Genomic DNA, 111802 nt, shown 5'->3' on the forward strand with positions numbered 1-111802 from the left:
TCCTGCCGGGGGCGGCCGTCGGCTTCCTCGTGGCGGGCCTGTCCCTGCCGGCGATGACCCTCGGGGGGCTCGCGGCCGGTCTCGCCGTGGCCCTGCTGGCGGGGGCCGTCACACGCTCCACCATCATCAAGGAGGATGCGAGCCTGGCGGCCTTCTACCTCATCTCCCTCGCCGCCGGCGTGGTGCTGATCTCGCTCCGCGGTTCGCAGATCGACCTGCTGCACATCCTGTTCGGAACGGTGCTGGCCCTCGACGACCCGGCGCTCCTGCTGCTCGGCGGCATCGCGACCATCACCCTGTTCGGCCTCGCGGCGCTCTACCGCCCGCTGGTCATGGAATGCGTCGACCCCCTGTTCCTGCGTACGGTGAGCCGCGCCGGCGGACCGGTGCACTACGCCTTCCTCGGGCTGGTGGTGCTCAATCTCGTGGGTGGTTTCCAGGCGCTCGGGACGCTTCTGGCCGTGGGCCTGATGCTTCTGCCGGCGATCACCGCCCGCTTCTGGGCGACGGACCTCAGCGGGATGATCCCCGTCTCGGTGGTGTGCGCGATGATGGCGAGCGTCGCCGGCTTGACGCTCTCGTACCGGGCCGACCTTCCGACCGGCCCCGCGATCGTGCTGGCCGCCGGCGCCCTCTACGTGGTCTCGCTGCTGATCGGTCCCCGCGGCGGCCTGGTGCACCGCCTCATCCGGCCGCGCCACCTCGAAGGGTAAGCGGCGCGGAACGAAACCCCACGCATCCGGCCCACACACCCGTCGCCTCGGCCGGCGGCTGGACGTCCCTACAGGTTGAACAGGCTCATGATGCCCGACACGAGGGCATAGACGAAGCCCGCATTCAGCAGAACGCCGAGTGCCCCGACGCCGAGGCCGAACATCACGACGACGCCGTCGCGCTCGACCAAGCCGAGACCGACGAGGCAGATCGCGAGCCCGAGGGGAATCTGCCCGACGATGGGGGCGGCGACGATGAGCGCCAGGGACAGGGTGAGCAGGATCAGGCCGACGCCGCGCAGGCCGAGGCCCGTCTCGAACAAGCTCATGCGCGGGCGCGACCACTTCTCGAGGCGCCTGAGCAGGGGGACGGCCCGGCTTGCGGCCCGCTCGACATCCTTGCGGGCGACGGAGCGTCGCAGGAGGACACGCGGAAGCCACGGGGAGGCCATGCCGGCCGTGATCTGGACCGCCACGAGCAGAAGCAGCAATCCGCACACCAAGGGAATCGGCGGCGGCATCGGCAGGCAGTTCGGCAAGCCGAGGATGACGATCAGCAGGGCGAAGGCACGGTCCTGCAACACCGCGACGATGTCGCCGACGGTCAGCCGTTCGCTCTCCTGCTCGGCGAGGACGGTCAGCACTTCGGAAGTTCGGGCACCTGGTGACAAGAAAGCTCGGCCATTGGCGACGGTCCTGTCGCGGGCTGTAACCTAGTCGGACTCCGGCGCCAAGCGGACGGGTGGGGCCGGCACGGGTGCCGATGTGCCGGGACGCACCCGTGAAACTCAGCGACTAGAGGTTGCACATTTCCTATAATTATAATCTCAAGTAATCGTGCGTGCCGTTTCTTCGGCGAGCGAGATATCAAACCGTACAACCACCTGAGATCACGACTTCGATTCATACAATTCAGGATTTCATGCTAGTCTCGTTACATCCTTTGGGAATCGCTGGATGTGACGAACGACGGACCATTGCGAAGACGATCGCACATGCGCGCCGTTCGGGTGGCGGTGGTCGGCCTCGTGCCGACGGTCCTCGCCTCCGGAATCGTGCAGGCTCAGGACGATCCGGTCTCGCTGCTCCTGTTCGGAAGCCTCGAGACGGGTCCGTCGACCTTCGTCAGCGCCGGTGCCAAAGTCGCCCTCGACCGGATCGACCGGGAGGGGTTCGTCGCCCTCGCGAGCCTCGGGGCCGGCACGCGACGGGAAGGAACGGGCCGGCGGGAGACCGCCACGGCGGCGGCGGTGGTCGGCTACCAGTGGTTCTACGATTGGGGCGTCCTTGCCGCCTATGCGGGGGCCGAAGGCTCCATCGAAGCCGTGACGAGGGGGGCCGTGTCCCGCTTGGAACCAGCCCGCGTCGGCGCCCGGCTCCACGGTGAGGTCTGGGCCCGGCCAGCCGAAGCGACGCTCCTCACCATCACGGCGATCCTCGATACGTCGCGGACCGCCGCGTGGGGACGCGTGTCCTGGGGATGGCAGGTGGAACCGTGGCGCGGCTGGAATCCCTATCTGGGGCCCGAACTCGCCCTCTACGCCGACCACACCGGCTACCGGAAATGGAACCTCGGCGTACACGCGACGGATTTCACCGTCGGCCGCTTCAGCCTGCGCACTTCGGCGGGCCTGCAGTTCGAACCGCGGGACTCGGCCAGCCCCTATGTGAGCCTCACCGTCTGGACGCCGTGGTGAGGCCCGCACCGGCTCACCCCTTGGTGCGAAGGGCCGAGCGGCCACCATCGACGCCGACCACCTGACCGGTGATCCAGGCGGCCTCCTCCGAGACGAGGAAGCTCGCGAGGCCGGCGATGTCCTCCGGTGTACCGAGGCGCTGCAGGGCGTGCATCGCGGCGATCCCCGACGCCAGGGTGGCGCTATTCGTGATGGATGCCGAGAGCGGCGTACGGGTCAGCGACGGCGCGACGACGTTGACGCGGATCTGCGGGCTCAGTTCTGCTGCGAGCGAGAGGGCTAGGCCTTCCACCGCGCCCTTGGCCATGGCGACGGAGGCATGCGCCGGGAAGCCCTGTGCCACAGCCACCGTGGAGAACAGGACCACCCCGACCCCGGCTTCGCCGGCGGAGGCCTTGAGCACGGGTGCGGCGGACTGGATGGCCAGGAACGCCCCCAGCGCATTGATGCGAAAATCGGCTTCGGCATCCTGGATCGTCAGTTTGGCCAGGGGCCGCAGGTTGATGGTCCCGACGGCGTAGACCAATCCGCCGAGTTCCGGTCCGGCCTCCTCCGTGACCGTCTTGAAGAAGTCCGGATCGGTGACGTCGCCGGCGGTGAAGGTCGTCTCCCCGAGTTCCGAGGCCGCCGCCTCCAGGCGCCCGGCATCGCGGGCCGCGAGGTGCAGGCGATAGCCGCGTCGGCGTAGGGCCGTCGCCGTCGCCCGGCCGATACCGCCCGTTCCGCCATAGAGGATGACCCGCTTCATGCCCGCTCCCATTCCGTTCGCGATGGATTAGGTAAGGCACGCGGGGGCGACGTGGAGCGTCCCTCACCCGGATCGCCCCATCCGTGGCGTCGCAGCCCCTTCAGCGAGACACGCCCATGAAGTTCGCCTTCGCCGGCATCGATTTCCTCGGGGGCGTGTTCGAGAGCCTCGTGGAGGCGGGCTGGACGCCGATCAAGCTGTTCACCCGCCCCTGCGACGGGATCTACGATCACAACGAGGTGGTGGTCGCCCAGGCGCGGCGGCACCGCGTGCCGATGCAGCTCTCGCGCATCAAGGCCCCCGACATGCAGGCCCTGGCGCAGGAGCATGGGCAGGACTGGGCCCTGGTGGTGGCGGGTTATCCCTGGCTGATCCGGGGCTGGCGCGGACTGGCGGCCTACGGCGTCAACATCCACCCATCGCCCCTGCCCATGGGGCGCGGCCCATATCCGTTGTTCAAGGCGGTGGCCGACGCCCACACCGAATGGGGGGTCACCGCCCACGTGCTCGGCGAGGAGGGCTTCGACACCGGTGACATCATCGCCCAGGAGCGTTTCGCCCTGTCGGACCACGAGACCCACGAGAGCCTGCTCTCCAAGTGTCAGCTCGCCGCGCGTCGCCTCGCCGCCGGTCCCATCGCCCGCGATCTGCCGGCCCGCTGGCGCAGGGCCGAGCCCCAGGGCGAGGGTTCGTACTGGCCGCGCGTCACCGACGCCGACCGGACCCTCGATTTCCGCAGCGACGTGGACGCGATCCTGCGGCGGGTGCGTGCCTTCGGGACCATCGAGACCATCGCGCGGCTCGGTGACGGCCGCATCTACGTGGCGTCTGCGGAAGGCTGGCGCGAAGCCCATCGGCATACCCCCGGCACGGTGGTCCACCGCTACCGCCGCCACGTCGTCATCGCGGCCCGGGACGGCTACATTCAGCTCAACCGGTGGAGCCCGATAGCGGTGACGGAAGTCGATCATCTCGGGCGGTGACCGGACGCCGAAGTCTCAGAGACAGCCATTCGGGGCCGGATACGACCTTCCACCGAGACAACGACCCGGCGACATCGGGGCCCGTTCATGCAGGACCCTTCCATCAGGACCCTTCCATGGCGCGGATGCGCAAGAAATCCGACCTTCCCACCAAGACCTGCGTGAACTGCCGAAAGCCGTTCGCGTGGCGCAAGAAGTGGGAGCGGGTCTGGGACGAGGTGCGCTACTGCTCGGACCGCTGCCGGGCCGAGGCCAAGCGCGGCAAGGCCGATCCCGACGGGTCATAGGCCGGCGAGGGCTTCGGGGGTATCGACGTCCTGAAGCACGGCCCTGTCCATGGGCACTTCACGGACGTCCGTGCGCCGGGCCAGGAGACGGCCCGCGCCCTGATCGCCCGCGAGCGTGGCGAGATCGGCGCCGAGGCGCCGGCGATCGAGCAGCACCGGATTGCCGCGCTGTCCGTCATGGACGGGCACGACCGCCGCCGGATCGCCCTCGGCGAAGGCGTCCGCCAGGGCGATGAGGTGGTGGGGCCCGATCCGTGGCATGTCGCCGAGCAGCACGAGGATCGCGTCCGCGGCGGGCAGCGCATCGAGGCCGACCCGCAGCGACGTGGACAGACCTTCCCCATGGGCCGGGTTGTCGATGCAGGTGAGGTCGAGCCCTTCCAGGGCCGCGCGCACGGCCGGCCCATGGGCGCCGAGCACCGCCACCACCGGACCGAGGCGCGCGGCCAGGGCGGCCCGCGCCGCGTGGCGCACCAGGGGCTCGCCGTCGAGGAGGCTCAGGAGCTTCGGCGCCGGACCGAACCGGGTGCCGCGCCCGGCGGCCAGGAGCACGAGCCCGAAGTCAGTGGTCATCGTCGTCGGCCGGGGTCCCGCCGGAACGGGGCTGGGGCCGCGACCCGATCTCCATGAGAAGGCCGCCGACCCCGAGGCCGACGATGTCGGCGCGGGTGACGGCGAGCCCGGCGAGCAGCCGGTGCAGGATCCAGTCGAACCCGTTCTCCTTCGGCGACCGGGCACAGCCGGGCGCGCCGATCACCGGGACCGCGCCGAGCGCCCCGACGAGCAGGAGGTTGCCCGGATCGACGGGCATGCCGAGGTGGTCGATCCGACCGCCGGCGGACTCGATTCCCGCCGGAATCACGTCGCGCCGGTCGGTGATGGCGGAGGCGCCGAACACCACCACGAGGTCGGCGCCCTCCGTCACGCGGGCCCGGATCGCGGCGCCGACCGCACCGGCCTCGTGCGGAACCCGGGACTCGGCGACGATTCCCGCCCCCGTGGGTGCGAGGCGCCGGGCCAGGGTCGCCAGGGTCTTGTCGACGGTCGCATCCTTGAGACCGGGGAGCAGCGTCGAGACCACGCCGACCCGGGTGCGCGTGTAGGGCGCGACCCGCACGGCCCTGTCGGGCGCGATCCGGCAGGCGTGCTCTAGAGCGGCGCCCGCGACGGCGTACGGGATGATCTTCACGGTGGCGACCATCTCGCCGGCCGCCACCGGGCGAAAGGCCGGCAGCGTCGCGACCGTGATGGCCTCGTCGACGGCATTCACGGCGTCGATGCCGGCCCGGTCGAGGAGGAGGAGTCCGGCCTGCCCGGCGAACAGGTTGCAGCGCCCGGTGAACGGCGAATCGCGGCGCAGGCCCGGTCCGGCCAGGCGCAGGGCGAGCCGCTCGGCCGCGGCATCCTCGCCGACATCCCCCGGTTCGAGGCTAACCGCCACGATCTCCCTCACGCCCGCCGCATGGAGGCGGGCCGCGTCCTCGGCCGGGATCGGCTGCCCCTTGCGCAGGATCACGCCATGCTCGCGAACCGTATGGGCCGCGATGAGGCCGGCGGCCTCGCGGGTCGGGACCGCCCCGAATCTCACGCCCGCGCCCCGGCGCGGGGCGTGCGCTGCGCCGCCACGACCTGAGCGAGGATGGACACGGCGATCTCGGCCGGACTCACGGCCCCGATGTCGAGGCCGATGGGGGCGGCGATCCGCGCGATGGCATCGGGCGGGAACCCGGCCCGTTCGAGCCGCCCGACGCGGGCCGCATGGGTTTTTCGCGAGCCCAGCGCCCCGACGTAGAAGCACTCGGCGCGCAGGGCCGCCATCAGGGCGGGGTCGTCGATCTTCGGATCGTGCGTCAGGGCAGCGACGGCGCAGTAGCGGTCGAGGGCCGGGACGGCACCGCCCAGGGCCTCGTCGGGCCAGAGGGTGACGAGCTCGATCCCGGGAAAGCGCTCGGGGGTCGCGAAGGCCGTGCGCGGGTCGATGACGGCGACGGCGAGATCGAGGGCCATCGCCATGGGATACAGGGCTTGGCTGATATGCACGGCGCCGATGATCACGAGGCGCACGGGCGGGGCCTGCACGGTGAGGAAGACCTCGCGGCCCTCGACCTCGACGAGACCGCCCTTGCCCGACGCCAGTCGCTTGGCGAGGAGTGCGGCGAGGGGATCGGCGGGGATCTCGGCCTCGCGCACCACGCGCTGCGCTCCGCCGTCGAGGTCGGTCACCAGGATGGCGGCGCGCCGGGCGGCGCGCTCGGCATTGAGAAGGGTCAGAACATCGAGCTGCATGGCGGCCTCAGGCCACCGGCTCGACATAGACGCGGATGCGCCCGCCGCAGGACAGGCCGACCCGCCAGGCGGTCTCGTCGGCGACGCCGAACGCGACGACGCGCGGCCGCCCATCGGCGATGGCGTCCATGCCCTCGGTGATGACCGCGCCTTCGACACAGCCCCCCGAGACGGAGCCGAGGAAGTTGCCCTCGGAATCGACGACGAGGTGACTGCCCACGGGTCGGGGTGCCGAGCCCCAGGTCTCGATCACCGTGGCGAGGGCCACGCCGCGTCCGGCACGGCACCACGCCTCGGCCGCGCTGAGGATGTCGTTCTCGGTGGAGAGCATGATTGACTCCGGGATCTGGGACGACGCCCCTCTCCGCGCAACACGGAAGACGGGAGGTAAGCTCCCCCGACGCCAGGACAATGCGGCCGACGGGACCCGAGCGCCAGGACCCGAGCGCCAGGACGTAACCTTGCGCACGCTTTGCGCCGGCCTATCCTGGCGCCATCTTTCCGGGTTCGGGGTACGAGGACAGGCCCAATGAGACGTTTTGCGGTGGCTCTCGCGCTCTTCGCCAGCGCCGCCCAGGCTCAGCCCGGTCCCCTCGTCATCGGGCTCTCAGCCCCCCTCACCGGACAGGACGCCGCGTTCGGGCAGGGGATGCGCGCCGGTGCCGAACAGGCGGTCGCCGAGATCAATCGGACGGGCGGCGTCCATGGACAGCGCCTCGTCCTGGTGGTGGCGGACGATGCCGGCGACAGCAAACAGGGGCTCGCAGTGGCACGCCGGTTCGCCGCGGAGCGGATCGGCTTCATCGTCGGCCCCCTCAACGCCGCCGTGGCCGGCGCAACGATTCCGGTCTACGCGGAATCCGGCATCGTCGCGGTCACGACAGGGGTCGCCTGGGCGCCCCTGACGGCCGGTGGCCATTGGAACGTGTTTCGCACCGGCGCCAACGAAGCCGCGCAGAGCGCGCTCGCGGGGGCCTACCTCGCCAAGCAGTTCGCCGGACGCCGCATCGGCCTCGTGCACGACAAGACCACCTTCGGACGCGGCCTCGTCGATGGCGTGGCGCGGACCCTGAAGGCGGCGGCCCAGGGCGAGGCCGCTTTCGAGGCCCTGTCGCGGGGCGACAAGGATCTGTCCGCTCTCGCCGGCCGCCTGAAACGGGCACGGGTGGACGTCGTTTATTTCGGCGGCCTCGCGACGGAGGCCATCGTGCTCCTGCGGGCCATGCGCGAGGCGGGTCTCGACGCGCCCCTCGTCGGCAGCGACGGGCTTCTGGACAAGGAACTGTCCCAGGTCGCCGCGGCCGACGGCACGGTGATGACCGTGGCGCCCGTCACGCGCCTGCCCGAGGTCAAGCCGTCCCCGACGAAGCCGCGCATGCCGGAGGCCGAGATCCTCGCCGCACAGGTCTTCGTCGCACAAGGTTACGCCGCCGTGGAGGTGCTGCGGGGCGGGATGCTGGGCGCGCGATCGACGGACGCCCGGGCGGTGGCCGCCTTCCTGCGTGACGGCACGACCGTGAAGACGGTGCTCGGGCCCCTCGCCTACGACGCACGCGGCGACCTCAAGGCCGATCCGCGCCAACCAGCCTACGTCCTGCAGGTCTGGCGCCGCACGCCGGACGGGCGGATCGATTACGCGGGCAATACGATCGACCCTTGAGATCGACGGTCCCGGCGGCCGGCGCGATCGCGTGTTCGATCGGAAGGGCGATGGCTGATTTCCATGCTTCCCTGTCGATGGGATTCGCCATCGGGCCAGAAAAGCTTGCTTCGCGCCGATCCCAACATTATGTCGGGGCAACGCTCGCCGGTGTTGCGCATCCGATGGGATCGGACCCGCCGCCCGCCGCGTTTTGCCGAACGGCTTCGTTTTATATTCCGGGTCGCCCCGTTCTGGCTGTCCCGCTTGGAGAGTGTGGATGGCGAAAGAAGAATTGATGCAGTTCGACGGTCTCGTGATCGAGATCCTGCCGGACGCACGCTACCGCGTGCAGCTCGACCAGGGGCACGAGATCGTGGCCTACACGGCCGGCAAGATGAAGAAGAACCGCATCAAGACTCTGGCGGGCGATCGCGTCACCGTCGAAATGTCGCCCTACGATCTCGAGAAGGGCCGCCTCGTGTTCCGCCACAAAGACGAGCGTTCCGCCGGTCCGCGTCCGCCCATGCGCGGCCAGTTCCGTCGCCGCTGACGTTTCGAGCGCCAGACGCCGCTTCGGCCCGTATCGATCAACGACAATGCCCGCTTCGGCGGGCATTGTCGTTCTGGCGGGTCACTCGACGAACCAGCGGCCTATTTGCCGAACCGCTCGAACTTCGGGAAGCTCCGGGTCATGAGCGTCCCGGCGTCGGAGCGGTGGCCCATCCATTTCTCCAGGATGCTCGCCTGGGCGAGGCGCGCCTCGCCCCCGGTCTCGCGCCACGGCAGGCCCTCGGCGAGGGTGAAGACGCAGGCATCCGTCAGGGTTGTCTGGCGGCAGCGTTGCAGACGCACGCCCTTGCCGCGCACCAGTTCGGGCATCTCCGCGAGGGGGAAGACCAGGAGCAGACGGTCGGCGCTGCAGACGGCGACGTGGTCGCCGGTCGCCGGCACCAGCAGGGTCGCGGTGGCCGGCGCATCGAGGCCCATGATGCCCTTGCCCTTGCGGGTGTTGGCCACCAGAGCGTCGGCCGGCGCCACGAAGCCGCGCCCGTCGGAGGCAGCCACCAGCAGCTTGGCGCCCGGCTGATACGGCAGGGCCGCGACGATCTCGGTGCCGTCGTCGAAATCCACCATGAGGCGGATCGGATCGCCGAAGCCGCGCCCGCCCGGGAGCTTGGCCGCCTCCAGGGTGAACACCTTGCCGTTGGAGGCCAGCACGAGGAGCTTGGCCGTGGTCTCGCTCGGGAACGCGATCTTCAGGCTGTCGTCGCCCTTGAAGGCGACGCCCGAGAGGTCCGCCACGTGCCCCTTCAGCGCCCGGATCCAGCCCTTGGCCGAGACGATGACGGTGATGGGCTCGCGCTCGACCATGGCCGAGGTGAAGTCGATGCCGGCGGTGTCGGGTGGGTTCTCGAGGGTGGTGCGCCGGGCGCCGATCTTGGTCTCGGGTCCGAAGGTCTTCTTCACCGCGCGGATCTGCTTGGTGATGTCGGCCCATTGCAGCTTGTCGGAGCCGAGGAGTTCCTCGATCCCGAGCTTCTCCGTCGTCAGAGTGTCGAGTTCGCGCTTGAGTTCCATCTCCTCGAGCTTGCGCAGGGAGCGCAGGCGGGTGTCGAGGATGGCGTTGGCCTGGATCTCCGTCAGTTCGAACCGCTTCATCAGGGCGGCCTTCGGCTCGTCCTCCTCGCGGATGATGCGGATGACCTCGTCGAGGTCGAGGTAGACGATGAGCAGGCCGCCGAGGATCTCGAGGCGCCGGTCGATCTGGGCGAGGCGGTGGCGCGAGCGGCGCTGCAACACGACCCGGCGATGGTCGAGCCACTCCCGCAGGGCTTCGGCCAGACCGATGACCCGGGGGACGAGGCCGCCGACCAGCACGTTCATGTTGAGGGAGATGCGGGCCTCCAACTCGGTGAGCCGGAACAGCGACTCCATCAGGATGACGGGATCGACGTTGCGGGCGCGCGGCTCCAGCACGATGCGGACATCCTCCGCCGATTCGTCGCGCACGTCGGCGAGCAGCGGGAGCTTGCGCTCCTGCAGCAGCTCCGCGAGCTTCTCGATGAGGCGCGCCTTCTGCACCCCGTAGGGAATCTCAGTGACCACGATGGTCCAGGTGCCCCGCCCGAGATCCTCCTTGGCCCAGCGGGCGCGCACGCGAAATCCGCCGCGCCCGGTGCGGTAGGCCTCGGTGATGGATTCGGCGCTGTCGATGAGGATGCCGCCGGTGGGGAAGTCCGGCCCCTTCACGAAGGTGAGGAGCTGGGCCGAGGTCGCCTCCGGGCGGGTGATGAGATAGAGCGCCGCGTCGCAGAGTTCGGCGGCGTTGTGCGGCGGGATCGAGGTCGCCATGCCGACGGCGATGCCCTGGGAGCCGTTGGCGAGCAGGTTCGGAAAGGCCGCCGGGAGCACCACCGGCTCCTCTTCCTGCCCGTCGTAGTTCGGGCGGAAATCGACGGAATCGTCGTCGAGCCCCTCCATGAGGAGGCGCGCGACCTCCGTCATCCGGGCTTCGGTGTAGCGCTGGGCGGCGGCGTTATCGCCGTCGATGTTGCCGAAATTGCCCTGGCCGTCGACCAGCGGATAGCGCTGGGCGAAGTCCTGGGCCATGCGCACCAGGGCGTCGTAGGCCGCCGTGTCGCCGTGCGGATGGTACTTGCCGATGACGTCGCCGACGATGCGGGCGCATTTCTTGAACGCCGAGGTCGGGTCGAGCTTCAGCAGCCGCATGGCGAACAGGATGCGCCGGTGGACGGGCTTCAGCCCGTCGCGGGCATCGGGCAGCGCCCGGTGCATGATGGTCGAGAGCGCATAGGCGAGGTAGCGGTCCTCCAGGGCGGATTTCAGCTCGACGCTCTCGATGCCGTCGGAGCCCGACGGCGGCTCGAAGGGCTGGCCCATCACGATCTCCAGGGGCGACGCGGCCCCATATCAGAACAAATCAAGAACATGACTTATGCGCTTCCCGTCCCCAAGGCAACGAAGCGCGCCCGGGCATCCGGGGGCGGCAGCGCGCGCGGCCCCCAGATGTGCTGATCGAGGAAGTACCCCGTCAAGGTAAACCCCGCCGTAACGTCGGCGCCCTCGGGGGTCATCGGCAGTGGATCGCCCGGCGCCCGCTCCCGCAGGAAATCCGGCAGGGCGAGCAAGCGGTCGCGATAGGGCTCGCCCGCCGACGCGCTCACCGCCCGGCCCGAGCGGGGCGAGACGTAGATCAGGGCGTCGTTGCCCCCCGTCGCGGCGCAGGCGGACAGATCGAGACCGAAGCCGAGATCCGCCAGGATCGCGAGTTCGAACCGCACCATCAGGGGCGGCGCGATGTCGGGATCGTGGAGGTGATCGATGAGAATGCGGGCGGCCGCGTAGAGTTCGGGATGGGGGTCGCGCTCGGGCAACAGGCGCAGGAGACCGGCGAGGTGCGCGATGCCGTGAAGGGCGAGCCCCGATCCCATCAGCCGCGCGGCCACGGATTCGAGGGGCTCGACGGCGTAGGCGCCGAGGCTGTCGTCGAGGCGCGCCCGCCACGTGGCCTGGACCCGGTTGCCGGGCTGAAGCACGGGCTGCATCCGGCGCGAGCGGCCGCCATGGACGAGGCCGAGATGGCGCCCGTGCGCGGCGGTCATGAGTTCGAGCACCACGCTCGTCTCGCCCTGACGGCGCAGGCCGAGCACGAGGCCGTCGTCGGTCCATTGCATGCCTCTCCATAGGCCGATGCCGGCGGGAAGGAAAAGCATGGTGGCAGCGAAGATTGCACTAATAAACCCTTTCCCGCAGGGCGGGAATAAGCTTAGGCTTGTGCTGGAAGCCGAGGCGAGCGGAGATGGCGATGGGTGGTCCGGCTCGGCTCCTGCTCCTTGGTCTGGCCTGCGCGCTCCCGGCCTGCACGCCCCGCGCCCCGGCCCCCTCCCCCGGCGCGACGCTCCGCACCCGCATCGCCGCCCTCGCCCTGGCGCAGGTGGATTTCGGCTCCGTCTCGGTGATCCCCATACGGTTCGAGCACAGCCGCATCTCAGGTCCGTTCGAGGATGGCGGGCGCACCCTCTACTGCGTCTCCACGCGGATGAAGGGCCGGACGTTCGGCAAGGGCGAGCGGGCGAAGGCCGTGATCCGGGACACGGGCGGCGTGCTCGGCGTGGTGTCCGACGATGAGGAGATCTGCAACGGGCACCGCACGGAGCCGTTTCCGGAACTCGAGACCCTCGGCAATCCCGCCTGATCCATCGGGATAGGCCCGGGCTTGCTCCCGCGGTGAGGGGATGAGACCCTGGGGCATGCCAAAACGCCCGTTGAGCCTCAGCCTCGACCTCATCGCCCGCGCCCATCCCGATCCCGTCCGCGACGACCCGGGCGCCCTCACCCTCCTCACCGACGACGAACTCGAACCCGGCCTCGCCCAGGCGCTCACCCGGCGACCGTCCGGCGCGGAGGGCCTGTGGGTGTTCGGTTACGGCTCCCTGATCTGGCAGCCGGAATTCACCTTCACCGAGCGGCGCACCGGAACGGTGCGGGGCTATCACCGTCGGTTCTGCCTGCTGCAGCGGCGGTTCCGCGGGAGCACGGAGCGGCCGGGCCTCGTCCTGGCCCTCGATCGCGGCGGCCTGTGCCGGGGCGTCGCGTTCCGGCTCGCGGGGGACGATCCGCACGTCACCCTGCTGCCGGTCTGGCGCCGGGAGATGCGCGGCAACGGCTACGCCTCCCGTTGGGTGGTGGTGGAGACCGCCGACGGCCCGGTCACCGCCCTGACCTTCGTCGTCAACCGCGCCAGCGACCGCTACACCGGCCGCCTGACGGAGCCCGAGATCGCCGACCGCATCGCCACGGGGGCCGGGCATCTCGGGCCGAGTGCCGAGTACCTGTTCCGCACCGCCGAGGCCTGCGCGCGGGAGGGGATCCTGGACGAGCACCTGTGGACCTTGCAGGCGTTGGTGGCCGAACGGTTGGATGCCATGGCGCGGGCCGACGGGGCGCCCCAAGCGCCGAGCAGGCCGGCGGCAAGCCCGTCGCCTCAGTTCACCTCCACCTGAACCACCCCCGGCACGGCCCGGAGCGCGCCCGCGATCTGAGGCGTCGCCTGATACTTGCCCTGCAGCTTCACCTCGACCTCGCGGTCGCCGTTGTCGAGGAGGAGGATCAGCGAGACCTCGCCCTCGCCCCGCACCTGCAGGCGCTGCTGGACGGGCGCGATGGAGCGCTCGTCGCGGAGATAGATGCGCATGCCCTTCTGGTGGCGGGCCACCGCCACGTCGAGGGGTTCGGCGGTGACGATGCGGGCACGCACGTCCTCGCCCTCCAGGTTGGCCTGGATCTGGAGCACCAGGGGACGTCCCGGCTCCAGGATCTCGCGATACTGGCCGAGGCCTTCGGAGAAGATGATCGCCTCGAAATGCCCGGTCTGGTCGGACAGGATGACGATGCCGAGCTTGTTGCCGGTCTTGGTCCGGCGCTCGGACCGGTCGAGGACGGAGGCGGCGACCCGGCCGACGCTGGTGGTGCCAGCCCGCACCGCCTTGCAGAACTCGGCCCAGGTCTGCACCCGGAGCTTGCCCAGCAGATCGCCGTACTCGTCGAGGGGGTGGCCCGAGAGGAAGAAGCCGATGGCGTCGTATTCCTTCTTGAGCTTGTCGGCCATCGGCCAGCCCTCGTAGGCCGGGATGCGCAGGGTCACGTCGGCCGCGGTGACGCCGCCGAACATGTCGGCGATGCCGGTGCTCTCGGCCTCGGCGGCCCCTTGGGCGAGCTTCATCATCGGCTCGATGGCCGCGCAGGCCCGCGCCCGGTCCGGCTCGATGGTGTCCATGGCCCCGGCCGCCACGAGGTTCTCCAGGGTGCGCTTGTTGATCATGCGCGGGTTGAGGCGGCGCGCCAGGCACGCGAGGTCCCGGAAGGGCGTCTCCCCCCGGGTCTCCACGATGGATTCGACGGCGCCGCGGCCCACGCCCTTGATGGCCGACAGGGCGTAGACGATGCGGCCGTCCTTGACCTCGAAGTTGACCCCCGACGTGTTGATGGAGGGCGGCTCGACGACGATCTTGAGGCGCTGGGCGTCCTGGCGGAACTCGGCGAGCTTGTCGGTCACGTCGATGTCGAGCTGCATGGCGGCGGCCAGGAACTCGACGGGGTGGTTCGCCTTCAGGTAGGCGGTCTGATAGGTCAGCAGGGCGTAGGCGGCGGCGTGTGATTTGTTGAAGCCGTAATCGGCGAACTTCGCCAGCAGGTCGAAGATCTCGTCGGCCTTGGCCTTGGTGAGCTCGCGCTCGATGCAGCCCTTCACGAAGCGGTCGCGCTGGGCGTCCATCTCGGCCTTGATCTTCTTGCCCATGGCGCGGCGCAGCATGTCGGCCTCGCCGAGCGAGTACCCGGCCAGCACCTTGGCCACCTCCATCACCTGTTCCTGGTAGACGATGATGCCGAAGGTCTCGCGCAGGATCGGCTCCAGCTTTGCGTGCGGATACCAGCTCGCCTCGTTGCCGGCGTCGCGCCCGAGCTTGCGCTCGCAATAGACCGGGATGTTGGCCATGGGGCCGGGGCGGTAGAGGGCCACGAGGGCGATGATGTCCTCGAACCGGTCGGCCTGCATCTCGACGAGCGCCTTGCGCATGCCGGCGGATTCCACCTGGAACACGCCCACCGTCTCGCCGCGCTTCATCGGCAGGTAGGTCGCCTCGTTGTCTAGGGGCAGCGAGGCGAGATCGACGATGATGCCGCGCTTGGCCAGCAGGTCGGTGCAGTAGCGCAGCAGGGTCAGGGTCTTCAGACCCAAGAAGTCGAACTTCACCAGGCCGGCGGCCTCGACCCACTTCATGTTGAACTGGGTCACCCGCATGCCGGTCTTCGGATCGCGGTAGAGGGGGACGAGCTGTTCGAGGGGCCGGTCGCCGATGACCACGCCGGCGGCGTGGGTCGAGGCGTGGCGGTGCAGGCCCTCCAGCTTCTTGGCGATCTCCATGAGGCGGGCCACGATGGGCTCCTCCTCCATGGCCGCCTGGAGCTTGGGCTCGCCCTCGATGGCCTGGGTCAGGGTCACGGGGTTGGCCGGGTTCTGCGGCACCAGCTTCGTGAGCTTGTCCACCTGCCCGTAGGGCATCTCCAGGACGCGGCCGACGTCGCGCAGCACGCCGCGCGCCTGCAGGGTACCGAAGGTGATGATCTGCGCGACCTGCTCGTGGCCGTAGCGATCCTGCACGTACTGGATCACCCGCTCGCGGCCGTCGACGCAGAAGTCGATGTCGAAATCCGGCATCGAGACGCGCTCGGGGTTGAGGAAGCGCTCGAACAGCAGGCCGAAGCGAAGCGGGTCGAGGTCGGTGATGAGGAGCGACCACGCCACCAGGGATCCGGCACCCGAGCCACGGCCCGGGCCGACCGGAATGTCGTGGTCCTTGGCCCACTTGATGAAGTCCGACACGATGAGGAAGTAGCCGGGAAACTTCATGCCGACGATGACGTCGAGCTCGAAGGCGAGGCGGTCGCGATAGACCTGCTCGCTCATGCCCGGCGCCGTGCCGTGCTGTGCGAGGCGCAGGTCGAGGCCGGCGATGGCCTGCGCGCGCAGCTCCTCCGGCTCGGATCTCACCACCTCCGCCCCGGCTGCACCGGGGGCCTCGCCGGCGACGGCGTCGGCGGTGACACGGGCGAAGTTCGGCAGGATGGGCTTGCGCGTGCGCACGCGGTAGGCGCAGCGCATGGCGATCTCGACCGTGGCGTTCAAGGCGTCCGGCAGATCGACAAACAGCTCGGCCATCTGCGCGCGCGTGGTGAAAGCGTGCCGCGGGGTGAGCTTGCGCCGGCGCTCGTCGGAGACGAGGCGTCCGTCCGCGATGGCGAGCAGCGCGTCGTGGGCGTCGTAATCGCCGGTACGCGCGAAGAACGGTTCGTTGGTGGCCACGATGGACAGGCCGTTGGCATCGGCGAGCCGGAGCAGCTCGCGCTCGATGGCCCGTTCGTCGGACAGGCCGTGGCGCAGGATCTCGACGTAGAGGTTGCTCTCGCCGAAGGCCGCCTTGAGCTGGGCGAGACGCGCGGCGGCGAGCTCGGCCCGGCCCTGGCGCAACGCCCCGTCGAGGGGTCCGGTGGTCCCGCCCGTGAGGGCGATGAGCCCGCCGGCGCATTCGGCCAGCCCGGCGGCGCTCACCCGGGGGGCATCGCCGAGGGCGCCGTCGAAGTAGGCGCGGCTCGCCAGCCGCAGGAGGTTCGCGTAACCGGCCTCGTCCTGGGCCAGGACCACCACGTTGGCGCAGCCGGCCTGCCCCTGAACCACCCGCGCCATGGGATCGGGCGTCTCGAAGGCCACCGTCACCTGCAGGCCGGCGATGGGCTGAATCCCCGATCCGGAGGCCTTCTCGGAGAATTCCAGGGCCCCGAACAGGTTGTTGGTGTCGGTGAGCGCCAGGGCCGGCTGCCGGTCGGCCGCCGCCGCCTTGACGATGTCCCCGACCTTCAGCGCCCCTTCGAGGAGCGAGAACGACGAGTGGACGTGGAGGTGGACGAAGCCGGGATCTTTGAGGATGCGCGCCATGCTCCCAACAGCCCGACTCGTGGTGAACGATCCATCAAGAATGCGCGGAGCGGATCGTTTGGCTGTGGAAGGCCGCCATCCGTGATGCGTCGGCAACGCTATCGCAACGGCGCCAATGCGACAGCCCAAGCGGCGACCGAAACCGCAAGGAGACCGAAGGCCATGAATTCGACCGCGCCGGTGAGGATCATCCGCTTGAGCATGGGAAGCGCCTTTCGTTGAGCTCTCCCATTTTGTTCCTGTTTTGTTCTATGTAAAGCGAAAAGGCCGTCTCGCGGTCGGCAGAGTCAACGAAATGTGAAGCCCGGGCCGGCGGCATGATTTCACGGCGGATTCGCATGCCGCTGCATGGACGATCCTGCCAACATGACGCGGACAGCAGGCAAAGCCGCATGTTCTACTGAAGATCCATCGCATCGTCCCTGCTGCGACAACGCTTCGACCCCGTAAGATTCCGCACATCGTTGCAGGGCGGCCAGTCACCGCCAAGGCCCGAATCACAACCGCAGGATGGCGAACACGAACCCTGTACCTATGTGAGCGGGACACCCGGACTCCGCATCACAGACCGAACATGCAAATCAAGTTGGTGGCCGTCGGCTCACACGGCGACGTCCTTCCCTTCATCGGCCTCGGGGCCGAACTGGTGCGACGCGGGCATGCCGCGGTTCTGGCGGCGCCCGCCCCCTTCGCGCAGCTGGCGGCCCGCGCTCACCTGCCGTTCCACGCTCTCGGCACGCGCGCCGATTACGAGCGGACCGTCGCGGTGCCGGACTTGTGGCATCCGAGGCGGGGGGCCTTCGTCCTGTTCGACCAGCTCGCCCCGACGACGGAGCAGACCTACGACTGGCTGGCCCGTACCAGCGCACCAGGCGAGACCCTCGTGGTCGCCTCGACCCTCGGCCTGGGCGCCCGCGTGGCGCAGGACAAGCTCGGCCTGCCCGTCGTGACCGTGCATGTCATGCCCCTGCTGGTGGAGAGCCGGCACGCCGCGCCGGTTCTGCCGGGCATCCCCCTCGCCCACGTGCTGCCGTCCCGCCTACGGCACTGGCTCGGCCGGGGCGCCGACCGCTACGTGATCGGCCCGGCCGCCCTGCCCCAGCTCAACGCCCTGCGCGAGCGCCTCGATCTCGCGCCCGTGCGCCGCCTGCGGCACTGGTGGAACAGCCCGACGCGGATCCTCCTGATGTTTCCGGAGTGGTTCACCGCCCCCCAGGCGGATTGGCCGGCCCAGGCCGCGCAGGTCGGCTTTCCCCTGGTCGATCGTCTCGGCGATACCCCTTCCCTGAGCTCGGAGCTGAGCGAGTTCCTCGCGGCAGGGCCACCACCCCTGGTGTTCACCTACGGGTCGGCGATGCGTCACGGCCAAGCCTTCTTCCGGACGGCCTGCGCCCTGTGTCGGACCATGGGCCGCCGTGGCGTGATGCTGGCGCCGGAGTCCGGTCAGATGCCCACGGATCTGCCGGAGGGCGTCATCCACGTCCCCTACGCGCCCTTGAGCGTGCTGCTTCCGCGCGCCGCCGCCCTGATCCACCACGGCGGCATCGGCACCGTCGCCCAGGCCCTGGCCGCCGGCATCCCGCAGCTCGTGGTCCCGGTGGCGTTCGACCATTTCGACGAAGGCCAGCGCCTCCAGCGCCTCGGCGTCGGCGCCATGCTCGGCCGGCGTCGGTTCACCCCAGGCCGGGCCGCCCAGGCCCTCAACCGTCTTCTGGCCTCCGAGACCGTGGCGCAGGCCTGCGCCGAGACGCGCATGCGCATGACCCGGGAGGACGGCGTATCGGCCGCCTGCGACGAGATCGAGCGCCTGATCGCCCGCTGAGTCATACCAGTTCCGGTCGATCGCTTCGCGATGCGGATCTGGGCTTCGCTCAGGCGCCGCGCGGGCTGCCTGAGACTGTCTCCGTAAGGATCATCCAGAAAACAGTCTCACTCGTCCGTTCGCAAGGCCTGTCCGGAATCGATGGGCAGGCGGGTGCCCTTGAGTTCGTCGCCGGTGGGCAGGCTGCGCACGTCCCAGCCGCCGCCGAGTGCCCGGATGAGGGCCACGGCGGTGGTGAAGCGGTTGAGGCGGATCTGCAGGGCGTTGATCTCGTTGTTCAGGGCGATGGACTGGGCCGTCACCACCGTGGTGTAGTTCTGCGTGCCCGCCCGGTACTCGTTGAGGGTGATCTCGACACCGCGCCGGGCCGAGGCCACGGCCTCGTCCTGCGCCGCCTGCTGGCGGGCGAGGATGCGCACGCCCGAGAGCCCGTTCTCGACCTCCCCGAAGGCGGTGAGCACGGTCTGGCGGTAATTCGCCACCGCCGCGTCGTAGGCCGCGCGGGTGATGCGGAGCGCCGCCGCGCGGGCGCCGCCGTCGTAGAACACCTCCGTGCCGGCCGCAGCGACCGACCAGACCTGGTTGGCGGCCGAGAACACGCCGTTCGACGTCAGGCCCGAGACCCCGCCCGAGGCCGAGAGGGTGAGCGTGGGGTAGAACGCCGCCACGGCGACGCCGATGAGCTCGCTCTGGGCCTGCACGGTCCGCTCGGCCTGGGCGACATCGGGGCGGCGCTCCAGCAGGGCCGACGGAATGCCCACCGGCACGGCGGGCGGGCGCACGGCGAGCGGCGCGACGGGCAGGGACAGTTCGGCGGGCGGGCGCCCGACGAGGGTCGCCAGGGCGTGCTCGAAGATCGCCCGCTGCAGGCCGATGGCGATGGCCTGGGCCTGCGTCGTCTGCAACAGGGTCTGGGCGGTGATCACGTCGGACCGCGCGGCCACACCCGCCGCGTATTGGTTCTCGGTGATGGCGAGACTCTTCTTGAAGCCCGCGATGTTCTCGTCGAACACCCGCTGGAGCGAGTCCTGATATCTGAGGCTCAAATAGTTGTTCGCGACCTCGGACTGGATGGTGAGGCGCACCAGGGCCAGATCCGCCACGCTCGCCTGGGCGGTGGCGACCTCGCTCTCGAGGTTGCGCCGGATGCGGCCGAACAGGTCGAGCTCCCAGCTCGCCTGCCCCTGGAGCGAGACGGTGGTGCGCTCCGAGCCCCCGACCCGCGAGCGGGTGATGTTCGGCGCGCCGATCACCGTGGGAAACAGGGCGGCGCGGGCCTGGGCGACGAAACCGCGCGCCTGCTCGTAGGCGGCGACCTGCGCGCGCAGGGATTGGTTGTCGACGTCGACGAGGCGGATCAGCCGGTCGAGGGCCGGATCCCGAAAAACCCGCCACCAGTCGCCGCGCTGGGCCCCGTCGTTGGGGGCGGCCGGGCGCCACCCCTTGCGGCTCGCGACATAGGCCGCACTGTCCTCGCGGGCCCCGCCCTCCTTGAAGGCAAGCGGCGTCTCGACGGAGGGACGGGAATAGTCGGGGCCGACCATGCAGCCGGAGATCGATGCCGCGAGGGCGACGAGGGCGACGAGGGCGACGAGATGCGACGGGCTCCCTCTCCTGGAAGGAGAGGGTTGGGGTGAGGTGTGGGACCTATTCGGAGAGTCCACACACCTCACCCTGTCCCTCTCCTTACAGGAGAGGGGACCCGCGCCACCTTCGGAATGCATCGGCCCGCTGTCGCATCGGAACGTGACGTCACTGCGCGCGCGACGATCCACCAAACTACCCACGCTCATTCGGCGGCGCCAGGAACCGCGCCGGGAACCGCGTCGAGCGCAGGCCCGCGCCGGCGCAGGCGGTCGAGGTAGAGGTAGACGACGGGGGTGGTGTAGAGGGTCAGGATCTGGCTCACGATGAGGCCGCCGACGATGGCGATGCCGAGGGGGCGGCGCAGCTCCGAGCCCTCCCCGCCCGCGAGGATGAGGGGGAGCGCGCCGAGCATGGCGGCCAGGGTTGTCATCATGATCGGGCGGAAGCGCAAGAGGCAGGCCTCGAAGATCGCGTCCCGGGGTTTCAGGCCGCGCGTCCGCTCCGCGTCGAGGGCGAAGTCGATCATCATGATGGCGTTCTTCTTCACGATGCCGATGAGCAGGAACACCGCAATGAGGGCGATGACCGTGAATTCGGTGCCCGAGACCAGGAGCGCCAGCAGGGCGCCGATGCCGGCCGACGGCAGGGTCGACAGGATGGTGAGCGGGTGGATGAAGCTCTCGTAGAGGATTCCCAGGATGGTGTAGACGGCGACCAGGGCGGCGAGGATCAGCAGGGGCTGGCGCGACGAGGATTCCTGGAAGCTCTTGGCGCCGCCGGCGAACTCGCCGTGGATGGTGGCGGGCAGGCGCAGGTCCGTCATGGTCTGCTCGATGATCCGGGTCGCGTCCGACAGGCTCTTTCCGGGGGCCAGGTTGAACGAGATCGTGGTGGCGACGAACAGGCCCTGGTGGCTCACCTGCACGGGGGCGTTGCCGGTCTCGATATGGGCGAAGGCCGAGAGCGGGATCATCGTCTCCTTGGCGGAGGAGACCGGGGCGCTCGACGAGGCGCCGCCCTTGCCGCCCGCGATGGCGTTGGCGGCGGCGTTGCGGGCCGAATCCCCCGCGAGGGCGGCGGCCGGGTCCGTCACGGCGGTGGTGCCGCTCGGGCCGGCATTGCCGGCCGGATTGGTGTTCACCGTGCCGCCCGCCGCGACCGTGCCGGCCACCGCGTTGGTGGTGGCCGAGCCGCGCGCCTTGCCGCCGGACGTCGAGACGAACAGCGTCTTCAGGGTGTCGGGACTCTGGAGGTAGCGCGGGGCGATCTCCATGACGACGTGGTACTGGTTCAGCGGGTTGTAGATCGTCGAGACCTGGCGCTGGCCGAAGGCGTCGTAGAGGGTGTTGTCGATCTTGTCCGGCGTCAGGCCGTAGCGGAACGCGGTGGCCCGGTCGATGACGAGGCGGGTCTCGAGGCCGCCCTCCTGTTGGTCCGAGGACACGTCGACGAAGGTCGGGTCCTTCTGCAGGGCCTGGAGCAGCTTCGGGGCGGCGGCGTAGAGCTCCTCCGCCGTGTCGCCCTGGAGGGTGTACTGGTAGGTGGCGAAGCTCTGGCGCCCGCCCATGCGCAGGTCCTGGCGTGGGAACAGGTAGAGCCGCGCCCCCGCCACCTGCGAGAGCTTGGGCCGCAGGCGGGTCATCACCTTCTCGATGGGGTCGCGCTCGGCCTTGGGCTTCAGGCCGACGAAGACGTTGGCCGAGTTGGTGGCGCGCCCGCCGGTGAAGCCGACGACGCTGTCCACCGCCGGGTCGGCCTGCACGATGGCGGTCGCCTGTTCGAGCTTCTGCTTCATCGCCTGGAACGAGATGCGCTGGTCGGCCTGGATGCCGCCCATCATCTGACCCGTGTCCTGCTCGGGAAAGAAGCCCTTCGGCACGATGACGTAGAGGTAGAAGTTGAGGCCCACGGTGGCGACGAGGCTGAGCACCACGAGGCGGCGGTGGCGCAGGGCGATGCGCAAGGTGCGCTCGTAGGCGGCGAGCATGCCGTCGAACCCGGCCTCCAGGCCGCGCAGGAAGACATTCGGCCGGCGCGCCGGGTCGTGCGTCTGGGGCTTGAGGAGCAGCGCGCACATCATCGGCGTGGTGGTCAGCGACAGCACCAGGGAGATGAGGATCGCCAGCGACAGGGTGACGGCGAATTCCTGGAACAGGCGCCCGACGATGCCGCCCATGAGCAAGATCGGCAGGAACACCGCCACCAGGGACAGGCTCATGGAGATGACGGTGAAGCCGACCTCGCGGGCGCCCAAGAGTGAAGCCTCCACCCGCGCCTTGCCCTGCTCGATGTGGCGCTGGATGTTCTCCAGCACCACGATGGCGTCGTCGACGACGAAGCCCGTGGCGATGATGAGCGCCATGAGCGAGAGGATGTTGAGGCTGTAATCCAGCAGGTACATGGCCGAGAAGGTGCCGACGATGGAGATCGGCACGGCGACCGCCGGGATCAGGGTCGCGCGACCCGAGCGCAGGAAGACGAAGACCACGAAGATCACCAGCACCACGGCGATGAGCAGGGTCTCCTCGGTCTCGGCGAGCGACGCCCGGATGGTGGCGCTGCGGTCGCCCGTCACCATGAGGTCGATGTCGCCGGGCAGCGCCGCCTGGACCTGGGGAATCGCCCTCTTCAGGCCGTTGATGGTGTCAACGACGTTGGAGCCGGGCTGCTTGTAGATGAACAGGATCACGCCCGGCTTGCCGTTGACGAGACCGAGGTTGCGCTTGTCCTCCACGGAATCCACGACCTTGCCGACATCGGTCAGGCGCACGGCGGCGCCGTTGCGGTAGGCCACGACGATGTCGCGGTAATCGGCCGCCACCCGGCCCTGGTCGTTGGCGTAGAGCTGGTAGCGCCGGGTGTCGGTCTCGATGGCGCCCTTGGGCGAATTGGCGTTGGCCGAGGCCAGCGCCGCGCGGATGCCCTCGAGGCCGATGCCGTAATTGAACAGGGCGGTGGGATCGAGCTCGACCCGCACCGCCGGCAGCGACGCGCCGCCGATGTCGACGTTGCCGACCCCGGGCAGCTGGGACATCTTCTGCTGCACCACCGTGGCGGCGGAATCGTAGAGCTGGCCCGGCGACAGGGTGTTCGAGGTCAGCGCCAGGATCAGGATCGGCGAATCGGCCGGGTTGAATTTGCGGTAGGTCGGGTTCTGGCGCAGCGCCGTCGGCAGGTCGGCCCGGGCCGCGTTGATGGCCGCCTGGACGTCGCGGGCGGCCCCGTCGATGTTCCGGTTGAGGCCGAACAGCAGGATGATCCTGACCGAGCCGACGGAACTCGTGGACGTCATCTCGTTGACGTCCGCGATGGCGCCGAGGCGCCGTTCGAGGGGCGCGGCCACCGTGGTCGCCATGGTCTCGGGGCTGGCCCCCGGCATCGACGCCTGGACGAGGATCACGGGGAAATCCACCTGCGGCAGGGGCGCCACCGGCAGCTTCAGGAACGCGAACATCCCGGCGAGCAGCACGCCGAGGGTGAGCAGGATCGTGGCGACGGGCCGGCGGATGAACGGGGCCGAGACGTTCACGGCAGCGCCTCGACGGGGCCGGCGCCGCCTTCGCGGCGGCCGGTGAGGCGGCGTTCCAGGCGGTCGAACGCGAGGTAGATCACCGGCGTGGTGAACAGGGTCAGGACCTGGGAGACGATGAGGCCGCCCGCGATGACGATGCCCAGCGGTTGGCGCAGTTCGGCGCCCACCCCCGTGCCGACGATGAGAGGTACCGCCGCGAACAGGGCAGCCAGGGTCGTCATCAGGATCGGCCGGAAGCGCAGGAGGCAGGCCTCGTAGATGGCGTCGCGGGGGCTCATCCCGTCCTCGCGCTCGGCCTGGAGCGCGAAGTCGATCATCATGATGGCGTTCTTCTTCACGATGCCGATGAGGAGCACGATGCCGATGACCGCGATGATGTCGAGCGACAGCCCGAACAGCATCAACCCCAGGAGCGCCCCGATGCCGGCGGAGGGCAGCGTCGACAGAATCGTGATCGGGTGGATGAAGCTCTCGTAGAGCACGCCGAGCACGATGTAGACGGTGACGATGGCGGCGATCACCAGGAACAGCTGGTTCGACAGGGCCGACTGGAACGCGAAGACCGAGCCCTGCGGCACCACGCGAAAACTCGGCGGCAGGTCGATGGCCTTGCCCGCCGCCTCCACCGCCGCCACGGCGTCGCCCAAAGCCGCGCCGGGCGCGAGATTGAACGACACGGTGGTGGCCGGGAACTGGCCGAGATGGGAGATGAGCAGCGGCGCCCGCCGCTCGCTCACCCGGGCGACCGCCGAGAGCGGGACCTGCCCCGAGGCCACCGTGGAGGACGGCAGGAAGATGTGGTCCAGGCTCTCGATGGTCCTGTGCAGGGCCGGGTCGGCTTCGAGGATCACCCGGTACTGGTTCGACTGGGTGAAGATCGTCGAGATGATGCGCTGGCCGAAGGCGTCGTAGAGGGCGTTGTCGACGGTGGCCGGGGTGATGCCGTAGCGCCCCGCCGTCGCCCGGTCGATGGTGATGTAGGCGGCGAGACCGCTGGCCTGGAGGTCGCTCGCGACATCCATGAGCAGGGGCGACGTCTGGAGTTGGCGCACGAAGCGCGGCACCCAGGTCTCGAACTCCGTGAGGTTCGGGTTCTCGAGGATCACCTGATACTGCGTCGCGCTCACCGCCGTGTCGATGGTGAGGTCCTGCACCGATTGCAGGTAGAGCCGGATGCCGGCGACCCCCGTGGTCGCGGCCTTGATCCGTTCGATGACTTGGCTCGCCGTGGATGTCCGCGCGGCGTGGGCCTTGAGGTTGATGAGGAACCGGCCCGAATTCAGGGTGACGTTCTGGCCGTCGACGCCGATGAACGACGACAGGCTGGCCACGTCCGGGTCCTGCAGGATGAGGGCGGCCAGCTTCTGCTGGCGCTCGGCCATGGCGGCGTACGAGACGGTCTGGTCGGCCTGGGTGATGCCCTGGACGACGCCCGTGTCCTGCACGGGGAAGAACCCCTTGGGGATGACCACGAACAGGTAGGCGGTGAGCGCCACCGTCGCGAGGGTCACCACCAGGGTCAGGCCCTGGTGGCGCAGGACCACGCGCAGCATCCGGCCGTAGCCGGCGATGATCCCGTCCATGGACCGGCGGGCCGTGCGGGCGACGAACCCCTCGCGGCGCTCGGCGTGCCCGGCCGGCACGGGCTTCAGCAGGCGCGCGCACAGCATCGGTACGAGAGTCAGCGAGACCACGGCCGAGATCACGATGGTGGCCGCGAGCGTGATGGCGAATTCGTGAAACAGGCGTCCGACCACGTCGCCCATGAACAGGAGCGGGATGAGGACGGCGATGAGCGAGACGGTCAGCGAGATGATGGTGAAGCCGATCTCGCGGCTGCCCTTGAGGGCCGCTTCGAGCGGCGGGTCGCCCTCCTCCACGTGGCGGGCGATGTTCTCGATGACCACGATGGCGTCGTCGACCACGAAGCCCGTCGCGATGGTGAGCGCCATGAGGGAGAGGTTGTCCAGCGAGAAGCCGTACAGGTCCATGATCGCCAGGGAGCCGATGAGGGAGAGCGGCACCGACAGGCTCGGGATCAGGGTGGCGGAGACGCTTCGCAGGAACAGGAAGATCACCAGCACCACGAGGCCGATGGCGAGCGCCAGCTCCACCTGCACGTCGTGCACGGAGGCGCGGATCGTCACCGTGCGGTCTGTCAGCACGCCGACGGTGATCGCCGCCGGCAGGGTCGCCTGGAGCTGGGGCAGGAGCTTCTGGATCTTGTCGACGGTGCTGATGACGTTGGCGCCGGGCTGGCGCTGGATGTTGAGGATCACCGCCGGGGTCTCGTCGGCCCAGGCGCCGAGCTTGGTGTTCTCCGGCCCCGAGACCACGTCGGCCACGTCCGAGAGCCGCACCGGGGCGCCGTTCTTGTAGGCGATGATCGCCGCGTCGTAGGCCTTCGGGTCGCGGATCTGGTCGTTGGCGTTGATGGCGTAGGACTGGGTCGGCCCGTCGATGGTGCCCTTCGGTGTGTTGACGTTGAGGTTGGTGATGGTGGTGCGCAGGTCGTCGATGTTGAGGCCGTATGCCGCCAAGGCGCGTGCGTTGAACCGCACCCGGATCGCCGGGCGCTGGCCGCCGCCGGTGCTCACGAGGCCGACGCCCGCCACCTGGGAGATCTTCTGGGCGAGGCGCGTCTCGGCCAGATCGCGCACCTCGGTGAGCGGCATGGTCTTCGACGTGAGCGCGAGCGTCAGGATCGGCGCGTCGGCGGGGTTCACCTTGGCGTAGATCGGCGGGGCCGGGAGATCCGCCGGCAGCAGGTTGCCGGCGGCGTTGATGGCGGCCTGGACCTGCTGCTCGGCGATGTCGAGGGGCAGGTCCAGGCTGAACTGCAGGGTGACGACGGAGGCGCCCGCCGAACTCTGCGACGTCATTTGGTTGAGGTTGGCGAGTTGGCCGAACTGCCGCTCCAGCGGCGCGGTGACCGCCGAGGTCATCACCTCGGGGCTGGCGCCGGGATAGAACGTCTGGATCTGGATCGTCGGGTAATCCACCGACGGCAGGGCCGAGACCGGCAGGTTCAGGTACGACACCATCCCGACCATCAGGATCGCCAGCATGAACAGCGTGGTGGCGACGGGCCGCAGGATGAACAGGCGGGACGGGTTCATGGGGCGAGCCCCACGCCGTCGAGGGAGCCGCCGACGGAACTCCCTCTCCTGGAAGGAGAGGGCTGGGGTGAGGTGTGTGACTTATCCGGAGCGTTCGCACATCGCACTCTGTCCCTCTCCTTCCAGGAGAGGGGACCCGTGCTGGCGGCGAACGCCGGAGTTAACGGCGAAGGTCCGCACCGGCCGAGAGGTGGCGAGCGGCCGGGCAACCTCATTGCGCGGCCGGGCGCTGGCGGCGGCGTTCGCGCGTCTGGCCCTCGGGGGCGACGGCATCGGCCTTCGCGGCCTCCGCCTTGGCGTCCTCGGGCTTGGCGTCCTCGAGCTTCGGACCGGCGGCACCGGGCGGGCGGGTGCCGTCGTCGGTGATCCGCACGCTCGCGCCATCGCGAAGCCGGTCGGTGCCGTCGACCACGACCCGGTCGCCGACGCCGAGGCCGGCCTTCACCACCGTGCGGGCGCCGTCGGCCTCGCCCAGGGTGATGGGGCGGACCACGACCTTGTCGTCGCCCTGCAGGAGGTAGACGTAGGTGCCGGGCGTGCCGCGCAGGATCGCGGCGGTGGGGACGATGGGGGCGTTCCGCACGGTGTCGACGGTCAGCTTGGCGTTGACGAACTGGTTCGGGAACAGGGCGTCGTCGGTGTTGTCGAACAGGGCGCGCAGCCGCACCGTGCCGGTGGTGGTGTCGATCTGGTTGTCCACGGTGTCGAGGGTGCCGGTGGCGAGCACGGTGGTGTCGCCGCGATCGTAGGCCGAGACCGTGAGCCTGTCGCCCGTGCGCACCCGGCGCATCACCTGGGCGACGTCGTCCTCGGGCAGGGTGAACACCACCGAGATCGGGTTGAGCTGGGTCACCACCACGAGACTGGTCGAGGCGGCGGTGATGTAGTTGCCCTGATCGACCTGGCGCAGGCCGACGCGGCCCGCCACGGGCGAGACGATGCGCGTGTAGGTGATGTTGAGCTTCTGCTGGTCCACCAGCGCCTGGTCGGCCGCCACCGTGCCCTCGTTCTGCTTGACCAGGGCGCCTTGCGTGTCGACGTTCTGCTTCGAGATCGAATCCTGCTGGGCGAGGCGCTGGAAGCGGGCGAGGTCGAGCTTCGAGTTCTGCAGCAGGGCCTGATCGCGCATGAGCTGGCCCTGGTACTGGGCGAGCTGGGCTTCGTAGATCCGCGAATCGATCTGGGCGAGGAAATCGCCCTTCTTCACCATCTGGCCCTCGCGGAAGCCGACCTCCATGAGGTAGCCGCTGATCTGCGAGCGCACGGTGACGTTGGCGAGGGGCGTCACCGTGCCGAGGCCGCCGAGCACGATGGGCACGTCGCCGGCCGCGATGGTGGCGATGCCGACCGCCTGGGCCGGCTCGCCATGGCGCCCGGAGCCCCGGCCGCCCTTGCCGCGCGGTCCGGCCGTCTCCGTCGTGCCCTCGGGCTTTTGCGCGAGGTAGTGCCGGTAGCCGTAATACCCGCCGCCCGCGAGGATCAGCAGCAGGACGAACCACAGCCAGCCGCGCCCGCCCCGCGTCGGCGCGGCCCGGGTCTCGGACGGGGGCGCGTAGTCCCGCGCGGTCTCGGTGCGGATCGGCGAATTCTCGTTCATGGCGTCACGGCATCGGCGGGCGAGGCGCCCTCGCGGACAGACTGGAGTGGATCTAAGCACGCGTCGCCCGGTCCGACAGAACGGGGCAACGTCGCACCCGGGCGGGGGCGGCGATCGACCTCGGCTCCGGAGGCTTCGGTTCCACGGCGGCGCAGCATGGTGCCCCTTCTGGCCGCCCAATACGACGCCAGTACGGCGTCCGCGTTTCCCCCGTGTTGCTGTCCGTCGCTCCTGTGGATCACGGCCGGTTCGCGGGGTCGTAGGCCCGCACCACCGCACGGTACTCCTCGTCCACCGGCGTCACCGGGACGAGGTGGCGAAGGCCCGCGCCCAGGAGGGCGGTGGCGAGGGCGAGGAGAAGACAGGTCCGGACGCGCATGGCCTCCCGTTCCTGCCACAGGCGCAGGGACCGGACACGGAAAAACCGCAGGACACGAAAAAAGGCCGTCGCTGGGGGCGCCGGCCTTTCTCGGGAAGTACAAACTCGGGAAGTCCGAGCTTGGGAAGTTCAAGTTCGGGACGTTCGACCTGATCGGGAAGAACGATCCGCTCGGGCAGAAAAGCCCGGGCGGACCCGCGTCTCTGAAGAAAGCTTCGTGGACCGGAGCGACCGCCGCCTTCCCGAAACGAGGGGGCGAAGTCCCGTGAGAGCCGCCGTCGCTCCGGCCATGACCGGAACCTACGTCACGGGTGATGAATGTCAACAATCGTCAGCCGTGAGCGCCCCTCCAACGCCCCCGGACGTGCGGAACCGCACATTTCACCCCGCGTGGGCGCCGTGCTACGCATCCGGCCTCCCGACGCCCGGGCGTCGTCGCACCCTCGCCTGCCGAACCGTATGAATCCCGTCTTCGCGAACCTGCCCACGACCGTCTTCACCGTGATGTCCGGCCTCGCCCGCGAATGTGGGGCGATCAACCTCGGCCAGGGCTTTCCCGACGATCCCGGCCCCGAGGACGTGCGCCGCAAGGCGGCCGAGGCGGTGATCGCGGGCGACAACCAGTATCCGCCGATGATGGGCCTCCCGGAGCTGCGCGCCGCCATCGCGACGCATTACCGGCACCATCAGGACCTCGACCTCGACCCGCAGACAGAGGTGATGGTGACCTCCGGCGCCACCGAGGCCCTGGCCGCCGCCCTGCTTTCCCTCATCGCACCCGGCGACGAGGTGGTGCTGTTCGCCCCCCTGTACGACGCCTACCTGCCCATGGTGCGCCAGGCCGGCGGCGTGCCGCGCATCGTCAACCTCAAGCCTCCGCATTTCCGGCTGGAGGAAGAGGCCCTGGCGGCGGTCTTCTCCGACCGGACGAAGCTCGTGGTGCTGAACAACCCCCTCAACCCCAGCGCCACGGTGTTCTCCCGCGAAAACCTCGCGCTCCTGGCGGGGTTCTGCACGCGCCACGACGTGATCGCGGTCTGCGACGAGGTGTGGGAGCACATCGTGTTCGACGGCGCGGCGCACGCCCCGCTCATGGCGCAGCCCGGCATGCGCGACCGCACGGTGAAGATCGGCTCGGCCGGCAAGATCTTCGGGCTCACGGGCTGGAAGGTCGGCTTCGTCATGGCCGCACCGCCGCTCCTGCGGGTGGTGGCGGGGGCGCACCAGTTCCTCACCTTCACCACCCCGCCCTGCCTGCAGGTGGCGGTGGCCTACGGCTTGGGCAAATCCGACGACTATTTCACCCGGATGCGCGAACGCTTCGCCCGCTCGCGGGACCGCCTCGGCGCCGGGCTGACGGAGCGCGGCTTCACCGTGCTGCCCTCGGCCGGCACCTACTTCCTCAACGTCGACATCGCGCCGCTCGGCTTCACCGACGACGTGGCGTTCTGCGAGGATCTGGTGCGCACCCACGGCGTCGCGGCGATTCCCGTGAGCGCGTTCTACGATGCCGACCCGGTGCGCCACATCGTGCGCCTGTGCTTCGCCAAGTCCGATGCGACCCTCGACGCCGCCCTCGACCGCCTCGGGCAGGTGTCCCGGAGGGCCGCCTGATGGGGCCGGTGCTTGCGGGGGCGCGCGGCCGGGGCCACATCCCGGGTCATGAGCACACCGCGCATTCCCGGCCGCCCGACCACGGACTTTTCCCGAGAGGCCGGTGCGGCGACACCGTTCCGGCCGCAGGCCGACGACCGCGAGGCGACGCTCCTGCGCCTCGAGGCGCTGGCGCACCTCATGGATTCGGCCTTCCTGATTCCGGGGATCAACCGCCGGGTCGGCCTCGACGCCATCGTGGGCCTCGTGCCGATCATCGGCGATGTCGCCGGCATGGTCATCGCCTCCTACGTGGTCAACGAGGCGCGCCGGCTCGGGGCGCCGCGCTGGCTCGTCGCCCGGATGATGGCGAACGTGGTGTTCGACGGGGCGCTCGGCATCGTCCCGCTGGCCGGCGACCTGTTCGATGCGGCCTTCAAGGCAAACCGCCGCAACGTCGCCCTGCTGCGCCGCCACCTCGAGAAGACCGGCGGCCTGCGCCCCAACGAGATCGAGGGGACGGCGGTGCGAATCGACGGCTGAGCGCTTTGCACACCGGGGATCACCGATGAATCAGGTCGCCGTTCCCCGGATGGCCGTGCCCGCCGCCCTCCCCCGCACGGGCTGGCTCTCGCCCCTGGCGCGGCGGCGGCTCGCCAATTTCCGCCGCAACCGCCTCGGTTTCTGGTCGTTCGTGATCTTCGCGGCCCTGTTCGGCACGAGTCTGTTCGCGGAGTTCATCGCCAACGACCGGCCCCTCGTCGTGTCCTACAAGGGCGAGATCCTGTTTCCCGTCATCATCGAATACCCGGACGAGAAGTTCGGCGGGTTCTATGCCCGGCCGAACTACCGCTCGGCCGAGACCCGGAAGGAGATCGCCGACAACGGCTGGGCGATCTGGCCGCCGATCCCGTATGCCTACGACACCATCATCGACGGGCTGCCGACCCCCTCGCCCTCGCCGCCGACCTGGATGCTGACGGAGCAGCAGTGCCAGTCCGTCGGCAAGCCGTGCGCGGCGCTCGAAAAGCACTGGCTCGGCACCGACAACACCACTCGCGACGTGCTGGCCCGGATCATCTACGGCTTTCGCATCTCGGTGCTGTTCGGGCTCATCCTGGCGCTGATCTCGTCGGTGATCGGCGTGATCGCCGGCGCCGTGCAGGGCTATTTCGGCGGCTGGGTCGATCTCGCCCTGCAGCGCTTCATCGAGGTGTGGAGCGGCATCCCTACCCTCTACCTCATCATCATCATCTCGGCCTTCATCGAGCCCGGCTTCTTCGTGCTGCTCGGCATTCTGCTGCTGTTCTCCTGGGTGTCCCTGGTGGGCGTGGTGCGGGCCGAGTTCCTGCGGGCGCGCAACTTCGAGTACGTGCGCGCCGCCCGCGCCCTCGGGCTGTCGAACATCCGCATCATGAGCCGGCACCTGCTGCCCAACGCCATGGTGGCGACCCTGACCTTCCTGCCGTTCATCCTCAACGGCTCCATCGGCACCCTGACCTCCCTGGACTTCCTCGGCTTCGGCCTGCCCCCGGGCTCGGCGTCGCTCGGCGAGCTGCTGGCGCAGGGCAAGGACAACATCCAGGCGCCGTGGCTCGGGCTCACGGGCTTCCTCGTGGTGGCGGTGATGCTGAGTCTTCTCGTCTTCGCCGGCGAGGCCGTGCGCGACGCCTTCGATCCCCGCAAGTCCTTCGCCTGACAAATCCTTCGTCCGACAAATCCCTCGCCTGACAAGTCCTTCGCCTGACAAGTCCTTCGCCTGATCCGGCCGCCGCGCCATCGGGGACACCGAGGGCGGTCCCCACGCGCCCGCCGAGGTTCGGGGTCCTAAGTTCAATTCGGCATCCGGAACGGATCGACCCGGACCGGCAGGAGCTCACCTTGGGCCGGACAATCAATTTATAAGTTTTTTGCGTCATCCTGACTGTCCTACACGCGAGTGCCGGTCTCGATCGCATGTTCCTGAGCACCCCATCGGACGTCTGGTCCGCGCAAGATCGGGACGTCGATCGGATGCCCGCCGCCCGGGCGTCCGCCGGTCTTCCGGCCGAAGCCGGCCTCACGCGGATCACGGCCCTCGCGGCCGGCTGCCTCGGCACGCCGCTCGCCTGGATCACCCTCGGGACGGGCCCGGCGGCATCGATCCGGGGCGGCTTCGGATTCGCCGGATCGGACGCACCGGACGCGACGGGCTTCCAGGCCGCGACGCCCCTGCTCGGCGCCGGGGGGCGTCGGCTCGGCGAACTTCGCGTCGGGGCCCCGGGCGCCCGCGCAGCCTTCGACGCGGCGGAGATGGGCCGGCTCGCGGATTTCGCCGCCCTCGCCGCCGACCACCTCGAACGCGAGGGCGGGGCGTGCGCGGACGGTATCGCACGGGGCTTCGCCGAGGCGGCGGCCTTCGCCTTCCTGGCGGTGGACGTCGGCGGCACCATCACCTTCGTCAACCGCGCCGCCGAGACCCTGTTCGGCTACGCGCCCGGCACGATGACGGGGCAGGACGTCGAGATCATCATCCCGCCGTCGTTCCGGGCTCGGCACGGCGAGCGCTTCGCCGGGTTCGTGGTCGGTGCGACCTCGAAGCTCGTCGGCCGGACCATCGAACTCGTTGCCCAGCACCGGGACGGCACAACCTTTCCCATCGAGTTCTCCATGTCCGCCTGGACCACGGACGGGCGGATCGGGATCGGCGCGATGATGCGCGACATCAGCGCGTGGCGCGCCCGCGACGACCAACTCGTCCACATGGCCCACCACGACAGCCTGACGGGGCTCGCCAACCGGGCGCAGTTCGACGAACGCCTTCGGGCCGCCCTCGAGCAGGGGCCGGCGACGGTGCTGCTGCTCGACCTCGACGGGTTCAAGGAGGTGAACGACAGCCTCGGCCACGCCACCGGCGACACCCTGCTGAAGGCCGTGGCCGTGCGGCTTCCGCTCTGCGTCGCGCCGGACGTGACCGTGGCGCGGCTGGGCGGCGACGAATTCGCGATCCTGCTGGCGCCGTGCGGCGACCCGATCCCGGCGGCCGCCACCGCCACGCGGATCCTCGACACCTTCCAGGCGACGTTTCAGCTCTCCGGCCACACCTTCCACGTCGGCCTCAGCCTCGGCATCGCCGTCGGCGGCCGGGGCACGGACGCCGCGGCCCTCATCGCCGATGCGGACCTCGCCCTCTACCAGGCCAAGCGCGACGGACGGCGCTGCTACCGCCTGTTCGAGCCGGCCATGCGCAGCGCGGTGATCGCCCGCCGGACCCTGCACGACGAGCTGAGCCACGCCCTGGAGGCCGGTGAACTCGTGCTGCACTACCAGCCCCAGGTCGCCTTCGACACGGGGCGGGTGGTGGGCGCCGAGGCCCTGCTGCGCTGGCGCCATCCGTCCCGCGGGCTGCTGCTGCCGGGCGTGTTCCTGCCCGCCCTCGAAGCCCACCCGATGGCGGCCGCCATCGGACGCTGGATCGTCGAGGAGGCCTGCCGGCAGGCGGCGCAGTGGCGGGCGGCGGGGCTCCCGCCGCTGCGGGTCGCCGTCAACCTGTTCACCGCCCAACTGCGGGCCGGAACCCTGGCGGAGGACGTGATGCGGTCGCTCACCCGCTACCGGTTGCCGCCCGCCGCCCTCGAACTCGAGGTCACCGAGCGCATCGCCCTCCAGGCCGACGACGCGATCCTGGAGCCGATCCGGGCGCTGCACGCCCACGGGGTCGCGGTGGCGTTCGACGATTTCGGCACGGGCTACGCCTCGCTCTCCTCCCTCAAGCGCTTCCCCCTCACCCGCCTGAAGATCGACCGCAGCTTCGTGCGCGACGTGCTCACCGACCGGCACGACGCCGAGATCATCCGCGTCGTCCTCGGCATGGCCGAGAACTTCGGCCTGGAGGTCATCGCCGAAGGCATCGAGGGCGCCGACCAGGAAGCGGTCCTGCGCGGCATGGGCTGCCACGAGGGCCAGGGCTACCTCTACGGCAAGGCCATGAGCCCCACCGCCCTCGCGGCGATGATCCGGTCCCGCGAGGGCATGACGGACGAAGCCGAGGTGGCGTGAGACGGCCCGCTCGACGATGGCGGATAACCGGCCGGGCCGGCCGGATCACAGGGGCCGGGTGCCGCCGGCGAGCAGCCAGCCCCGTGCGCGCTGGATCAGGGCGGGGCGAACGCGGGCGACGTCGTCGCCGTCGAGGAGCGGTGAGGTCGATAGGGCGGTAAGGTAGGCCGCCTCGTCGGCTCCGCACGCGCGCAGGGAGGCGTCCGCCGCGCGGATGCGGGCGGTGCGGGCCGTCTCGATGGCGAAGGTGCGGTGGAGGCAGCCGCGCCAAGTGGCATGCCGGTCGGCCGCGTCGCCGGCCCGGGCCCCGCCGGGAACGCCGATCGACACCGCGAGGAGGAGCGCGCACACCGCGCCGGCCCGGGTCGTCATGGGCAGATCGTCATCGGCGGGTCGTCATGGAAAGGTCTCCGGATGGAGACAGCGTCGCGCAAGGTGTTTAACGGGCCCTGACGATCGCCGCGCGCGAACCGTGCCGTTCCGGGACGGCGCCCCGCGGCGCCGGATCGGCCACCCCGCGCAAAGGACCCCCCATGGCCTGGATCACCCTCGTTGCCGCCGGCCTCCTCGAAGTGACCTGGGCCTACGCGATGAAGCTGTCGCACGGGTTCACCCGGCCGTGGCCGACGGCGATCATGGCGGTCACCATGGTGGGCAGCGTCGCCCTCCTCGCCGTGTCGATGCGGACCCTGCCCCTCGGCACCGCCTACACGATCTGGACCGGCATCGGCGCCGTCGGGGCCTTCGTCCTCGGCATCGCGGTGCTGGGCGAGGAGGCGAGCCCCGCCCGCATCGTCGCGGCCCTGCTCATCGTTTCGGGCCTCGTGACCATGAAGCTCGCCAGCCCGCAGTGAGGTCCGGGTCGGATCAGCGGTTGGCGGTGGTGACCGGCGAGGTGGCCCGGCCGAGGGAGACCCAGGCCTGGGTGTCCTGGCTCTCGCGCTTGATGAAGGTGTAGCCGGTCTGGCGCCAGGACTGGACCGCGTTGGTCTTGTTGTCGAGGATGAAGTCGCCCCGGTCGGTGATCAGGGTGAGCACCGCGTGGCCCTCGCCCTTCTCGTCGATGACCACGGTCATCCGCATGGCCCGGCGCGGCAGGCCGGCCAGATCCCAGCGGTCTGCGACGTGGAGGTGGTCCATGTCGGTGACGGCCCGGATGGCCTTGTTCACCCGGCGGTTGACGGACACGATGGTGTTCCAGGTCGCCGCGTCGAGCGCGATGGTGGCGGGCTCCGTGCGGTCGACGGCGCACTCGGCGGCGTAGCTCTCGCAGAAGGCGACCCAGGCGGCGATGGGCTTGGCGGCGGGGCCGCTGGCGATGACGCTCGGGGTGGCGGGCAGGGAGGCGAAGGTCTGGGCCGGGGCGGCCACGGGGGCGGCGAGAAGACCACCGAGAAGACCGGCCAGAAGCGCGGCACGGCCGAGGCTGCTGCCCGTAACCGCTTCCAGGCACTTCGAAATCGCGATCCGCATGGCCGGCCCGTTCCCGTTAATCTTCTGTTAACGAAAGGTCTCACGGCGGCCCGAGCGCGGCAATCGCCGGGTTAATAAAGGGTTAACGGTGTGGATAGTTGCACCGCAGGCGAAAGAAGCCTGACCGTACCGGCCTCCGTCCGAACGAAAAAACGCCCCGCCGGCGTGACCGGCGGGGCGCTTGGGAGCGGTGGTTGTGAGGGGCGGGTCAGGCCTGCGGCAGGTCCGGGGTGATGCCGAGGTTGGCCATGCCCTCAGCGAGGAGATCGGCGGCGTTGGGGGTGCCGAGGAGTTCGCGGGCGGCGCCCTCGCCGACGGATTCGCGCTCGCGGGCGAAGCGCACGGCGTCGCCCCACTCCTCGGCCTCCATGTCGCCGCGCCCGACATAGACCAGCGCGAGGAGGTCGGCGCGCTCGTCGTCGTTGAGCGCCCCGATCATCGACCGGACCTCCTCCTCGGTGGCGTCGTCGGTGCCCGAGGTGAGGATGTCGGTGGCGCCGTCGTCGATGGCGTTGGAGCCGGAATCCGGGTCCGTCGGGCCCTCCTTCACCTCGACGGCGCGCAGGCGCAGAATGATCTCGGTGACGGTGTCGACGGCGATGTCCATGGGCGTGTTCCAGACTCGTGGGCCGCCGGGGGCGGCGGCCTCAAGCAGGCACAACCCACGAGGTCCGCAAGGGTTCGCGGGCGGGCGTCGGGGCCCGCCCTCAGGCGGTCCCATCCACGAAGACGCGCATGAGCAGGTGCGCGATGGCCATGGGCGGCGGCACGGTGAGGCCCTCGGGGTGCGTCCCCACGATCATCGCCGACACGTCGTCCCGGGTGAGCCAGCGGGCGTCGGTGAGCTCGACGGGATCGAGGGTGATCGCCTCGTCGAGGGCCTCGGCGACGCAGCCGATCATCAGGGAGGCGGGGAACGGCCACGGCTGGGACGCGTGGTACGTCACCGCGCCGACGCGAATCCCGACTTCCTCGAAGGTCTCGCGCCGCACGGCCGCCTCGATGGTCTCGCCGGGCTCCAGAAAGCCCGCGAGGCAGGAATACATCGCCTCCTTGAACCGGGGCGAGCGGCCGAGCAGGCAGCGATCCCCCCGCGTGATCAGCATGATCACCACCGGGTCCGTGCGCGGGAAGTGGTGGGTCTCGCAAGACCCGCAATCGCGCCGGTAGCCGCCAGCGGCGAGTTCCGTCGGGGCACCGCAATTGGCGCAGAATCGGTTGCGCGCGTGCCAGGCCAGAAGCGATTTCGCCGTGGCGACGAGCCCGAGTTCGTGAGGCGTGACGGATCCCTCGGCGGCGAGGCTGCGCAGATCGTTCGTGGCGAGATCGGGGTCGGCGTCGAACGCCTCCGCGCGCTCCGGCGCCAGGGCGGCGGCGAAGACCGGCGCCCCGTCGAGGCGGCCGAGGAACAGGGTCGGGCCGGGCGCGGCGATGCGCTCCGGATCGAGCAGAGCGGAGCCGTTCGCGAGCACGATCCGCTCGCCCGCCATGGCGACGAGGCGGGCGCCGGGCGCGGTCAGGAGCGGCACGGCGGCGTCGCTCTCGGCCGAATGGCGCACGAGGCGGTTGTGGACGTAGCCGAGACCGGCGAGGGGGTCCGTCACCCTCAGGCCGCCGCGAACAGGGCGCCGATGCGCTCGATCATCTGGGCGCGGGCATGGTGCGGATAGGGCCGGGCCTCGCCCACCCCCCAGACCGGGCGCGGCCAGGCCGGGTCGGACAGGAAGCGCCCGATGACGTGGACGTGGAGCTGGGGCACGACGTTGCCGAGTGCGGCGACGTTGACCTTGTCGGGCTTGGCGAGCGCCAGCATCACGCCCGTCGCCAGACGCATCTCGTCCATGAGGGCGTGCGCGTCGTCCGCGCCGAGATCGGTGATCTCGCTTGCGTCGGGGCGGCGCGGCACGAGGATCAGCCACGGGAAACGGGCATCGTCCATCAGCAGCACGCGGCACAGGGCGAGGTCGCCGGCATGGACCGTGTCGGCGGCGAGACGCGGGTCGAGGGTGAAATCGGTCATGGGGGAGCGATGTAGGGCGAAGCGCGCCCGGAAGCGAGGCGCTCGGCCCCCCCGCTCCTACCGCCGGGGCGCGATGATGGCCGGTCCCGCGCTCGGCTCCGGGCGGAACAGCTCATTGCGCTGAATCTGCATCCGGTTCTGGCTGTTGTCGAATTGCTGCTGGTTCTGGATCCCGCGGATCTGGCTCTGGGTCGAGAGCCGCTCGTTCATGTTGTTGAGGGTGTTGGGATTGCCCGAGGATTGGGCAAGGGCCGGTCCGGCGCCCGCCGCCAGGAGGGCGAGGGCCGCCAGGGTGCGGGTGGTCGTGATTCGGGGTGACGCGGTCATGGCGAAGCCTCCCTGTGGGGCGATGGGGTTCTGCCGAGACGACGCGCGGGGCGAAAGCCGGGTTCCCCCACGGGCGCTTTGCCGCCCGCCCTCGACGCCGTTCGCGTTTTGGTCCAGGGATGCGGCATGAATCAACACCCCGACACGGCGGGGGCCTCGCGGCCGGTGCCCGCTTCCGACGCGCCCACCTCCATCGCCGCCCGCGCCATGGCCTCCCTCAGGCCGCAGGGCTCGCCCTACCTGGAGGGCCTGAACGACGAGCAGCGCCGCGCCGTCGAGGCGACGGACGGCCCCGTCCTCGTGCTCGCCGGGGCCGGCACGGGCAAGACCCGGGTGCTCACCACCCGCATGGCCCACCTCATCGCGACGGCCAAGGCGCGCCCCTTCGACATCCTGTCGGTGACCTTCACCAACAAGGCGGCGCGCGAGATGAAACACCGCATCGGTGCGCTCATCGGCCCGGCGGGCGAGGGCATGCCGTGGCTCGGCACCTTCCACTCCATCGGCACCAAGATTTTACGACGCCACGCCGAACTCGTCGGCCTGCGCTCGGACTTCACGATCCTGGGCATGGACGACCAGCTGCGGCTGATGAAGCAGGTGATCGTCGACCAGAACATCGACGAGAAGCGCTGGCCCGCCCGCGCCCTCGCCTCGGCCATCGACGGCTGGAAGAACCGCGGCCTCCTGCCCGAGCAGGTGCCGCCGGGCGAGGCGGGCGCGTTCGCCTTCGGCAAGGGCGGCGCGCTCTACACCGCCTACCAGGCCCGCCTGCTGACCCTCAACGCCGCCGATTTCGGCGACCTCCTGCTGCTCTGCCTCAAGCTGTGGCGCGAGAACCCGGACGTGCTGGAGAACTACCAGCAACGCTTCCGCTACATTCTGGTGGACGAGTACCAGGACACCAACGTCGCCCAGTACCTGTGGCTGCGCCTGCTGGCGCAGGGCCACCGCAACGTCGCGTGCGTCGGCGACGACGACCAGTCGATCTACGGCTGGCGCGGCGCCGAGGTCGACAACATCCTGCGGTTCGAGCACGACTTTCCGGGTGCCACCGTGGTACGCCTGGAGCGCAACTACCGCTCCACCGGCCACATCCTCGCCGCCGCGTCCGGGCTCATCGCCAAGAACGAGGGGCGCCTCGGCAAGACCCTGCGCACGGAGGACGTGCCGGGCGAGAAGGTGACGGTGGCGGGCGCCTGGGATTCGGAAGAGGAGGCCCGCCAGCTCTCCGAGGCCATCGAATCGCTCCAGGCCAAGCAGCACCCCCTCTCCGAGATCGCCGTGCTGGTGCGGATCTCGGCGCAGATGCGCGAGATCGAGGATCGCTTCGTCCAGTTGGGGCTCCCCTACCGGGTCGTCGGCGGCCCGCGCTTCTACGAGCGCGCCGAGATCCGCGACGCCCTGGCCTACCTGCGCGTCACCCAGAACCCGTCCGACGACCTCGCCTTCGAGCGGATCTTCAACACCCCGAAGCGGGGCTTGGGCGACGCGACCCTGCAGATCCTGCACGGGTATTCGCGGTCCCAGGGCGTGCCCCTGCTGCAGGCCGCGCGGCTCCTCACGGAGACCGACGAGCTGAAGCCGCGCGCCCGCTCCGGGGTGCGCGCCCTGGTGGAGAGCTTTTCGCGGTGGGCCCGGATGGTCGGCACCAAGCCGCATTCGGAGGTGGCCCAGACCATCCTGGAGGAATCCGGCTACACCGAGATGTGGCAGAAGGACAAATCCGCCGACGCGGCCGGGCGCCTGGAGAACCTCAAGGAGTTCGTGCGCTCCATGGAGGAATTTCCCGACATGGCCGCCTTCCTCGAACACGTCTCCCTGGTGATGGAGGCGAGCGAGCAGGAGGGCGCCGACCGGGTGTCCCTCATGACGCTCCACGCCGCCAAGGGCCTCGAGTTCGACACGGTGTTCCTCCCCGGCTGGGAGGACGGCCTGTTCCCGAACCAGCGGGCGCTCGACGAGAGCGGCCGCGCCGGCCTCGAGGAGGAGCGGCGGCTGGCCCATGTGGGCCTGACCCGGGCCCGCAAGCGCGCCAAGCTGTCCTTCGCCGTCAACCGGCGCATCCACGGCCTGTGGTCCTCCACGGTGCCGAGCCGGTTCATCGACGAATTGCCGCCCGGCAGCGTCGACGTCATCGACGCCCCCGCGCATTTCTCTGCCGGCGCCTCGCGCTTCGACCGCAACCCGACGCCGTTCGGCTCGTCCTACGGCACCCCGGGCTGGCAGCGGGCGCAGGCCGCGACCGCCAACACCGGCAATTTCGGAAGCACGCCCGCGCGCAATCCGGCCAACCGCGGGTCCGGCCCACGCCAGATCGAGGGCGAACTCATCGCGAAATCCACCGGCGCCCCCTCGGCCTTCTCCGTGGGCATGCGGGTGTTCCACACCAAGTTCGGCCCCGGCGACGTCGCTGCAGTCGACGGGAACAAGCTCACCGTCGATTTCGACAAGGCCGGGCAGAAGATGGTGCTGGACAGCTTTATTCAAGCGGCGTGAGCGGGCTTGTGGCTGGAAGGCCGCTTTCCCACCCACGACCTCATCCTGAGGTGCCGCGTCAGCGGCCTCGAAGGAGGGCTCCAAAGAGCGCACTGGGTCCTGGAGCCCTCCTTCGAGGCCTCCGCTTCGCTCCGGCACCTCAGGATGAGGTCGTGGGTGAGGCGGGGACGAGATTCGCCGGCCCGCGAGAAAACTTCTCTCCGCGCGCCCAAGTCCGAAATCATGCGGACTTTCTACATCAATGGTCGAGAATATTCGACCGTCATGCCGCCGTCGCTTCCAGTGCGGCATGGTGCATGCAACGATCGATGGGCGGACGAAGCGTGCCTCACACAACTCCCGATCGCCGCTGGTTCTAAACCGTGGACGCACCGGTGCAGCGGGAGTTTTGCGAGAGACACGAAGACCGGGCGCCTTCGCCATCCACAGGCAAGGCCGCCCGGCCGGGAACCGCCCACTTGCGGCCGGATTGGCTGGTGACGGACACTGGTTCCCGGTCGAGGGAGAGAACGAGGATTACGGTAAGAGGGTTCGGCGCGTCACGTTCAACAGGTGCAGTTCAGATTGAGTCCGGTTGGCCAAGTCCAGGTGGAGTATTGATCGATGAAGAGACGGCGCACACGACTTGAACTTGTGGAAGATCGCCCCGTCCGGTTGCACCGGACCCGCTTCGACGAGGAACGCAACCTCAGCCCGATCCAGCCCCTGACCGACCGCCAGGCCCAGTATCTCGACGCCCTGGCCCTTCACAAGCAGGTGATCGTGCTCGGCCCCGCCGGCACCGGCAAGACCTTCATCGCCGGCACCCGGGCGGCGGACCAGCTCCGCCAGCGCCGGATCGGCAAGGTGATCATCACCCGCCCAAACGTGCCGTCGGGCCGCTCCCTGGGCTACTTCCCCGGCACCCTGGAGGAGAAGATCGCCCCCTGGGTCGCGCCGCTGACCGAGACCATGAAGGAACGCATGGGCGCGGCCGCCTTCGATATCGCGGTGAAGACCGGCGACATCGAGGTGGTGCCGTTCGAGGTGATGCGCGGGCGCACCTTCAAGAACTGCCTCGTGATCCTCGACGAGGCGCAGAACACCACAACGGCCGAGATCAAGATGTTCCTCACCCGCATCGGAGACGATTGCCAGGTGATCATCAACGGCGACGTGTCGCAGACGGATCTGCGCGAGACTTCGGGCCTGCGCACGGTGATCCACCTCATCAAAAGCCGGATGATGCCGATCCCCGTGGTGGAATTCACCCTCGACGATATCGTGCGCTCGGGAATTTGTGCTGATTGGGTGCGGGCTTTCGAGGAAACGAATCTCTGACTCGTGGGTTATCAGCGGCGGGCATCGCGGAGCCCGCCGCTCACTCCGGTGCGCGCCACGTGTCCTTCACCCGCAAGGGCCGGACGTGCAGACCGGGTGCCGCACTCGGACAAGAACACAACGGGAGTTCCACGTGAGGAAACTGACCTTCGCCATCGCCGTGCTCGCCTCGCTCGGCGGTGCCAGCCTCGCCACCTCCGCTTCGGCCGCGCCCGGCGCGCCGATGGGCGTCACCGCCCCCGAGACCGTGTCCACCGTGCAGATGACCCGCATGGAGCGTCGTATGGAACGCCGCATGATGCGCAACCGGATGGAGCGCCGTATGGAGCGCCGCCACATGCATCGCAAGATGATGCACCGCCGGATGATGCGCCGCATGTAATCGATCGCCGCGCGCGATCGAATCGGAAAGGGCCCCTCGCGGGGCCCTTTTTTCATTCAGGATAGGATGTGTGTGTTTGGCGAGGCCCGATTTCGTGCTCCCAGGGGAGACGAGGCGACGGCCTCTGCCGCAGCGCGCCGTCAGGGCCCGACCGATGCCGTGTCATCCCGGGGCCGTGCAGCGGCATGACACTGGTATCGATCCGGGAGCGTCTCTCTTCCGGAGCGCGTCCGCTCAATCCTTCGCGGCGGCGTTCCTGGTGATGGAGCCGGTGGTCTTCGTGGGCGACTTCGCCGCCTTCTCCTCGGCGGTGACGATCGTGGCGGGCTTAGGTTTCGCCGGCGGGTTCGCCGCCGCATGGATCTGCCCGGCATGGGCAACCTTCGCCGGGGCCTTCGGAGTGAGCTTGGCCGGCGCCGGATCGGCCGCGACGGCGGGCGGGATCGTCGCCGCGTCGGCGGCCGGGGTCGCCGGAGCGGGACCGTTGCTGAACAGGTTGCCGAGCAGCTTCTTGTAGGCGGCCGGATCGCCGTCGGCGTCGGCCACCATCACGCGGGCGGGTTTTGCCGGGGCCGGCTCGGCGGCGGGTTCGGCCTTCGCCATCAGGGTGGGGCTCGACACACCCGGCTTGGTCTTGCCGGCCTTGGCGGCAGCCTGCGCGGCCGCGGCCTTGGTGGGAATCGGCGCCTCGGCGCTGGCGAGCATCACCGGACGGCCCTTGGCGTCGACCTCGATCTCGCGGGCGCCCGCGATGGTCTCGGGCCGGCTGACTTCGCCGAGGTGGTGGCGGGCGTAGTCCTTCGGATCGTAGGGCTGCTCCGGCTCCTCGGGCTTCACCAGGTTGGCGAAGGCCAGGGTGCTGGCCGGCGGCTGCGGCCGGAACACCGGGTTCTGGCTGCCGTCCTCATAGACCACGCGGGTGGCGGGCGTGCCCTTGGCGACGAGTTCGGCGATCTCGCGGTTGTCGCGGTCGCGCTTCTCGGCGACCTGCGGGTCGACCCGCGGGGTGCACGAGCCGGCGGCCGCGTCCGAGCCGCCGAACACGTAGCGGGCGCCGCACAGGCCGACCTTCGGCTCCTCGCGCAGGGCCTCGAAGTAATCGGAGCCCTCCTTGAGGTTCTTCCAGAACGGTGCGTTGGGGTCGTTGCGGAACTTCGCGACGTTCGCCGCCGTCATCCGGAACGGATAGGACTGGAACTGAAACGCCCGCTGGCCCCCGGCGAAGGAATCGCGCGCCAGCGCATAGATCTCGCCCATGGATTCGTCGGTCATGGCAAAGCAGCCCGCCGACGAGCAGGTGCCGTGGACCATGATATAGTTGCCCGTGCGGCCGTTGGCCCGATCGTAGGCGTTGGGGTACCCGGTGTCGAACGAGAGGTAATACGACGAGTTCGGGTTCATCTGCCCCGGCGTCACCGTGTAGAAGCCCTCCGGCGCCTGGCGGTCGCCCTGCTTGGTCTTGGGGCCGAGCTGGCCCGACCAGCGGCAGATCGGGAACGTCTTCAGGAGCGCGTACTGGCCGTTGGTGCCGCGCTTCCACACCTCCATCTCCGCTTCCTTCTTGTAGGCGCGGATGAGGATGGGGTCGTTCTGGGCCATGCCCTTCTGGGTCATGAGCGCGAGGGTCTTGGGCGGCACGGGCGCGAGGGCGCGTAGGGGAACGCCGCCGCCCGTCGAACCGTCCTGGCAGGCGCCAAGCGAGATCGTGAGCGCGGCGAGGGCAGCGATCACGGACGGGCGCAACGCCGACGGGCGCACAGCCATGGGGAACCCCGTTCTCAAAAGTCACGCGTCCGCGGGATTCTCCCGTCGGACGCCACTCCCCAACCCAATAGCTCCGTTAAACTTACCCTCTTGTTACCGCAAGGCGATGGCAGCGGCGGCCGAGGGAGCCTGTGAATCCCGGGCATGGTTCGACGGACCCGCGGAACCCCGCTCCGGAGCCCAACAAACCGTACGCGAAGCCATTGGTGCGGAACGACTTTTGATCGCGGTCGCGGCGTCGTCCACCATCCGACGCATGTGCGCTCCCGCACGGCCCGTCCGAATAAACGTTAAAAGGTTCCTGCTACGAACCTGCGACAAAACGTCCAGCGCCCGTATCGTTCCCCGGTGAGCTACAGCTTCCGGCCAATCTCCAGGAACTTCACCGCGCGGCGGTCGCGGATCTCGTCCGGCGACAGGCCGTCGAATTCGGTGAGCGCGCTGGCTATCGCCTGTCCGGCGGCGGCCGTGGCGGCGGCGCGGCCGCGATGGGCGCCGCCCGTGGCCTCGGGGACGATGGTGTCGATGATGCCGAGGCGCAGCAGGTCCTGCGCGGTGATCTTCATGGCGGTGGCGGCGTCCGCCGCCCGGCCCTGGTCGCGCCACAGGATCGAGGCGGCCCCCTCGGGCGAGATCACGCCGTAGATCGCATGCTCCATCATCAGCACGCGGTTGGCGGTGGCGAGGGCGATGGCGCCGCCGGAGCCGCCCTCGCCGATGACGAGGGCGACGTTGGGGACGCCGAGCCCGAGGCAGGCTTCCGTGGAGCGGGCGATGGCTTCGGCCTGGCCGCGCTCCTCCGCCTCGATGCCGGGGAACGCGCCCGCCGTGTCGATGAAGGCGAGCACCGGCAGGCCGAACCGGTCGGCCATCTCCATCAGGCGCACGGCCTTGCGGTAGCCCTCGGGCTTCGCCATTCCGAAATTGTGGTGCAGGCGCGTCTCGGTCGAGTGGCCCTTCTCCTGGCCGATGACGCACACCGACCGGCCCCGGAACCGGCCGAACCCGGCCACGATGGCGGCGTCCTCGCCGAAGGCACGGTCCCCGGCGAGCGGCGTGAACTCGGTGATGAGATCGGCGCAGTAATCGACGAAATGCGGCCGCTGCGGATGGCGGGCCACCTGGGTCTTCTGCCACGGGGTGAGCGAGGCGTAGATGTCCGACAGGGCGGAGGCGGCCTTGGCTTCGAGACGCCCGACCTCCTCGGTGATGGACACGGCGCCGTCGCGGGCGCCCACCGCCTTCAGTTCCTCGACCTTCGCCTCGAGTTCGGCGACGGGCTTCTCGAAGTCCAGGTAGGAGCGCATCACCGTCATCGGTCTCAAGGTCCATCCCAATCGCGGGCGCCGGGGTTTTGGGGACCCGGTGCGGTGCGGGGTGTTGGCGAAGGCCGGGCGGGTGTCAACCGCGCGGGGTCAGGCGAGGGGGCGGGTGGCCGCGTCGAGCCAGGCCCGCGTCGGGGCGTCGAGGTGGGGGCCGAGGGCGTCGCGGACCCGGGCGTGATAGGCGTCGATCCAGGCGCGCTCGGCCGGGCCGAGGAGGTCCACGGCGACGAGGCGGCGGTCGAACGGCGCCAGGGTCAGGGTCTCGAAGCCGAGCATCGGGCGCTCGCCCCCGGGGATGGCGCGCGGCTCGACGAGGACGAGGTTCTCCAGGCGGATGCCGTACGCCCCGGCGCGGTAATAGCCCGGCTCGTTGGAGAGGATCATGCCGGCCTCCAGCGCCACGGTGCCGGTCTTGGCGATGCGCTGCGGGCCCTCGTGCACGGAGAGGAAGGCGCCGACCCCGTGGCCGGTGCCGTGGTCGAAGTCGAGGCCGGCCTCCCACAGGGCGGCACGGGCGAAGCCGTCGATCTGCGCCCCCGTGGTCCCCTTCGGGAACACCGCCCGCGCGATGGCGATGTGACCCTTGAGCACCCGGGTGAAGCGGTCGCGCATGAGGTCCGTGGGCGGGCCGACGGCCACCGTGCGGGTGATGTCCGTGGTGCCGTCGGCATATTGCGCGCCGGAATCGATGAGAAAGAGTTCGCCGGGCCGGACCCTTCGGTCGGTCTCGCGGCTCACCCGGTAATGCACGATGGCGCCGTTGGGGCCGCTGCCCGAGATGGTCGGGAACGAGACGTCCCGCAGCAGGCCGCCCTCGCTGCGAAAATCCTCCAGGGCCTCCACGGCGGCGATCTCGGTCAGGTCCTCCGCCCCATCGAGCCAGGCGAGGAAGCGGACCACCGCGACGCCATCGCGAAGATGGGCGGCGCGGGTGCCGGCGATCTCGGCTTCGTTCTTCACCGCCTTCAGGGCGGTGATCGGGTCCGGGCCGGTCTCGGCCACGCCGCCGGCAGCCTCGATCCGAACCTTCAACGCGATGGCCGCCGTGGCGGCGTCGAGGCGGATCGTCCGGCCCTTCGCGAGCCCGTCGAGGGCGGTCTCGAACGCCGAGCGGGGCCGGAGGTCGGCGACCGGCGCCAGCGCCGCCCGCAAGGCGGGGGCGATGTCGGGCGAAGCGAGGAACAGGGTCGGGCGGCCCTCCAGGGGCAGGATCGCGTAGCCGAGCGCCAGGGGCGTGTGCGCCACGTCCGATCCCCGCAGGTTGAACGCCCAGGCGAGGTTGTGCGGATCGGAGATTACCAGGGCGGCGCACGCGGCCTTGGCGAGGGCCGCGCGGATGCGGACGAGTTTCTGGGGGATCGCCTCGCCGGCGAGCGCGAGGGGATGAGGCACCACGGGGCCGGCGGGCGCGCCGGGCCGGTCGGCCCATACGGCATCGACGGGGTTGGCGGCGACGGCGCGCAGGGTCGCCCCGACCTTTTCGGCGACCCGCGCCAGGCGGGCGACGCCGTCCGGCGTGTGCAGCCATGGATCGTAGCCCAGCACCTGGCCGCGCGTGAGATGAGCGCCGATCCACGCCTCGACATTCGTCTCGGCGAGTTGGACCGGGGTGATGACGGCGGTGTCGACCTGGGCCGGAGCCTGGAGGGTGTAGCGCCCGTCCACCACCAAGGCGGCGGTGTCCGTCAGGATCACCGCCGTGCCCGCCGAGCCGGTGAAGCCCGTGAGCCAGGCGAGGCGCTCGGCCCCGGGCGGCACGTATTCCGACTGGTGCTCATCGGCGCGGGGCACCACGAACCCGTCGAGCCCCTCCGCCGCCAAGATTGTTCGCAGGGCCGCGATGCGTGCGGCGCCCACGCGGTGACTCGGATCGTCGAAGGTCTGGAAGCGGAGGCGCGTCATGCGGCCAGGGTTACGCCGGGCGGTTCAGTGCGGCAACCATCCGCGCAGGGGCCGGGGTGCGGCGCCGCCGCGCTTGAGCACCAGGGTGGCCCAGCCCTCGATGAGGCCGTGGCGGGCGAGATGGAAGCCGCGGTGGCGGTAGGTCGAGAGCACGCCCGGCACGTCGCGCTCGATGAGGCCCGAGAGGATGAGCACGCCGCGATCCGCCACCACCGCCGTGAGCGAGGGCGCGAGGCCCTTCAGCGGGCGCGCCAGGATGTTGGCGAACACTACGTCGAACCGGCGCGGCCGGCGGGCGAGCGCATGGCGCACGCCCGGGCCCTGGTAGAGCCGGAGCGTCGGGCCCAATCCGTTGAGGCGGGCGTTGCCGATGGCCGTCATCACCGCCTCGGGGTCGAGGTCGCCGGCGATGACCGGGGTGTGCAGGGCTTTGGCCGCCGCGAAGGCCAGGATGCCGGTGCCGGTGCCGACATCGAGGACGTGGGCCGGGCGGCCGCGCTTCAGCACGTCGGCCAGCGCCCGCAGGCAGCCCAGCGTCGTGCCGTGGTGGCCGGTGCCGAAGGCCAGCGCCGCCTCGATCTCGATGGCGAGATCGTTGACCCGCACGGTGTCGCGGTCGTGGCTGCCGTGGACGAGGAAGCGCCCGGCCCGCACGGGGTTGAGCCCCTCGAGGGAGGCACGGACCCAGTCCTGCTGGTCGATGGTCTCGAAGGTCGCCGCATCGGCCTGGTCGCCGACCACGGGCCGGATGAGGTCGCGGACCCACGCCTCGTCGGGCGCGTCGGCGAAATACGCCTCCAGGCGCCAGGTCCGGCCGTCCTCCGCCTCGAAGGCGGCCACCGCCGTCTGCGTCGGGTCGAACATCTCGCCCAGCAGATCGGTCATCGCCTTGGCCGCCCCCTCGTCCGTGAGGAGCCGGAGCACGTGGGTCGGGCGGTGGGGGGGAAGGCCTTCGAGCATGGACGAGGGCTCTAACATCCCGGGCGATGCGTCGCCACTGTCGCGAAAATCTTACGGAACGGGGGCGGAAGTTCCGCGTTTGTCCTCGCTTCCCGGAGTCGCTTCGATCATCGCGGGTGCCCGTGTGCGTATGAAAATCAAGAGAACCGGCGCGCGAACGCCGGTGGTCATGGCGGAAATGTCCAAGTCCCGCAGGCGCCTCGCCCGCGGACGCGCGGGGATTCTCGACGCCGAGGCGCTGACCGCGCCCGTGCCGGGGCCCATGCTCGTGCTCCTCAGCCGCCTGCATCGCTCCGAGACCTCGCTGCGCGACGAGGACGAGCGTCAGTCCTGAGGCGGCCTTCGAAGGGTTGGCCCGGGTTCGCCAGCTCCGACGCCTGAAGTTGCGCGCGCCGTCGCCGGCGGCGCGGGCCCGTGGGTGGCATCGTGGGCAGCGCCCGTTAAACCGCGTAGCTTGGCGACCGATCCGCGATCCGCCGCGCCCTTACCCCGGACTGCGCCTTGGACATTCCCGGCCTCGCCCTCGGCCTCACGCCCGACGAGTGGACCGCCATCGCCCTCAGCCTGCGGGTGGCGGCGGTGGCGACGGTGGCGAGCCTCGGTCCCGGCCTGGCGGTCGCCTGGCTGCTGGCGCGAAAACGCTTTCCCGGGCGCAGTCTCCTCGACGGGCTCGTGCACCTGCCCCTGATCCTGCCGCCGGTGGTGACGGGCTATCTCCTGCTCCTCGCCTTCGGCCGGCGCGGCACCTTCGGGGCGGCGCTGGCCGAGATCGGCATCGTGCTGTCGTTCCGTTGGACCGGGGCGGCGCTCGCCTGCGCGGTGATGGGGTTCCCCCTCATGGTGCGGGCCATGCGCCTGTCCATCGAGGCCGTGGACCGGCGGGTCGAGCAGGCGGCGGCGACCCTGGGGGCCTCGCCGTGGGCGGTGTTCCGCACCGTGACCCTGCCGCTCGCGCTCCCGGGCGTGCTCGCCGGGGCGGTGCTGGCCTTCGCCAAGGCCATGGGCGAGTTCGGCGCCACCATCACCTTCGTGTCGAACATCCCCGGCGAGACCCAGACCCTGCCGTCGGCCATCTACAGCCTGACCCAGGTGCCGGGCGGCGAGGCCGGGGCCTTACGCCTCACCCTCGTCTCCGTGGCCCTCTCCATGGCGGCGCTCCTCGCCTCCGAACTCCTGGCCCGGCGCCTCGCCCGCCGGCTGGGGGCCGGATGAGCCTCCGGTTCGAGGCCGCCCTCGCGCGCGGCGCCTTCCGGCTCGACGTCGCCTTCACGGCGCCCTCCGGCCTCACCGCCCTGTTCGGGCCCTCGGGCTCGGGCAAGACCACGGTGATCGATTGCCTCGCGGGCCTCGCGCGGCCCGACCGGGGCCGCATCGTCGTCGACGGGCGGACCCTCCTCGACACGCAAGGCGGCATCGCCATCCCCGTCCATCGCCGCCGCATCGGCGTGGTGTTCCAGGAAGCCCGGCTGCTGCCGCATCTCAGCGTGCGCCAGAACCTCGATTACGGCCGGCGGTTCTTCGCCCGCGGCGACGCGGAGAGCCCCGGCCTCGGCTTCGACGACGTGGTCGGGCTGCTGGGCATCGGCCATCTCCTGGACCGCCGCCCCGCCGGCCTGTCGGGGGGCGAGGGCCAGCGCGTCGCCATCGGCCGGGCGCTGCTGTCGCGCCCGCGCCTGCTCCTCATGGACGAGCCGCTCGCCGCCCTCGACGCGGCCCGCAAGGCCGAGATACTGCCCCTCATCGAGCGCCTGCGCGACGCCGCCGGCCTGCCCATCGTGTATGTCAGCCACGCCGTGTCGGAGGTGGCGCGCCTCGCCGACACCCTCGTGGTGCTGGAGGCCGGGCGCGTCGCCGCCGCCGGCCCGGCCGAGACCCTGCTGCGCAGCGGCGAACTCGGCCCCGAGCACGCCGCGCAGGGCGGCAGCCGCCTCGACATGGTGGTGGCCGGGCACGATTCCGCCTCGGGCCTCACCCGGCTCTCCGGTGCCGTCGGAACCTTGAGCGTCCCCCGCCTCGACCGCGCCGTCGGCACGGCGGTGCGCCTCCTCGTGCCGGCCCGCGACGTGCTGGTGGCGATCGAGATCCCCGTGGGCCTCAGCGCCCGCAACGTGCTCGCCGGGACCGTGCGGGATCTCGCGCCCCTCGGGGACGGGGCCGTGCGCGTCACACTCGCGTGCGGCGGCGTGGCGCTGGCCGCCCGCCTCACGCAGGCCTCCGTGCGCGACCTCGCGCTCACGCCGGGCCGCCCGGTCTTCGCCGTGGTGAAGAGCGTCGCGTTCGATCCCCAGGGCATCGGCACCGGCGGGAGTACCGCGCCGGTGGAGATCTGAAACGCCCGCCCCGACTCCTAAGATTCGATGGATGGCCGCAACGCTCCCTTGACGACACACGCACGGACCGGTGGGCGGGGACGATTCCTTAAGACTCGATTCGGGCCCCGCGCGTTCACTGGTCTCTCGGACTGGTATCCTGTCATCCAAGGAGGCGCGGGGCGAACGATGCAGATCTCGACCATCACCGCGACCCCGGCGTTCCGGGGACCGGGCGCGGGTCCGGCCCCCGTCGCCCCCGTCGCCGCGCCGGAGCCCCTCGCGCCCGCCGTGCGCGTCGACATCCGCAATCCGGAGCGTGACGCGCCCCGGCCGGAGCCGGACGCGGCGGTGACGCCGAACGAGGCCCGCGTCCGCATCGACCGGGACACCCGCACGGTGGTCTATCAGGAGGTCGATCCGGCATCGGGCGACGTGGTGATCCAGCTGCCCGATCCGGTGATCCTCAAGGCCCGCGCCTACGCCGAGCAGGCGGCCGCCGCCCGCGCGACGACCGAGCGCCCCCTCGACCGGACGGCCTGACGGGGCTCCCGAGCCCTGCGCATCCCCGACGCGGGCGGCGCTTCGGGGTCGCATCCGCCGGCGGGAGGCCTATATCGGAGGAAGCCCCGCCCGATCGCGAGACCGCCCCCATCCATGCTGCCGCCCATCGAGACCATCATCGAGAATTTCGGAATCCTGGACGAGGGACCGGACCAGATCGAGTACCTCATCGAACTCGGCCGCGCCCTGCCGCCGTTTCCGGAGGATCTCCTCACCGAGCACAACCGGGTCCACGGCTGCGAGAGCCAGGTCTGGGTGGCGTCCCGCATGGACGAGGCACAGGAGCCACCGCGGCTGAGCCTGCGCGGCACCAGCGATTCCACGGTGACCAAGGGGCTAATCGCCCTGGTGATGGCCCTTCACGACGGCAAGACGGCGCAGGAGATCGGCGCCGTCGACGTGTTCGGGGTGTTCAAGGAGATCGGGCTCGGCGCCCACCTCACCTCGAAGCGGTCCAACGGCGTGCGCGCCATGGCCGAGCGCATCCAACACGACGCGGCCCGGCTCCTGGCGGCGTGAGCGTCGCATCGGCCGGGCCCGTTCGGGCGGACGCGGAAAATCAGAGCGCCGCAGCGTCCCGCCACAGGCGCATCCGGCCCCGGTCCGGCCCCACGGCCTCGCGCTCGAAGCCGTAATGTTCGGCGAGACGCGCCAGCGCGATGCGGGCCACCACCTTGGCCGAGCGCGCCGGCCAGCGCCGCTCGGCCTCGATGCGCTCCAGCCCTTTCAGGAAGCCGCAGAGGTCGATGAGTAGGCCCGAGAGGTCGCTGCCCACGGCGGCCAGGGCCGTGCGTACGCGCTGGCGCGCCGCCAGCATGGCGTCGGAGGCGCTCGACGAATCGCGCGGCCCCGAGCCGTCGACCTTCGGCCCGCTCCAATCCGCCCCCATGCGCGGCATCATCACCGCCCGGGTCAGGTCGCGTCGCAGGCGTTCGCCGGCCTCGTAGCAGGCGGCGTCGATGAGCGGCACGCCGTCCCGGTCCCGGCGCCGGGCCATCCATGCCAGCGGGCTCTCGGCGGCGTCGCGTAAGGGACGCCCTTCGCGGGCGCCTTGCCGGGCGCCACCCTCGCCGACGAGGTCGAGGTGCTGGGCGAGGTAGGGCGGATGGGTGCCCGCCCGCTCGCGCCGCAGGCGGGCGAGCCCGGCCGGGCTGAGGGTGAGGCGCGCGTTGCGGCCGGCCGCCCGTTCCGCGAGGTCGGCGGACAGGAGCGCCGCCCCGGCTGCGGCGGGAAAGCGCCCGGCCCCGAGGGACACGCCGGCTCCGCCCACCCGCACGATGAACCAGCCCTCCGTGCCGGCGCCGTCCGCCATTGGTTCGGGCAGCGCGTAGGCGCCCTCTTCGGCCAGGGCCGCGAGGAGGCGCCTGGCGTCGCGCCCGAGAACCGGCGCCAAGCCGGCCGGACGGACCGTAGTGCGGGAAGTCGACGCAACGGATCGAATTTTGTTCATGATTTGTTCCACGAGTAACGCGGGCTAGCTCATCGCCCTGCAACCCATGGTAAAGGATATAAGTCCTAAATCAAGCCCGATTTCCCATTTCCCGGACATGATTCTCCGGGCGGATGCTGTGGCTCCGCCCGGTGCGAGGCATCGCCTCGAAGTCGCCGCCTCGACGGCAGACCTTCGTGCGATGCCGGACCGCCCTCAGGCGGCTTCGTCGTAGTTTCCGTTGCGGGTCTGGCCGAGGCCGATGGCCTTGGCAAGGTCGGACCGGGCCTTGGCGTAGTTCGGGGCGACCATCGGATAGTCCGGCGGCAGGCCCCACTTCGCACGATACTGCTCGGGGCTCATGTCGTACTTCGCGCGCAAGTGACGCTTGAGCGACTTGAACACGCGTCCGTCTTCCAGGCAGATGATGTGGTCCGCCGTCACGGATTTCTTGACGGAGACCGCCGGCTGCTGCGGAGCGGACGGAGCCTTCGGCTCCTCCTGGCCGCTGCCGATCTGGATCAGCGAGGCGTGGACCCGGCCGATGAGCTGGGCTAGCTCCGCCGGGGGAACCGGGTTGTTGCTCACGTAGGCCGAAACGATGTCGACCGTCAGTTCCACGTAATCCGCCGAATTTTCAAATTCAGTCATAGTCTTAGCGTTTCCTTAAATGCACAGATCCCCCCGGGACGAAAAAGCCCGATCGGTCTGGCGCCCAATGCCTCGATGGGTTGATGATGGTTTGCAGCATCAACGTCCGCTCTCCCGAAGGAGTGTAATCTATAGCGACGCACCCTGCCATGGGACGGGAAGCAATTAATCATTCCTCCAGCGCAGGACAAGGCAGTCGAAACCATCTTGCGTCGCGCCGTTGCACTGAATAATAATTCATCGAACACAATTGCACGGACACATCTGCACACGGCGCGCAATGTCCTGAGCTGTACAATCATGTACTTTTCAGCTCATTCTCGGGAGCCGCGAGGGCTCATCGCGGCGACGAAACGGCTTGCCGTAACGGTGAATCGTCTTGCCCCCGCCAGCCCGCGTCCGCTCCGATCGTCCCCGGTCCAGGGCTCCGTCCCGGTCGGAGGCCCCTTGCCGGCCCCCTCCCGGCGCTGCACATGGCTGTGACGAGTGGCGGGCACGCCGGTTCGATCATGCGAAGCATGCCCGCCCCGCGCCGCGCCAGCCCGATCCGAGGATTTTGGCCATGGTAACCGACCGTATTCCCATCACAGTTCCGTCAGCGGCACCGGTGGCCGAAGCGCGGCCCCATGCCTTCACGGTCCACGGCCGCACGATTACCGACGATTACGCCTGGCTCAAGGCGGAGAACTGGCGCGCCGTCCTCAAGGACCCGGCTGCCCTGCCGGACGAGATCGGCGCCTACCTGAAAGCCGAGAACGCCTACGCGGACGCCGCCCTGGAACCCGTCGCCGCCCTGCGAAAGACCCTGGTGGCCGAGATGCGCGGGCGCATCCGCGAGGACGACAGCGGCGTGCCCGAGCCCGACGGGCCGTTCGCCTACTACACCCGGCACCGCGACGGCGGCCAGCATCCCCTGGTGTGCCGGCGGCCCCGCACCGTGGTGGTGATCCCGGGGCAAGGCGCCGAGACCGCCGCCGAGGGCGGCCCCGAGGAGGGCGAGGTCATTCTCCTCGACGGCGACCGGGAGGGGGCGGGTCTGGCCTTCTTCGAGATCGCGGCGGCTGTCCATTCCGACGACCACGCCCGCCTCGCCTGGAGCGCCGACACCAACGGCTCGGAGTTGCACACCATCCGGGTGCGCGACCTCGACACCGGCCTCGACGGCCCCGACCGCATCGACGCGACCACGGGCGAAGTGGTGTGGACCAAGGACGGCAGCGCGTTCCATTACGTCGCCCTCGACAGCAACCACCGCCCGGCCCGGGTCCTGCGCCACCGCCTCGGCACCCCGCAGGCCGAGGACGTGCTGCTCTACGAGGAGCCGGATTCGGGCTTCTTCGTCCACATCGAGGAGACCCAGTCGGGCGACCACCTCGCCATCACGGCGAGCGACCACGAGACCTCGGAGGTCCGCCTCCTCGACCGGGGCGCCCCCGATGCGGCGCCCGTGCTGGTGCAGCCGCGCACGCCCCTGCTCATCTATTCCGTCGAGAACTGGGGCCCTCACCTCTTCATTCTCACCAACGCCGACGGGGCGGTGGACTTCAAGATCGCCACCGCCCGGATCGAGGCGCCCGGCCGCGAGAACTGGACCGACGTGGTGCCGCACCGGACCGGCGTGATGATCCGCCACCAGCACATCATCGCCGAGCACATCGTGCGGTTGGAGATCGAGAACGCCCGGCCCCGCATCGTCGTGCGCGACATGGCGGGCTCCGAGCACGTGGTGGCCTTCGCCGAGGAGGCTTATTCCCTCGGGCTGCAGCCCGGTCACGAGTTCGAGACGGCGGTGATCCGCTTCACCTACTCGTCGATGACCACGCCGGCCGAGACCTACGACTACGATTGCGTCACCCGCTCGCGGCAGCTGCGCAAGCGCCAGACGATCCCGAGCGGCCACAAGCCCGAGGACTACGTCACCCGCCGGCTGTTCGCCACGGCGCCGGACGGCGAGACCGTGCCTGTCTCGCTCCTGCACCGGCGCGACCTCGTCCTCGACGGATCGGCGCCCCTGCTGCTCTACGGCTACGGCTCCTACGGCACCCTGATGCCGGCGGCGTTCCGCACCAACCTGCTGTCCCTCGTCGATCGCGGCTTCGTCTACGCCATCGCGCACGTGCGCGGCGGCACCGAGAAGGGCTGGAACTGGTACCTCGACGGCAAGCGCGACAAGAAGCCCAACACCTTCTCGGACTTCGTCGCGTGCGGACGGGCCCTGATCGAGGCGGGCTACACCCGCTCCGGCAACATCGTCGCCCATGGCGGATCGGCCGGCGGCATGCTCATGGGGGCGGTGGCCAACCTGGCGCCGGAGCTGTTCGCCGGGATCGTCGCCGACGTGCCCTTCGTCGACGTGCTCAACACCATGCTGGACGGCGACCTGCCCCTGACCCCGCCGGAATGGCCCGAATGGGGCAACCCGGCCGACAGCCTCGCCGCCTTCGAGACCATCCTCTCCTACTCGCCCTACGACAACGTGGCGGCGAAAGCCTATCCGGCGATCCTGGCGCTCGGCGGCCTCACCGACCCGCGCGTGACCTATTGGGAGCCGGCCAAATGGGTCGCGCGCCTGCGGGCCACCATGACGGGCGGCGGCCCGGTGCTCCTGCGCATCAACATGGAGGCGGGCCACGGCGGTGCGGCCGGCCGCTTCGACCGCCTGGAGGAGGTCGGCCTGATCTACGCCTTCGCCCTGATGGCGGTGGGCCGGGCGCAGGCGTAGGGCACGCTCCGCCGTGGCGGGCGCCTGTCCCGGCGGCGTGCCACCGGTACGTCGGACAGGAGCCCCCGCGCGACAGATACAGCCGTGGAATCTCAATTCCACGGCCTCTTCGACGCTCTTTACCATGAAAACATTGGTAAACAGTCAAGCAGCTTTGTTTTTGTTGATAATCAAGCTTTCGTGCAGCGTTAATCTTGCGGGAACATGGAGAGGTCACTTATGTCCGATGCTGGAAAAGATCTTTTGGCGTAGGATTTCACATGTTGAATCCGTTGGTCCGGCGTATCTTCAGTCCCGGAAAGTTCGAGCGCGTCCTTGCGGAACGACTCACCGAACCCCTTCACGTGAACATCGCTGCGGCGTTCGTGGCGTTGTTCGGAAGCTTTCGTCGGAAGGTCGACTTCGATCTGGTGATCCGGCCGCAATACGCCTTCCCGATCCTGCGCGCCGCCGACCTCGCGCGCGAATGGGGCTATACACGCCTGACCATCCTCGAATTCGGCGTGGCGTCCGGGGCAGGGCTTCTCAACATCTGCCGGATCGCCGAGAACGTGACGAAGGCCACCGGCATCACGTTCCGCGTCGTCGGCTTCGACACCGGCACCGGAATGCCGCCGCCTATCGACTACCGCGACCTACCGGAGATCTATCAGGCCGGCGACTTCCCCATGGACGTCGAGCGCCTGCGGAACAACCTCCCGGTCAATTGCGAGCTGATCATCGGCGACATCGCCGAGACCCTGCCCCGCTTCCTCGAGACCGTGACGGTGGATGCGCCGATCGGGTTCGCGTCCATCGACGTGGATTACTATTCTTCTGCCAAGCAAGCCCTGGAAATCTTCCGCGGCTCACCCGATAAATACCTCCCCCTTCTGCCGATCTACCTCGACGACGTCGGCGACATCACGGTCAACCCCTGGGTGGGGGAGGCCCTCGCGGTCAACGAATTCAACACGGAGAACGAGCTGCGCAAAATCGCGCCCTGGACGATGCTGCGCGCACGCCGCCTCTGCAAGAACGCCAAGTGGATCGATCACATCTTCGGCGTCCACATTCACGATCACAAAATCCGCACACCAGGCGGCCGGGTCGGGCGTCGCCTGACTATCGACAACGAGTTCATCGGAGTCGCCTTCAAGGACGCGCCCGCAGGCGAAAGGCCGAAGGCGGCCTGAGCGGCCTGAGGCTCCGCCTCCCGATAGGGCTTCGGCCGCGCGCGGCGCGGCTTGGTATGGAGCATCGGCAGGTCGCCCTCGGATAATCCGAGTCGGCCGATGGGGGTTTGGCGGTCGATGCCCCCGTGAGGCCGAGGCCAGTTGTACCTGAAGTAGAAGGCCGAGCGTTCGTCTCCGCGTTGATCGGACGTGTCGTGGGCATGGGCATAGGCCGGTTTCGCGCAGGAACGTCTGGACGACGCGCTCGGTCTTGCCGTTGGTCTTCGGGGCGTCGCGCCGGTTGCGTTTAGGAGCGGTGCCGCCCCATCCCCAGGCTCTGACTTAGCGCCTGGATTTGACGCCCGCGGCCCCCGCCCATCGGGTGACGCCCGATCCCCGGAGATGAGAATGACGGCCCTGACGACCCGCCTCCACTGCGACCACCTCCACCTGCGCAGCCGCGATGCCCTCGCAGCCGGCGCATTCTACGTCGACAAGCTCGGAGCCCGCGAAGTCGGGCGCGAGGGTAGCCCGGTGAGCCGGGTGATCCTCGACCTTGGCGGCCTGACCCTGTTCATCGAGCAGGCGCCGGAGGGATTGACCCCCGCCGCGCCGGCGCCGCATCTCGGCATCGAGCACATCGGCCTCGGCGTCCCCGACATCGACGCGACCTACGCCGAGCTCCGCCGCCGGGGCGTCACCATCGTGTCCGGCATCACCGACGTGCGTCCGGGTCTGCGGGTTGTCTTCATCGAAGGGCCGGACGCCGTCCGAATCGAGTTCCTGCAGCGTTCGGACCCGGCCTGACCGGGCGGCGGAACGAAAGCTGTTTCGTGTCTACGACGTCTTCCGATCGATGGGCAGGCAGCCGCTGACCAGCAGGGCCGCGAGCTCGGCCTGACGCGCGGTTCCGGTCTTGCCCATCACCGCCTTCAACTGGGTTCGGATCGTTGCCAGTGAGACGCCGCCGCGCGCGGCGATCGCCGCCAGGGTCTGTCCCATGGCGATCCCGCGGGCGACACGGGCCTCCGCGGGCGTGAGATCGAACAGGCCGCTCAGGATATCGCCGTTCGGCGCCGCGCCATCCTTGAGCGCGGTGACGACCAGGAGAGCGCTCGCGCGGGTGAAGAGGTCGCGCGCCGAGCCCCGAATGGGGAGGAGATGACAGATGGCGGGAGCGGCGCGTTCGGTTTCCCTGATGGGGAAGGACATGCCCCGCCCCACCGGGTCGGGCTCCTGCATTCGGCGGATCGCATCCGTGTAGATCTTATCCAGTCGATCACATTTGAAGATCAGGCGATCGAACGGGCCGATCACGACCTGATCGTGCACGGTCTCCAAGAGACGGTTGGCCGCCAGAACCTTACCGTTCTCACCCAGGATGGCGGCGGGCAGCCCCAAAGTCTCGAGCATTCCGACCGTGGAGCGGGCGCGGTCCAGTTCCAGCCGGGCCGCCATGAGGGCCGACCGGCCGAGATGAGGCCGTAAGCCGTCGAGGAACGCGAGGTCCCCGACCGTGAGGGGACCCGAGGAGCGCTTCCTTTGAACGTCGAAGACACCGATGTCGCCGCTCGGCAGAAAAATCCCCATTCCCGCCGCATGCCCGAGTCCGCGAGGCTTGTAGAAACCGCGATAGTCTTCTTCCTGCTCAAGCTCTTCCTGTGTGTAGATGTCGCTTTCTCGCACCCATCCGGGATGGTTCTTGGCGAACATCCGGGCGGGGCGGCTGTTCTTCTCGGCCCACCCCTCCTTGATCCAATCCTCGAGAATCACGGCCGCGTGTTCGCAGGCGGTCCACCGCACGATGGCGGAACTGCTTTTGACGAAGAGCATGCCTCCGATGCTGTCGGTCTCGCGGCTGATCGTCTTCAGGACCGACGGCCATCGATCCGGCATCAGGGCGGCCTCGTAGATCCGGTCTACGAGGGTGGGGGCACTGTCCGGTCTCATCGGAAAACCACACCCTCCTGTCCGTTCAGAGGCCACAAGCGCGGCTCGGGCCGATCGGCGACGACGTTAAGTCACACGCCTGACGAAACGAAAGGCCTTTTCCAGGCAACGGGCGTGATTCTTCTCGGTCGTTCCGGCAGCACCCGGGTCGATCCGCCCTCACCCATACGGGTCAAGACACGGACATCTCGGGTGGTCCAGGATTTTCGGGATCGCCTTGGAGCAGCTCCGACGTCACGGGCTGCTCGGGAGAGCGGATCACCCCATTCACCGAGAGGCAAACGATGCGATCCTTTCTCCTGGCCGGCGTCCTCGTCGCGGCGGCGTCCACGTCGTCATGGGCAAATTGCCTAACGCTGGACAACAACACCTTCCACAATTCATGCTCCGCCGATCTCATCTTCAATTTCAAGACGATCGGTGGCGGGTGTCACACCAGGACACGGGGCGGCGAAACGATCGGCGCCCACGGCAAGAGGACGACATCGGCCAATCACGCATGCGGCGGTACCACGCCGAAGCAGGTCGAGTGGAATTATTGCATCTACAACGATTGGGTGTCTGGGTCCTGTCATCTGCCGAAAGATTGACGCGACGATCACGGAGGGGCGGCGGCCGCCCTCGATCACGGCACCTGCTCGGGTCCGTGATCGATTCCGGGGATCGGCGTTGAGGACGGGGACGCAAGTGTCGCCCGACATCGCGCGATGTGCGTCTTCGGTCGGCCGCCGGCGCCCCTGGCTGGGTCGCCTAGCGGTTGCCGAGGGAGGGGCCGCCGGACGCGCCGCCGGTGCCGGGCGGGCCGCTCGTCGGCGTGCCGCCAACGTTGACGCCGGGGGTGCTGCCCGGGACCGAGGCCGGGCTCGGATTGCCGACGACGTTCGGGGCGGGGCGCAGGGGGCGGTCCTTCGCCTGCATCCCCTCGTCGGGCTCCAGGGCCGGGGTCATCACGCCGGTGTTGCCGGCGCCTCCCGTGGGCGCGACGGACTGGGCCAAGGCGGGGCCGGCCGCGAGAAACGCCGTGAGGGCGGCGGTGAGGGCGATGCGGGTCATGGAAGGCCGTTCGTTCGGTGGCGGGTGGTCACGCAACAGTCGAGATCGTCGAGAGTTCACGGCGCCGACGTCCCCCCTCTAGCGCCGCATCGCGGTTGTCGGGCCGGCGCGGGGCTGGCATGGTCGCGCCATGGCCACGTCCCCACCCCCGCGCTATTCCGCCGCCGAACTCATCGAGGAGCTGCGCGAGGCGGCCGAGGAGATCGCCCCCGAGCTCAACGGCATCCGGCCCGAGGAAACCCTGGAGGGCGAGACGGCCCAGACCCTCGAGGAGATGGCCGACGCGCTCCGGCGCATCGCCGCCGGTGCGCCCCAGCCCCAGGCCCTGGCCCGGGCCGCCCTGGAGGCCAAGGCGCCCCTGAAGCCGTTCGGCAAGCCGAAGAACACCGTGGTGAAGATGCAGAAGCCCCGCCGGTAGGGGGGCCCCGCCCAGCGGGCCGCGACGCGCCGCCCAATGGGCCGCGGCGCCCCGCCCGGCGCACCGCGAAGCCCCGCTCAGCGGGCCGCGACGGCGTTGGCTTCGCCCGACAGGCCGGCGAGGCTGCGCGCCGTGACCTCGAAGGGCGCGTTGCCGAGGCCGGGGGAGCGGTAGAGGTAGGGCTGGCCCCACGGGTCGGTCAGGCCCTTGGCGTCCCGCACGTAGGGCCCGCGCCAGGCGACGCTGCCGGCGGGTGGCGCCACGAGGGCGGACAGGCCTTCGTTCGTCGTCGGATAGGTGCCGAGGTCGAGGAAGTAGAGTTCCAGGGCCTGGCCGATGTTCTTGATCTGGATCCGCGCGGTTTCACCCTTGGCGCGGCCGAGGTAGCCCAGCACCTGTGGGGTCACCATCGTGGCGATCATTCCGATGATCGCCAGGACGACCAGGAGCTCGACGAGGGAGAAGCCGGCTTCCCCGGGGTTGGGCTCCCCGTCGTCACGGATCGATTGCATCTGTACTTCCATCGTCCCAGCACCCCTTGAAGCTATAGGCTCAATCTGCCGGAACTTCATGAAGACTCTGCTGATCGACACGGATACCGATTGCTTAAGTTTTCCCGTTATCGTCCCCGATGAGAAATGGGCGGCGGACGAGTCGTCTCCGGCGGGCCGGGAGGACTTCCAGTGCGGATGCGGACGGATCAGGGGCGCCCCGTGGCGATCCGTGCCCTCGTGGGGGCCTGCACCGGAGCGGTCTGCCTCACGGTCTGCGGGCCGGCCCTGGCGGACGTCCTCGTCATCCCGCTGCCGCTCAGGATTCCCCTGCCCGAGCCGCTTCCGCACGTGCGGCTCCTCACCCTCCTCGTCGGCCTCCACCTGATGGGGCTCTGCTTCGGCCTCGGCGGCGCCACCATGCTGGATTTCTGGATCCTGCGCTGGATGCGCTGGGGCGGCATGCCGGCCGAGATCGAGCGCACCTTCCACTTCATCAGCAAGGTGGTGGCGGTCGGGATCGGCCTGCTGTGGCTGTCGGGGCTCGGCTTCCTCGCCCTCTACGCCATCGAGGCCCCGGAGAAGCTCGAGAACCCCAAGCTCTGGGCCAAGGTGGTGGTGGTGAGCGTGCTGACCGTCAACGGCCTGATGATCCACGCCCTCGTGCTGCCGGGCGTCCTGCGCGACGTGCGCCGGCCGATGCTGCACGGCGTCTCCCGGGGCCGCACCGCCGTGTTCCTGGTCTCGGGGGCGGTCTCGGGGGTGTCGTGGTACACCGCCTTCGTCCTCGGCCTCATGCGGGAACTGAACGGCGGGGTCGCCTTCGGCCTCCTCATCGCGCTCTGGCTCGCCGCCGCCGTCGCCGCCTCCCTCGGCGCGGGCCTCCTGTGGAAGAAGCTGGGCCGGCCGGGCCGCCGCGCCGCCTTCCTGGAAATCCTCGAACCCGAGGCCGATCCCCTCGCCACGGTGCAGGACGCCGTTCCTCCGCAAGACTCGCGCTTCTCGCAAGCCCCATCCGTCTCGCAAGGCCCGTCCCTTTCGCAAGGCCCGTCCCTTTCGCAAGGCCCGTCCCTTTCACAAGGCGGCGCTCCCAAGCGTCGAATTCCCGAGCGGGCGGCGGCACCGCGCATTCCCCCCGGCCAGTTCGTCACCGTCGGCCGGTCCCCGGCCACGGCGGCCTGACGCCGCGTGGTCCCCTTCGACACGCCGCTGATCGTGGCCCTGCTGCCGCTGCCGATCACCGTGGCGGTGGCGGTGATCGACGGCCGCCGGCGCATCATCCCGAACCGTCTCAACTTCGCCCTGCTGGGCCTCGGCCTCGCCGTGGCGGCGGGGCGGGCGCTGGATGGCAACTCGTCGGCGGTTTCCTGGGCGGTTTCCTCGGCGGTCGTCTCGGCCCTGGCGCAGGGCCTCGCGACGGCGGGCCTCGCCTTCGCCGCCCTGTGGGCCGTGCGCGCCGCGCATGCGCGTCTCCGCGGCCGCGTCGGCCTCGGCCTCGGCGACGTGAAGTTCATCGCCGCGGGCGCTGCCTGGACCGGCCTTGCCGGCCTGCCCGCGATGATCCTCGCAGCGAGCGTCCTGGCCCTCGCCGTCCTGGCCGTCGCGGTCCTGCGCGGCCGGTCCATCGACGGGGCGACCCGGCTGCCCTTCGGCCCGTTCCTCGCCGTCGGCCTCCATGCGGCCCTGCTGATGCAGGCGTTCGAGGCCCTGCCCTGACGGGGACCGGCCGGGGCGCCGGTTGTCAACGGCCGCCCGAGCCGTCAGGCTGGTGGGCACGGTCATCCAGTCCCGGCGCCCGGAGGCGCATGACGGAGCCAGGATGAGGATTGCCGAATGATCGAGTTGTTCGACCGTGAGGGTCGCGAGACCGCGTTCTGTCGCGACGGTCAGTCGATCTATCTCTGGAACGGCACGCCGGCGGCGTTCATCGATGCGGACGAGGTGTTCGCCTATTCCGGCCGCTCCATCGGCCTGGCCAGGGATGGATGGATCTGGGACGAACACGGCGAGCGGCTGCTGTTCGAGTTCGACGCCGTGGGTGGACCGGCCAAACCCAAGCGCCGGACCAAGACGGCCGCCGGACCGCGCCGCGCGAACCCGGCGCGCGGCATCCCCGTGCGGATGCCGACGCGGCCGGCCCCCTCGGCAGCATGGTCCCGCCACGCCTTCGCCGACCTGATCTGACCCGCCCGGCTCACGCCCCGGACCGTCAAGCCAGCCAAGCCGTCACGCCGTTGCGGCGGCGGCGAAATCCGCCTCCTCGAACAGCGGCCGAATCTCGATGGTACTCGGGCCGGGCATCGGATTGGGGCAGCGCCGGACCCAGGCCACAGCCTCGTCGAGGCTGGCGACGTTCCAGATCCAGAACCCGGCGACGAGACTCTCGGTGTCGGCGAACGGCCCCTCGGTGACCGTGCGGTCGGGCCCGTCGAAGACCACCCGCCGCCCGCGCGCGGACGGGTGCAGGCCCTCGCCCGAGAGCAGGATGCCGGCCTGCATGAGCTCCACGTTGAACCGGCCCATGGCTTCGAGCAGCTCCAGGGACGGCATTGTGCCCGCCTCGCTGTCGGCCGTCGCCTTGACCAGGATCATCACGCGCATCGATCGCTCCCCGTAGACGGGCCGGTCCGTCTCCCGCGAGGTTAGGCCGCGGGTGCGAAAAGCGAAAGCCGCCTTTGGGCGGAGACGGGGCGGCCGGGCCGACGGGCGTCGGCGGGCCCGGCGAATCGCGCCCGCGGGCTCAGGCGACGTTGCGGCCGGCGGCGGGCCTGCCGACGCGGGGCGTTCCCGAAGCGGACCGGCCGGCGGTCTCCCGGGCGCGGTCGTGCACCTCCAGGCTGCGCAGGGCCGCCACCATGGCGTCGGTGCGGTCGTGGAGATCCGGCGGCGCGGCCGCGCGCGCCGCCGCGGCGGCGTTGCGGCGGGCGAGATAGAGAGCGGCCGCGAGGGCGGCGAAGCTGCCGCCGAAGGGGGCGGACACCACAGCGAGCGCTATGCTGGTGGGCGCCACGGCGGCGGCCGTGCCGAGCCCCGCCGCGATGGCTACGAACATCAAGGGGAACATCGGCGCCTCCGGCAGTCGGGAAGACTGCCCGAGGCGGCAGGTCCCGGCCACCATTCACCCGCCACGGGGTTACCGAAGGGTAAACGCGCGGCCTACCGCTTTCGGGGGGCCCCCAGGCGGGGAGGCCCGGGGGCCCTCGGACCAGCTGGACCCTCACGCCATCCGCGCGATGGCGTCGCCGAGGATCGACACCATGGTGTCGATCTGCCCTGGCTCGACGATGAGGGGCGGCGACAGGGCGACGATGTCGCCGGTGACCCGCACCAGCAGGCCGCGCGCGAAGCAATCGACGAAGACGTCGTAGGCCCTGGCCCCCGGCGCGCCGTCGCGGGGCGCGAGTTCGATGCCGGCGACGAGGCCGAGGGTGCGGACGTCGATGACGTGGCGCGCGTTGGCCAAGCCGTGCACCGCCTCCGCCCAGGTCTCGCTCAAGCTGGCGGCGCGGGTGAGGAGACCCTCGCGGGCGTAGATGTCGAGGGTGGCGATTCCGGCCGCGCACGCCGCCGGATGGCCCGAATAGGTGTAGCCGTGGAAGAGCTCGATGGCGCCCTCCGGCCCGTGCATCAGGGCGTCGTGGACGGTGCGGCTCGCGAACACCGCCCCCATGGGCAGCGCCCCGTTGGTGAGGCCCTTGGCGGTGGTGACGAGGTCCGGCACCACGCCGAAATAGTCCGTGGCGAAGGGCGTGCCGAGGCGGCCGAAGCCGGTGATGACCTCGTCGAAGATCAGCAGGATGCCGTGGCGGGTGCAGATCGCGCGCAGGCGTTCGAGGTAGCCCTGCGGCGGGACCAGCACGCCGGTGGAGCCGGCCAGGGGCTCGACGATGCAGGCCGCGATGGTCTCGGCCCCGTGCAGCGCCACGAGGCGCTCGAGGTCGTCGGCGAGCTCCGCCCCGTGCGCGGGCTGGCCCCGCGTGAAGGCGTTGCGGTCGAGGTCGTGGGTGTGGCGCAGATGGTCGACGGCCGGCAGCAGGGGGAAGACGCGGCGGTTGTTGACGAGGCCGCCCACCGAGATGCCGCCGAAGCCGACGCCGTGGTAGCCGCGCTCGCGTCCAATGAGCCGGGTGCGGGTGCCCTGGCCGATGGCGCGCTGGTAGGCGAGGGCGATCTTCAGGGCGGTGTCGACGGATTCCGACCCCGAGCCCGTGAAGAACACCCGGTCGAGACCCGCATCGGGCCCGCCCGGCGCGATGGCGGCGAGGCGTTCCGCGAAGTCGAACGCGATGGGATGGCCCATCTGGAACGAGGGCGCGAAGTCGAGGGTGGTGAGCTGGCGCTCCACGGCCGAGGCGATCTCGCGCCGTCCGTGACCGGCGTTGACGCACCACAGGCCCGCCGTCCCGTCGAGGACGCTGCGTCCGTCCGTCGCCGTGTAGTGCATGCCTTGCGCCGCCGCGAGCATGCGGGGCGCAGCCTTGAACTGCCGGTTGGCCGTGAACGGCATCCAGTAGGCGTCGAGTCCGGGGGCGTTCGCGCTGGCGGGCATGCTGGTCCTCTCGTGTCGGAGCGAGATGACCCGGGTTCGCATCCGCGAACAAGATCTTTTGCACCGCCCTCCCCCAGGACGGCGCCGTGGCACCCGTCAGAAACGGTAGCCGAGCCCGGCACCGAGGACGAGCATGTTCAGGTCGGTCTTCACCTTGACCCCGGCGATCTCGTACGCGACGGGCGGCACGAAGACGTACTTGACCATGACGTTCGCGAACCAGTTGCCGGTGAGGTGATGGTCGAATCCGGCCTGGAGCAGCGGGCTCGTCTGCGACGGCACCGTGAAGGCCGGGATCCCCGCCGCCGGACGGACGGCGACGGGCGTTGTCGCGCTGACGCCGACGCCGAGATACGGATTGAAGCGCGCGCCCGGCAGGAAATGGTACCGCACCACGCCGGAGACGGCCGCATTCCAGATCGATCCGATCGCGATGTCGCCGACGAGCGAATCCCGAATCATCGGCCTGGTCCGGATCGCCCCGGCCTGCCCCGAGACGGCGATGTGATCGGTCAGGAAATAGGACAGGTCGACATCGGGCAGGAGGGCGGCGGGCGTGTCGATCCGGCCGCCGATGGCCTCGATGCGCGAAGTCCGCTCGGTCGGCACCATGCCGATGATCCGGCCGTGCACGAGCCAGTCCCCCGCCCGCAGGCCGACCGCCGCCGGGAGGGGCTCCACCGCCGGCTCGGCGCCGTGCGCCGCCGTGCCTGCGAGGCACAGGGCGGCCGCGAGGGACAGGACGCGGGCCCGCGAGAGACCGCGCTCGACGAGACCGCCTCCGACGAGGGGAGCGATGGACGAGGTCTCGAACGTCGACATGGGCGTGCTTTCGGGGGTCCATTCCGCAGGGGGAGTCCGGCGGTCACCGGAACGGGCGGGACCCGGCCGTTCCGGGGGCGCAGTCTCGCGATGCGCGCCCAGCAAAAGTCCTATGACGGGAAACTTTCGAAACCCTGACTTGCATGACTAGATTCAGAGTTGATCTCTGAGTCGTCCGACTAGGAATTCATTAGAGTTTCGCGTGCAAACTCAGTCGAACAGAGAGAAATCCAGTTTTCGCTTTCTCCAGCGTAGCGGCCGATCAAGTTCGAGATCTTTCTTGGGGGCAAGGCGACGGGCGCCGGGTTCACCAGGTATCCGTCGGAGCAGGTCGCTCAAGAGAACCGTGCGTCATGTTGCTCGACCTTGCCACACTGCATTTCGCCAGCGCCGCAAGTCGATGCGCCTACGTGATCGTCTTCCTCGTCATGGCGCTCAGCCAACGTGGGCAGACCTATCTGTGGCAGTGGATGGGGGCCATGGGCGCGTCGATGGCCGGGTCCTTCGTCATGATGGGCGTTCCACCCGAGACCCTGCCGCCGGTTCCCGTCACGATGGTGGTGTACTGGCTCTACGGCGGAAGCCTCGTCCTCGCCTGGACGGGGTTCCGCAGCTTCTTCGGCCGGCCGGTGAACATCGGCCTCGGCGTCCTCCTCTGCGCCCTGCCGGGCCTGGTCTATCCGGCCATCCTCGCCGCCGGCCTCTCCGGCCGGCTAGCGCTGACCGGCGTCTTCACCTCCTGCCTCGTCGTGGCGCTCCTGTCGCTCCACGAAACCGTGCGCCGGACGGCCGGAATGGCACGGCTGTGGTCGCAGTACATCGAGACTCTGGCCTTCGCCTGCTACACCCTGGCCTTCCTGCTCTCCATCGCGATGCTGCTCGGCACCGACATGCCGATGGCCTCGGCGGAGAGCGCCCGCGGCTCCCTCATCCTCGATCAGATCACCGGGGTCTTCGTCTATTTCGGCTTCGTCGCCATGGCGGCGGAGCGGGCCAACCGCAATCTCCTCCGCCTCGCCGAGACCGACCCGCTCACGGGCCTCTACAATCGTCGCGGCCTGCAGCAGGCCCTGCAGCGCCGCGTCGCGTCCCTCGACGGGCGGTCGCCGGCCGGCCTCCTCATCGCCGACATCGACCACTTCAAGGCCATCAACGATCGTTACGGCCACGAGAGCGGCGACCTCGTCCTCACCGCCTTCGCGAAGCGGGTGCGAAGCACCTTGCGGGCGACCGACATCGTGACCCGCTGGGGCGGCGAGGAATTCCTGGCCGTGCTGCCCGGGGTCACCCCACAGGAACTCGCCGCCATCGCCGAGCGCCTGCGGGCGAGCATCGCCGATCAGCCGTTCCCCCTCCGCAGCGGCCCCCTCCCGGTCACGGTGAGCATCGGCACCGCCACCCTGAATCTCGGCGACGACAGCTTCGAGCGCGCCACAAAGACGGCCGACGCCGCCCTGTACGAGGCTAAGACCCAGGGCCGCAACCGGATCTGCGCCGGCTCGTCCCCGCCGGATGCCTCGTCCCAGGACGCCCTATCCCGAGACGCCATATCCCGAGACGCCACAACACCGGACACCACGCAGCACGGGGCCGCAGCCCAGGACGTGCCCCCGCCGGGCTCCCTCAGGCGGCGCGCGGATAGCGTCCTCGCCGAACCCCACCCGGCGTGAGCCTTTCCCCGCCGGGAAGGGGTTCGGAAACCGTTGCGGGCGCAGAGCGGGTCCGCGTCGGCCGGCCGGCGCTTCCCCTCGCCGAGGTCCTCGACGTGAAGCGGGTTCCGAAACGCAAGACCGCAGACCGCCCACACGACTCCGGGCGGGGCCCGCCCGTCGCGGCCGGCGCCGCATGTGGCGTCGGGAGGGCATGGGTAGCCGGCGCGGCACTTGCAGTTCCCGCTCGCCCCCACCCGCCCCTTGCCCCGGAGCGGGACGGGGTGCCCCCCGCACGGAGCACGAGACGTGAGCCTCGACAGACCGGTGCCCCGGACCATCCGGGCGACTGGTGCCCCTTCTCCCTCACCGGACGGCCGCAGCGCCGGCGCCAATGCCCTCGGCGAGGCTTCGCCGGGGGCAGGGGCGCCCCGTGGCGCAGCGGAGGCCGGCGCCTCCCGCGGGGTCATGGCGGTACGCGGCCCCGAAGCGGTGATCCGAAACGGGATCGTCCACGGCGCCGGTCGGGCGCGCGGCGGCGGGCCGATGGATCGTTTCGCGCCCATCGTTGGCGTTTCGTGGGGTTTCGACGCAGAACCGGGGGCCACGCCCACGCAACCTCTCGAGGCCGCCCGCCGCGATGAAAGCCTGACGATGCCCCCGATCGCGCCACCACCAGGTTCCCCTCCGGGGGGGACAGGCGCCCCCCTGGGGGGGGCAAGTGCCCCTCCGGGAGGTTTGAGTGCCCCTCCGGGAGGTGTGAGCGCCCCTTCGGGAGGTGTGAGCGCCCCCCTGTCCGTGGACGGTCAGTTCATCAACGTCGCGAGCCTCGCCGGGGCCGTGGCCACCGTGCGGGCGCGCGCCGCCACGGGGCACGGCTTCACGTTCTTCACCCTCAACCTCGATCACCTCGTCAAGCTGCGCGACCATGCGGGCTTCCGTGACGCCTACCGCGCCGCCACGTTCGTCAGCGCGGACGGCTGGCCCGTGGCCCTCTTGGCCGGGCGCGGCGCGTCCCGCCGGGACCCGCCCCCCGTGCGGGTGACCACCGGCGCCGACCTCGTCGTTCCCTTGTGCGCCACGGCCGCCGCCGACGGCGTGCCCGTGTACCTGTTCGGCGCCACCGCAGAGAGCCTGGTCGAGGCCGCCGCCGTCCTGCGAATGGCGAGCCCGAACCTCGACATCCGCGGCTGGCACGCCCCGCCCTTCGGCTTCGATCCCCTGTCGCCGGCGGCCGACGCGGATGCCGACCGGATCGCGGCGTCGGGCGCGCGCCTCGTCTTCGTGGCCCTCGGTGCGCCGAAGCAGGAGCTGTTCGCGGCGCGCGCCGCGATGCGCCACCCGGGGCTCGGCCTCGTCTGCGTCGGCGCGGCCCTCGATTTCCTCTCCGGCGCCCAGGTACGGGCGCCGCGCCTCGTCAGGACGGCGCGCCTCGAATGGCTGTGGCGGCTGGCGCATGCCCCGAAGGCCCTGACCGGACGCTACGCGCGCTGCGCCGCCCTGCTCTTCAGCCTCACCACCCTCGAGCCGGCCCTGCGGAGGCTCGGCCTCGGCCACGGGCCTGACGACGGCCCGGACCCGACCGGCCCACCGTGCCACAGCCTGTGCATCATCGACACGATGGACCCGCGCAGTGCGGAGACCGGCCGTGTCGCGGGCTGGATCCACCGGATCCTGTGCCACCGCCCGGCGGATGTCTCGGTGCTGTTCGTCGGCACCGACGCCGTCGGCGACTGCGCCCTCGGCGTGGTCCGGCCCCTCGAACGCGACGGGCGGCCCTTCGACTTCCTCCCCGTCGCGCGCAGCCGGGGCGACGATGCGCCCGCGGGGCCGGGCCTCACCCTGCGGGTCGGGCTCGGCACCCTGCGCCATCGCCGGGCGATCCGGCGCGCCCTCGGGCCGGGCCCCGCCACCGCCGACCTGCACCGCTTCGGCCTCGCCCCCCTGGCGCGGCTCCTCGGCCTGCCCGCCATCCAGACGATCCACGGCGGCGACCGGGGGGAGGCCTCGGACCGGTCGTCCGGCTTCGTCCGCACCCTCGGCGAGCGCCTGGCCCTACGCTGGGCCACCGCCATCGTGTGCGCGGACCCGGCCGTGGCCCGGCGCATGGCCGAGCGGTTTCCCGGGGACCTGCCGAAGGTGGAGCCCCTCGACGGCGCGGTCGAGCCGTACCTGCCCCGGGCCCACCCCTTCGCCTGCGACGACGGCGTGTTCCGCCTGTTCGCCGCCACCCCCGATGCCGGCGTGGACCCCACCCTGGTCGTCGCGACGGTCCTGGCCCTGCGCGCCCGCCTCGAAGGCCGGGTGGCGCTCCACCTCGTCGGCGCCGGCGACTCGGACTCCTGGCCGGGTTTTGCGGCCATCCGCGACATCACATGGCGTCACGACGGGGCGGACGCGGACGGCATCGCCCGGATCCTGGCCCCGTGCCATGCGGGTCTCGCCGTCGCGTTCTCGCAGGACAGGCCGGGCCTGCTCCTCGCGGGCCTCACCGGCGGGCGCCCGTTCGGGGCACTGCGCCCGGCCGGGTCGGAGGCCCTCGAAACGGTGGAGGCCCTCGTCGACGCCGGCACCGGCGGCTTCCTGGTGGAGCGCGGCGCCGACACCGGTGCCGCGGCGGACCGTCTGGCCGAGCGGTTCGTGCGGCTGTGGGACGCGATCCGCCAGGGGCGCGTCGACCCGGAGGCGCTCCACGCCCGGGCCGCGTCCCACGTGGTCGCGGGCCGGCTCGGCCGGCTGTTCGCCCGGCACCGCGCCGCCCAAGGCACCGCCCTCGCCGCGACCGCGGCCTGAGCCCGCGATGGCGCGCGCGATCGGCCGGACCGTCGGTGTTCGCCTCGACGGGCATGCGCCGCGCCGCTGGCACCTGCGCCTCCTCGACGCCCTCGCGGCCATGCCGGGGCTCGACCTCTCCGTCTCCCGCGCGCCGGGACCGGGCGGCCTGCCGGACAACGCCGCCCTGCTGTTCGCCGTCGAGGCCCGCCTTCGGCGCCTGCCCGGCGGCGGCCCGGCCGCGCCGGTTCCGCTCGCCGCCCTCGCGGCCTATCCGGATCTCGGGCCGACCGGCCTCGTCCTCGACCTCTGCGGCGACGTCGCCCCGGCACCGGGGCGCCGGATCTGGCGCCTGACCTTCGACGGGGCCTGCGGCGAGGCCGCCCTCCTCGCCGCGCTGCTGGCCGGGCGCGCGCCCGTCGCCGCCCTGAGGGAGACGGAGCGCGTCGTCGCCGCCGGGTGCCTCGGCACCGAATCCCTCACGGTGATGCGCACCGCGTTCGAGGACGGCCTCATTCGCACCGTCGACCTGATCCGCGCGGCGCTGATCGGCGAAGCGCTGGGCGAGAGCGGTTGCGCGCCCGGCGCGTCGCTCCGGATCCCCGAGCCGCCAACTCCGACCGACCTGACCGTCGCCGCCATCGGGGCCCGCGCCGGCGGTCTCCTCGCCCGCGCGGTGGCGGGGCACCTGCATCGCCTGTGCTACCGGGCGCCGCATTGGCGCGTCGCCTGGCGCCCCCTCGCCGGCCCGGACCTCGTCGACCTGCGCCAGGTGCCGGGGGGCTGGCGCGACCTGCCCGACGACGGCCTGCGCTTCTACGCCGATCCGTTCCCCCTGGTGCATCGCGGCCGCACGATCCTGTTCCTCGAAGAATACCCCCACGCCACGGGAAAGGGCGTCGTCTCGGCCGTGGCCTTCGGCCCGGACGGCCCCGAGGGCGTGCCCGTTCGGGTGCTGGAGGAGGCCCACCACCTCTCCTACCCGTTCGTGTTCGAACGCGACGGCGCCCATTGGATGATCCCCGAGAGCGGGGACAACGGCACCGTCGACCTCTACCGGGCCACCGCGTTTCCCGGCGGCTGGGTCAAGCACGCGACCCTGATCTCCGGCGTGACGGCGAGCGACGCGACCCTCCTCGAACGGAACGGGCGGTGGTGGCTGTTCGCCAGCGCGCGCGCGCACGGCCCCGGCGAGCCCCCGCGCGCGGCGCGCGGCGCCTATTCTGACGCGCTGCACCTGTGGTCGGCGCCGGATTTCCGCGGGCCGTGGACACCGCATCCGCGCAACCCCGTCCTCATCGATTTCGGGGCCGCGCGCCCGGCCGGCCGCATCGTCCTGCGCGACGGCGCCCTGATCCGCCCGGCGCAGGATTGCCGGCGCGGCTACGGCGAGGCCCTGTCGCTGGCCCGCATCGACCGCCTCGACATGGCGGGCTATGCCCAGACCGTGGAGACCACCCTGCGGGCCGGGGCGGGCTTTCCCGGCCACCGGTTCCACACCCTCAACCGCACCGACGACTTCGAATTCGTCGACGGATCGGGCGCCGCGCCGCGCCGCTGGTTCAGGCCCCGGTCGTCGTGAGTCGGGCCGGCCGCGCGCGGCCAGGCCTCCCGGGTGTACGAAACACACGATAATTTAATCCGCCGCCCCGGAACCGAATTCGTCACCGCGGGATTTGCGAGCGCTGGTCAAGCTCGGCCTCACGCCGAACCGTGCCCCGCCCCCCGACGAACTCACGACGTCCGCGACGTCAGGAAGGGCTCATCATGTCAGAGCCGCACACCTCCGGCGGCCCCGTCGTGCGCACGCCCTCGGCCCGATCCCTGCGCGGACTCGACGCCCTCAACTTCTTCCTCGCCGACGTGCGCGACGGCCTCGGGCCGTATCTCGCCATCTACCTCATCGCCGTGCGGGGGCCGGACCAGGGCTGGAACGAGGCCACCACCGGCCTGATCATGACCATCGCGGGCATCGCCGGCCTCATCGCGCAGACGCCGGCCGGCGCCCTCATCGACCGGACCAGCGCCAAGCGCGCCGTGGTCATCGCCGGGGCCATCGCGGTGACGGCGAGCTGCCTCCTCCTGCCGTTCATCTCGAACTTCTACCTCGTGGCCGCGACCCAGTCGGTGGCCGGCATCGCCGGGGCGATCTTCCCGCCGGCGCTCGCCGCCATCACGCTCGGCGTCGTCGGCCCGAAGTTGTTCGCCAAGCGCATCGGCCGCAACGAGGGCTTCAACCACGCCGGCAACGCCGTCTCGGCGGCCATCGCGGGGGGCACGGCCTACTTCTTCGGCCCCATCGTGGTGTTCTGGCTCATGGCGATCCTGGCCTTCTGCAGCATCGGCGCCATGCTGATGGTGCCGGCCGACGCCATCGACGACGACCTCGCCCGCGGCCTCGACCACGGCGAGGGCAAAGCCAAGTCGAGCAAGGCCGAGGCCGCTGGCGAGGAGCCTTCGGGCTTCACCGCGCTCCTGAAGAACAAGTACCTCGTGCTGTTCGCCGTGTTGGCGGCCCTGTTCCACCTCTCCAACGCGGCGATGCTGACCTCCGTCGGCCAGCTGCTGACCAAGCTCTCGGGCAAGGACAACGCCACCTCGCTCATCGCCATCTGCATCGTGGCGGCGCAGCTCGTGATGGTGCCGGTGGCGGTGTTCGTCGGCGCCAAGGCCGACGCCATCGGCCGCAAGCCGATCTTTCTCGCCGCCTTCGGCGTGCTCGCGGTGCGCGGCGTGCTCTACACCCTGTCGGACAACCCGTTCTACCTCGTCAGCGTCCAGCTCCTCGACGGCATCGGGGCCGGCATCTACGGCGCCCTGTTCCCCCTCGTGGTCGCCGACCTGACCCGCGGCACCGGGCGGTTCAACGTCTCGCAGGGGGCGGTCGCCACGGCCCAGGGCCTGGGCGCCGCCCTCTCGGCGACGCTGGCCGGCGTCATCATCGTCTCGGCGGGCTATTCCACGGCCTTCCTGGCGCTGGCCGCCATCGCGGCCGCGGGCTTCGCCCTCTACCTCTTCGCCATGCCGGAGACCTACGGCTACGAGCCCGGCCGCCACGACGCCTCCGGCGGGGGCGCGGCGCCCGTGCCGGCCGCGGCGGTCTAGGCGGGTTTCCATGTCGGCCCGCGACGACCTACTCGCCTTCGCACATATCGGCGACCTGCACCTCACCGAAGCGGACGCGCCCAACGCCCGCGACTTCACCGCCATCGTGGACCAGATCAACGCCGCCGACGGGCTCGATTTCGTCTACCTGCCGGGCGACAACGCCGACAACGGCACGCCCGCGCAATACGCCCTCGTGCGCGCGGGCCTCGACCGGCTGCGTCTGCCGGTCCACGTGATCACCGGCGACCACGACGTCGAGGGCGGCAGCCTCGACGCGTTCCATGCCGGCCTCGACGCGCGGCCCCTGCCCTACGCCATCGACGTGTCGGGCCTCCGCTGCCTGTTCCTCGACATGAGCGGCCCCGGTTCCGGCGGACCCGACTTCCGCCTCGGCGAAGCGCAGCTCGCCTGGCTGGAGCACGAACTGGTGCAGGCCGATCGGGAAGCCCGCGACTGCGCCCTGTTCATGCACACCTACCCGGCCGACCTCGCGGGCGACGGCGAGGCGGAGCGCGTGGCGCACCTCGTCTCGAACGGGCGGGTCCGCCTCGTCGAGATGGGCCACACCCACTACAACGAGCTCGCCAACGACGGTCGAACAGTGTTCGCCGCCACCCGTTCGACCGGACAGATCGAAGAAGGCCCCGTGGGCTACGCCGTCGCCGCCATCGACCGGGGCGTGGTGAGCTGGCGCTTCAAGGACCTGGTCCGGCCCTGGCCCTTCGTCCTCGTCACCGCCCCGGCCGACCGCCGCCTCGCGCACGACGCGGCGCATCCCGAGCACATCGTCGGCGAGACCCTCGAGGTCCGCGCCCTCGTCCTCGGCGCGGCTCCCGTCGCCGCCTGCAGCGTCAGCGTCGACGGCGGTCCCTGGCAGGCGATGGTTCGGGCCGAGGGCGACCGGCGCTACCGGGCCCGCATCGCCTTCCCCCACCACGCCCGCCGCCTCGTGGTGCGGGCGGAGGACGCGGCCGGCGGCACGGACGAGGATGCCGTCGAGCCCGCCCGGGATGCGGCCGGCATCCCGGTCTCGAAGGGCCTCGGCAGCGATGCCGACGCCGTCGGCGCCTGGCCCGAGAAGGGGATCCTCGGCACGCAGCTCGGTCCCAACCGTAACGGCCGGCCCTGGTAGGCACCCGCCCGACCCCCACGCCGCCTCCCAGTGCCTCGACGGACCAGCCCGATCATGTTCGCTCTACCGATGACGCCCCATCTCGCCACCTGGATCATCGCCGGGCTCGCCACCCTCGGGGTGATCGTGCGTCCGTTCGCGTGGCCCGAGGCCGTCTGGGCGGTGCTGGGGGCCGCCGCCCTCGTGCTGCTCGGCCTGATCTCGCCTGAGACCGCCTGGGAGGGCGTGCGCAAGGGCACCGACGTCTACCTCTTCCTCGTCGGGATGATGCTGATCTCGGAGGTCGCCCGGCAGGAGGGACTGTTCGACTGGCTGGCGAGGATCGCGGTGCGGGCCGCCGGGGGTTCGGCCACCCGGCTGTTCCTCCTGGTCTACCTCGTCGGCACCGTGGTGACGGTGTTCCTCTCCAACGACGCCTGCGCGGTGGTGCTGACCCCGGCGGTCTACGCCGCCACCAAGGCGGCCCGGGTCGAGAACCCGCTGCCCTACCTGTTCATCTGCGCCTTCATCGCCAACGCGGCGAGCTTCGTCCTGCCGATCTCGAACCCGGCCAACCTCGTCGTCTACGCCACCCACATGCCGCCGCTGATGCAGTGGCTCGCCCGGTTCGCGCTGCCGTCGGCCCTGGCGATCCTCGCCACCTACGCGGTCCTACGCCTGACCCAGAACGGGGCACTCAAAGCGCAGACCGTGGCGCGGGACGTCGAGGCGGTGCGGCTGTCGGGCACCGGCAAGGTCGCGGGCGCCGGCATCGTCGCCACGGCGGGCGTCCTGCTCGCCGCCTCCGCCTACGGCCTGGAACTCGGCCTGCCGACCTTCTGCGCCGGCCTCGCCACCACCCTGGTGGTGCTGGCCATCAAGCGCGGCGGCGCCGTCGACGTGGTGAAGGACGTGTCGTGGAGCGTGCTGCCCCTGGTGGCCGGCCTGTTCATCCTCGTCGAATCCCTGGAAAAGACCGGCGTGCTGGCGATGATCGTCGCTTGGCTGAAGGCGGTGGCCGAGGCCTCGCCCGGACAGGCGGCCTGGGGCGGCGGCCTCCTCGTCGGCGTGCTCTCCAACGTCGTCAACAACCTGCCCGCCGGCCTCATCGCGGGGGCTGCGGTCCAGGCGGCGGACGTGTCCGAGCGGATCGCCGGCGCCATCCTCATCGGCATCGACATCGGTCCGAACCTCTCCGTCACGGGGTCGCTCGCCACCATCCTGTGGCTCACCGCCATCCGCCGCGAGGGCCAGGACGTGAGCTTCTGGCGCTTCCTCAAGCTCGGCCTGCTGGTGATGCCGCCGGCCCTGATCCTGGCGCTCGCGGGCCTCCTGCTCGTCTGACGGCCTGCGTCCTGTGGGACGGCCTCGGCTCGTCCGACCGCCTTCCGCTTCCTCGAACTCCCGCCCCAAGGCCGCCCGTGAACCCCGCCCTCCTCTATCCCTTCATCCTCGTCGCGGGCGCCCTCCAGGCGCTCGGCAATTCCATGAACGCGCAGCTGCGCGGCCGGCTGGTGAACCCGTGGCTCGCCGCCACGGTATCGTTCCTGCCCATCGTGTTCGTGTTCGCGACCCTGTTCCTCGTGATGCCGACGCCGCTCCCGACCCTCGAGACCCTCGGTAAGATGCCCTGGTACGCGCCGCTCGGCGGCGTCGCCGGCGCGGTGGCGGTGTTCGGCGGCCTCGCCTTCATCGACAAGGTCGGGGCGGGCCCCTTCAACGGCCTGACGCTGACGGCCAACATCCTGGCGTCGCTGGCCATGGACGCGTTCGGGCTGTTCGGGCTCCAGGCCGGCGGGTTCAAGGTGATGCCTTGGCTCGGCGGGCTGCTGATGGCGGTGGGCGTCGTGTTCATCGCCCGCACCACGGCGGACAAGGAAGACGGCAAGGCCGAGGGGCACGGCCTCAACCCGAAGCTGCTCTATCCCTTCATCGTCGGCGCCGGCATCCTGCAGGCGGTGGGCGTCGTCTGGAACGCCGGGCTGCGCGGCGCCCTCGTGAACCCGTGGCTCGCCGCGACGGTGTCGTTCCTGCCCGTGGTGTTCGTGTTCGCCCTCGTCTTCCTGCTGCGGCCCACCCCTCTGCCGACCCGGAAGGACGTCGCCGGCGTGCGCTGGTGGATGCCGCTTGCCGGCATCACCGGCGCGGTGGCGGTGTTCGGCGGCCTGCTGTTCGTTGACAAGGTGGGGGCCGGCGCCTTCAACGGCCTGCTCATCACGGCGAATCTCCTGACCTCGGTGGCCCTCGATCATTTCGGCTGGGTCGGCATGCGCCAGGTCAAGGCCGGGCCGTCGCGGCTCGGCGGCGCCGCCCTGATGGTGGCGGGCATCGTCCTCATCTCGCTGTTCTGACCGGGACGCCCCCGGTCGAGCGGCAGGCGCGGCCCGTGCCCGGCCGCGCCTGCCGCAGACCAGGAAGCGCGAAAGGGCGGGCGGATCACGCAGATTCGTCCTGTTTTCGTCGCCGAACGTGCGGTTTAAGTGCGGATAAGCACCGGGACCATTGGCCTTTTCCGGCCGCACCGTGCTAAACGGAACCATCCCGCCTGAAGCCGATCCGCGCGAAGGTGTGTGGACTAGCCCCTCCGCCGCGCGACCGTCGCCCATGCGCGGTCCATCCGGTGCGTGTCGTGGCCTCGACGGTCGCAGAGCCGCGCGCGTTCCTCGCGCTGCGGCCCGCCCTCGCAGCCGTGCGCGATCCTTCAGGAGGGGTCGAGGATAGGAATGCAATGAGCGACGAGACCGACGCCCGGACCCGATCCGAAGAGCGTGCCGAGCGGGCCGAGCGGATGGCCAAGGAAGGCGCCGAGGCCATGGCCGAGCATATCGCCTCCGTCAAAGCCGTCGACGAGCGCACCGTGAAACTGCGCGCCCTGCGCCTCGCCAAGGAAGCCGCGGACGCGGAAGCCAAGGCCGCGGCGGCCGCCGCCGCGCCGCCGAAGCGCAAGCGCTCGTCCTGAGACCCGCGCCGGAGGATCGACCCATGGCATTCGAGCGCTCCCGTCGTCCGAGCGACCCCCGTCAGGCGGCCGAGGCCGCCTTCAAGGCCGCGACCACCAAGGCCCCCGAGGCGGCGCCCGCCACACCGGCCCGCCCCGCCCCGACGTCCCAGGCAGGCCCGGCCGTGCCGGGTGCGCGCGAGATGGTGACCCTGCGCCTCGACCGCGCCGTGCTGGAGCACTTCCAGAAGGACGGCCCCGGCTGGCAGGACCGCGTCAACGCCGCCCTCAAGGCCGCCGTCGGTCTCTGAGGGTTGCCGTCGGCCTCTTAGGTTACCGTCGGCCTGGAAGGCTGCCGTCGGCTTGTGAAGGCCGCCTTCGGCCTCTTTAGGCCGACGCCGGGCCCTGGCCGAACCCGCCGCGCTTCAGCCGCATCACGACGCGGTCGAGGGTGCCGAGATAGGCCGAGCGGTCGCGGGCCGAGAACGGCTTCGGGCCGCCCGTAATGGCGCCGGCCTCGCGCAGATCCTGCATCAGGTTGCGGGTGGCGAGCGCCATGCCGACGGAGTTCTCGCTGAACGGCTTTCCCGTCGGCGCGATCACTTCGGCGCCGGCCTTCACGCACCGGGCGGCGAGCGGCACGTCGGCCGTGACCACGATGGCGCCGGGCCGCGCCCGCTCGGCGATCCAGTCGTCGGCGGCGTCGAACTTGTCGCTCACCACCACGCGCTCGATCCAGGGTTCCCGCGGCACCTGCAGGAAGCTGTTGGCGACCACCACCACGGTGAGGCAGTGGCGCCCCGCCACCCGGTAGGTCTCGTCCTTGACCGGGCAGGCATCGGCATCGATGTAGACCACGATCGTGCGGGCCTCGTTCTCCGAAGTGCCGTTCTCCGAAGTTCCGTTCTTCGGTGCATCGTTCTCCGGCGCGTCGCTCATCGGGCCGCCACCGTGCGGCGGGGGAGGACGACCGGTTCCGTCCGCGTCACCGGCACGATGCGTTCCAGGGTCGAGACGTTCATGGGCTGGCCGCGTCCGCGCAGGGCATGCGCCCCCAGGGACCGGGCGGCGATGCCGGCCGGCAGGTAGGGCAGGCGCGCCAGGAGATCGTCCGACACGAGGATCTCGGTGCCGAGCGGCCGGCACAGGGATTCGATGCGGGCGGTGACGTTCACGGCGTCGCCGAAATACGCGATCTTGTGGCGGTCGACGCCGACTTCCGCCGTGACCACCGAGCCGCCGTGCAGCGCCGCCCGCAGGCGCGGCACCGTGCCGAATCGCGCCCGCCACGCCTCGGCCTCCGACTCGATCCGGTCCATCACGTCGAACACGCAGGCGACGCAGCGCGCGTTCTTCAGGCCGCGCGCCATGGGCCACGTGATCATCGCCATGTCGCCGATGTAGTCGTCCGTGGAACCGCTGTTGCGGCGCACGGGCTCGGCCATGGCGGCGAAGACGGCGCCGAGATAGGCCTGGGCCGTCAGGTCGCCGTGGGTCTCGGCGAACGCCGTCGAGCCGACGACGTCGAGGAACAGGAAGATGCGCTCCTCCCGCACCGGGCGGTGGTAGCGCCCGACGAGGAAGTTCACGAACACCTCGCCGCCGATGAGGTCGCGCATCCGGATCACGAAGACGAGGAGCGCCGAGACGGCGAGGCTGTAGGCCAGCACCCGGGGGGTGATCTTGATCGCATGGGAGAGATCGTCGTCGGTGAGCCCGAGCGACCAGACCACGAGGCCGCCGAGGGCGATGCCGGCGGCGATCATGAGCACGTAGGCGAGTTCGGCGGCCGGCACGTAGAATTTCGCCGGCAACCGCCGCATCCGCACCTGGAGTCCGCCGAGGATCAGGCCCCGGTCGAAGGCCAGGGTGGTGGCGCCGACGCACAGGCCGTAGGCGAGTCCGGCGAGCGGGGTCGCGCCCCCGGCGAACAGGACGTTGTAGAGCAGGCCCGCCCCGCCGCAGGCAACGAGGATGAGAACCCAGAACCAGCGGTGCTGCGGCAGCATCAGGCGTGATCCGGGATGCGGAAGGTGTGGCGGGATTCGGCGCGGGACGGGAACGGAGCGGCACTGCCCACGGGACATCCCTCGCGATGGTGCCGGCGCCACGCGGGCGGCGCTGTCGAAGCGGAACCGTACGCCCCCTGCACACCGTCGCATGATGGCGCCAGTATGGCCGCGCCGCCTCGGCTGCGTCGAATGCCGCCCGGCCGCGTTGGGAATGGACGCAACGGGGAAAGGTCGGGACGATGAGGCAACGCGGGTTCGGCGGCACGGGCCGCGACGTGGCGGTGATCGGCCAGGGCACCTGGCGCCTCGACGACGACGACCGCGCCCGGGCACTGGCCGCCCTTCGCGCCGGGCTCGATGCCGGCATGACCCATATCGACACCGCCGAGATGTACGGCGACGCCGAGCCCCTCGTCGCCGAAGCCATCGCGGGCCGGCGCGAGACCGTGTTCCTCGTCTCCAAGGTGCTGCCGTCGAACGCCTCGCGCGCCGGCACCATCGCGGCCTGCGAGCGCTCCCTCCAGCGGCTCGGCACCGACCGCCTCGACGGCTATCTCCTGCACTGGCCGGGCTCCCACCCCCTGGAGGAGACGATCGCGGGGTTCGAGACCCTGAAGGCGAGCGGCAAGATCCTGTCCTGGGGCCTGAGCAACTTCGACGTGGACGGCCTCGATGCGGTGCTGCACCTCGCGGGCCCCGGGGCCATCGCGTGCAACCAGGTGCTGTATCACCTGCAGGAGCGCGCCATCGAACACGCCGTCGCGCCGTGGTGCCGGCGCAACGGCGTCGCCCTGGTGGCCTACTCGCCCTTCGGCAGCGGGGCTTTCCCCGATCCCGGCAGCCGGGGCGGCCGGGTGCTCGCCGGCATCGCCGAGGCCCACGCCACGACCCCGCATGCCGTGGCCCTCGCCTTCCTCACCCGCCACGACGGCGTCTTCGCCATCCCCAAGACCGCCTCGCCGGATCGCGCCGTCGCCAACGCGACGGCCGGTGACCTCGTGCTCTCGGCCGCCGAGATCGCCGCCCTCGACGCCGCGTTCCCGCGCGGGCCCCGCCCGCGCCATCTGCCGATGCTGTAAGGTCGGTGGAGAAAGGGCGCATGGAATGCGCCCCGGGGACGCCGGTTCTTCGCTATCGTGATCCCCATCGACAGGGTGCCGGACGCCTCCGCTACTCCCCGACCCCGAACAGCTTCTCGAGGAAGTTCCGGTCGTCCTGGCTCGGGCCGGCGCGGCGCGGGGCGGCGGCGGCGACGCGCGGGGCGGGTTGGGGCTCGCCCAGCAGGGCGCCGAGGACGCCGCCCGGTCCCCCGGTGGCGCCCGTGGTGGCCGGGGCCTCGGCGGGGGCGCGGTTGCGCCAGCTCTTGGCACCGGGCAGCATCACCGGCGTCTGCCCCTTGAGCGCCGTGGTCATGTAGGCCTTCCAGACCTCGCCCGGCAGGTTGCCGCCCGAGACCTTCTTGGTCGACTCGCCATCGTCGTTGCCGAGCCAGACCCCCGTCACCAGGGTGGCGGAGTACCCGACGAACCAGGCATCGCGAAAGTCCTGGCTGGTGCCGGTCTTGCCGGCGAGATCCCAGCCCGGCACCTCGGCTTTCTTCGCCGTGCCGGTCACGAAGGTCTCGTGCATCATGGCGTTCATCATCGAGACGGCGTTCGGCTCGATCACCCGGCCGAGGCCGCCGTCTTTCCGCTTGTAGAGAACCTTGCCGTCGGCCGCCTTCACGCTGGCGATGACGTACGGGATCACGCCCGTGCCGCCGTTGGCGAAGGTCGCGTAGGCGCCCACGAGTTCCAGCGGCGTCACCTCCGAGGTGCCGAGCGCGATGGAGCCGTTGGCCTGGAGCGGCGACGCGATGCCGAGGCGCTGGGCCGTCTGCACCACGGTCCTCGGGCCGACCTCCTGGCCGAGGCGCACGGCGACGGTGTTGAGGGAGAGCGCCAGGGCGTCCCGCAGGGTCACGGGCCCGCGATAGTCCCGCGAATAGTTCTCGGGGTTCCAGCCCTTGATGTTGACCGGCGCGTCCTCCCGCACGGTGTCGGGGGTCAGGCCGTGCTCCAAAGCCGCGAGGTAGACGAACGGCTTGAAGGCCGAGCCCGGCTGGCGCTTGGCCGTGGTGGCGCGGTTGAACTGGCTCTGGGCGTAGTCCCGCCCGCCCACCAGGGCGCGGATCGCCCCATCCGGCCGCAGGGAGACCAGGGCGCCCTGGCCGACGTTGAACTTCGCGCCCTTGAGGTTGAGCTCGTCAACCAGGGCCTTCTCGCCCGCCGCCTGCAGGGTGGTGTCGACGGTGGTGGCGATCACGATGTCGGATTCGAACTTCGGCAGGAAGTCGTCGAGCACGTCCATGACGAGGTCGGCGACGTAATTGGCCGAACCGCCGCCCCGCGCGCCCGCCGGCCGGGCCGGTTGCGCCAGCGCCACCTTCACGTCCGCGGGCTTGGCGAACCCGAGATCCTCCATGGCGGCGAGCACCTGGGCGGCACGGGCCTGGGCGGCGGGCAGGTTGCGGTTCGGCGCCAGTCGCGACGGCGCCTGGACGAGGCCGCCGAGCATCGCGGCCTCCGCCAGCGTCACGGCCTTGGCGGGCTTGCCGAAGTAGCGCTGCGCCGCCGCCTCTACGCCGTAGGCGCCGGCGCCGAAATAGACCCGGTTCAGATAGAGTTCGAGGATCTCGTCCTTGGTGTATTTGTGCTCCAGCCACAGGGCCAGGATCGCCTCCTGGATCTTTCGCGAGGCCGAGCGCTCGGGGGTCAGGAACAGGTTCTTGGCGAGCTGCTGCGTCAGGGTCGAGCCGCCCTGCGACACGCCCCGGCGGGTGATGTTCTGGGCCATCGCCCGGGCGATGCCCACGGGATCGACGCCGAAATGCGCGTAGAAGCGCCGGTCCTCGATGGCGACGAACGCGCGCGGCAGGTACGGCGGCAATTCCTTGATGCCCACCACCCGGCCGCCGGTCTCGCCCCGGTTGGCGAGCAGCGAGCCGTCGCTCGCCAGGATCGCGATGTTGGGCGGGCGCTTGGGCACCGCCAGCTGGTCGATGGGGGGCAGCTGCGAAGCGTGGTAGGCCACGAGCCCGGCGATGCCGATGCAGGCCCACAGGCCGAGCACCACGCCCGCATAGACGAAGCGGCCGAGCAGCGAGCGCCGCCGGGCTTTTCGCGGGCGCGCCTTCGCGGGCGCCGCGGCGCGCTCCGGTGCCTCGGCGCGCCGTCCCTTGGTCTCGGTTGCCCGTCGTGCCACGCCGCCCCCTGCGCGATCGGCCCGCGACAGGCGCAGGTCGAGGCTGGCCGGGTCCGACGCGCGCCCCTCGGGCACGTCGAAGTTCGGCTCACCCCGCCCGTCGCGTCCGCGTCCCTTCGCCATGCGCCCCGCTTCAGTCCCGAACAATCCCACCCGTGGGCGTGCCCCGGTTCCGCACGGTAAATACGGCGGGTTTAAGGGTTCCTTAGCGCTGCCGGAATGGCGACGGTTGCCCCCCGGGTCCGCTCGGGCGTGCGGCGACGCGCCCGGTCCCCGAACCGGAACGGCCCGGCCCGCGCGCCGTTTTCCGTGTCCTTCCGGCCAGGACCCCGCGATGCTCAACCTCCTCGTCGCCGACGGCAACGACCGCGACGGCCGTGCCCGGCACACCGACGCCACCGGGTCGACCTCGGCCGAATCCTACGCGGCGATCCTCGGCGAAATCGCCCGGGCGCGCGGCGGGGCGGCCTGCACCTGTACGCTCGTCAGCCCGGCCGATGCCGATGCGGCCCTGCCCGAGGGCACGGAACTCTCCGCCTATTCCGGTCTCGTGATGACGGGCTCGACCCTCAAGCTCGCCGACGGCTCCCCGGCGGTGACCCGCCAGATCGACCTCATGCGGGCGGCTCTGGCCGCCGGCCTTCCGGTCTTCGGCTCGTGCTGGGGCATGCAGGTCGCCGCCGTGGCGACGGGGGGCGAGGCCGGACCCAACCCGAAGGGCGGCGAGTACGGCTTCGCCCGCGACCTCGCGCCGACCCCGGCCGGGCGCGCCCACCCCCTGCTCGCCGGCCGGCCCGACCGCTTCGACGCCCCGGCGGTGCACGGCGACGCGGTGCTGCGGCTGCCCGCCCACGCCACCCTGCTCGCCAGCAACGCCTGTTCGATCCAGGCCATCGCCATCGCGCACGGGCCGGGCGTGTTCTGGGGCACGCAGTACCACCCCGAGACCGACCTCGACGTCCTCGGCATCATGCTGCGGATGAGCGCAGCGGAGATGATCGCGGACGGCCAATGCGCCGACGAGGCGGCGGTGGCGGCCTTCGCCGACGACCTCACCCGCCTCCACGCCGACCGCGCCGGGCATCCGGACATCCTCGCCCGCCACCGCCTCGACGCGCAGATCCTGCAGGACGCCGACCGTCGCCGCGAGATCGGCAACTTCCTCGACCTGATCGCGATGCCCCGTCAGGCCGCCGCCTGAGGCGCCAGCCCCGACCTGACCGGTGCGCGCTCGGCCACGATGTGGAAGGCGGCCGGGCGGCGGAAGAGGAACGACAGCCGGGTGTGCCGGACCAGGCGCTCGAGGCCGAGGGGCACCAGCACGGCGACGAGGGTAACGACGAGGCTGGCCCAGCCCACATCGGTGATCGCCCCGGTCTTGACGATGAGGGTGCGGGTGAGCGCCATGGGCAGGAAGAACCCGAGATAGATGGCGATGGAGCGGCTGCCGCAGGCGCGCAGGGCCGCCGTCACCGGACCGCCGGCCAGGGTCAGGAGCGACGCGCCGGCCACGATGGCGAGCGCCCCGACGCCGCCCAGGACGAGGCTCAGGCCGGGCAGGCTCGCGAGGGTCGGGTGAGCGGTGCCGCCCGAGGGCGTGAAGACCAGCACGCCCTCGACCAAGGCCCAGAGCCCGAGACCGGCGAGGGCTGCGCGCGGATGGGCCCGCACCCGGGCGGCGAACCCGAAGATCCGCTCGGCGAACAAGTAGCCGACGACGAACCAGACGTAGCGCGAACAGAACTCCTCCAGGAGGTAACTCTCCGTGTGCACAGGCACGACCTGCAGGGCGGCGGCGGCCCCGAGGAGCAGGGGCCACGGCACCCGCCGCAGCAGCTTCGTCACCACGGAGAACACCGCCAGCAGGTAGATGAACCACAGGGTCGAGTACGGCTCCACGAGGGCCAGGGCGAGGTGCTGCGCGAAGGCGCCCGGACCCGCCCCCTCGGTGATGGCGCCGTACTTGGCGAGGGACTGGATCACCACCCACAGGAGGTAGAAGTAGGCGAAGTGCACCACCCGGCGGTCGGCGAACAGGCGCCAGTCCCGGTCGATCACCCGCCCGAGGAACAGGCCCGACAGCAGGAAGAAATCCGGGATGCGGAACGGTTTCGCGAAGGCCACCACGTGGTGGACGAAGCCCTCGCTCACGAGTCCCGCCGCGGCCAGATCCGGCGGCGTCATGGCCTCCCCGGTGCCCAGGGTGGAATGCATCATCACCACGAGGACGATGCACAGCCCCTTGGCGACATCGACCCAGGCGAGCCGCCCGGCACCTGCCCCCTGCTCCATAGCCCCGCGCGCTCCCAGCAAATCGGGTGCGATCCTCCCGCCGCATTCGTTAAGGCCCGGATACCGGCGGCGGCGACGCCTCTGGGCGCCTCAGATCGTGGCGAAGGCCGGGTTAAGGGAATCCCCGAAACCCGGTCAGGACGGTTCGCGCCGGGCGGACTTGCGGGTGCGGGTCAGGCGAGTGGCCGCGTGGAAATCATCGGGCTTCGTCCGCACCCAGGCGAGGAAGCGGGCCATCTCGGGGTCCTGGCGCAGCGCGTCCGTATCGGCGAGGCGCCGGGCGATCTCGGCCTCGCTGTAGCGGGCGTGGATCGCCGAATGGCAGATCTGGTGCAGGCGCACGGTGCCGGCCTTGGCCCCGCCCTTCAGCTTCGGCGTGAGGTGATGCAGGCTCGACTTGGCGCGGGGCGGGATCGGCCGCTCGCACAGGGGGCAGATCACCGGCGCGCGGACGGGCGGCCCGTGGGTGGAGGGATCGTCCGCCTGCCAGCGCCGTTCGCGTCGTCCCATATGCGTTCTCTCAGGGGGTCGCGGCGGCCATCGCGTGGCACGCGTCGCCGGGGATGAGCGGCTGAAACACGGCCCGCGCCGCCGCGTCGCGCGCGCCCAGGATCGAGACGTGATTGCCGGGGATCGCTTCGAGATGCCCGCGCGGGCCTGCGAGGGTCGCGAGGCGCCGGGCGAGCTTCACCGGGATCACCCCGTCCTGCAGGCCGTGCACCACGAAGACCGGGCCGGTGGTGTCCGCGATGCGCAGGTCCGAGCGGTAGGTGTCCCACAGGAACAGGCGCGGCACGAAGGGATAGCGCAGGCCGACGAGGTGATGGAGCGAATCGAACGGCGCTTCGAGGTAGAGGCCGAGATGCGGCGCGCGGGCCCCCACCGCCACCGCCACTGCGGCCCCGAGGGAGTGGCCGTGAAGCAGGATCGGCGCCCCCGGCGCCCGGTCCGCCACGGCGGCGTGGGCGGCGAGACCATCCATGACGAGGCCGTCCTCGCTCGGATGCCCGGTCGAGCCCGGATACCCCCGATACGCGATGGCGAGCACGCCCCAGCCCGCCCACGGCCCCTCGGTGAAGCGCTGTGCCAGGGGCTCGGGGGCCGAGGCGTTGCCGTGGAAGCTCAGCACCACGCCGCAGCCGGGGGCGGGCGGACGCCAGAACCCGATGAGGCGCTCCCCGTCCGGGGTCGTCAGGGTGAGGGCCGTGGTGCCCGGGGGCGCGAGGCGCGCCTCGGCCTCCGCCGGCCGAGGGAAGAACGCGCCCGGATAGATGAGGTGGCGCTGGAACACCGCCAGCACCCCCAGGATGGCGGCGCAGAGGCCGAGGCCGCCGAGGAGGACGCTGAGCAGGAGAAGTCGCATGGAAGTCCGGCGTGCCGGGTGGTGCGGCGGAGGAAGAAACTCCCTGCAAGGTGGGGACTGGACATCCCGGTGTCACCAGCGATGTTGCGTCGCGCGATGGCGGGGCGGATGAGTCACGGATCGCGGGCGGCGTGGGGAACGGAATGCAGCAGACCACGTCGCGGGACAGCCTCGGCCGGACCGGCCCCGGCGCCAGCGCCAATTTCCTCCTCATCGTGCTCCTGGTCAGCGGGCTCGGCTTCGCCATCGGCGTCGGCTGGATCGCCGGATCGGGCGCCGGGTTCGCCTTCGTGCTGTCGGGCTGGATCTTGAGCCTGTGCCTGCACGAGTTCGGCCACGCCTACGCGGCTTGGCGGGGCGGCGATGCCAGCGTCGAGGAGGCCGGCACCCTCACCCTCGATCCGCGCCGCTACGCCGATCCCGTCACCACCCTGGTGCTGCCGGTCCTGTTCACGATCCTCGGCGGCATCGGCTTCCCCGGCGGGGCGGTCCGCATCGACCTGTCGGCCCTGCGCGGCCGCCTGTGGCCGAGCGCCGTCGCCCTCGCGGGACCGGCCATGACGGGCGCGGCGCTGCTCGGCTTCGTGCTGCTCTATCATCTGGCGAGCCCGGACTCGGACACCCTGCGGGCGGTGCTCGCCGTCTCGGCCCTGTTCCAAGGGATGGCCCTCGTCCTCAACCTCGTGCCGATCCCGGGCCTCGACGGCTACGCCGCCGCGCGGCCGTGGGTGCCCGCCGCATGGCAGGCCGTGGGCGATGCGGGTGCCCGCCATGCCGGCCTCGTGCTGACGGTGCTGTTCCTGTTCTCCGGCGCCTTCAGCCGGCTTCTGTTCCGGACGAGCCTGCGGCTCACCACCCTGATGGGCGTCGACCCCGCCGACGTGGTGGCGGGATACCGCCTGATCCGCCTGTGGTGAGGCGGGCCCACCACCGTCCGCGTGCCGCGCGCGCGCGGGTTTCGTGCTAAGGCGGCGTCCCTGTCCGGAGGCGATCCCGCCCGGTGGAGACCGTGATGGCCCTCAAGACGACGTTCCTGGTCCAGACCTTCGTGATCAAGCGCAAGCGCCTCGTGCCGGGCGACCGCGAGGTGGCGCCCACGGAGAGCGGCGCCTTCAAGAAGGCGGAGGCCATGGCGGGGCGCTTCCCCGGCACCGCCGCCATTCGGGTGGTGGCCGACGACGAGACCGGCGAACTCGAGAGCGCCGCCATCTTGGCCCAGTTCGGCGAGGTGCCGGACGACTTCGCGGAAAGCCTCCAGGGCTCCTGAAACGCGGGTTCCTGAAACGCGGGCTTCTGAAACGAAGAAGGCCCCGGCGCGGTGAGCGCCGGGGCCTTCTTCGTTCGATCGTGCATCACCTACGGGCAGGCGTGACGCTGGCCGTCATTGCCGAGATAGGTGCCCGACTGGCGGTCGTAGGACCGGAAGCGACGGACGCAGTAGGCGTCGTCCCGCTGAGGGGCGACTTCTGTCTCGACGGCGTAGCCGGCCGGCGCATAGCCGCCGCCATAGGCACCGTAGCCACCACCGTAATAGGCCGGGGCGTAGCCGCCACCGTAGTAATCGTCGCCATAGAAGCCGCTGCCGAGGCCGTAACCGATTCCCGCACCGGCGAGCCCCAGGCCGACGCCGAGGCCGAGACCGCCGTAGCCGCGGCGGTAGCCGTAGCCGCGCCCGCCCCGGTCATCGGCGAACCCGCCGCGGTAGCCGCCCCGGTTGAACCCGCCGACGCCGCCACGATACCCGCCAAGCGCCGCGCCGCCGCCGAACCCGGCCGCCGTCGCGCCGAGCCCACGGCCGCCGCCGAAGCCACGTCCCGCGAAGCCCTGACCGCCGCCGAACCCGCGCCCGGCTAGGCCCTGGCCGCCGAAGCCGCCGCGCCCACCGCCCATCATGCCGCCGCGGAACCCACCACCGCCCGCGAAGCCGCCGCCGCCGAAGCCACGGCCGCCCCCGCCGAAGCCGCCCATATGGCCACCGCCGCCGCGAAATCCGCCCCCGCCGCGCGCGTCGGCCTGGGCGGGAATGAGAATGAGAGCCCCGACCATGGCGGCCGATGCGAGGAGAATGCGATTCATGGTGATGATCCGCGTTGCAGCGCCGGTCCGGAACGGAGGCGCGTTTGGAGGATCAACGCTGCCGTCAACGCAAGGTTCGAACCGTGACCTTGGCGTTCGTTCCATCCGTCGACGGCTCGGTCCCGGACGGGGTCTGGGCTGACCCTGGGGTCCCAATGGAACTCCGCTCACGAAAATGCTACCTTGAGTTTATAATAGATGGAGTGATAAACCTTAGGTTATTTATTTCTTGGGTGGACCGGCCGCAGAGACCGGGATCACAAGGACAAGCCCATGGACATCAAAGTCAATGATTCCGACTGGAACGGCCTGACGGGCGAAGAGCGGGACAAGATTCGTACGATCATCACTCAGATCTTCAAGCAGGATCACAATATCGTCGGAGACAAGACGCAGACCGCCGATGCGCAGCAGCTTGATTCGATCTTCTGAACGCTGGCCTGCAATGCCGCCCAGGGCCTGGCCGAAGCGGCGTGCAACGCCATCCCGAACCCGACCGGGAAGCAGGTATGCCTGATCGCGGCGCAGCAGGCCGGCGACTTCTGCCGAAGCAAGTGCTGAACACCATGGGCGCGACAGCCGCGCCGAACCGACTTTGACGACGCCGCCGAGTCGCAGGGCTCGGCGGACCGACCGTGGCGGGACTTTCGGCGGAAACGCCCGTGTACGGCTGCGACGATTGACAAATCGGGCGCAGGCGTCGAACCTGGAACGATTCCGAGGGGGGCTCCGAGACCGGGAGCTGAGATTGGGCGCGACGCCCTGACCCTTGAACCTGATCCGGTTCGTACCGGCGGAGGGACGGGAATGCTTTCGCCGCGCCATTGCGTGGTGTCCCCCACCCAATGCTGTTCCTAACGAATCCGGGTCGCCTCCCACGCCAGGAGCACGCCCGATGAACAAGCCCGTTTTGCCCCAGGATCTCCCCCACGATCTTCCGCAAGGTCTTCCCAAAGGCTCGCCCCAGGCGGTGACCACCGGCCCGATCATGGGGTCGCACAAGGTCTACGCGGCGGTGGCCGGGCATGACGACATCCGGGTGCCGTTCCGCGAGGTGACCCTGAGCGACCCGAAGGAGGCCCCCGTGCGGGTCTACGATCCGTCGGGGCCCTACACGCAGACGGACGCCAACATCGACCTCAACGCCGGCCTGCCGCTGATCCGCGATCCGTGGATCGCCAAGCGCGGCTACGCCACGGTGACGCCGCGCGCGGTCAAGCCCGAGGACAACGGCTTCGTGCCCGAGGACAAGCTCGTGGCCCCGTGTCCGGCGCAGCGCCTCATCCGCAAGGCCGGCCCCGGCCAGATGGTGACGCAGTACGAGTTCGCGAAGGCCGGGATCATCACGGAAGAGATGATCTACGTCGCCCACCGTGAGAACCTCGCCCGCGAGACGATGCTGGAGGGCGCGCAGGACGCGCTCAATGACGGCAACAGCTTCGGCGCGGCGCTGCCGGCCTTCATCACCCCCGAATTCGTCCGCGAAGAGATCGCGCGCGGCCGGGCCATCATCCCGGCCAACATCAACCACCCCGAGGTGGAGCCGATGGCCATCGGCCGGAACTTCCTCGTCAAGATCAACGCCAACATCGGCAACTCGGCCGTCACCTCCTCGGCGGCGGAAGAGGTCGAGAAGCTGGTCTGGGCGACCCGCTGGGGCGCCGACACGGTGATGGACCTCTCGACGGGCCGCAACATCCACAACATCCGCTCGTGGATCGTCCGCAACTCGCCGGTCCCGATCGGCACGGTGCCGATCTACCAGGCCCTGGAGAAGGTGGGGGGCGATCCGCTCAAACTCGACTGGGAGGTCTTCAAGGACACCCTCATCGAGCAGGCCGAGCAGGGCATCGACTACTTCACCATCCACGCCGGGGTGCGCCTCGCCCACGTGCCGCTCACCGCGCGCCGCGTCACCGGCATCGTCAGCCGCGGCGGCTCGATCATGGCGCGCTGGTGCCTCGCCGGGCACCGCGAATCGTTCCTCTACGAGCGCTTCGACGAGATCTGCGACATCATGCGGGCCTACGACGTGTCGTTCTCGCTGGGCGACGGCCTGCGCCCCGGCTCCATCGCCGACGCCAACGATGCGGCCCAGTTCGCCGAACTCGAGACCCTCGGCGAGTTGACGAAAATCGCCTGGGACAAGGGCTGCCAGACCATGATCGAGGGCCCCGGCCACGTGCCGATGCACAAGATCAAGGTGAACATGGAAAAGCAGTTGGAGGAGTGCGGCGAGGCGCCGTTCTACACCCTCGGGCCCCTGACCACCGACATCGCGCCCGGCTACGACCACATCACGTCGGGCATCGGGGCGGCCATGATCGGCTGGTTCGGCTGCGCCATGCTCTGCTACGTCACGCCGAAGGAGCATCTCGGCCTGCCCAACCGCGACGACGTGAAGGAAGGCGTGATCACCTACAAGATCGCCGCCCACGCCGCCGACCTCGCCAAGGGCCATCCGGCGGCGCAACTGCGGGACGACGCCCTCTCCCGCGCCCGGTTCGACTTCCGCTGGGAGGACCAGTTCAACCTCTCCCTCGATCCCGACACGGCGCGCGCCTACCACGACGAGACCATGCCGAAGGACGCCCACAAGGTGGCGCACTTCTGCTCCATGTGCGGCCCGAAATTCTGCTCGATGAAGATCACGCAGGATCTCCGCGCCGAGGTGCTCGCCATGGAGGCGGCGGGCCAGGTTCTCGGCGAGGCCACCCCCATGAGCCAGGCCGAACGCGAGGCCGGCATGGCGGCGAAATCCGCCGAGTTCCAGGCCGAGGGCGGCAAGCTCTACGTGGACGCGGCGGAGTAGAGCGGAGGGGGCCGCTTCCATGCGCGGACGGTCCCGACCGGTCTTCACACTTGCGATGCGTGCGCCGTCTTCCCCTATGGGAAGGCGGCGCACGGAGTCTGCCCAGCCGACGACTGACCATTCTTGCATTCTCAGCGGGCTTCGGCCGGCATGTCTCGGATTTGGGACATGAGGAACGTCTCGGCCCGTCGCCAGGCCTCATCCGTATCGCCGCGGAAGTTGAGGTCTCGGGAGTAGATATCCCGGCCGGTGCGCGCATCGACGATACGGGCCCAGAGCTGCATGATCAGCGTGCTGCTCTTGTGGACGACACCGATGAAGATCGTTTCAGCTCCGTGTGCCTGAGCGACCTTCAAAAGACAGGCGGTTTCTTCGGATCGGCAATCCTGTCGGAGCCGGTCCGCAGTGATGACCGACGCCCGGTACAGGCCGGAGCGGGTCAGGTCGCCCGCAAGGTGGTCGGCGAAGTCCACCAGCCGCTTGGCATGCTGTGAGGCTTGATCGGTCGGCTCGTTCGAGGTGTCGAGAAGCTTGATCGGCAGGACGACGAGCGTTGACGGTACCGCCCCTGCCGCGTGGGCAGGTGAACAGACGACGGCCGCGATCAGAAGTCCGAACCCGCCGATCTTCATGAGGCTGTTGCCGCACGAGCCTAGAGTAACTCTCTTTGGCATCGTCGCGCTCCGACTGTTTCTGCAAGCTTCGAGAACCTCGCCCATCACGCGCCTGCGCCGGCTTGCGCTGCGAGGAGCGACTTGAACTCGGGGATTCCAAAAGTCGCTTGAACGGTCAGGTTCGCGGCGAGAATCTCGTAGATCGGCCCGTCAACCTCGCGATTCGTGAAATAGACGATCGCGTCTTGGTCGCCGCCGCCCTCGGTATGGGGCTCGCCCCCTGCCTGTCCCGCAACATAGCTGCCGACTGGACGGACCTCCTGAAGCGTCCCGTCTGGACGGTAGATCTTCAATTCGCCCTGCAGGACGAGCGTGCGATAGGCCGCGCCAAGACGATGCAGTAGGAGTCGCTCGTTTGCCTTGAACTTGAAAAGCAGATCGACGATCCGGGCTTTTTCGTCGACGCTCAGGATGTGATAGGCCGCATGTTCGAAGCCATCGATCGTCCGCCATGTGACGTGGCGGTCGCCGAATCCAAGTGTTGGCCTTGCAATTGTTGTCATGGTGTCCTCCCGTTGTGTCCTGATTGGTATCAAGTACAAGCGTCGTCCATGACCTCCGTTCACTCGGGACGACTGTGCTCGTTGGCATCTCCAGAAATACGCCGGTTCCACCAGTCCCTCTTGCCATTTGGTGCCAACGCATCGACCCTCACCGCGGGAGGCGCTTATGCCGGGGTACGGCCTGACCAGGGCACGGACGATGGGACCGATCGCGGCGGCCGTGTCGGCGGCCGGCGGTTCGTTGGCGCGGGTGTTCGGTAAAGCCGGGATCCCGCTTACGCTCCTCGACACGCCCGACCGCCTGATCCTGCTGCGTGACCAACCCAAGCTGATCGATGCGGCCATTCGTGAGATCGGTGATCCCGCCCTGCCGGCACGGCTCTCCTTAAGCACCGGCATCGCGGGGCTCGGGCCCATCGGAGTTCAGGTTCGTGCCGCCGAAACGCTTGGGGCGGCTCTGGCGCGGGTGGAGGTCGTCACACCGCTTCTCCTCCAGACCGCGACCTCGACGGGGCTGCGTCGGCAAGGAGCGAATGCCTTCTACGAGTATGCCGTCGCCGAACGGATCGAGAGCGGGCGTCAAGCGAACGAAATCCTCGCCCTCGGATATCTGTTGGGCACCGTGCGCCATTTCCTCGGACCAGCATGGCGGCCGGAGCACGCCGTGGTGACGGGAGCGACCTTGACCGGGCGAGCTCAGATCCAGGAGTTGTTCGGCTCGGAGGTCATTCTAGGGGCTCGGGCCGGTCTGATCTTTTCCTTGGACCACCTGGACGCGCCGAACCCGAAGCGTCACGATCCCGGCGTTCCGGCGACGGGCGAGGACGAGCCGATCGGCGATGACCTGGCGGCTTGCGTCGCACACTTGATCGAACTTGGCTTGGACGAAGCGCGCCCTTCCATCGACGGGATCGCGCGCCGCCTCGGCCTTTCCCGCCGTTCCCTGCAGCGTCGTTTGGACGATGCCGGGACACGCTATGCCGACATTCAACAACGCATCATGGCCCGTCGTGCCAAGACTCTGCTCGCTGAACCGGCGCTCCCCATTGGACGAATAGCCTGTGAACTCGGCTATACGGACGGCTCGCATTTCACGCGTGCATTTCTGGAATGGACCGGCATGACGCCAAGTCAATGGCGTCGCGATGTCCGTCTTCGGGGACCGGCCAAAAGCCTTTGAATGACACGGTCGAGGGGAAGGCGGATCGGCGACATGCACTCCTCTCGTTCGCGTTCGATCACCACCGAGATGCCTTGCAGCCCGACCGAGCCCGACGCGTCGGAGACTACTCGCACGCCGCCCGCGCCCTCCCCCTGGATCGCCGGACTCGACGGGTGTCGCGGCGCCTGGGCCGGGGTGCTGCTCAACCTTGCCGACGGGCGCCATCGCGCCGCCCGGTTCGCAACCGTGGCCGACCTCGTCGACGCCCCCGAGGCGCCGGCCTTCGTCGGCATCGACATCCCCATCGGCCTGCCCGACCGGATCACGGATGGCGGGCGCGTCGCCGATCGGGCGGCGCGGGCCTATCTGGGCCATGGGCGGGCGAGCGTGTTTCCGATGCCGCCGCGCGCGGCCGTCCATGCGCCCGATTACGAGACCGCCAAGGCCCTGTCGCGGGCGGGCAGCGACCCGCCCTTCGCCCCCTCGATCCAGGGCTGGAACATCTTTCGGAGTGTGCGGGAGGTCGATGGCCTGCTCCGAGCGCGGCCCGATCTGTGCGACCGCCTGCACGAGGTCCATCCCGAGGTCGCGTTCCGGCGCCTCAACCGGGACCGGGCCCTTGCGGCTTCGAAGAAGACGCCGGACGGGCAGGCCGCGCGTCGGGCGCTGCTTCTCGGCGCCGGGCTGCCCGAGGCCCTGGTCGCGGCGCGCCCCGCCGGCATCGGCGCCGACGACCACCTCGACGCCCTCGCGGCCCTGGTGGTGGCCCGCGACCTCGCGCGTGGCCGCGCCGTACCGATGCCCGATCCGCCGGGGCGCGATGGCTTCGATCTCCCCATCGTGATCTGGGCGCCCGGCGACGTGTCGTAAAACACTAGCGTGCCGGCCATTTCACGCTAAATGACGGTCCTGACAGGTGAAAGCCGACGCGATCGAAGAAAATATCCTTGTCCGACGGATTAGAATATTTTTCTCGATGCTGGGATGCCGCACAATACTTCGGAATGACCCGATGACAGCACCGACCTCCGCGCCCAGCGCACCCGACACCGTGCACCCGCCGGTTCGCGAGGTCGCCCGCGCCCTCGTGTTCGATCCGGCCGGGCGCCTGCTCCTCATCGCCTACGAGTCCGTCCGGCCCATCGATCCGGCGAATCCCGACAACCGCACCTTCTGGTTCATGCCGGGGGGCGGACTGGAGCCGGGCGAATCCCATGTCGAGGCCTGCCGGCGTGAACTCGAAGAGGAGATCGGCGTTGCCGATGCGCCCATCGGTCCGCAGGTCGCAGGCTGCGACGGGCCCTTCCACCTGTTCCGGACGTCGCGCGATGCCCGCGAGCGCTACTTCGTGGTGCGGCTGCCCGACGACCGTATCGACACCCGGCGCCTCGCCGAGACGGAGGACAACCCCGTCCTCGGCACGCGCTGGTGGACCCTCGACGAACTCGACGCGACGTCCGAGCGCATCGAACCCGCCGGGCTTGCACGCGTCGCGCGCGCCGTCCTGGGTGGCACCCTTCCCGCAACGCCCGTGGCCCTGAACTGGCACGGCACCCGATGAAAGGCCGATCCGAGATGACCACCCCCCGCACCGGTACGTTCCCCGAGAAGCTCAAGGAAGGCTACCAGTCCTTCGTCGAACGCCGCCTTCCCGACGAGGCCAAGCGCTATTCCGGCCTCGCCAAGTCGCAATCCCCCGAAGTCCTCCTCATCGGTTGCTGCGACAGCCGCGTCTCACCCGAGGTGATCTTCGACGCGGGTCCGGGTGAACTGTTCGTGATCCGCAACGTCGCCAACCTCGTGCCCCCCTGCGAGGAGCAGGGCGGCGAGTTCCACGGCACGTCGGCGGCTATCGAGTTCGCCGTGCAGGGCCTGGAAGTGAAGCACATCGTCGTGATGGGTCACGCCACCTGCGGCGGCATCAAGGCCTTCGCCAGCCCGTCGAACCCCCTGTCGGAGGGCGACTTCATCGGCAAATGGGTATCCCTCGTGAAGTCGGCCGCCGAGAACGTCGAGGACCAGAACGGGCCGGACTACCTCACTCGCCTCGAATACGCGATGGTCGGCGAGAGCTTGAAGAACCTCATGACCTTCCCGTTCGTCCGCGAACGCGTCGAGGCCGGCACGCTGACACTGCACGGCGCCCACTTCGGCATCGAGCGCGGCGAACTCCTCGTGCGCGATCCCGAGACCGGCGACTTCCGGCCCGCCGTCGACATGGCCGGCAAATCCATTAGCCAGACCGCGCTGATCAACTGCCAGGAGGCGTAGGACGCACGCCTCACCCGACGCAATCGGGGATGCACGATGTGGAAGGGTGGCTCGCGTGGTCCTCGCATTCGAAGGGCCGCCGAGTCACCCTATTCTCATGAATGCATCCAGCTCGGGGGGATCGCGCAACTGCGCCGAACCGGGTGACCACCGTCGCCGCGCCGAACAGGAAAAGCGCTGTCCTCGGGAAAGGCCGTCCATCAGCCACGAAAAAGGGATGCCGGGCTTTCGCGCGGCATCCCTTTTTCGTGTATTCCCCGGGCGTTCCGCCCGGGGACCATGCGAACGTGTGGCTCAGCGCGCGCCGGGCAGGCGGCGGGCCTCCTGGTAATGGTGCTCCAGCACCGGCAGGGCCTGCTGGGCGTGGGCGCGCAGGGCCGGGTTCGGGCCGTTGGAGGCGTAGGACTGGTACATCCCGAGAGCCATCTCGTGCGACTTCACCTGCATCGAGCCGTAGAGGCGATCGAAGCGCGGGCCGGCCGGGGTCTGCGACAGCTCGGCGAGCATCGCCTGCTGCTGCGGGTTCGGCTGGACCAGGGTGGTGCCGGCGGTGGTGTCGACATCGCCCACCATCGCGCCGGTCGCGGCACCGCGACGGGCGCCCGCGCCGAGGCCCTCGAGGCCGCCCACCGGACCACCCGCGAGGGTTCCGCCGACGACACCCGTCGCCGCACCCGTGGCCGCGCCGACGGCGCCGCCCGCGATGGCGAGCGGCGCGGTCACGAGACCGCCGAGGCCGTCGTTGCGAGCCATCACGTTGGCTTCACCGCCCGCCAGGGCGACGTTGGCGGCGCGGTGATCGCGCACGGCCTCCTTGGCGAAGCGGACGACCTGCGGATTGCGGCTCTTCGACAGGGCGATCTGGCTCGACTGCACCTCGAAGGCGTTGGACTGCATTGCGGCGAGGCGGAAATCGCCCATGTCCTGTGCGAAGGCGGGGGTCGCGAGGGCCGTCACCAGGACACCCAGGGCAATCGACTTGTTGATCATGATCATCCTCAATATGGCTGCAGCGACATACAAGAACGGACCCAGAGGCACTTGTGCCCGCACAGGTCCGTGACTGTCGCCTTCGGCGGGACAACGGGGGAAGACCTGATCCGTTCCGGGCAATCTCCGCGGCATGACGATCGTGTCGGGTGCGATCCTTGGAATAGACCCGCGTGAAGCTTGGCGCGATCCAGGGCCTGCGCGCCTTCGCGGCCCTCCTCGTCGTGGTCCATCACGGGCAGGTCGAGGCGGCGGCCCTGGCCCTGCGCGCCGGGCTTCCCTTCGGCCCCAGCACCGGGCTGGCGTGGTCGGCGGGCGTCGACGTGTTCTTCGTGATCTCGGGCTTCATCATCGTCCACGCGAGCGCCCCCCTCTACGGGCGCCCGGGGGGACGGGCGCGCTTTCTCGCCCACCGGATCGCCCGGCTGGTGCCGCTGTACTGGCTGGTGACGGCCCTCTACCTCGCCCTCGTCCTCAACGTGCCGGCGCTCCTCAACGGCGCGGATTCCCCCGCGCCCGGCTACGTCGCCGCCTCGTTCCTGTTCTGGCCGGCCCTGCGCCCGGACGGCATTCCCCAGCCCCTGTACGGCCTCGGCTGGACCCTGAACTGCGAGATGTTCTTCTACGCGGTCTTCGCCGTCGGCCTCGGCTGGGGCCGGGGCCGGGCGGTGCTGTGGCTCGCCCTCGCCCTCGCCGGCCTCGTCGCCCTCGGCCGCCTGGTGCCCGAACCGCCGACGCCGCTCGCGTTCTGGGGCAGCCCCATCGTCCTCGAATTCGCCCTCGGCGCCGGCCTCGGCCTCGCCCGCGCGCACGGCCTGCGTTTGCCCGATGCCGCCCGGCTGGCGCTCGCCGCCACCGGCCTCGCCGGCCTCGCCGTCGCGGGCGAGCCCGGTGAGGCCCTGCGGCCCCTCGCCTATGGCGGGCCGGCGCTCCTGCTGGTGGCCGCCGCCGCCCTCGGGCGCGAGCCGCTGCCGGGGCGCGGGACGCGGCTCGGTCCGGCGCTCGTCGCCCTGGGGGATGCGTCCTACGCCCTCTACCTGATCCATCCCTTCGTCCTGCGCGCCACCCGCGAGGCGATCACGCGGCTGGGGCTCGCGGCACTCGTCGGCCCGTGGGGGGCGCTCGGCCTCATGCTCGCCCTGTCGGTGGCCGCGTCCCTGGTGGTCGCCCGCTTCGTGGAGAGGCCCATGACCCGGGCCGTCCGGCACCGGCTCGACCCCGGGGCCGGTGCCGGAACCGTTCAAAAACCGTGTGACGGCCCGCCGGGCGGAGTTTGCCGCGCGCCCAAATCGCATTAGCCTCCGGTGTCTCGCGCCATCGAAGACCCCGCTGCGAAGGCCCCGCCGCCATGAAGACGCTCCTGGTTCCCGTCGCCCTGCACGACAGCCTGCCCTCGGTGTTCGAGACGGCGATCCTCGCCGCCCGTCGCTTCGGCAGCCTCGTCGAGGGCGTGTCCCTGCGCCCGGCGCTCGCCGAATACGTCCCCGTCGACATGGTCGGCGGCATGACCTGGCTGCGCGACGAGGAGGCCGACAAGGCCGAGGCCGAGGCCGCGGGCGGGCGCTTCGTCACCTTCATGCAGCAGGCCGGCGTGCCGCTCATGGCCGACGGGCCCTGCACCCCGGCCGGCATCGGCGCGGCGGGCCCGCGCTACCGCTGGCGCCCGGACGTTCCGGCGGGCGACGCGTTCCTCGGCCAGTACGCGCGGCTGTTCACCGCCACCGTGGTCGGGCGCCCCGGCACCGACGACGGCGCGCCGCGCATGACCACCTTCGAGACCGCCCTGTTCGAGAGCGGGCGGCCGATCCTCCTCGCGCCCCCCATCGCCCCCGCGACCCTCGGCGACGCCATCCTCATCGCCTGGAACGGCTCCACCGAGACGGCGCGTGCCGTGGCCTTCGCCATGCCGTTCCTGCGCCAGGCGCAGCGCATCCGGGTGATCAGCGTCGAGGGCGGCACCGTGCCGGGGCCGACCGCCGAGGAGCTCGCCCGTGCGCTCGCCTGCGAGGGCATCGACGCCGATCACCGCGCCCATTCGGCTGGGCGGCGCACGCCCGGCGAGGTGTTCCTCGCGGAAGCCGAAACCTTCGGTTGCGACCTCCTCATCAAGGGCGCCTACACCCAGAGCCGCCTGCGCCAGATGATCTTCGGCGGCCCCACGAGCCACCTGCTGACCCATGCGGGCATCCCGATGCTGATGGCGCATTGACGGAGCCGGAGCCCGCGCCGGCCAAGCGTATCCATATCGCGCGCAATTGACTTGCGCACGATCCGGAGGCGGGGCAGGGTCGCGGCCGGAATCGGCCACCGGTCGATGGGAAAGGCTCCACATGATCAGAACCGTCCGTACCGCCGTACTCCTCGCCACCACGGGCCTCGCCCTGAGCCTTCCGGCCCGGGCGGAAGCGCCGGTGGTGCGCATCCGCGGCACCATCGCGTCGGTGACGGACAATGCCATCACCATCAAGCCGCGCGTCGGCGACGCCATTCTGGTCCGCCTCGGCGACGGCGTCCGGGTCGCGGGTGCGAGTGCGGCCAAGATCGCCGACATCCTGCCCGACAGCTATGTCGGCACCGCCGCGACGCCCCAGGCCGACGGCACCCTGAAGGCCCTCGAGGTCGCGGTGTTCGCGCCCAGCATGCGCGGCACCGGCGACGGCCACTACCCGTGGGATCTCGAGAAGGAGAACACCATGACCAACGGCGCCGTCGGCGCCGTGACGGGGACGACCAACCGCACCATCACGGTGACGTATGCGGGCGGACAGAAGGTCATCACCGTGCCGGACGACGTGCCCGTGGTGGCCCTGGCCCCCGCCGATGCCGGCCTGATCAAGCCGGGCGCCCGCGTCGTCGCCTTCACCCGCGCCGATGCCTCCGGCACGGCGGTCGCCGATCGCATGGTGGTGGGCCAGAACGGCACCGTTCCGCCCATGTGAGTCCGCCCATGTGAGGTCGGATCGACGTGAGGTCGGATCGAAGGCGGGCGCGCCGGTGGCGCGCCCGGACGTGAAGAAGAACCACAACAGGAGAGACACGCCATGATGAAGAGCCTGCTGACCGGCCTCGCCCTGACCCTGACGATGGCCGCCACCACCGCGCGCGCCGACGACATCGTGCGCTACCGCGGCACCCTGGAGAAGGTCGACGGATCGACCCTCACCATCAAGCCGCGCACGGGCGACTCGATCACCGTGACCTTCGCGAACGACACCAAGATCCTCGCCGCCACCACGGGCCAGCTCGCCGACATCAAGTCGGAGAGCTACATCGGCACCGCCGCGATCCCGCAGCCCGACGGCACGCAGAAGGCCCTGCAGGTGACGGTGTTCGCCTCCTCCCTGCGCGGCACCGCCGACGGCCACTACCCGTGGGATCTCGGCTCGAACTCCACCATGACCAACGGCGCGGTGGGCACCCTCTCGGGCACCGAGGGGCGCACTCTCCTGGTCAAGTACCAGGGCGGCGAGAAGAAGGTGACGGTGCCGGAAGACGTGCCCGTGACCCTCGTCGACCCCGGCGAGAAGAGCATCCTGGTGCCCGGCTCCAAGCTCGTCGCCTTCACCAAGAAGGGCGCAGACGGCACCCTCACGGCCCCGATCCTCATCGTCGGCCGCAACGGAACCGTGCCGTCCATGTGAGGCACCAACGTAGAACCCTCCCCCGCAAAGGGGGGAGGGACCTGCGCTCCGCGTCACCGAGCGCGGCCTGTCCTGTCGACCGAGCCCCCGATGACCCTGGTTCCTGAGCCCCCCGCCCGCGTTATGGTGATCCACCCCCTGGTGGTGCGCCTCACCCACTGGATCAACGCGGTGGCGGTGTTCTGCATGCTGTTCAGCGGTTGGGCGATCTACAACGCGTCGCCGCTCTTCCCCTTCGCCTTCCCAAAATGGGCGACCCTGGGGGGCTGGCTCGGCGGGGCCATCGCCTGGCACTTCGCCGCCATGTGGTTGTTCGCCCTGAACGGCCTCGTCTACGTCGCCTACGGGCTGGCGAGCCGGCACGTCGCCCGGACGTTCCTGCCCTTGAGCCCCGGCGCCGTGTGGCGCGACGCTAAGGCGGCGCTGACCTTCCGCCTCGCCCACCGGCTGGGGCAGTACAACGCCGTGCAGCGCCTCGCCTACGCGGTGGCGTTCCTACTCGGCGCCCTCCTCCTCGCCTCGGGCGTCGCCCTGTGGAAGCCGGTGCAGTTCCAGGGGCTCGCCGCCCTTTTCGGTGGCTACGAATGGGCGCGCCGGGTGCATTTTTGCGCCATGGCGGGCCTCGTCGGCTTCATCGTCCTGCACCTCGCCCTGGTGCTGGTCGTGCCCAGCACCCTCCGGGCGATGATCACCGGCCGCGCCCGCGTGACCCCTTCGGAGACGCAAGCATGACCCGCGACCCCGAAACCGCCGCCCGCCTCAAGGCCCTGCGCGCCGACCTGCAGCCCGAGCTGGTGAAACTGGAGCGCCGGGCGCTCCTGCGCTCGGGCCTGTCGCTCGGCGCCCTCACGCTGCTCACGGGCTGCGACCTCTCCACGGGCTCCAACGGCAACGCCGCCGACCGGGTGCTGTGGGCCATGTCGAAGTTCAACGACCGGGTCCAGGGCTGGCTGTTCGACCCGACCAAGCTCGCGCCGACCTACCCGGCCGCGATGATCGACACGCCGTTCCGGTTCAACGCCTACTACCCGCCGGACAACATCCCCGAGGTCGAGGGCGCCGACTGGAAGCTCGAGGTCACCGGCCTCGTCGCCGACAAGTCGCCCTGGACCCTCGAAAAGCTCCGCGCCCTGCCGCAGGAGAGCCAGATCACCCGCCACGTCTGCATCGAGGGCTGGAGCCAGATCGGCCAATGGAGCGGCGTGCCCCTCAAGGTGTTCCTCGAACGGATCGGCGCCGATCTGACGGCGAAATACGTCGGCTTCAAATGCGCCGACCGCTATTACGGCAGCCTCGACATGCCGAGCGCGCTGCACCCCCAGACCGTCCTGGCCCTCGACTTCGCCGGCAAGGAACTGAGCCCCGAATACGGCTACCCGCTGCGGGTGCGCGTGCCGACGAAGCTCGGGTTCAAGAGCCCGAAATACATCGCAAGCGTGTTCGTCACCAACGATTATCCGGGCGGGTACTGGGAGGACCAGGGCTACAATTGGTTCAGTGGGATCTGAGCCGAGCGTACGAGCGGATTCCCGTCACGTCGTCCCGCCGGTCGCGGGCGGCGGGGCGAGGCGGTCGCTGAGCGACTGCTCGTACTGGATGAGGTCCTTGCAGCGCTTGAGCGCGCGGTAGAGTTCGCGGGCCGCCACGAACTCGTGGATGTCGCGGATGTACGGCGCCGTCGTTGGCACCGCTTCTAGCAGGGCGTTGGCCTGCCGCACGAAGATGTCCTCGGCTTCCGGCGTCGGCTCGGCGAGGTACAGCACCGTCAAGGTGACGTAGAGGCGCTTGCAGGCCGTGTCGGCCTCGCTCTCCAGGATGATGTCGCTCTCGCGCAGGAAGTTCGTCACCGTCTCGATGACGAAGGAGGAGCGCCGCGATCCGTTGCGGATCGCCGTGCCGCCGATCAGCAGGCGCTCGAACGGTTTCAGTTCGATCTTGAGGGGCATGGCGTCTCACGGGCGGCAGGGTCTCGCCTCCTTCCTCGGCGATCATGGTTAACAAAGCGTGAAGGCGCCGCCACGCCGATCCGGCTAAACCTTTGATGGATCGATGGATTCATCCAGGTCCACGGCATTCGACCGACGCACGACACCCCGCGTTCATCACAACATTTAACAGGATCGCAAGGGGGACGTGGTCCTGTGGCGCTGTCTCCAAAAACGGAGACGCACCGATCAGAATGGATCGAAACCAATGTCTTCAGGCGTCACCCTCACCGCCGCGACCCGCCAGAACCTGCTTTCGCTGCAGGGCACCGCGGACCTCCTGTCCAGCACCCAGAACCGGCTCTCGACGGGCAAGAAGGTCAACTCGGCCCTCGACAGCCCCGTCAGCTTCTTCACGTCCCAGGCGCTGACCAACCGCTCGTCGGATCTCGGCGGCCTCCTCGACAGCATCTCGAACGGCGTCCAGACGATCCAGGCCGCCAACCAGGGCATCACCTCGATCCAGAAGCTTGTCGACTCGGCAAAATCCACCGCCAGTCAGGCCCTTTCCACCAAGTCGACCGCAACCGGCGCCAGCGCGACCAGCGCCGTCGCGACCGCAGCGGCTTCCCTGACATCCTCCACCGCGACGGCTGCAGCCGGCGCCGGCGGCGGCACCGGTGCCGCAGCAGACGGCACGCACAACTTCTCCGGCTCCCATTCCTCGGTCTTCGTCGTCAAGGACGGAACGAATGCTGAGACCACCATCACCCTCAACGCTGCGAATTTCGGCAATACGGTCAGCGACCTGACCAAGGTCAGCGCCGGCGAGATCCTGACGCAGATCAACAGCCAGCTGACCGCAGCCGGTGGCAATGGCGCCCAGGTTCAGGCGTCGCTGACGACGGACGGTCGCCTGAACTTCACCTCGACCGCGACGGGCAGCGATTCGAAGGTGACGATCACCACGGGTGCCGTCCCCGGCGATACCGACATCGGCTTTGGCACCACCGCCAGCGCCGCGACCGTCGCCACGGGTGTCGATCCGACCGACGGCTCCACGAAGGCGCGCGCGACCGGCACGGCGGTGGCTGCATTGGGCGGCGCCGGTGTCGCCGGTGCTACTTCGGGTATCACGGTGCAGCTCGGCAACAGCCCGGCCAAGACCCTGACCTTCACCGGCACCGGACAGACCGGCGCGCAGTTGGTCACCCAGATCAACGACCAGATTGCTGCCGATGTGGGCCTCAAGGGTAAGCTGACCGCAAGCGTGACGAACAACCAGCTGACGATCCGGTCGACGGATAGCGGTCCCGAGCAGAAGGTGACGGTGAAGTCCATCGGCGCAACCGATATCGGGTTCGGGACCGGAACCAGTTCAGCGCCGAGCACGGGCGTGACCGCATCCGGCACCGGCTCGACCTCGGCGAACGGAACCAATGCCCGTACCGCCCTGGCGCAGCAGTTCAACGAACTCCTGACGCAGATCACCCAGCAGGCACAGGACTCGAGCTACAACGGCGTAAACCTGCTCTATCGCGCCGGTTCGGACGCGAAGGAGAACACCCTGCACCTGTCGTTCAACGAGAAGGACACGAGCTCCCTGGACATCAAGGGCGTCAAGTTCGACGCGACGGGCCTCGGACTGCAGAGCGTCTCCGGCGGGTTCGCCAGCGACGACGACATCAAGGCGTCTCTCACCCAGCTGACGAACGCTTCGGCCGCGCTCCGCACCCAGTCCTCGACCTTCGGCTCGAACCTCACCGTCGTGCAGAACCGTCAGGACTTCTCGAAGCAGCTGATCAACATCCTCGACACCGGCTCGGCCAACCTGACGAACGCGGACCTCAACGAGGAAGCCGCCAACTCCCAGGCCTTGTCGACCCGCCAGTCCATCGGCATCTCGGCGCTCTCGCTCGCCAACACGGCGCAGCAGGGCATCCTGCAGCTGCTCCGCTAAGCCAAACGCCGCCGGCCTTCGGGCCGGCGGTCCGGACGACGACGAAAGGCCGGGGCGGTGCGCCCCGGCCTTTTCGCGTTCGAGGACCGGCGTCGACGGAAAAGTCCGCCTACTCCACCGGCGAAACCAGCACCTCGGGCAGTTGGAGGTGGAGCGGGTCGTCCCGGGTGCCGAGGCCGCGCGCGGCGATCTCGGCCTGGGCGGCGTAGGCGGCGATGAGGCGGGGGCCGAGGTTCGGCACCTCGACCTTGCCCGAGGGTGCTCCCTCGGCGTTGCTGCCGGAGACGATGGTCAACCGCACCGGCCCGCCCACCGGCGCGTCGATGACGAGGCTGATAGCGCAGGCGACGGATTCGGACGTGGTGTCGAGGCACTCCGACACCACCTCGGCGACGATCATCCCGAGGGCGTTCGCCGTGCGCGGCTCGACGAGGCTGGTGCCGGTTCCGCCGATGGTGACGCCGATGCGCCCGGCGCGTCGCAGCTGGCCGAGGCCGGAGGCGAGGCGGTGGAGATAGTCGCGCAGATCGATGGAGGCGATGTGGGGCGCCTCGTGCAGGTGCTGTTGCACCAGGGCGATGGCCCGCACCCGCTGGCCCAGGGCCTCGAAGCTGCCGCGGCAGGGGGGCGGCGCCGCCCGTCCGTAGAGGCCGATGAGGCTCACCATCACCTGCAGATTGTTGCGCACGCGGTGGTAGACCTCCGCGAGGAGCGCCTCCTTCTCCACGAGGGCGCGCTCGGAATGCTCCCGCGCCTCCTTGCGCTCGGTGATGTCGAAGCTAGTGCCGATGTAGCCCTCGAACGCACCGTCGCGGTGGAGCGGGCGGCCGGTGTCGAGGAGCCAGCGATAGGCGCCGTCGTGGCGGCGCAGGCGAAACTCCACCGTGAACGGGTCCCGGGCGGCGAGCGCCGTCTCGAACACCGACGCGTGGGCGGCCTCGTCGTCCGGATGGAGGCCGCGGCGCCAGCCCCGGCCCCGCTCCTCGGCCGCGTCACGGCCGGTGAAGGCGAGCCAGGATTCGTTGTGGTGGACGGCGTGGCCCCGCGTGTCCGTGCGCCACATCATCAGAGGCACGAAATCCGCGAAGCGTCCGAAAGGGTCGCCCGCCACCGCGTGGCCCGGCCCTGCCTCGCTCAACGGGGTGTCCGCGGCCATGTTCGTCCCGATCTACCGTTGCACACTGGCCCCACCACGCGCCAGACGCCGGTCAACGTGCCGTCCCCCGCCCCGTTCCGATTCGCCCTGCGGGTTCGGCGGTTGTCCCCGTCGAACACGGGAAAGCCCCTGCAGATGCCCGTGCAAGAGAGGCTCTTGCAAGAGAGGCCCTTGCAAGAGAAGCGCCGAACGGCAGGTCCGGCCCCGGGGGCCTCAGAGCATGCTGGGCAGGATGCGGTCCGGCGGGCGGTGGCCGTCCATGAAGATCTTGATGTTGATGATCACCTTCTCGCCCATGTCGGTGCGGCTCTCGTGGGTGGCCGAACCCATATGCGGCAGCAGCACCACCTTGCCGGCGCGCGCGAGCTTGACGAGGCGGGGGCTGACGGCGGGCTCCTGCTCGAACACGTCGAGGCCGGCCCCCGAGACGTCGCCGGCCTCGATGAGGCGGGCCAGGGCCGACTCGTCGATCACCTCGCCGCGGGCAGTGTTGACCACGATGGCCTCGGGCTTGAGCAGCTTGAGGCGGCGGGCCGACAGGAGGTGGTAGGTCGCCGGCGTGTGCGGGCAGTTCACCGACACGATGTCGACGCGCGCCAGCATCTGGTCGAGGGATTCCCAGTAGGTCGCGTCGAGGTCGCGCTCGATGGTGCCCGGCACCCGGCGGCGGTTGTGATAGTGGATCTGCAGGCCGAACGCCTTGGCGCGGCGCGCCAGCGCCTGGCCGATGCGGCCCATGCCGACGATGCCGAGGCGCTTGCCGGTGATGCGCCGGCCCAGCATCCACGTCGGCGACCAGCCCGAATCCCAGGCGTCGTCGGGGATGATGCGCGCGCCCTCGGTGACCCGCCGGGCCACCGCCAGGATCAGCGCCATGGTCATGTCGGCGGTGTCCTCCGTCAGCACCCCGGGGGTGTTGGTGACGGTGATGCCGCGTTCCAGGGCGGCGGCAACGTCGATGTGATCGACGCCGTTGCCGAAATTCGCGATGAGGCGCAGGTTCGGGCCGGCCTGGGCGAGGAGCCCCGAATCGATCTCGTCGGTCACCGTCGGCACGAGGACGTCGGCCTCGCGCAGGGCGGCCGCGAGGGCCTCGTGACTCAGGGGCTTGTCGTCGGTGTTCGGACGGATCTCGAAGAGTTCGCGCATGCGCGTCTCCACCACCTCCGGGAGACGCCGGGTGATCACGACCAGCGGCTTGCGCTTGAGCGACTGCATGCACCCTCCTCGATGCGAGCGATCCCCGGCGCGCCCTGCTCGGGTCCGGTCGGGTCGGCTCGCCCATGTTCCGGCCCGGCACCGGCGTGGCGGCTTACCGCGCGTTAACCACGCATCGGCCAGAACCACGTATCGATCCGGACGGATAGACGCGACGGGGGTTGGAATGGGCGGCAACCCGCTCTCCAGCCCCGACGGCCTCTCTACCAGAGAGGCGACGGAACACAATGCGCGCCACGGCGGCCGGGGGCGTCGGCCCGGCCCCGTCCGCGCGGTTCGAGGACATGGACGATGGCGCCTGCCGAGACCCTTTTCAGAACGCTTTCCAACACGCCTGCCCGTGCTTTCGCCCCGGCCCTGCTCCTCGGGTTCGCACTCGCGGCCGGAAGCGCCAACGCGGCACCGCCGCCACCGCCCACGCCGGGCGCCGGCGTCGGTTCGAAGACCGGCCTGCCCCTGCCGCGCTACGCCAGCCTCAAGACCGACCGGGTGAACCTGCGGGAAGGCCCGTCGAAGGATCACCGCACCCTGTGGGTGTTCCAGCGCGCCGGCCTGCCCGTGGAGATCGTCGCCGAATTCGAGACCTGGCGCCGCATCCGCGACTCCGAGGGCACGGAGGGCTGGGTGTTGCATTCGCTGCTGTCGGGGCGGCGCACCTCCATCGTCACGGCGGCCAAAGCGGGCGCGAAAGGCGAGACCAGGCCCGAGACGCCCCTCTACGCCCGCGCCGACGACGCGTCCGGCGAGCAGGCCCGCCTCCAGGCCGGCGTCATCGGCAGCGTGAAGAGCTGCACCGGCGCGTGGTGCCGCGTCGTCGTCGCCCTGCCCCAGAAGGGCGGCGACGTCGACGGCTACGTCCGCCAGGAACGGCTGTGGGGGGTCTACCCGTACGAAAAGGTAGAGTAGGCCCAGCCGCGACCTACGGACAGCCAACGAAAAAGGCCCGGCGAACCGGGCCTTTTGCGTGAACGGGAAAGATGCCTGAAACCGATCAGGCCTTGCGGGCGACCGGACCGCGGCGGCGCAGGCGCACGATCACCTCGACGCCGGCGATCTCCATGCCCTCGGGGGCGTCGGGGAGCGAATCGACGGTGATGCCGCAATCGGGCATGTCGAGAACCTGGCCCTCGTCCTCGAGGAAGAAGTGGTGGTGCTCGCTCGGGTTGGTGTCGAAGTAAGCCTTCGACCCGTCGAGGGCGAGCTGGCGCAGGAGGCCGGCTTCGGTGAACTGGTGCAGGGTGTTGTAGACGGTCGCCAGCGACACCGGCACCTTGGCGCGCATCGCCTCGTCGTACAGCATTTCCGCCGTGAGGTGGCGGTCGCCGCGCCCGAACAGGAGCCAGCCGAGCGACAGGCGCTGGCGGGTCGGTCGCAGGCCGGCCCGGCGCAGGCGATCGCGCAGGTCGGAGAGCGGGCAGCCGCGCCGTCCGGCGACATCGCCCGACGGATTGGAGGTCCGTGCGTTCAGCATGGCCTGCAGCGGCAGCATGTTGGGAATCGCGGTGGCTGACATTTCACCCAAACTTCGGTCTTCGCAGAGTCATTTATACGGAACCCGCGTCAGGGCCGCAACCCGAAGCCGCAGCGTTCGCTCCACGCCGGCCAAGCTGTGGACGCATGACGGGCACGGGGCAGCCCGGAGCCGCCCTGACCCGAGCCCGGCTGCACGCGGGATCGCCCCGGGCCGGCGAAATCCGCATGGGGGACGCACGCACCTTTGAGGCGCTGTGACGCTGTGTTAACGAAGCGCCGCCTTCCTGCCCGGTCCGGCCTCGCGAGGCTGCGCGTCGCGCCCGGCGGACACCCCATCCTCGAGGACCGATCCCCTCATCATGTCTTCCGTCTCCGATCCCACCGCCCCCACCGGCACCCCGGCCCCCGCCCGGGCGACGCAGTACTCCTACGAGGACTTGCTGGCCTGCGGGCGCGGCGAGCTGTTCGGAGCCGGCAACGCCCAGCTGCCTCTGCCGCCCATGCTGATGTTCGACCGCATCGTCTCCATCGGCTCCGAGGGCGGCGCCCACGGCAAGGGCCACGTCCTGGCGGAATTCGACATCCGGCCGGACCTCTGGTTCTTCGGCTGCCACTTCAAGAACGATCCGGTGATGCCGGGCTGCCTCGGCCTCGACGCCCTGTGGCAGCTCGTCGGCTTCCACCTCGGCTGGCTCGGCGCCCCCGGACGCGGCCGTGCGCTCGGCGTCGGCGAGGTGAAGTTCACCGATCAGGTGCTCCCCACGGTCACCAAGGTGGTCTACGGCATCGACATCAAGCGGGTGCGCCTCGGCAAGCTGGTGCTCGGCATCGCCGACGGCTGGCTCGAAGCCGACGGCACACGGATCTACGAGGCCAAGGACCTGCGCGTCGCCTTGTTCCAGGCGCAGGGCTCGGCCGCCGCGTGACGCCTTCCCGTTGAGATCGGGGCGGCCCCGTCTTAACTGACCATCAACAGGGTGCCGACCGAAGCACCGGCGGAGTAGAAGCGGTCCATGCGGCGTGTCGTGATCACCGGGATGGGCATCGTCTCGTCCATCGGCAACAACACCGACGAGGTCTTGGCCTCCCTGCGCGAGGCCAAGTCCGGCATCGGGCACTCGGCGTCCTATGCCGAGCACGGCTTCCGCAGCCAGGTCGAGGGTCGGCCGAGCCTCGACCCCGAAGGCGTGGTCGACCGCCGCGCCATGCGCTTCCACGGTGGCGGCACCGCCTGGAACCACGTCGCCATGGATCAGGCCATCCGCCAGTCCGGCCTCGAGCCGGGCGACATCTCCAACGACCGCACCGGCATCATCATGGGGTCGGGCGGCCCGTCGACGAAGGTGATCGTCGAATCCGCCGCCATCGCCCTCGACAAGGGCCCGAAGCGCGTCGGCCCGTTCGCGGTGCCCAAGGCCATGTCCTCCACCGCCTCGGCGACCCTGGCGACGTGGTTCAAGATCAAGGGCGTGAACTATTCCATCGCCTCGGCCTGCGCGACCTCGAACCATTGCATCGGCAACGCCGCCGAGATCATCCAGGGCGGCCGCCAGGACATCATCTTCGCGGGCGGTTGCGAGGACCTCGACTGGACCCTGTCGGTGCTGTTCGACGCCATGGGCGCCATGTCGTCGAAGTACAACGACACCCCGTCCCGGGCCTCGCGCGCCTACGACGTCAACCGCGACGGCTTCGTCATCGCGGGCGGGGCCGGCGTGCTGGTGCTGGAGGAATACGAGCACGCCAAGGCACGCGGCGCGACGATCTACGGCGAGATCGCCGGCTACGGCGCCACCTCAGACGGGCACGACATGGTCGCGCCGTCGGGCGAAGGCGCGGTGCGTTGCATGCAGCAGGCCATCGGCGGCCTGAAGGGCGCCCCCATCGACTACATCAACCCGCACGCCACTGCGACGCCGGTGGGCGACGCCAAGGAGATCGAGGCGATCCGCGAAGTCTTCGGGAACGGCGAGGCCTGCCCGCCGATCTCGGCGACGAAATCGCTGACCGGCCACTCCATGGGTGCCACGGGCGTGCAGGAGGCGATCTACTCGCTCCTGATGATGAACAACGACTTCATCTGCGAGAGCGCGCATATCGACGAGATCGACCCGGCCTTCGCTGACATGCCGATCCTGCGCCAGCGCCGGGACGGGGCCAAGCTCGGCCACGTCCTGTCGAACTCCTTCGGCTTCGGCGGCACCAACGCCACCCTGGTGCTGAAGAACGTCGACGCCTGACACTTCGCCGTCCCCCGGATGTCGGAGTTCCAACGTCCGGGAACCGAAAGAGTCGGACTGCGTTTTCCCTGCAACACGCAAGGACGAAACGCATGCTGTGGTTCACCCTGGGCACCGTCGGTGGATTGGCCGTCACCGGTCTGGCGGCCGTCTACGCCAAGCAGGCCCTGATCGATTGGGCGCGCGCCGACACCAACGGGTACTTCTAGCCGCGTTCGCTCGGCGCACGGCGACCCAAATTCATATTTTCCCGTGAGAGCCGCTTCCGTGACGACGGAATCGGCTCTTTGTCGTTGGGTGGCCGCGTTTTCCCCACGTTCGTCGGGTCCACCGGACCGCGAAACGCTCTAAGCTCCCGTGACAGGGATCAGAGCGACGGCCGGAACGGGCCACGCCCACGGGGAAACGCATGACGGGTTTGATGACGGGGAAGCGCGGCCTCATCATGGGGGTCGCCAACAATCACTCCATCGCCTGGGGGATCGCCTCCGCCCTGCACAAGCATGGCGCCGAATTGGCGTTCACCTATCAGGGCGAGGCCCTGGGCCGCCGGGTGGCTCCCTTGGCAGCCTCCCTCGGCTCGGACACCGT

Annotated in this window: 106 protein-coding genes, 2 pseudogenes and 1 riboswitch (2 of these 109 running past the window's edge); of the genes and pseudogenes, 60 read left to right on the plus strand and 48 right to left on the minus strand. The window is 70.3% G+C overall.

What is annotated here, in order from left to right:
• Positions 1-713, plus strand: the 3' portion of a protein-coding gene (locus tag ASF52_RS08060; protein ID WP_082515248.1) for a metal ABC transporter permease. The gene continues 112 nt to the left of window position 1, outside the view; the window shows 713 of its 825 coding nt (coding positions 113-825); its start codon lies beyond the left edge, outside the window; its stop codon occupies positions 711-713.
• Positions 714-781: 68 nt separating this feature from the next.
• Here the strand turns inward: ASF52_RS08060 and ASF52_RS08065 are convergent, their stop codons facing one another.
• Complete coding sequence (locus tag ASF52_RS08065) at positions 782-1384, minus strand: exopolysaccharide biosynthesis protein (RefSeq protein WP_056170334.1); 603 nt, start codon at positions 1382-1384, stop codon at positions 782-784.
• A gap of 324 nt (positions 1385-1708) precedes the next feature.
• Here ASF52_RS08065 and bcsS point away from each other — a divergent pair, with 324 nt between their 5' ends.
• Positions 1709-2410, plus strand: coding sequence for a cellulose biosynthesis protein BcsS (bcsS, locus tag ASF52_RS08070; protein WP_082515233.1), 702 nt, complete (start codon positions 1709-1711; stop codon positions 2408-2410).
• 13 nt (positions 2411-2423) lie between these two features.
• Here bcsS and ASF52_RS08075 read toward each other — a convergent pair whose 3' ends face one another.
• Complete coding sequence (locus ASF52_RS08075; protein WP_056170335.1) at positions 2424-3158, minus strand: SDR family NAD(P)-dependent oxidoreductase; 735 nt, start codon at positions 3156-3158, stop codon at positions 2424-2426.
• 116 nt (positions 3159-3274) lie between these two features.
• On the opposite strand from ASF52_RS08075, the gene ASF52_RS08080 reads away from it, so the two are divergent.
• Together ASF52_RS08080 and ASF52_RS21925 are read left to right on the plus strand one after the other, a co-directional pair.
• Entirely contained in the window at positions 3275-4141 is an 867-nt protein-coding gene (locus tag ASF52_RS08080; protein ID WP_056170338.1) for a methionyl-tRNA formyltransferase, read from the plus strand.
• 116 nt (positions 4142-4257) lie between these two features.
• Entirely contained in the window at positions 4258-4428 is a 171-nt protein-coding gene (locus ASF52_RS21925) for a DUF2256 domain-containing protein (protein WP_082478927.1), read from the plus strand.
• On the opposite strand, the gene ASF52_RS08085 is transcribed toward ASF52_RS21925, so the two are convergent.
• Genes ASF52_RS08085 through ASF52_RS08100 form a run of 4 tightly spaced genes read right to left on the minus strand, consistent with a single transcriptional unit; the run spans position 4423 to position 7045 of the window.
• Positions 4423-5001: a nucleotidyltransferase family protein gene (locus ASF52_RS08085; RefSeq protein ID WP_056170342.1), complete on the minus strand. Its 579-nt coding sequence runs from the start codon at positions 4999-5001 to the stop codon at positions 4423-4425. The two genes, ASF52_RS21925 and ASF52_RS08085, sit on opposite strands and share 6 nt — an antisense overlap.
• Positions 4991-6016: a molybdopterin-binding protein gene (locus tag ASF52_RS08090; RefSeq protein WP_056170346.1), complete on the minus strand. Its 1026-nt coding sequence runs from the start codon at positions 6014-6016 to the stop codon at positions 4991-4993. The genes ASF52_RS08085 and ASF52_RS08090 overlap by 11 nt, the downstream gene beginning before the upstream one ends.
• A complete protein-coding gene (locus tag ASF52_RS08095; protein WP_056170350.1) occupies positions 6013-6714 on the minus strand; it encodes an XdhC family protein in 702 nt (233 codons plus the stop codon). The genes ASF52_RS08090 and ASF52_RS08095 overlap by 4 nt, the downstream gene beginning before the upstream one ends.
• A gap of 7 nt (positions 6715-6721) precedes the next feature.
• A complete protein-coding gene (locus ASF52_RS08100) occupies positions 6722-7045 on the minus strand; it encodes an XdhC family protein (RefSeq protein ID WP_056170353.1) in 324 nt (107 codons plus the stop codon).
• Positions 7046-7243: 198 nt separating this feature from the next.
• On the opposite strand from ASF52_RS08100, the gene ASF52_RS08105 reads away from it, so the two are divergent.
• A complete protein-coding gene (locus ASF52_RS08105; protein ID WP_056170356.1) occupies positions 7244-8374 on the plus strand; it encodes a branched-chain amino acid ABC transporter substrate-binding protein in 1131 nt (376 codons plus the stop codon).
• Between the two features lie 259 nt (positions 8375-8633).
• The gene (gene infA, locus ASF52_RS08110; protein ID WP_055947419.1) at positions 8634-8906 is read left to right on the plus strand and encodes a translation initiation factor IF-1; all 273 of its coding nucleotides are present in this window, start codon (positions 8634-8636) and stop codon (positions 8904-8906) included.
• A 101-nt stretch (positions 8907-9007) separates the two neighbouring features.
• On the opposite strand, the gene parC is transcribed toward infA, so the two are convergent.
• Both parC and recO read right to left on the minus strand, forming a co-directional pair.
• Positions 9008-11257 (minus strand): DNA topoisomerase IV subunit A, encoded by a 2250-nt coding sequence (parC, locus tag ASF52_RS08115; protein WP_056170359.1) that lies wholly within the window; start codon positions 11255-11257, stop codon positions 9008-9010.
• A gap of 53 nt (positions 11258-11310) precedes the next feature.
• Complete coding sequence (gene recO, locus ASF52_RS08120; protein ID WP_056170362.1) at positions 11311-12051, minus strand: DNA repair protein RecO; 741 nt, start codon at positions 12049-12051, stop codon at positions 11311-11313.
• Between the two features lie 131 nt (positions 12052-12182).
• On the opposite strand from recO, the gene ASF52_RS08125 reads away from it, so the two are divergent.
• Together ASF52_RS08125 and ASF52_RS08130 are read left to right on the plus strand one after the other, a co-directional pair.
• Complete coding sequence (locus ASF52_RS08125; RefSeq protein ID WP_056170737.1) at positions 12183-12572, plus strand: hypothetical protein; 390 nt, start codon at positions 12183-12185, stop codon at positions 12570-12572.
• A gap of 55 nt (positions 12573-12627) precedes the next feature.
• Positions 12628-13380 carry a gamma-glutamylcyclotransferase gene (locus tag ASF52_RS08130; protein ID WP_082515234.1) on the plus strand — a complete coding sequence of 251 codons (753 nt, stop codon included), beginning with the start codon at positions 12628-12630 and terminating at the stop codon, positions 13378-13380.
• On the opposite strand, the gene dnaE is transcribed toward ASF52_RS08130, so the two are convergent.
• A complete protein-coding gene (dnaE, locus tag ASF52_RS08135; protein WP_056170365.1) occupies positions 13362-16871 on the minus strand; it encodes a DNA polymerase III subunit alpha in 3510 nt (1169 codons plus the stop codon). The two genes, ASF52_RS08130 and dnaE, sit on opposite strands and share 19 nt — an antisense overlap.
• A gap of 574 nt (positions 16872-17445) precedes the next feature.
• Here dnaE and ASF52_RS08140 point away from each other — a divergent pair.
• Entirely contained in the window at positions 17446-18693 is a 1248-nt protein-coding gene (locus ASF52_RS08140) for a glycosyltransferase (protein WP_056170368.1), read from the plus strand.
• A 107-nt stretch (positions 18694-18800) separates the two neighbouring features.
• On the opposite strand, the pseudogene ASF52_RS08145 reads toward ASF52_RS08140, so the two are convergent.
• The 5 genes and pseudogenes from ASF52_RS08145 to ASF52_RS22935 form a co-directional block, all read right to left on the minus strand.
• A pseudogene (locus ASF52_RS08145) lies at positions 18801-20264 on the minus strand (efflux transporter outer membrane subunit); the annotation flags it as partial.
• Positions 20265-20482: 218 nt separating this feature from the next.
• Positions 20483-23809, minus strand: coding sequence for an efflux RND transporter permease subunit (locus ASF52_RS08150; protein ID WP_056170374.1), 3327 nt, complete (start codon positions 23807-23809; stop codon positions 20483-20485).
• Positions 23806-26931 carry an MdtB/MuxB family multidrug efflux RND transporter permease subunit gene (locus ASF52_RS08155; protein WP_056170377.1) on the minus strand — a complete coding sequence of 1042 codons (3126 nt, stop codon included), beginning with the start codon at positions 26929-26931 and terminating at the stop codon, positions 23806-23808. The genes ASF52_RS08150 and ASF52_RS08155 overlap by 4 nt, the downstream gene beginning before the upstream one ends.
• Positions 26932-27142: 211 nt before the next feature.
• Positions 27143-28528 carry an MdtA/MuxA family multidrug efflux RND transporter periplasmic adaptor subunit gene (locus tag ASF52_RS08160; protein ID WP_056170381.1) on the minus strand — a complete coding sequence of 462 codons (1386 nt, stop codon included), beginning with the start codon at positions 28526-28528 and terminating at the stop codon, positions 27143-27145.
• Positions 28529-28766: 238 nt separating this feature from the next.
• Positions 28767-28907 carry a hypothetical protein gene (locus tag ASF52_RS22935; RefSeq protein ID WP_200918734.1) on the minus strand — a complete coding sequence of 47 codons (141 nt, stop codon included), beginning with the start codon at positions 28905-28907 and terminating at the stop codon, positions 28767-28769.
• 459 nt (positions 28908-29366) lie between these two features.
• Here ASF52_RS22935 and ASF52_RS08165 point away from each other — a divergent pair, with 459 nt between their 5' ends.
• From ASF52_RS08165 to ASF52_RS08180, 4 genes are all read left to right on the plus strand, one after another.
• The gene (locus ASF52_RS08165; protein ID WP_056170384.1) at positions 29367-30521 is read left to right on the plus strand and encodes an aminotransferase; all 1155 of its coding nucleotides are present in this window, start codon (positions 29367-29369) and stop codon (positions 30519-30521) included.
• Positions 30522-30569: 48 nt separating this feature from the next.
• Positions 30570-31043, plus strand: coding sequence for a DUF4112 domain-containing protein (locus ASF52_RS08170; protein WP_056170740.1), 474 nt, complete (start codon positions 30570-30572; stop codon positions 31041-31043).
• A gap of 25 nt (positions 31044-31068) precedes the next feature.
• A complete protein-coding gene (locus ASF52_RS08175; RefSeq protein ID WP_056170386.1) occupies positions 31069-32199 on the plus strand; it encodes an ABC transporter permease in 1131 nt (376 codons plus the stop codon).
• Between the two features lie 314 nt (positions 32200-32513).
• On the plus strand, positions 32514-34538 hold the full coding sequence (locus ASF52_RS08180; protein ID WP_056170742.1) for a putative bifunctional diguanylate cyclase/phosphodiesterase: 2025 nt from the start codon (positions 32514-32516) through the stop codon (positions 34536-34538).
• Between the two features lie 45 nt (positions 34539-34583).
• Here the strand turns inward: ASF52_RS08180 and ASF52_RS08185 are convergent, their stop codons facing one another.
• A complete protein-coding gene (locus ASF52_RS08185; RefSeq protein ID WP_056170389.1) occupies positions 34584-34910 on the minus strand; it encodes a hypothetical protein in 327 nt (108 codons plus the stop codon).
• Positions 34911-35071: 161 nt separating this feature from the next.
• On the opposite strand from ASF52_RS08185, the gene ASF52_RS08190 reads away from it, so the two are divergent.
• On the plus strand, positions 35072-35392 hold the full coding sequence (locus tag ASF52_RS08190) for a DMT family transporter (RefSeq protein WP_056170392.1): 321 nt from the start codon (positions 35072-35074) through the stop codon (positions 35390-35392).
• Between the two features lie 13 nt (positions 35393-35405).
• On the opposite strand, the gene ASF52_RS08195 is transcribed toward ASF52_RS08190, so the two are convergent.
• The 5 genes from ASF52_RS08195 to ASF52_RS08215 all read right to left on the minus strand — a co-directional run bounded on the left by ASF52_RS08195 (position 35406) and on the right by ASF52_RS08215 (position 38358).
• Positions 35406-36011: a transglutaminase-like cysteine peptidase gene (locus ASF52_RS08195; protein WP_056170395.1), complete on the minus strand. Its 606-nt coding sequence runs from the start codon at positions 36009-36011 to the stop codon at positions 35406-35408.
• Positions 36012-36219: 208 nt separating this feature from the next.
• Positions 36220-36618 (minus strand): DUF3775 domain-containing protein, encoded by a 399-nt coding sequence (locus ASF52_RS08200; RefSeq protein WP_056170398.1) that lies wholly within the window; start codon positions 36616-36618, stop codon positions 36220-36222.
• 100 nt (positions 36619-36718) lie between these two features.
• Positions 36719-37615, minus strand: coding sequence for an NAD(+) diphosphatase (gene nudC / locus ASF52_RS08205; RefSeq protein ID WP_056170401.1), 897 nt, complete (start codon positions 37613-37615; stop codon positions 36719-36721).
• A gap of 2 nt (positions 37616-37617) precedes the next feature.
• Positions 37618-38031: an HIT domain-containing protein gene (locus ASF52_RS08210; protein WP_056170403.1), complete on the minus strand. Its 414-nt coding sequence runs from the start codon at positions 38029-38031 to the stop codon at positions 37618-37620.
• Positions 38032-38088: 57 nt separating this feature from the next.
• Positions 38089-38358: a hypothetical protein gene (locus ASF52_RS08215; protein WP_056170408.1), complete on the minus strand. Its 270-nt coding sequence runs from the start codon at positions 38356-38358 to the stop codon at positions 38089-38091.
• Positions 38359-38484: 126 nt separating this feature from the next.
• Between ASF52_RS08215 and ASF52_RS08220 the strand changes: the two genes are divergently transcribed.
• The 3 genes from ASF52_RS08220 (at position 38485) to ASF52_RS08230 (ending at position 42559) form a co-directional block, all read left to right on the plus strand.
• A complete protein-coding gene (locus ASF52_RS08220; protein ID WP_056170411.1) occupies positions 38485-40857 on the plus strand; it encodes an ATP-dependent helicase in 2373 nt (790 codons plus the stop codon).
• 603 nt (positions 40858-41460) lie between these two features.
• Positions 41461-42177, plus strand: a complete 717-nt coding sequence (locus ASF52_RS08225; RefSeq protein ID WP_056170413.1) for a PhoH family protein — start codon at positions 41461-41463, stop codon at positions 42175-42177.
• A 133-nt stretch (positions 42178-42310) separates the two neighbouring features.
• Entirely contained in the window at positions 42311-42559 is a 249-nt protein-coding gene (locus ASF52_RS08230) for a hypothetical protein (protein ID WP_056170416.1), read from the plus strand.
• Positions 42560-42793: 234 nt separating this feature from the next.
• Here ASF52_RS08230 and ASF52_RS08235 read toward each other — a convergent pair whose 3' ends face one another.
• From ASF52_RS08235 to ASF52_RS08250, 4 genes are all read right to left on the minus strand, one after another.
• Entirely contained in the window at positions 42794-44323 is a 1530-nt protein-coding gene (locus tag ASF52_RS08235; protein WP_056170421.1) for a L,D-transpeptidase family protein, read from the minus strand.
• Between the two features lie 353 nt (positions 44324-44676).
• Positions 44677-45630 (minus strand): acetyl-CoA carboxylase carboxyltransferase subunit alpha, encoded by a 954-nt coding sequence (locus ASF52_RS08240; protein WP_200937387.1) that lies wholly within the window; start codon positions 45628-45630, stop codon positions 44677-44679.
• A gap of 108 nt (positions 45631-45738) precedes the next feature.
• Positions 45739-47550, minus strand: coding sequence for an aminopeptidase P family protein (locus tag ASF52_RS08245; protein WP_056170427.1), 1812 nt, complete (start codon positions 47548-47550; stop codon positions 45739-45741).
• 24 nt (positions 47551-47574) lie between these two features.
• On the minus strand, positions 47575-48510 hold the full coding sequence (locus ASF52_RS08250; RefSeq protein ID WP_056170430.1) for a 50S ribosomal protein L11 methyltransferase: 936 nt from the start codon (positions 48508-48510) through the stop codon (positions 47575-47577).
• Between the two features lie 178 nt (positions 48511-48688).
• Here ASF52_RS08250 and ASF52_RS08255 point away from each other — a divergent pair, with 178 nt between their 5' ends.
• From ASF52_RS08255 to ASF52_RS08275, 5 genes are all read left to right on the plus strand, one after another.
• On the plus strand, positions 48689-48844 hold the full coding sequence (locus tag ASF52_RS08255; protein ID WP_244472972.1) for a hypothetical protein: 156 nt from the start codon (positions 48689-48691) through the stop codon (positions 48842-48844).
• A gap of 167 nt (positions 48845-49011) precedes the next feature.
• Positions 49012-49722 carry a molybdate ABC transporter permease subunit gene (gene modB / locus ASF52_RS08260; protein WP_244473745.1) on the plus strand — a complete coding sequence of 237 codons (711 nt, stop codon included), beginning with the start codon at positions 49012-49014 and terminating at the stop codon, positions 49720-49722.
• Positions 49719-50840 carry a molybdenum ABC transporter ATP-binding protein gene (modC, locus tag ASF52_RS08265; protein WP_056170435.1) on the plus strand — a complete coding sequence of 374 codons (1122 nt, stop codon included), beginning with the start codon at positions 49719-49721 and terminating at the stop codon, positions 50838-50840. Before modB ends, modC begins: the two co-directional genes overlap by 4 nt.
• 168 nt (positions 50841-51008) lie before the next feature.
• Positions 51009-51362, plus strand: a complete 354-nt coding sequence (locus tag ASF52_RS08270) for a hypothetical protein (protein ID WP_056170438.1) — start codon at positions 51009-51011, stop codon at positions 51360-51362.
• A 114-nt stretch (positions 51363-51476) separates the two neighbouring features.
• On the plus strand, positions 51477-51902 hold the full coding sequence (locus ASF52_RS08275) for a SufE family protein (protein ID WP_056170442.1): 426 nt from the start codon (positions 51477-51479) through the stop codon (positions 51900-51902).
• Between the two features lie 40 nt (positions 51903-51942).
• On the opposite strand, the gene ASF52_RS08280 is transcribed toward ASF52_RS08275, so the two are convergent.
• Together ASF52_RS08280 and ASF52_RS08285 are read right to left on the minus strand one after the other, a co-directional pair.
• Positions 51943-52833 carry a DUF6456 domain-containing protein gene (locus ASF52_RS08280; protein ID WP_244473746.1) on the minus strand — a complete coding sequence of 297 codons (891 nt, stop codon included), beginning with the start codon at positions 52831-52833 and terminating at the stop codon, positions 51943-51945.
• Positions 52834-53028: 195 nt separating this feature from the next.
• Positions 53029-53463 (minus strand): MucR family transcriptional regulator, encoded by a 435-nt coding sequence (locus ASF52_RS08285; protein WP_056170448.1) that lies wholly within the window; start codon positions 53461-53463, stop codon positions 53029-53031.
• 562 nt (positions 53464-54025) lie between these two features.
• On the opposite strand from ASF52_RS08285, the gene ASF52_RS08290 reads away from it, so the two are divergent.
• Positions 54026-56185: a S9 family peptidase gene (locus ASF52_RS08290; RefSeq protein WP_056170451.1), complete on the plus strand. Its 2160-nt coding sequence runs from the start codon at positions 54026-54028 to the stop codon at positions 56183-56185.
• Positions 56186-56529: 344 nt separating this feature from the next.
• On the plus strand, positions 56530-57360 hold the full coding sequence (locus tag ASF52_RS08295) for a hypothetical protein (protein ID WP_200927291.1): 831 nt from the start codon (positions 56530-56532) through the stop codon (positions 57358-57360).
• A 53-nt stretch (positions 57361-57413) separates the two neighbouring features.
• Here ASF52_RS08295 and ASF52_RS23170 read toward each other — a convergent pair.
• A pseudogene (locus ASF52_RS23170) lies at positions 57414-57648 on the minus strand (integrase core domain-containing protein); the annotation flags it as partial.
• Between the two features lie 99 nt (positions 57649-57747).
• Here ASF52_RS23170 and ASF52_RS08300 point away from each other — a divergent pair.
• A complete protein-coding gene (locus ASF52_RS08300; protein WP_056170458.1) occupies positions 57748-58146 on the plus strand; it encodes a VOC family protein in 399 nt (132 codons plus the stop codon).
• A gap of 30 nt (positions 58147-58176) precedes the next feature.
• On the opposite strand, the gene ASF52_RS08305 is transcribed toward ASF52_RS08300, so the two are convergent.
• The gene (locus ASF52_RS08305; protein ID WP_056170461.1) at positions 58177-59289 is read right to left on the minus strand and encodes a helix-turn-helix transcriptional regulator; all 1113 of its coding nucleotides are present in this window, start codon (positions 59287-59289) and stop codon (positions 58177-58179) included.
• 284 nt (positions 59290-59573) lie between these two features.
• Between ASF52_RS08305 and ASF52_RS08310 the strand changes: the two genes are divergently transcribed.
• A complete protein-coding gene (locus ASF52_RS08310) occupies positions 59574-59879 on the plus strand; it encodes a hypothetical protein (RefSeq protein WP_056170464.1) in 306 nt (101 codons plus the stop codon).
• A 160-nt stretch (positions 59880-60039) separates the two neighbouring features.
• On the opposite strand, the gene ASF52_RS08315 is transcribed toward ASF52_RS08310, so the two are convergent.
• Positions 60040-60342 carry a hypothetical protein gene (locus ASF52_RS08315; protein ID WP_056170467.1) on the minus strand — a complete coding sequence of 101 codons (303 nt, stop codon included), beginning with the start codon at positions 60340-60342 and terminating at the stop codon, positions 60040-60042.
• Positions 60343-60472: 130 nt separating this feature from the next.
• On the opposite strand from ASF52_RS08315, the gene ASF52_RS08320 reads away from it, so the two are divergent.
• Positions 60473-60760: a hypothetical protein gene (locus ASF52_RS08320; RefSeq protein WP_056170470.1), complete on the plus strand. Its 288-nt coding sequence runs from the start codon at positions 60473-60475 to the stop codon at positions 60758-60760.
• A gap of 77 nt (positions 60761-60837) precedes the next feature.
• Here ASF52_RS08320 and gspG read toward each other — a convergent pair whose 3' ends face one another.
• The gene (gene gspG / locus ASF52_RS08325) at positions 60838-61272 is read right to left on the minus strand and encodes a type II secretion system major pseudopilin GspG (protein ID WP_156368931.1); all 435 of its coding nucleotides are present in this window, start codon (positions 61270-61272) and stop codon (positions 60838-60840) included.
• A 177-nt stretch (positions 61273-61449) separates the two neighbouring features.
• On the opposite strand from gspG, the gene ASF52_RS23175 reads away from it, so the two are divergent.
• From ASF52_RS23175 to ASF52_RS08340, 3 genes are all read left to right on the plus strand, one after another.
• Positions 61450-62433 (plus strand): hypothetical protein, encoded by a 984-nt coding sequence (locus tag ASF52_RS23175; RefSeq protein WP_244473747.1) that lies wholly within the window; start codon positions 61450-61452, stop codon positions 62431-62433.
• 6 nt (positions 62434-62439) lie between these two features.
• A complete protein-coding gene (locus ASF52_RS08335) occupies positions 62440-62967 on the plus strand; it encodes a prepilin peptidase (RefSeq protein WP_056170476.1) in 528 nt (175 codons plus the stop codon).
• Positions 62968-63084: 117 nt separating this feature from the next.
• On the plus strand, positions 63085-63435 hold the full coding sequence (locus ASF52_RS08340) for a 4-fold beta flower protein (protein ID WP_056170479.1): 351 nt from the start codon (positions 63085-63087) through the stop codon (positions 63433-63435).
• Positions 63436-63477: 42 nt separating this feature from the next.
• Here the strand turns inward: ASF52_RS08340 and ASF52_RS08345 are convergent, their stop codons facing one another.
• From ASF52_RS08345 to ASF52_RS08360, 4 genes are all read right to left on the minus strand, one after another.
• A complete protein-coding gene (locus tag ASF52_RS08345) occupies positions 63478-63852 on the minus strand; it encodes a YciI family protein (RefSeq protein ID WP_056170483.1) in 375 nt (124 codons plus the stop codon).
• A 139-nt stretch (positions 63853-63991) separates the two neighbouring features.
• Positions 63992-64315, minus strand: a complete 324-nt coding sequence (locus tag ASF52_RS08350; RefSeq protein WP_156630004.1) for a hypothetical protein — start codon at positions 64313-64315, stop codon at positions 63992-63994.
• Between the two features lie 153 nt (positions 64316-64468).
• Positions 64469-65800, minus strand: a complete 1332-nt coding sequence (locus ASF52_RS08355; RefSeq protein WP_056170488.1) for an aspartate aminotransferase family protein — start codon at positions 65798-65800, stop codon at positions 64469-64471.
• A 96-nt stretch (positions 65801-65896) separates the two neighbouring features.
• Complete coding sequence (locus ASF52_RS08360; protein ID WP_056170492.1) at positions 65897-66622, minus strand: OmpW/AlkL family protein; 726 nt, start codon at positions 66620-66622, stop codon at positions 65897-65899.
• Positions 66623-66975: 353 nt separating this feature from the next.
• On the opposite strand from ASF52_RS08360, the gene ASF52_RS08365 reads away from it, so the two are divergent.
• The 9 genes from ASF52_RS08365 to ASF52_RS08405 all read left to right on the plus strand — a co-directional run bounded on the left by ASF52_RS08365 (position 66976) and on the right by ASF52_RS08405 (position 78511).
• Positions 66976-68292, plus strand: coding sequence for a GGDEF domain-containing protein (locus tag ASF52_RS08365; RefSeq protein WP_056170495.1), 1317 nt, complete (start codon positions 66976-66978; stop codon positions 68290-68292).
• A 759-nt stretch (positions 68293-69051) separates the two neighbouring features.
• The gene (locus ASF52_RS22940) at positions 69052-71064 is read left to right on the plus strand and encodes a WecB/TagA/CpsF family glycosyltransferase (RefSeq protein WP_056170498.1); all 2013 of its coding nucleotides are present in this window, start codon (positions 69052-69054) and stop codon (positions 71062-71064) included.
• Positions 71065-71071: 7 nt separating this feature from the next.
• Positions 71072-72625: a glucosamine inositolphosphorylceramide transferase family protein gene (locus tag ASF52_RS08375; protein WP_056170501.1), complete on the plus strand. Its 1554-nt coding sequence runs from the start codon at positions 71072-71074 to the stop codon at positions 72623-72625.
• A gap of 185 nt (positions 72626-72810) precedes the next feature.
• The gene (locus ASF52_RS08380) at positions 72811-74148 is read left to right on the plus strand and encodes an MFS transporter (protein WP_056170505.1); all 1338 of its coding nucleotides are present in this window, start codon (positions 72811-72813) and stop codon (positions 74146-74148) included.
• A gap of 10 nt (positions 74149-74158) precedes the next feature.
• The gene (locus tag ASF52_RS08385) at positions 74159-75283 is read left to right on the plus strand and encodes a metallophosphoesterase family protein (RefSeq protein WP_056170508.1); all 1125 of its coding nucleotides are present in this window, start codon (positions 74159-74161) and stop codon (positions 75281-75283) included.
• A 54-nt stretch (positions 75284-75337) separates the two neighbouring features.
• Positions 75338-76606, plus strand: a complete 1269-nt coding sequence (locus ASF52_RS08390) for an arsenic transporter (protein ID WP_056170511.1) — start codon at positions 75338-75340, stop codon at positions 76604-76606.
• Positions 76607-76683: 77 nt separating this feature from the next.
• Positions 76684-77613 (plus strand): DMT family transporter, encoded by a 930-nt coding sequence (locus ASF52_RS08395; RefSeq protein WP_056170514.1) that lies wholly within the window; start codon positions 76684-76686, stop codon positions 77611-77613.
• A gap of 377 nt (positions 77614-77990) precedes the next feature.
• The gene (locus ASF52_RS08400) at positions 77991-78221 is read left to right on the plus strand and encodes a hypothetical protein (protein WP_056088527.1); all 231 of its coding nucleotides are present in this window, start codon (positions 77991-77993) and stop codon (positions 78219-78221) included.
• Positions 78222-78244: 23 nt separating this feature from the next.
• Positions 78245-78511 (plus strand): BrnA antitoxin family protein, encoded by a 267-nt coding sequence (locus tag ASF52_RS08405; RefSeq protein WP_056170517.1) that lies wholly within the window; start codon positions 78245-78247, stop codon positions 78509-78511.
• 76 nt (positions 78512-78587) lie between these two features.
• On the opposite strand, the gene ASF52_RS08410 is transcribed toward ASF52_RS08405, so the two are convergent.
• Both ASF52_RS08410 and ASF52_RS08415 read right to left on the minus strand, forming a co-directional pair.
• Positions 78588-79139, minus strand: coding sequence for a YaiI/YqxD family protein (locus ASF52_RS08410; protein WP_082515237.1), 552 nt, complete (start codon positions 79137-79139; stop codon positions 78588-78590).
• On the minus strand, positions 79136-80209 hold the full coding sequence (locus ASF52_RS08415; protein WP_056170519.1) for an adenylate/guanylate cyclase domain-containing protein: 1074 nt from the start codon (positions 80207-80209) through the stop codon (positions 79136-79138). The genes ASF52_RS08410 and ASF52_RS08415 overlap by 4 nt, the downstream gene beginning before the upstream one ends.
• Positions 80210-80451: 242 nt before the next feature.
• Between ASF52_RS08415 and ASF52_RS08420 the strand changes: the two genes are divergently transcribed.
• Positions 80452-81291 (plus strand): aldo/keto reductase, encoded by an 840-nt coding sequence (locus ASF52_RS08420; RefSeq protein WP_056170522.1) that lies wholly within the window; start codon positions 80452-80454, stop codon positions 81289-81291.
• Between the two features lie 91 nt (positions 81292-81382).
• On the opposite strand, the gene ASF52_RS08425 is transcribed toward ASF52_RS08420, so the two are convergent.
• On the minus strand, positions 81383-83578 hold the full coding sequence (locus tag ASF52_RS08425) for a transglycosylase domain-containing protein (protein ID WP_056170525.1): 2196 nt from the start codon (positions 83576-83578) through the stop codon (positions 81383-81385).
• A gap of 211 nt (positions 83579-83789) precedes the next feature.
• On the opposite strand from ASF52_RS08425, the gene ASF52_RS08430 reads away from it, so the two are divergent.
• Positions 83790-84656, plus strand: coding sequence for a type 1 glutamine amidotransferase (locus ASF52_RS08430; protein WP_056170528.1), 867 nt, complete (start codon positions 83790-83792; stop codon positions 84654-84656).
• Here the strand turns inward: ASF52_RS08430 and ASF52_RS08435 are convergent.
• From ASF52_RS08435 to ASF52_RS08445, 3 genes are all read right to left on the minus strand, one after another.
• Entirely contained in the window at positions 84641-85747 is a 1107-nt protein-coding gene (locus tag ASF52_RS08435) for an acyltransferase family protein (protein ID WP_056170531.1), read from the minus strand. The two genes, ASF52_RS08430 and ASF52_RS08435, sit on opposite strands and share 16 nt — an antisense overlap.
• A 135-nt stretch (positions 85748-85882) precedes the next feature.
• Positions 85883-86257: a hypothetical protein gene (locus ASF52_RS08440; RefSeq protein WP_056170534.1), complete on the minus strand. Its 375-nt coding sequence runs from the start codon at positions 86255-86257 to the stop codon at positions 85883-85885.
• A 10-nt stretch (positions 86258-86267) separates the two neighbouring features.
• Positions 86268-87110: an alpha/beta hydrolase gene (locus tag ASF52_RS08445; RefSeq protein ID WP_056170537.1), complete on the minus strand. Its 843-nt coding sequence runs from the start codon at positions 87108-87110 to the stop codon at positions 86268-86270.
• Between the two features lie 143 nt (positions 87111-87253).
• On the opposite strand from ASF52_RS08445, the gene ASF52_RS08450 reads away from it, so the two are divergent.
• Together ASF52_RS08450 and ASF52_RS08455 are read left to right on the plus strand one after the other, a co-directional pair.
• Complete coding sequence (locus ASF52_RS08450; RefSeq protein ID WP_056170542.1) at positions 87254-88027, plus strand: site-2 protease family protein; 774 nt, start codon at positions 87254-87256, stop codon at positions 88025-88027.
• Positions 88028-88122: 95 nt separating this feature from the next.
• Complete coding sequence (locus ASF52_RS08455) at positions 88123-88377, plus strand: hypothetical protein (RefSeq protein ID WP_056170750.1); 255 nt, start codon at positions 88123-88125, stop codon at positions 88375-88377.
• A gap of 89 nt (positions 88378-88466) precedes the next feature.
• On the opposite strand, the gene ASF52_RS08460 is transcribed toward ASF52_RS08455, so the two are convergent.
• Positions 88467-89186 carry a BA14K family protein gene (locus tag ASF52_RS08460; RefSeq protein ID WP_056170547.1) on the minus strand — a complete coding sequence of 240 codons (720 nt, stop codon included), beginning with the start codon at positions 89184-89186 and terminating at the stop codon, positions 88467-88469.
• A 273-nt stretch (positions 89187-89459) separates the two neighbouring features.
• Here ASF52_RS08460 and ASF52_RS22490 point away from each other — a divergent pair, with 273 nt between their 5' ends.
• Together ASF52_RS22490 and thiC are read left to right on the plus strand one after the other, a co-directional pair.
• Positions 89460-89618 (plus strand): hypothetical protein, encoded by a 159-nt coding sequence (locus ASF52_RS22490; RefSeq protein WP_156630006.1) that lies wholly within the window; start codon positions 89460-89462, stop codon positions 89616-89618.
• Positions 89619-89896: 278 nt separating this feature from the next.
• A riboswitch (TPP riboswitch) is annotated at positions 89897-90005 on the plus strand.
• Positions 90006-90081: 76 nt separating this feature from the next.
• On the plus strand, positions 90082-91998 hold the full coding sequence (thiC, locus tag ASF52_RS08465; protein ID WP_056170551.1) for a phosphomethylpyrimidine synthase ThiC: 1917 nt from the start codon (positions 90082-90084) through the stop codon (positions 91996-91998).
• 131 nt (positions 91999-92129) lie between these two features.
• Here the strand turns inward: thiC and ASF52_RS08470 are convergent, their stop codons facing one another.
• Both ASF52_RS08470 and ASF52_RS08475 read right to left on the minus strand, forming a co-directional pair.
• On the minus strand, positions 92130-92630 hold the full coding sequence (locus ASF52_RS08470) for a DUF2380 domain-containing protein (RefSeq protein WP_056170556.1): 501 nt from the start codon (positions 92628-92630) through the stop codon (positions 92130-92132).
• Positions 92631-92716: 86 nt separating this feature from the next.
• Entirely contained in the window at positions 92717-93175 is a 459-nt protein-coding gene (locus ASF52_RS08475; protein ID WP_056170559.1) for a hypothetical protein, read from the minus strand.
• A 199-nt stretch (positions 93176-93374) separates the two neighbouring features.
• Between ASF52_RS08475 and ASF52_RS08480 the strand changes: the two genes are divergently transcribed.
• The 4 genes from ASF52_RS08480 to ASF52_RS08495 all read left to right on the plus strand — a co-directional run bounded on the left by ASF52_RS08480 (position 93375) and on the right by ASF52_RS08495 (position 96608).
• Entirely contained in the window at positions 93375-94355 is a 981-nt protein-coding gene (locus tag ASF52_RS08480) for an AraC family transcriptional regulator (RefSeq protein WP_244473748.1), read from the plus strand.
• A 33-nt stretch (positions 94356-94388) separates the two neighbouring features.
• Entirely contained in the window at positions 94389-95207 is an 819-nt protein-coding gene (locus ASF52_RS08485; RefSeq protein ID WP_443136664.1) for a DUF429 domain-containing protein, read from the plus strand.
• A 142-nt stretch (positions 95208-95349) separates the two neighbouring features.
• The gene (locus tag ASF52_RS08490) at positions 95350-95898 is read left to right on the plus strand and encodes an NUDIX hydrolase (RefSeq protein WP_056170571.1); all 549 of its coding nucleotides are present in this window, start codon (positions 95350-95352) and stop codon (positions 95896-95898) included.
• A gap of 14 nt (positions 95899-95912) precedes the next feature.
• Complete coding sequence (locus ASF52_RS08495) at positions 95913-96608, plus strand: carbonic anhydrase (protein WP_056170574.1); 696 nt, start codon at positions 95913-95915, stop codon at positions 96606-96608.
• Between the two features lie 294 nt (positions 96609-96902).
• Here the strand turns inward: ASF52_RS08495 and ASF52_RS08500 are convergent, their stop codons facing one another.
• Positions 96903-97598 carry a DUF4142 domain-containing protein gene (locus ASF52_RS08500; protein ID WP_056170753.1) on the minus strand — a complete coding sequence of 232 codons (696 nt, stop codon included), beginning with the start codon at positions 97596-97598 and terminating at the stop codon, positions 96903-96905.
• 173 nt (positions 97599-97771) lie between these two features.
• Here ASF52_RS08500 and ASF52_RS08505 point away from each other — a divergent pair, with 173 nt between their 5' ends.
• The 6 genes from ASF52_RS08505 (at position 97772) to ASF52_RS08530 (ending at position 102747) form a co-directional block, all read left to right on the plus strand.
• A complete protein-coding gene (locus ASF52_RS08505) occupies positions 97772-98896 on the plus strand; it encodes an acyltransferase family protein (protein WP_443136665.1) in 1125 nt (374 codons plus the stop codon).
• Between the two features lie 50 nt (positions 98897-98946).
• On the plus strand, positions 98947-99807 hold the full coding sequence (locus ASF52_RS08510; RefSeq protein WP_056170577.1) for a universal stress protein: 861 nt from the start codon (positions 98947-98949) through the stop codon (positions 99805-99807).
• 121 nt (positions 99808-99928) lie between these two features.
• On the plus strand, positions 99929-100537 hold the full coding sequence (locus tag ASF52_RS08515; protein ID WP_056170580.1) for a hypothetical protein: 609 nt from the start codon (positions 99929-99931) through the stop codon (positions 100535-100537).
• A gap of 102 nt (positions 100538-100639) precedes the next feature.
• Positions 100640-101239, plus strand: a complete 600-nt coding sequence (locus tag ASF52_RS08520) for a hypothetical protein (RefSeq protein WP_056170583.1) — start codon at positions 100640-100642, stop codon at positions 101237-101239.
• 90 nt (positions 101240-101329) lie between these two features.
• The gene (locus ASF52_RS08525; protein WP_056170586.1) at positions 101330-101971 is read left to right on the plus strand and encodes a cytochrome b/b6 domain-containing protein; all 642 of its coding nucleotides are present in this window, start codon (positions 101330-101332) and stop codon (positions 101969-101971) included.
• Positions 101968-102747: a molybdopterin-dependent oxidoreductase gene (locus tag ASF52_RS08530; protein WP_056170588.1), complete on the plus strand. Its 780-nt coding sequence runs from the start codon at positions 101968-101970 to the stop codon at positions 102745-102747. Before ASF52_RS08525 ends, ASF52_RS08530 begins: the two co-directional genes overlap by 4 nt.
• A 24-nt stretch (positions 102748-102771) precedes the next feature.
• Here ASF52_RS08530 and ASF52_RS08535 read toward each other — a convergent pair whose 3' ends face one another.
• Positions 102772-103185, minus strand: a complete 414-nt coding sequence (locus tag ASF52_RS08535) for a flagellar biosynthesis repressor FlbT (RefSeq protein WP_056170591.1) — start codon at positions 103183-103185, stop codon at positions 102772-102774.
• Positions 103186-103432: 247 nt separating this feature from the next.
• On the opposite strand from ASF52_RS08535, the gene ASF52_RS08540 reads away from it, so the two are divergent.
• Entirely contained in the window at positions 103433-105124 is a 1692-nt protein-coding gene (locus tag ASF52_RS08540) for a flagellin N-terminal helical domain-containing protein (RefSeq protein ID WP_056170594.1), read from the plus strand.
• A gap of 109 nt (positions 105125-105233) precedes the next feature.
• Here the strand turns inward: ASF52_RS08540 and ASF52_RS08545 are convergent, their stop codons facing one another.
• Together ASF52_RS08545 and ASF52_RS08550 are read right to left on the minus strand one after the other, a co-directional pair.
• Positions 105234-106280 (minus strand): sensor histidine kinase, encoded by a 1047-nt coding sequence (locus ASF52_RS08545; protein ID WP_056170598.1) that lies wholly within the window; start codon positions 106278-106280, stop codon positions 105234-105236.
• Between the two features lie 213 nt (positions 106281-106493).
• A complete protein-coding gene (locus ASF52_RS08550; protein ID WP_056170601.1) occupies positions 106494-107498 on the minus strand; it encodes a 2-hydroxyacid dehydrogenase in 1005 nt (334 codons plus the stop codon).
• A gap of 291 nt (positions 107499-107789) precedes the next feature.
• Here ASF52_RS08550 and ASF52_RS08555 point away from each other — a divergent pair, with 291 nt between their 5' ends.
• Positions 107790-108404 (plus strand): SH3 domain-containing protein, encoded by a 615-nt coding sequence (locus ASF52_RS08555; RefSeq protein ID WP_056170604.1) that lies wholly within the window; start codon positions 107790-107792, stop codon positions 108402-108404.
• An 85-nt stretch (positions 108405-108489) separates the two neighbouring features.
• Here the strand turns inward: ASF52_RS08555 and irr are convergent, their stop codons facing one another.
• Complete coding sequence (irr, locus tag ASF52_RS08560) at positions 108490-109011, minus strand: Fur family transcriptional regulator Irr (protein ID WP_443136666.1); 522 nt, start codon at positions 109009-109011, stop codon at positions 108490-108492.
• Positions 109012-109330: 319 nt separating this feature from the next.
• On the opposite strand from irr, the gene fabA reads away from it, so the two are divergent.
• From fabA to fabI, 3 genes are all read left to right on the plus strand, one after another.
• Positions 109331-109897, plus strand: a complete 567-nt coding sequence (gene fabA, locus ASF52_RS08565; protein WP_056170607.1) for a 3-hydroxyacyl-[acyl-carrier-protein] dehydratase FabA — start codon at positions 109331-109333, stop codon at positions 109895-109897.
• 87 nt (positions 109898-109984) lie between these two features.
• On the plus strand, positions 109985-111211 hold the full coding sequence (fabB, locus tag ASF52_RS08570; protein WP_056170612.1) for a beta-ketoacyl-ACP synthase I: 1227 nt from the start codon (positions 109985-109987) through the stop codon (positions 111209-111211).
• Between the two features lie 409 nt (positions 111212-111620).
• A protein-coding gene (gene fabI, locus ASF52_RS08575; RefSeq protein WP_056170615.1) for an enoyl-ACP reductase FabI crosses the window boundary here: on the plus strand, positions 111621-111802 show its 5' end (the start). 649 nt of this gene lie beyond the right edge of the window; the window shows 182 of its 831 coding nt (coding positions 1-182); it begins with the start codon at positions 111621-111623; its stop codon lies off the right edge, out of view.

Source organism: Methylobacterium sp. Leaf112, from assembly GCF_001423295.1.
Classification (GTDB): Bacteria; Pseudomonadota; Alphaproteobacteria; order Rhizobiales; family Beijerinckiaceae; genus Methylobacterium.

Coding starts and splice junctions, on each gene's coding strand:
- dnaE (WP_056170365.1), bottom strand. CDS start 16,871: ATGGCGCGCATCCTCAAAGATCCCGGCTTCGTCCACCTCCACGTCCAC.
- ASF52_RS08320 (WP_056170470.1), top strand. CDS start 60,473: ATGGCCACGTCCCCACCCCCGCGCTATTCCGCCGCCGAACTCATCGAG.
- ASF52_RS08485 (WP_443136664.1), top strand. CDS start 94,389: ATGCACTCCTCTCGTTCGCGTTCGATCACCACCGAGATGCCTTGCAGC.
- ASF52_RS08510 (WP_056170577.1), top strand. CDS start 98,947: ATGAAGACGCTCCTGGTTCCCGTCGCCCTGCACGACAGCCTGCCCTCG.
- ASF52_RS08100 (WP_056170353.1), bottom strand. CDS start 7,045: ATGCTCTCCACCGAGAACGACATCCTCAGCGCGGCCGAGGCGTGGTGC.
- ASF52_RS08200 (WP_056170398.1), bottom strand. CDS start 36,618: ATGGACATCGCCGTCGACACCGTCACCGAGATCATTCTGCGCCTGCGC.
- ASF52_RS08400 (WP_056088527.1), top strand. CDS start 77,991: ATGAGCGACGAGACCGACGCCCGGACCCGATCCGAAGAGCGTGCCGAG.
- ASF52_RS08515 (WP_056170580.1), top strand. CDS start 99,929: ATGATCAGAACCGTCCGTACCGCCGTACTCCTCGCCACCACGGGCCTC.
- ASF52_RS08270 (WP_056170438.1), top strand. CDS start 51,009: ATGCAGATCTCGACCATCACCGCGACCCCGGCGTTCCGGGGACCGGGC.
- ASF52_RS21925 (WP_082478927.1), top strand. CDS start 4,258: ATGGCGCGGATGCGCAAGAAATCCGACCTTCCCACCAAGACCTGCGTG.
- ASF52_RS08190 (WP_056170392.1), top strand. CDS start 35,072: ATGGCCTGGATCACCCTCGTTGCCGCCGGCCTCCTCGAAGTGACCTGG.
- ASF52_RS08170 (WP_056170740.1), top strand. CDS start 30,570: ATGAGCACACCGCGCATTCCCGGCCGCCCGACCACGGACTTTTCCCGA.
- ASF52_RS08345 (WP_056170483.1), bottom strand. CDS start 63,852: ATGCGCGTGATGATCCTGGTCAAGGCGACGGCCGACAGCGAGGCGGGC.
- ASF52_RS22490 (WP_156630006.1), top strand. CDS start 89,460: ATGGACATCAAAGTCAATGATTCCGACTGGAACGGCCTGACGGGCGAA.
- ASF52_RS08165 (WP_056170384.1), top strand. CDS start 29,367: ATGAATCCCGTCTTCGCGAACCTGCCCACGACCGTCTTCACCGTGATG.
- ASF52_RS22935 (WP_200918734.1), bottom strand. CDS start 28,907: ATGCGCGTCCGGACCTGTCTTCTCCTCGCCCTCGCCACCGCCCTCCTG.
- infA (WP_055947419.1), top strand. CDS start 8,634: ATGGCGAAAGAAGAATTGATGCAGTTCGACGGTCTCGTGATCGAGATC.
- ASF52_RS08220 (WP_056170411.1), top strand. CDS start 38,485: ATGAATCAACACCCCGACACGGCGGGGGCCTCGCGGCCGGTGCCCGCT.
- ASF52_RS08380 (WP_056170505.1), top strand. CDS start 72,811: ATGTCAGAGCCGCACACCTCCGGCGGCCCCGTCGTGCGCACGCCCTCG.
- ASF52_RS08435 (WP_056170531.1), bottom strand. CDS start 85,747: ATGGAGCAGGGGGCAGGTGCCGGGCGGCTCGCCTGGGTCGATGTCGCC.
- parC (WP_056170359.1), bottom strand. CDS start 11,257: ATGGGCCAGCCCTTCGAGCCGCCGTCGGGCTCCGACGGCATCGAGAGC.
- ASF52_RS08415 (WP_056170519.1), bottom strand. CDS start 80,209: ATGCTGCCGCAGCACCGCTGGTTCTGGGTTCTCATCCTCGTTGCCTGC.
- ASF52_RS08280 (WP_244473746.1), bottom strand. CDS start 52,833: ATGAACAAAATTCGATCCGTTGCGTCGACTTCCCGCACTACGGTCCGT.
- ASF52_RS08195 (WP_056170395.1), bottom strand. CDS start 36,011: ATGCGGATCGCGATTTCGAAGTGCCTGGAAGCGGTTACGGGCAGCAGC.
- ASF52_RS08085 (WP_056170342.1), bottom strand. CDS start 5,001: ATGACCACTGACTTCGGGCTCGTGCTCCTGGCCGCCGGGCGCGGCACC.
- fabB (WP_056170612.1), top strand. CDS start 109,985: ATGCGGCGTGTCGTGATCACCGGGATGGGCATCGTCTCGTCCATCGGC.
- ASF52_RS08390 (WP_056170511.1), top strand. CDS start 75,338: ATGTTCGCTCTACCGATGACGCCCCATCTCGCCACCTGGATCATCGCC.
- ASF52_RS08305 (WP_056170461.1), bottom strand. CDS start 59,289: ATGAGACCGGACAGTGCCCCCACCCTCGTAGACCGGATCTACGAGGCC.
- ASF52_RS08430 (WP_056170528.1), top strand. CDS start 83,790: ATGCTCAACCTCCTCGTCGCCGACGGCAACGACCGCGACGGCCGTGCC.
- ASF52_RS08210 (WP_056170403.1), bottom strand. CDS start 38,031: ATGACCGATTTCACCCTCGACCCGCGTCTCGCCGCCGACACGGTCCAT.
- ASF52_RS08160 (WP_056170381.1), bottom strand. CDS start 28,528: ATGAACGAGAATTCGCCGATCCGCACCGAGACCGCGCGGGACTACGCG.
- ASF52_RS08240 (WP_200937387.1), bottom strand. CDS start 45,630: ATGCGCTCCTACCTGGACTTCGAGAAGCCCGTCGCCGAACTCGAGGCG.
- ASF52_RS08375 (WP_056170501.1), top strand. CDS start 71,072: ATGGCGCGCGCGATCGGCCGGACCGTCGGTGTTCGCCTCGACGGGCAT.
- ASF52_RS08360 (WP_056170492.1), bottom strand. CDS start 66,622: ATGTCGACGTTCGAGACCTCGTCCATCGCTCCCCTCGTCGGAGGCGGT.
- recO (WP_056170362.1), bottom strand. CDS start 12,051: ATGCAATGGACCGACGACGGCCTCGTGCTCGGCCTGCGCCGTCAGGGC.
- ASF52_RS08225 (WP_056170413.1), top strand. CDS start 41,461: ATGAAGAGACGGCGCACACGACTTGAACTTGTGGAAGATCGCCCCGTC.
- ASF52_RS08290 (WP_056170451.1), top strand. CDS start 54,026: ATGGTAACCGACCGTATTCCCATCACAGTTCCGTCAGCGGCACCGGTG.
- ASF52_RS08310 (WP_056170464.1), top strand. CDS start 59,574: ATGCGATCCTTTCTCCTGGCCGGCGTCCTCGTCGCGGCGGCGTCCACG.
- ASF52_RS08425 (WP_056170525.1), bottom strand. CDS start 83,578: ATGGCGAAGGGACGCGGACGCGACGGGCGGGGTGAGCCGAACTTCGAC.
- ASF52_RS08495 (WP_056170574.1), top strand. CDS start 95,913: ATGACCACCCCCCGCACCGGTACGTTCCCCGAGAAGCTCAAGGAAGGC.
- ASF52_RS08350 (WP_156630004.1), bottom strand. CDS start 64,315: ATGTTCCCCTTGATGTTCGTAGCCATCGCGGCGGGGCTCGGCACGGCC.
- ASF52_RS08245 (WP_056170427.1), bottom strand. CDS start 47,550: ATGACGCGCCTCCGCTTCCAGACCTTCGACGATCCGAGTCACCGCGTG.
- ASF52_RS08340 (WP_056170479.1), top strand. CDS start 63,085: ATGATCGAGTTGTTCGACCGTGAGGGTCGCGAGACCGCGTTCTGTCGC.
- ASF52_RS08545 (WP_056170598.1), bottom strand. CDS start 106,280: ATGGCCGCGGACACCCCGTTGAGCGAGGCAGGGCCGGGCCACGCGGTG.
- ASF52_RS08500 (WP_056170753.1), bottom strand. CDS start 97,598: ATGATCAACAAGTCGATTGCCCTGGGTGTCCTGGTGACGGCCCTCGCG.
- ASF52_RS08355 (WP_056170488.1), bottom strand. CDS start 65,800: ATGCCCGCCAGCGCGAACGCCCCCGGACTCGACGCCTACTGGATGCCG.
- ASF52_RS08470 (WP_056170556.1), bottom strand. CDS start 92,630: ATGAAGATCGGCGGGTTCGGACTTCTGATCGCGGCCGTCGTCTGTTCA.
- ASF52_RS08175 (WP_056170386.1), top strand. CDS start 31,069: ATGAATCAGGTCGCCGTTCCCCGGATGGCCGTGCCCGCCGCCCTCCCC.
- ASF52_RS08455 (WP_056170750.1), top strand. CDS start 88,123: ATGGCCCTCAAGACGACGTTCCTGGTCCAGACCTTCGTGATCAAGCGC.
- ASF52_RS08215 (WP_056170408.1), bottom strand. CDS start 38,358: ATGACCGCGTCACCCCGAATCACGACCACCCGCACCCTGGCGGCCCTC.
- gspG (WP_156368931.1), bottom strand. CDS start 61,272: ATGCAATCGATCCGTGACGACGGGGAGCCCAACCCCGGGGAAGCCGGC.
- bcsS (WP_082515233.1), top strand. CDS start 1,709: ATGCGCGCCGTTCGGGTGGCGGTGGTCGGCCTCGTGCCGACGGTCCTC.
- ASF52_RS08460 (WP_056170547.1), bottom strand. CDS start 89,186: ATGAATCGCATTCTCCTCGCATCGGCCGCCATGGTCGGGGCTCTCATT.
- ASF52_RS08130 (WP_082515234.1), top strand. CDS start 12,628: ATGCCAAAACGCCCGTTGAGCCTCAGCCTCGACCTCATCGCCCGCGCC.
- ASF52_RS08185 (WP_056170389.1), bottom strand. CDS start 34,910: ATGACGACCCGGGCCGGCGCGGTGTGCGCGCTCCTCCTCGCGGTGTCG.
- thiC (WP_056170551.1), top strand. CDS start 90,082: ATGAACAAGCCCGTTTTGCCCCAGGATCTCCCCCACGATCTTCCGCAA.
- ASF52_RS08235 (WP_056170421.1), bottom strand. CDS start 44,323: ATGGCTGTGCGCCCGTCGGCGTTGCGCCCGTCCGTGATCGCTGCCCTC.
- ASF52_RS08080 (WP_056170338.1), top strand. CDS start 3,275: ATGAAGTTCGCCTTCGCCGGCATCGATTTCCTCGGGGGCGTGTTCGAG.
- ASF52_RS08555 (WP_056170604.1), top strand. CDS start 107,790: ATGGCGCCTGCCGAGACCCTTTTCAGAACGCTTTCCAACACGCCTGCC.
- ASF52_RS08075 (WP_056170335.1), bottom strand. CDS start 3,158: ATGAAGCGGGTCATCCTCTATGGCGGAACGGGCGGTATCGGCCGGGCG.
- ASF52_RS08385 (WP_056170508.1), top strand. CDS start 74,159: ATGTCGGCCCGCGACGACCTACTCGCCTTCGCACATATCGGCGACCTG.
- irr (WP_443136666.1), bottom strand. CDS start 109,011: ATGTCAGCCACCGCGATTCCCAACATGCTGCCGCTGCAGGCCATGCTG.
- ASF52_RS08440 (WP_056170534.1), bottom strand. CDS start 86,257: ATGGGACGACGCGAACGGCGCTGGCAGGCGGACGATCCCTCCACCCAC.
- ASF52_RS08155 (WP_056170377.1), bottom strand. CDS start 26,931: ATGAACCCGTCCCGCCTGTTCATCCTGCGGCCCGTCGCCACCACGCTG.
- ASF52_RS08180 (WP_056170742.1), top strand. CDS start 32,514: ATGCCCGCCGCCCGGGCGTCCGCCGGTCTTCCGGCCGAAGCCGGCCTC.
- ASF52_RS08250 (WP_056170430.1), bottom strand. CDS start 48,510: ATGCTCGAAGGCCTTCCCCCCCACCGCCCGACCCACGTGCTCCGGCTC.
- ASF52_RS08105 (WP_056170356.1), top strand. CDS start 7,244: ATGAGACGTTTTGCGGTGGCTCTCGCGCTCTTCGCCAGCGCCGCCCAG.
- ASF52_RS08535 (WP_056170591.1), bottom strand. CDS start 103,185: ATGCCCCTCAAGATCGAACTGAAACCGTTCGAGCGCCTGCTGATCGGC.
- ASF52_RS08540 (WP_056170594.1), top strand. CDS start 103,433: ATGTCTTCAGGCGTCACCCTCACCGCCGCGACCCGCCAGAACCTGCTT.
- ASF52_RS08300 (WP_056170458.1), top strand. CDS start 57,748: ATGACGGCCCTGACGACCCGCCTCCACTGCGACCACCTCCACCTGCGC.
- ASF52_RS08405 (WP_056170517.1), top strand. CDS start 78,245: ATGGCATTCGAGCGCTCCCGTCGTCCGAGCGACCCCCGTCAGGCGGCC.
- ASF52_RS08490 (WP_056170571.1), top strand. CDS start 95,350: ATGACAGCACCGACCTCCGCGCCCAGCGCACCCGACACCGTGCACCCG.
- ASF52_RS08125 (WP_056170737.1), top strand. CDS start 12,183: ATGGGTGGTCCGGCTCGGCTCCTGCTCCTTGGTCTGGCCTGCGCGCTC.
- ASF52_RS08550 (WP_056170601.1), bottom strand. CDS start 107,498: ATGCAGTCGCTCAAGCGCAAGCCGCTGGTCGTGATCACCCGGCGTCTC.
- ASF52_RS08530 (WP_056170588.1), top strand. CDS start 101,968: ATGACCCGCGACCCCGAAACCGCCGCCCGCCTCAAGGCCCTGCGCGCC.
- ASF52_RS08275 (WP_056170442.1), top strand. CDS start 51,477: ATGCTGCCGCCCATCGAGACCATCATCGAGAATTTCGGAATCCTGGAC.
- ASF52_RS08445 (WP_056170537.1), bottom strand. CDS start 87,110: ATGCGACTTCTCCTGCTCAGCGTCCTCCTCGGCGGCCTCGGCCTCTGC.
- ASF52_RS08410 (WP_082515237.1), bottom strand. CDS start 79,139: ATGAGCGACGCGCCGGAGAACGATGCACCGAAGAACGGAACTTCGGAG.
- ASF52_RS08140 (WP_056170368.1), top strand. CDS start 17,446: ATGCAAATCAAGTTGGTGGCCGTCGGCTCACACGGCGACGTCCTTCCC.
- ASF52_RS08480 (WP_244473748.1), top strand. CDS start 93,375: ATGGGACCGATCGCGGCGGCCGTGTCGGCGGCCGGCGGTTCGTTGGCG.
- ASF52_RS08450 (WP_056170542.1), top strand. CDS start 87,254: ATGCAGCAGACCACGTCGCGGGACAGCCTCGGCCGGACCGGCCCCGGC.
- ASF52_RS08315 (WP_056170467.1), bottom strand. CDS start 60,342: ATGACCCGCATCGCCCTCACCGCCGCCCTCACGGCGTTTCTCGCGGCC.
- ASF52_RS08525 (WP_056170586.1), top strand. CDS start 101,330: ATGACCCTGGTTCCTGAGCCCCCCGCCCGCGTTATGGTGATCCACCCC.
- ASF52_RS08420 (WP_056170522.1), top strand. CDS start 80,452: ATGAGGCAACGCGGGTTCGGCGGCACGGGCCGCGACGTGGCGGTGATC.
- ASF52_RS08095 (WP_056170350.1), bottom strand. CDS start 6,714: ATGCAGCTCGATGTTCTGACCCTTCTCAATGCCGAGCGCGCCGCCCGG.
- ASF52_RS08365 (WP_056170495.1), top strand. CDS start 66,976: ATGTTGCTCGACCTTGCCACACTGCATTTCGCCAGCGCCGCAAGTCGA.
- fabA (WP_056170607.1), top strand. CDS start 109,331: ATGTCTTCCGTCTCCGATCCCACCGCCCCCACCGGCACCCCGGCCCCC.
- ASF52_RS08520 (WP_056170583.1), top strand. CDS start 100,640: ATGATGAAGAGCCTGCTGACCGGCCTCGCCCTGACCCTGACGATGGCC.
- ASF52_RS23175 (WP_244473747.1), top strand. CDS start 61,450: ATGCGGACGGATCAGGGGCGCCCCGTGGCGATCCGTGCCCTCGTGGGG.
- ASF52_RS08285 (WP_056170448.1), bottom strand. CDS start 53,463: ATGACTGAATTTGAAAATTCGGCGGATTACGTGGAACTGACGGTCGAC.
- ASF52_RS08475 (WP_056170559.1), bottom strand. CDS start 93,175: ATGACAACAATTGCAAGGCCAACACTTGGATTCGGCGACCGCCACGTC.
- modC (WP_056170435.1), top strand. CDS start 49,719: ATGAGCCTCCGGTTCGAGGCCGCCCTCGCGCGCGGCGCCTTCCGGCTC.
- ASF52_RS08255 (WP_244472972.1), top strand. CDS start 48,689: ATGTCCAAGTCCCGCAGGCGCCTCGCCCGCGGACGCGCGGGGATTCTC.